The organism is Bifidobacterium sp. 2450, assembly GCF_041900695.1.
GTDB lineage: Bacteria > Actinomycetota > Actinomycetes > Actinomycetales > Bifidobacteriaceae > Bifidobacterium > Bifidobacterium longum.
Genome location: NZ_JBHEEA010000010.1, coordinates 1 through 96497, shown reverse-complemented (window position 1 = coordinate 96497; position 96497 = coordinate 1). Strand labels below are relative to the sequence as shown.

The window sequence follows — 96497 nt, the reverse complement described above, 5'->3', positions numbered from 1 at the left end:
GGTAGTGCCCGAACTCTTGCGCACTTTGGTCTTCGCCCGTCCCTGTGGCGGTGATCAGTTCGCTGCTGGTACGGTCTCACCGAGCCTTGACATGTCGAGGTAGCGGCGCGTCGACCACTCGTCGGATGTCACGTAGCGGACCCTCGCGCAGACGAGCATCAACGCGCTGCGTCCGTCGGGGAACGAGCCGACCACGCGGGTCCTGCGCCTGATCTCGCGGTTGAGCCGTTCGATCATGTTGTTGGTGCGGATCCGACGCCTATGCTCGCGCGGGTAGTCGTCGAGCAGGTAGGTCGTGGTCTCGCCGATGCCCTCGCGCAGGCATTTGGCGGCCTCCTTGAGTTTCCTGGATTCCATGTCCCGGGCGACGGATTCGGCCTTCTCCAACGCCTTGTCGCGTGATTCCATGGAGAACACGGCCTTCAGTGCGTCGGCCGCCCAGTCGCGGTTCCCGGGGTTGACCCTGGCGAGTATGTTGCGCTCGAAATGCACCATGCACCGCTGGTAGCGGGCATCGGGCAGCAGCTCGCCCGCGGCGGCGACCAGCCCCGCGCACCGATCTCCCGTCACCAGTCTCACGCCCTTGAGGCCTCGTGCGAGCATGCCTTTGATGAATTCGCGCCAGCTTTCCGCGTCCTCCTTCATGCCCTCGGCCACCGAAAGCACCTCGCGCCGCCCGTCCATGCCGACGCCGATGGCCACCAGGATGCTCACGTTCTCCACGGACCCGCCCCAGCACCTTTTGTGCCACACGCCGTCCATGAACAGGTACGGGTAATCCTGTTCGAGGGGCCTGCCCCGCCATGCGTCGATATCCGCATAGACGCGCTTGAGCTTGTCGCTCAGGGTCTGCGAGGGCATGCGGTCGCCCCACAGGAGCCGGCTGACATCATCGACCTGGCGGGTGGAGACGCCGGCCAGGTACATGTCGATCAAGGCCTCCTCGACGCTCTCCTCACGCCGACGGTATCGTTCGATCACGGCCGACTCGAACACCGCGCCCTTGAGTTTCGGCACTTTCAGGCTCATTTTGCCGGCCTTGACGGTCAGGTCGCGCTCGTAGTGGCCGGCCCGGTACGCCTTGCGGTCCCCGCTGCGCTCGTAGCGCGCGGCGCCGGTGATCTCGTCGGCCTCGGCGTCGAGCATCGCGTTCAGGGTCTCCTCGACGCTTTTGCGGACCATCCGGTCCAGGGTGGTTTCCAACATGGCCTGGTCGACCTGTAGAATCTGCTGTGACATGGCTTCGTGCCCTCGTTTCCAATCGCGGTTTTCTAATGTCTGGCGACTGAAAATCGTACACAGGACACGGGCCATGCCCCTATCTCAAGCCCAAACCAAAGTGCGCAAAATCTCAGGCGTTATCGCATAACCTCCAAGAATAAATCAGTTCCCAACTGATTTTTGACGATAAATAATTGACCTTGCTATACCATAAAAAAGCGCTGTTACTCATGCCTCATAGCATGAGTAACAGCGCTTGGTAACGATGTAGCCTATTTTTTTCGGCTCTGTTGTGTGGACATTCACCGTATACGAGTCCATTTCTGCAATAGGTGAATACATCTTTTCAATCACCGGGGAGTGTCTCGCTAAGTCGCCTGAGGATGCAGCATATTGTCAACTGCCTGATATCCAAATACCGCAACAATTGCGCAAACGACGACTAAAACACCAATAAGAATGGCTTGTGTCTTCACTGGCAATTTCTTCCACATTTTTTTCATTGTAAATCCTTCTTCTCTTCGGGGGAATATGACATTAACCGTCCTCTCCCCCCGGACTATTTTCAAGACCAAACGGCATAATATGGGGCCTATGAGCGAACATGTGGAGCATGGGTTTGGGCCGGTGTGGGATGGTGAGTCCCGGGTTTTGATTTTGGGATCGATGCCGAGTCCGAAATCCCGAGCGTCGGCGTTTTACTATATGCATCCGCAGAACCGGTTTTGGCCGGTGATGCAGGCGCTGTTTGTCAACTCCGCTGATCCTACTGACGCTGTCGGCGATTTACCTGAGCCCCGTCGTGCGTTTGCTCTGCGCCACCACATTGCGTTATGGGATGTCATTGCTTCTTGCGATATCACCGGAGCTAGCGATGCCAGCATCCGCAATGCCGAGCCCAACGACTTGGCACCAATCTTGCGCGGCGCTCCAATCGCCCACATCTTCACAACCGGCGCGAAATCAGCGCAACTTTACCGCAAACTTATCGAGCCGCGCCTGACCGAAGCCTGTATCGCCATCGGCATGACCCAACTGCCCTCCACCAGCCCGGCCAACGCCTCAATGCGTTTGCCGGACCTTATCACCGCCTATCGCGAAGCTTTTCAAAAGGCAAACGTACTAGAGAATGCGTATTGGAAAAACTAGAAGCATGGCGAAACCATCAATCTCGGACGGCAAACCCAGCATCACGAATCCTACCTTGCATCTCATTGGCAATAGCAATACAGCGCGCCCGCGAAATACCAGCCTTCACACCGACACTAGCCAAATCCGCAACAGTGATGTTCTTCCCCTTACCATTAACCGAAGTGGTGTGCTCGCCGTTGGTCCCGGGATTTTCTGTCAAATCATATCCAGGCGACAATCTCCACGCTTGGCGAGAACGATCATATAGACAAGAGAAATTCTTCGCATGATCATCGCGCTCCCCTCTCCCGCGCAGCAATGACATCATCGATAGTTGCATAGTACGGATGTGAAAACAGTGTCTCAAAATCCTGCTCGCAGCTCAGCGCAAACGCGATATTGATGAGCGCCGTCAATGAGATTTCGTGCTGCTGCTCGAACCGCCTGATTGAGCCAAGACTCACGCCGGATTTTCTAGCCAGAGCCGTTTGCGACAACTTATGCTCTTTGCGCCTGGCAACCATGCGTTCGGCAATCGCAGCCGAAACATCCCCAGGCATAGGCTCATCCAACAAAGAAAACATACTAATATATTAGCAATTTCGGTCCAAAAAGACAATAATTACTCACATATTAGTAGTTGCAATGTGCCGGCGGCGTACAGCCGAGGCGAGCATCCGCGAGAGCGGCAGCAGGTAGAGGAAGGTCGCGGCGGCCAAGCTGAACGTGGGCGCGTTGATGGTGGCGAGCGGCACTGCACCGGCGATCGACCAAGGAATCAGCGGAGCGATCACCACGGCACTGTCTTCCAAATCGATAGCTTGTGCGGAGCGTTCGGATTCGTCGTCGCCGTACAGCCCACCCCACAACTGGTGAGTGAGCATGATGGTGAGGGTTTGGTTGCAGGCGAGCGCCGCCGCGCAAGTCGCGGTAATCATGGTGGCACCACATGCGCCGAGGCGATGGCCGAGCATCTCGATGACCTGCTGCAACCGAGCAAGCATCCGCGTCTCGGCAAAAATGCCGGCGTAAGCGGAAGAGATGCAGACAATGGCCATCACAGTGAGCATGGAGAGGATACCACCGCCGTCCAGCAGTGCGGCCACCTGCGGATTTTGCGCATGGTAACCGAAAACAAGCAGCCGCAACAGTTCCGCCCATTCCATGTGCTGCACGCCCACGCATATCGCGACCGAGGCGGCAATGCTGGCGAGCATAAGCAGCCGAACGTCCACACGCAGCAACGCCAACACGATGACCAGTAATGCTGGAACTAGGGTAAGCCAATGCAAATCGAAGGCCGATGAGAACAATCCGCCGACATCGGTTATGCTGCTTGCGTTGGTTGAAACAGACGCTCTAGCCGAGCCAGCCACTCCGCCACCGCAGCCGCAACGTATACCACACAACTCAGCACAAACGGCACCGCACCAGTGCGCAGCATGCGGGCAATAGTATTGAACAGGTTCGTATGCGTAAGCTGTTTGATCAGCAAGGCGCTGGTGGAAACCGGCGAACAACGATCGCTCACATAGACGCCCGCAAGAATCGCGCCACCGAGCATCACCGGGTTCGCCCGCATCGACAATCCCAGCGACATGCAGATGGTGCCCATAGTCGCCGCACTGGCGAACGACGACCCGACCAGCACCGACATCGCCGAGCACAGTAGAAACGACAGCGGAATCACCGCGGCGGCGTGAATTACCGCGGTCGAATGGGCCACGATGAAGGCGATGGTCCCGCTAGCCCTCCACAGCGAGGTCAGTACGCCGATGAGCACGAAGGTCACCACCACGGTCCCCGCGGACCGTACGCTGCCGGCCGCACGGCTCGCCATCGCGCGCAGCGAGCACCGGCGAACCAGCCCATACCCCATGAACAGCAGCACACCAACGAACAGCGCGGGAATAATCGACCAGCCGAGGGCGACGCTGGCAAACAGCACCGCACAGAACAGCAACATCGCGCCCGCTTCCAGCATGCGACCCTCTCCTCTTCCGGCTACGACCTCATCTCAGATTTCATCCCATGACCCGCGGTTGCAAACATCAACGCTATTCGCACGAGCCATGACTCAAGATAATCCCAGATCCTACGACGAACGTATGGTACTGGTTATTGCGCAATCATTATGGCTGGATTTAGTCACCACCGGAACCGCGAACAGCCAGACTAATATTGCCAACGATTCCGCCATTCCCAACACGATTCCAGATGAACGCGCCATTGCTTCAGGCGATCTATCTTCGTCGGCGCACTGCCCGTTTTTGCTGGGCAATCCGCAGGACATCGATGGCCGCATCGGCGAGATTCTGTTCCGTCACGCCGGATTCGAGCCGAAAGTCGCCGCCCGTTCGGACAACATATTGACGCTGCTGGAACTATGCCATTACGGCATGGGCGCATGCCTGTGCCCGGAGCGATTCCTGCCCGCATTGCTCGGCGCCGAATGGTTGCGCACCTTGCGTGTGCTGGATTGCGGGCCGGAGACCGAATACGCCATCCGATTCGGCGTTTCGGCCACACCATACCGCTGGAGCGTCATTGACGATTTCATTCGTTGCGCCCGCGAAGTCACCACCGGCGTGTCGCAATAGCCGCCAACTTGCGTTCAAGTGGGATTGAACTGTTTTAATCGAATTGTTAGTGTTCACGTCCGGCCATGAAGAGACGGCGGTGACGATTGATTATCAAGGAGTACACATGAAGTATCGCAGCGTCGGCAAGTCGGGACTGAAGATCAGTGAAGTCGCGCTGGGCAGCTGGGTCACGGATCTCAAGGACACGGCGGCTGAGGATGTGGCCAAGGAGACCGTGAAGCTTGCCTTCGACAACGGCGTCAACTTCTTCGACTGCGCAGACGCCTATTCGGGCGGCGCGGCCGAGCGCTTCCTTGGCGAGGTGCTCAAGCAGTATCCGCGCAAGGAGCTGGTCATCTCCAGCAAGGTCTACTTCCCCACCGGCGAAGGCGTGAACGATCGTGGCCTGTCCCGCAAGCACATTTTCGAAAGCATCGACCAGACGCTGAAGAATATGCAGACTGATTATCTGGACATGTACTTCTGCCACCGATTCGACGAGACCACCGATCTGACCGAGACGCTGCGCGCCATGAGCGATTTGGTTGCCCAGGGCAAGGTGCTGTATTACGGCGTTTCCGAAGAGTGGGGTTCGGCCCGTCTCGAAGAGGCCCAGCGCATTATCGACCGCTACAACCTGTACCCGATCACCGTGGTTCAGCCGCAGTACAACCTGCAGGATCGCTATATCGGGCATGAGATCATGGGCACCTGCCGCAAGCTCGGCATCGGCATCACCACGTTCTCCCCACTCGCGCAGGGTCTGCTGACCGGCAAGTATCGCAAGGGCCAGCCGTTGCCGGCCGGTTCGCGCGCCACGTGGCAGTCCGACCACCAGATCAACGACCTGTTGACCGACGAGGACCTCGACAAGGTGGAGCAGCTGCGCAAGGTGGCCGACGAGCTCGGCACGAATCTGCCGGTGCTTTCGATGGCTTGGATTCTGCAGCACCCGGAGATCAGCTGTGTGATCGCCGGCGCTTCCAAGCCCAGCCAGCTGGAGAACAACATGAAGGCCGCCGGCTTCAAGATTCCAGCCGATGCGATGGCCGAGATCGACAAGATCACTGGCTTCCACCGCTTTGAGCGTCACGTGGGCTGACGAATCTGAGACTTCCTCCAACGGGAGCGATTGTTAAACGCCGAAATCGGTATCGCCTTGGGCCTCGGCCTGGGCGATGGCGGTTTCGGCGTTTTTTGCTGTTTGCTCAATGACCTGGTTGTATCCGGTCAAGGCCGCGAACGGCATGAACTGCGCGGCCCGCTGGTGGCGGGACATGTGCGGATGCTTGCACGACTGATGGTGTGGCAGGTTGATGATGTCGTCGTATGCACGGGTCTCTTGCAGGGTCACGCGCGATGGCCTCCGATCTGACGGTTGCGGTCCTGACCGGTGGCGCCGTCTTCCATATCCATGGCTTTGATGACGGCGTTGCGGCCGAATTTACGTTTCACATCCAGCAGCGCACGCTGGATATCATGCTCTCCATCTTTTTCGCTGGCGGAATCGGATCCATACGATTGGGCCTCGTCATCACCGAACAAGTCGAGCTGTTCATAGCGTTTGCCGGTGGCCAGCTCTTCCGGAGTGGCCACATCATCGGCGATGACGGTCAACCGCCTCACAAGCAAGCGTGAATCCACAATGCGCCCGTACAACATCGTCATGGCCTCACGAATACGTGCCGACGACGAGGTGAAATCACCCAAACCAATCGATCCGACCGCGCTCTTGGGCACCTTGCGCCCAAATCGGTCGATGACCACCGGCCCTTGATAGCTTTTCGCTGCCCGCTCAGCGGCACGTTTCATCGCATAATCAGCGCACGAATCAAGCTTTGACGAATCAAGACTGCCGATGTCATAGCCGACGGCGAGCGTCAGTCGGTTCGTCAGCACGCTTTTATCGACCAGATCGAGGGCCAGCGCATCGGCCATCTCCTTGGTGATCAGCCGGGCCGTGGCATAGTCGGCGGGGCCGGTGAGCACCTGCCCACTGCTGATGCTGTGCGCACCTGGCTCATAGGATCGGATATCCGCGATTTCGCACGGCTCCCAGCCCCACGCATGGTCGATGAGCAGTTCGGCATTGACACCGAACATGCGATACAGCAGGTCTTCGTTGTAGTAATCCGAAGCACGACCCACCGAGCATCGGGCGATATCGCCCATGGTCATCAGTCCGGCATGCTCGAGCTTCTTGGCATAGCCGCGCCCAACCCGCCAAAAATCGGTGAGCGGACGATGATCCCAAAGCAGCCGACGATATGACATTTCATTCAGTTCGGCCACGCGCACGCCGTCCTTGTCGGCGGGCATGTGCTTGGCGACGATATCCATGGCGACTTTGGCCAGATACATGTTGGAGCCGATGCCGGCAGTGGCGGTGATGCCGGTTTTGGTGAGGATTTCGCGCACGATGGTTCGCGCCATCGCATGCGGCCCCATACCCAGCGAGCGCAGATATGGCGTGGCGTCGATGAACACCTCGTCAATCGAGTAGACATGGATGTGCTCGGGTGCGGCGTATTTGAGGTAGATGCCATATATTTGCCCGCTGATTTCCAGATAGTGCGCCATGCGCGGCTTGGCGATGACCATCGAGACCTTGAGTCTCGGCGAGCGTTCCAGGTCGCGCGCATCACAGGACTCCCCGATTAATCGGCCGCCGGGAGCATGGACCGCGCGCTCGATGTTGACTCCATTCAGGCGCTGTTTTACCTCAAACAGCCGCGCACGACCGGGAATGCCATAGTTCTTCAGCGAGGGTGAGACCGCCAAACATATTGTCTTATCGGTGCGGGTTTCATCGGCCACCACCAGATGCGTAGTCAACGGGTCGAGCCCACGAGCCGCGCACTCCACCGAGGCATAGAAGGACTTGAGATCAATGGCAATATAGGTATGCTCACGTTGCGTCGATACCGTTCCGCCGCCCATCGCCATCACCTCCTTACCACCGCTGGCCCGACCATCATATCAACATAGTCGAACATTTGTTCGATATGACATGCCTGTTCGGAGCTGCCGAAGTCGACGCACGCAACGCGCCCAAGCACGCTCTTCACCCACGCCACACGCGCAACGGCAGAGCAGCGGCATGCATGCGTACCATGGGGAATATGCTGCATACCAATATGCGTTATTTGACTAAGGAACGCGCATATGCGGCCATCCACCATGACGGTCCGCGTGCTCTACTCAGCTTCGACGCCATGGAACATGCCAGCAGCTCCGATATGGAAGACTGTTCCGATTCGCATATGCCCGCAAGCATCCGATTCGTCCTCTCCGAAATACTGCTTCGCAGCTAAACGGATAGACCGAAGCAATCCCTGTCCCGATAAGATGGTGTTGTGGACTTCCTCCTCACACGGAAGTCCACAACACCATCTTTCTTAATTGTCTGTTCCTCCCTCAGCGGGAAGACTCCACCACCACCCCACAACACACGATGTAGCCGCCGATTGGTAGGGTTGACAGATAGTTAATCCCCTGTTTGAAAAAGGAGCTTTGGCTTGTCGGCTGAACTCGAAGACATTCATGAGGAATGTGGCATCTTCGGCGTATGGGGCCACCCCGACGCCTCACGACTCACCTATTTTGGCTTACACGCACTGCAACATCGTGGCCAAGAAGGTGCCGGCATCGTCTCCAACGATAACGGCCATCTGACCGGCCATCGCGGACTCGGCCTGCTCACCCAGGTGTTCGGCGATGAGCGCGAAATCGAACGACTGAAGGGCAATTGCGCCATCGGCCACGTACGCTACGCCACAGCCGGATCCGGCACCACGGATAATATCCAGCCGTTCATCTTCCGCTTCCATGACGGTGACGTGGCCCTGTGCCACAACGGCAATCTGACCAACTGCCCGTCACTTCGCCGCAAGCTTGAAGACGAAGGCGCCATCTTCCATTCGAACTCCGACACCGAAGTGCTGATGCACTTGATTCGCCGTTCGATGCAGCGCACCTTTATGGACAAGCTCAAGGAAGCGCTCAACACAGTGCATGGCGGTTTCGCCTACCTGCTGATGACCGAAGACGCCATGATCGGCGCACTCGACCCGAACGGCTTCCGCCCGCTCTCCCTCGGCAAGATGAAGAACGGCGCCTACGTGCTCGCCTCCGAAACCTGTGCACTGGATGTCGTCGGCGCCGAGCTGGTGCGCAACATTCGCCCGGGCGAAATCGTGGTGGTCAACGATCATGGCTACAAGATCGTGCAGTACACCAACAACACGCAGCTGGCCATCTGCTCGATGGAATACATCTACTTCGCACGCCCGGATTCCGATATCTATGGCGTCAACGTGCACTCCGCCCGCAAGCGCATGGGCGCACGTCTCGCCGCCGAATCCCCGGTGGAGGCCGATATGGTTATCGGCGTGCCGAACTCCTCATTGTCCGCCGCATCCGGCTATGCGGAAGCAGCAGGCCTGCCCAACGAAATGGGTCTAATCAAAAACCAGTATGTGGCCCGCACCTTCATTCAGCCCACGCAGGAACTGCGCGAGCAGGGTGTGCGTATGAAGCTCTCTGCTGTGCGCAGCGTGGTTAAAGGCAAGCGCGTTATCGTTATCGATGATTCCATCGTGCGCGGCACTACGTCCAAGCGCATCGTGCAGCTGCTCAAGGAAGCCGGCGCCGCTGAAGTGCATATGCGCATCAGCTCCCCGCCGCTGAAGTACCCCTGCTTCTATGGCATCGATATCTCCACCACCAAGGAACTCATCGCAGCCAAGATGAGCGTGGAGGAAATCCGCGAATACATCGGCGCGGATTCCTTGGCCCACCTTTCGCTCGACGGTCTGGTCGAATCCATCGGACTGAACGCCGACGCCCCATACGGTGGCCTGTGCGTCGCCTACTTCAACGGCGACTACCCCACCGCCCTTGACGACTACGAGGCCGACTTCCTGAAGTCCCTCACGCCCGAGGACCGTGTGCGTCTGCCTGAATTCGCGCTGTACAAGAGCAAGTACATCGGCAACGAGTACAACACCGTGCAGCCGGACGTGCAGTAGGTTCGGCCGGTCCTTCGACTACACCTCAGTCATTGGTCTTTACGACTACCCCTCAGTCAGCTTCGCTGACAGCTCCCCTGACAAGGGGAGCTTAGTACAAACGAAAATCCGCTTTTTGCAGGTGGCTCCCCGGCAAGGGAGCTTGAAAACAGAACAGAAAGGCCAACCAAATGCCACAAGCATATGAGAACGCCGGCGTAAGCGTCGAAGCCGGGTACGAAGTCGTCAAGCGTATCAAGTCGCACGTGGCCCGCACGAACCGCCCCGGCATGGTCGGCGGCATCGGCGGCTTCGGCGGCCTGTTCGATCTGGCCTCCCTGGGCTACAAGGAGCCGGTCCTCATCTCCGGCACCGACGGCGTGGGCACTAAGCTCATGGTCGCCAAGCTGGCCAACAAGCACGACACCATCGGCATCGACTGCGTGGCCATGTGCGTCAACGACATCGCCGCCCAAGGTGCCGAGCCGCTGTTCTTCCTTGACTACATCGCCTGCGGCAAGAACGACCCGGCCCTGCTTGAGCAGGTCGTGGCCGGTGTGGCCGACGGCTGCGTGCAGGCCGGTTCCGCACTGGTCGGCGGTGAGACCGCTGAAATGCCGGGCATGTACGACGAGGACGAGTACGATCTGGCCGGTTTCTCGGTCGGCGTTGCCGAAAAGTCCGCCATTGTGGACGGTTCCACCATCACTGAGGGCGACGTGCTTATCGGTCTGCCTTCCACCGGCGTGCACTCCAACGGCTTCTCCCTGGTGCGCAAGGCCCTGTTCGAGCAGGCTGGCTACACCGTTGACACCAAGCTCGACGAGCTGGGCGGCGAAAAGCTCGGCGACGTGCTGCTCACCCCCACCAAGATCTACGTCAAGGCCCTCTCCCCGCTGTTCAAGGCTGGCGTGGTCAAAGGCGTGGCCCACATCACCGGCGGCGGCTTCATCGAGAACATCCCGCGCATGATCCCGGACGGCCTGGCCGCCGAGATCGAGCTCGGCACCTGGCCTGTGCTCCCGATCTTCGACGTGCTGGAGAAGGCCGGCAATATCGACCACAAGGAGATGTACAACATCTTCAACATGGGCATCGGCATGGTGCTGGCCGTCGACCCCGCCCGCAAGGACGAGGCGCTGAAGCTGCTCGCCGACAACAACGAGCCCGCCTACGTGCTCGGCCAGATCGCCGCCGACACCACCGGCACGCAAATCGTACTGAAGTAGCTCCAGATACCGGCTCCCCTCAAAGAGGGGAGCCAAAGACTTTAGGAAGGAAAAACATGGGTCAGAAAGTATTGGTCATCGGCTCCGGTGCTCGTGAGCACACCATTGCGTACACGCTACTCAAGTCGCCGAGCGTTGACGAAGTCACCGTGGCGCCCGGCAACCCGGGCATGCTCAAGGATGGCATCCGCACCACGCAGCTGAGCCAGTCGAATCATGCCGCGCTCATCGACTTCGTGAAGAACAACGGCTACGACTGGGTGTTCGTAGGCCCGGAAGTCCCGCTCATCGAAGGCATCGTGGATGATTTCGCCGCCGCCGGCATCAAGGCGTTCGGCCCGTCCAAGGCCGCAGCCCAGATTGAAGGTTCCAAGGACTTCGCCAAGCAGCTCATGGACCGCCACAACATCCCGACCGCCCAATACAAGACGTTCAGCGATCTGGCGCTCGCACAGGAATACGTGCATGAACACGGCGCTCCAATCGTCATCAAGGCTGATGGTCTGGCCGCCGGCAAGGGCGTGACCGTGGCGATGGACGAGCACACCGCTCAGCGTGCACTTGAGGACATCTTCATCGACCATCGCTTCGGTTCTGCCGGCACCAAGGTCGTTATCGAGGACTTCCTGGATGGACAGGAATTCTCCCTGATGAGCTTCGTCAACGGCACTGATTTCTGGCCGATGCCGATTTCTCAGGATCACAAGCGCGCCCACGATGGCGACGAGGGCCCGAACACCGGCGGCATGGGTGCCTACAGCCCGGTGCCGCAGATTCCGCAGTCCGTGATTGACGAGGCCATCGAGAAAATCGTGCGCCCCACCGTCGAAGGTATGGCCGAGGAAGGTACACCGTTCACCGGCATCCTGTACGCCGGCCTGATCGCCACCGCCGACGGCCCGAAGGTCATCGAATTCAACGCTCGTTTCGGCGACCCGGAAACCGAAGTCGTGCTTCCGAAGCTCACTTCCGACCTCGGTGCCGGCATCTCCGCCATTCTCGACGGCGAGACCCCCGAATTCACCTGGGATGAGTCCAACGCCACCCTCGGCGTGGTCATCGCCTCCAACGGCTACCCGGAGAACGTCATCAAGGGTGCCCGTGTGCCCGAGATCGAGGTCGACGAGGATTCGCACGTCTACTACGCCGGCATCACCTCCAACGACAAGGGTGGTCTGATTGCCAACTCCGGCCGCGTCCTGCTCGTCGAAACCTCCGCTCCGGACATCAAGTCCGCCCAGGACAAGATCTACGCAATCATCGACAAGCTCGAGCTGCGCGGACTGTTCTACCGCCACGACATCGGCTTCAAAGCCCTGAACGCGTAATGATGGAGCGTTAGCTGCGTTACGGAAGACTCGACGTACCTTCGTATGCCTTCGTCTTCCGCGCCTTGCTACCGCGCGCATCATCCCACGTTCAGCAAGCTGAAGTGGCAGAAGCGGCGCATCTGCCGCATATTTTTGTCCCGGTAGACATGTCAATCGGTTGACGTGTCTACCGGGACAGCGAACGTCACTACGACAACGCCATCACCCAATATCAGCGAGCGATATCACGCTAGCTGAATTTGGCGATGATGTTGAACAGTTTGGCCTTGGCTTCATTGAAGGGCGGGTACACGAGGCGCAGAGTGTCGGGGAATTGCGGCTTGGTAACCACGGCTTTGACGTGGCTGAAGGTGAGGAAACCTGCTTTGCCGTGGTAGGCACCGATGCCGGACGCGCCCACGCCACCGAACGGCAGTCGGCTGGACAGCAGGTGACCCAACGGCAGCGAATATCCCAAGGCTCCGGAGCTGGTCTGACGTTCGAAAGTCAGCCGAACCTCGTGATCGCGCGAGAACACATATGCAGCCAACGGCCGGGACCGCTTGTTGATGAATCGGATTGCGGACTCGGCATCCTCGACCACCAGAATCGGCAAAATCGGGCCGAAAATTTCCTCCCCCATCACCGGCGCATCTGGCGACGTACCGTACAGTACGGTGGGCGCGATATATCGGGCGGCGCGATCGACCTTGCCGCCACAAACGATTCGCCCAGCCGAATCGAATACGCCGGGCACCTTGTGAATCTCGCTCGGCTCAACGGCGGCCATAACCGCCACTCCGCCATCAACGGCTGCCGCATTCGGACCGGTAGCAGATTTCGCCGCATTGTTCGTACCGCCAACACCACCGCCGGCCGTCTCCCCCGCACCTGCACGTCCGGCGGACACGGCATTGAAGCGCCGCCCAACCATATCCATGGCCGCGCCTACCGCCGATGCCACCTGCACCAGCGGCGAGCTCGGCTCCTCAGGCGGCACGGTGCCGACCGGCAATAGCTTGCACAGTCGTTCAAAATGACGATCGTTGATAATACGACCAAAATCAGGCGAGGCCTTCGGATCTTCACCATAGAATTCGGTGATGGCTACGGCGATGCGCTCGGCCAGCGCTTCGGCCACGTCCGGCGTGGCGAGCACATAGTCGGGTGCCACGCAGGTCTGGCCGGCGTTGGTGAACTTGCCCCATGCGATACGTCGTGCGGCCACATTGATATCCGCCGTACGGTCCACGAAGCACGATGATTTGCCGCCAAGTTCCAACGTAACCGGCGTTAGGTGCTCGGCCGCCGCCCGCATGACGATTTTGCCGACGTGGCCGCCGCCGGTGTAGAAGATATGGTTGAACGGGCATTTCAGCAGTTCGCCGGTTTCCTTGGGCCCGCCTTCGACCACGCGCACGGCCGCGGGGTCAAGATATTGCGGCACGAGTTCGGCGATAAGACGCGAGGTATTCGGCGAAAGTTCAGAGGGTTTCAGACAGATGGCATTGCCAGCGGCGAGCGCGTCGGCCATTGGCTCCAGAGCCAACAGCACCGGGTAGTTCCATGGCGAGATGATGAGTACCACGCCTTTGGGTTCAGCGATCGTCCAGCTGGCGGCGGGTTGCAGCATCCAATGCATCGCCTTGGGATGGCGCGCGGCCCACAGTCCGAGCCGGTTGCGGACGAACTTCGCCTCGCCGGCCACCAGATTCAGCTCCATCAGTATGGTTTCCGCCGCGGGTTTGCCCAAATCGGCCATGGCCGCAGCCACGAAAGCATCACGATTGTCCGTTACCAGACGGCATAGCGCATCCAATTGCGCCCGTCGCCAAGCCAATGGCCGCGTACACCCGGATTCGTAAGCGTGACGCAACTGAGCGAAATCCGTATTGACCATGGCACATCCTTCCCGCAGGATGCCCGGGTCGGTTTTCCGGGCATCGACTGTACCTATCGTACCGTCATGACGATGGCATGAGGGCGTTTGTGCTGCAGACAATACCCGACGTTTCGGTTGATACTCGCCAAATAGCTTGGGCTTGGCCGAAGTAGGTAGTGCAGGTGTTGTCGGCGAGTGCATCGACGGTGATGGGATTGGCGCTGGACACGCCGAGCAGTTCGGCATTGGCAGGCAGGTCGTGTTGTGCGGCCACAGAGTCCACTTGTACCTCCACACCCACAGCTTCGACAGAAGGTTCGACGGCGATATGCCCGCCTGCATCAACCACAATGCGGCGGTCATCGGTGACATGCGCGATGCCGTTCGCATCGGTCAGCGCGATGGATTCGAACCACAGCTCGGTGCTGTCCCAGCGCGCATCGTCTTGCGGATACGGATTGGGCACGCGCTCGAATCGTGTGGTGACGATGTTTCCGGCCCGGCGGAGGTCAGCGTGTCCCGCCCGAGTTCGCAGTCGGCGGCATCGTAGGCCACAGCGGTCAGCTCCCCCGGTTCGAACGGCACGTGGAACTCGGCCATGCATCGGCGCACGGGCGCGGTGCCAACGACTTCCCTGTTCAGCGTCAACTGCACGGTTTTGCCGCCCGAAAACACCTGCACGATGGCGTCGCGGCCCTCATAGCCCTCCCATGACCAACTGGCCACGCCGTCATGACCACGTTCGATAAATCGCGATGCACGACCCGTGTGGGTCGCGCCGTCGCCGTACAGCAATTGCATGGGCCTGACGGTGATGGCCGGGCGACGACGCGCGCCGGTGACAATCTGCCGGTAGAGCATCTGCCCGGTCAGTTCTCCAGTGATGTCAATCAGTCCGGAACCGCCCAGCAGTCCCGGATACCGGCGATATGGCCCGGTCCGGTGGCCGCGAATCGCCATGCGATTGCCGTATTCGCGCATCCATCCGTATGGTTCGGGATTCGAGTAGACCCAGGCGCTTACGGACGCTTCGCCGATGTAGTCCCACCCGGTCCACACGAAGTCGCCGATCAGGTACGGCAGGTGCCGGATGTCCGGCCAGGTGTCGGCGATTTCCTGCGGATAGGTTTCGCTGGCGCAGAACACGCGCTCGGGGTGGCGGCGGTGGAACCATTCGGGCCCTTGGCGGCAGTAGTTCAGCCCGGCCACGTCGACCTCGTCGAACACCGCGTTGGTCTGTCGGTCTATGATGCCGGTGACGAGCGCGGCGGGCATGAGTCGGTCGATGGCCGTGAGCATGGCGGGACCGGAAGCGTGTTCGAGCGTGGTGTTGAGGCCGGGCTCGCCCTCGACCTTGGCGTCGTGTTCGTCCACGCCGGCCTGCGTTTTCGCTGCGATGGACAGGGAGATCGGGTTCACGCAATCGATGACCGGCCGCTCGGCATCAAGCGAGCGGATGATGCCGACCATGGAGCGGGCGGCTTCGGCGGCGCGCGGCGACTTGGTGTCGGCGATTTCGTTGCCGATCGAATACAGAATTACGCTGGGATGATTGCGATCTTTGCGCACCATCGAAGCCAAGTCGTCGGCGTAATGGTCACGGAAAGACGCCGCATAATCGTAGCTGGTTTTATGTATCCACCACATGTCGAATGCCTCGTCCATAACCAGCAGACCAAGCTCATCGCAGGCATCGAGAAAGGCCTTGGACAGCGGATTATGGGCAGAGCGAACGGCGTTGAAACCTTGCTCTTTCATGATGCGCGCGCGGCGATATTCGGCTTGCGGCAAGGTCGCCGCACCGAGAATGCCGTTGTCGTGGTGCACGCAGCCGCCGTTGAGCAGGATGCACTTGCCGTTGATTCGCAAGCCTTGGCGTGCATCGAAGGTCAGCGCGCGGATACCAAAACGCTCGGCATGGGTGTCGAGCAAGGTGCCGTTTGCGTCGTGCAATTCGGTGCGTGCGGTGTAGCGTGTAGGCGAATCTGGGGACCAGAGTTGGGCGTTGGCGATGGTGCCGGTGTGGTCAGCTCGATAGTCATTCGATATTCGTAGGTGCCGCCCGGATAGTAGCCGGTGTTGTAGCCGTTGGCGGTGTGCGGGTCGCGCGATTCGTGGATCATCGCATCGTGCGGGAGTGTGACTGGCTGCCACGCTGCCCCATTGGATTGGTCCTTGATTGAGCGGAATTGCCAGCCATGACTCACAGCGATGCGCTTCATGGCTTTATTGTAGGGCGGGAGTGATTGGTTTGCGTTCGGGGATATCTGCCCTCAGTCTCACTTCGTTCGACAGCTCCCTCGTCAGAGGGAGCTCACAACGTTTTACGGCAACGGTACTGCAATTTTAGACGGGCTTTGCCCGCGCTTTGCTGGCTCGCCTGTCGGTTCGCACGTTGCCTACAGACCGAAAATCCTCCGGATTTTCCGTCGCGGCACAGCCGCTCCCCTCACCTACGGATAGCCCACTGGGCTATCCGCTTTACGGTTCGGCCGGACTGTCTGCTTTACGGCAACGTCATGAAATCAGTGTCTTTGAGGTAGTTTTTGCCGGCGGTGATGTCGTATTGGATGAGCCTGTAGTCGGCAAGCAACTGCTTGGTTTCCTTGTCGAAGTCATCGGTGGACATCGGGTTGCCGTTCTGATCAAGGTAGATGTTCTGGCCTTCGGGGATACGATCCCAGCCTTGGATCTTGTTGACCACAGGCGGTTCCATAGCGGCAATCTTGGAATGCATCTCGGTTAGGAACGCCAGATACGGGCTGACCTTGGCGTTCATATGATCGGCGGCCTGCGCCACGAAGAAGTTCGGCGAGGAGTAGGCTGCATCGCTTGCCTTATTGCCTTGGGAACCAGAGGCCTTGTTCGACCAGATGAAGTAATCGGTCAGGTGCAGGGCCAAGGAGTTATTGTCACCCTCACTGGCGGACGAGTAGATGCCCGGCAAGTGGTCGCCATAGAATACCACGGTGACGGGCTTATCCAGCGCATCCAGTTCATTCAGGAACTCCTGAGTGGCCTGATCGGTAATCTCCACACCCTTTTGATAGGTCTCAATCGACTGCTGCTCATCATTACCCAGTGGCGTACCCGTGGTGGATTCGGCGGTGTAGTCGTTATTCTCATACCACTCGTGGTAGGGCATGTGATTCTGCATGGTAATGATCTGGATGAATTTGTTCGTCTTACCGGACTTGATGCCTTCCAGCGCAGAATCATAGGAAGACTTATCAGAGACGTACGGCGACTCGTCGATCTTGTCCTGATACTTGATCACGTCCGGACCGGTCAACGTGTAGAAGTGCGAGAAGCCGAACTTCTTGTAGTTCGTGGCACGCGAGTACATGCTGGATTCGTACGGGTGGTAGCCGAGCGAGTTGGCGGACGCGCCCCACATCTGGTTGATGGTGGGGGTCCAATGCTGGCTCGGGACCAGCTGCTGGTACGGGCTGGACAGGGAGGAATCGAAATTGGCCATGCTCAGGCCAGAAAGTCCCATATATTCGAGATTGGCCGTACCTCCGCCGTAGCCGGAGGAGAGCATCAGACCGGAGGTGGTGCCCGCCTTGATCTTGCGGATGTTGGGCATCGAATCCTTATTGGTCTTCAGTCCCGGCACGCGGCTCGGGTCAGAGAAGGATTCGGACAACACGTACACCACTGTCGAATCAGTGAGGTTGTTGGTGCGGGAGGTGTTGATTGTCTCCGCTTCCTTCTGATAGCGAGCGGCGACCTTCTTCATGGTCTCCTCGGAGTAGTTGCTCGGCTTGTCCATAATCTTCGGGTTGAGCTGGCGGGTGAAGGCCACGAGCGGACCATTGCGCTGCGCGTCATACACGGAATCCCACATGGATGGCGTGTCTCCCAAGGTGCGGGAGAACTTGTTGGCCGGCGAATCGGTGGTGCTCACATGAATGCAGTACAACGCGAACACCAGAATCGGCAGCAGCAGCAAAATCAGACGGGAGGTGAGGTTCAGGCTCAGGTTATCCGTACGAATCATGCGACCTTTGCGCCCATCGAAATGACGCAGCACCAGAATCAGCGCGAGCAGTACGGCGAACGCGCCGAGTGCCACGAGGATGGTCACATGCGCACCGGCCGGAATGAAGGTGAGCATGTTGCCGGTGTTCGAGCCAAGGAAGCCTAGATCGGCGGGCAGAATGGCCTCGTAACGGATCTCGACCTTGAAATGTTCGATGGCGGCCACGATGATTCCGACCGCAAGAATCACGATGCTTGCCGTCCAGAACCGGTTGAACAGCATCAGCAACATGAGGTATAGCAACGCGACAAGTATCACGTTGAGCATGAATACGAAATTGCCGTCGGCCCACATCTTGCTCACGAAGCCGAATCCGACGGTCGGACTGGACAGCTGCACACGGGTAGAGCTGGACGAAACGCCCACTTCGAGCGCCGTCACGACAATGATGTCGAAGATAACGAAGAGCACGCCGTACACCCAGCCGGGGAAGGGCTTGTGGGGGTGCTGGGGCGTGACTTCATTGGCTTCGGCCTTTTTGGCCCAAAGCTTGAAATGGGGTTTCACTGTGGTGGTACTACTAATGTTCTCGCTCATTCGCCTGTTTCCGTATGTGACTTTTCAAGGGCATATTGTTGCCGCTGAACCTTGGAAAATCCATAGTTCCATTATTTTTCTTACCGTTTCCTAACTATTCACCCTAACGCAAAGGGTGCCTCGGGACATCCCCGAAGCACCCTGATATATAAGGAGCCTTCCCTGATAGCGAGGCGTTCTGTTCTCCCCTAAGCAACGCCTCGCTATCTGACTTGATTATCCCCTTATTGCTGTTGCGGATTGCCGGCTACTGCCGCATTACTTCACGGCGGCGGCGAACTGGTCGACCAGCGCGCTCATCCAGTCGAGCAGGTTGGTGTACTGCTTCGGCATCTGCTCGGTGAGCTCCACGATCGGCACGTTGGCGTCCTTGGCGGCACCGGTGATCTGGTCGGTGGTGGAGTTTGCTTCCTGGCTGTTGAAGACGAGCATCTTGATGGGGCCGGCCTTCAGGGTGTCCTGGAAGTCCTTGATGTCGGCCGGGGTCGGCTCGCTCTCGTTGGCGGAGGCCTGGGCGTAGCCCTTCGGGGTAGCGTCGGTCATCTTGAGGTCGTCGGCCAAGTACCAGGCCACGGATTCGGTGGCGGCGTACGGCAGGTTCTCGGTCTTGGCGGAAGTCTCCTTGATCTTGGACTCAAGCTGGTCTTCCTTGGCGTGCCATTCTTTGTTGAGCTTGGCGTAGTCGTCCTTGTGGCTCGGGTCGGCCTTCTGGTAGGCGGCGGTGATGGCGTCGGCAGTGTTGGAACGCACCTTGGCGAAGAACCAGACGTGCGGGTTGTCGCCTTCCTTGATGCCGGCGGTTTCGGCGGCGGTGACCAGCGTGGCCTTGGTCGACTGGGCGGCCTTGGTGGCCCACGGGTCGTAATCGGCGCCGTTGACCACGGCCACCTTGGCAGTGCCGAACTTGGCGACATCCTGGCTGGTGGGCTCGTAATCGTGCGCCTCAACGTTGGTCTTGGTCATGATGTTGGTGACTTCGACGTTGCTGCCGCCGAGGTCTTCGGCCACGGAACCCCACTGGTTGATGGAGGCGACGACCTCGATCTTGCCGGAAGACGCGGCGCTGCTGGAATCGGACTTGCCGCCGGCGGCGTTGCTGGAACCGCAGGCGGCCATCGAGAACAGGGTCGCCGCGGCGGCCGCGATAGCGAGCGCGCGCTTGGCGTTGGACATGATGGACATGATGGACATGATTGGATTTTCCTCTCTAATTCAGCTGTTTGGTCGGGCGATGCTGCTGTCGCTGCATCATTGCCCGGCCACCGATACGACAGAATAACATGTATTGAGAATTATTATCATTTGTATTTACGTCGGCGTGTTGCTCGCACATGCTCGCGCCGCCGACGGAAATCCCGAGCCCCCGAAGACAGCAACGCGGAGTCCCGCCGTTTTCGGCAGACGAAACGACAGAAATCCCACGTCCGAACGATACCCACGCGGAGGTTCCGCCGTTTAAGGCCTCAGAAACGACAGAAATCCCGCGCCACCTTCGTTCGGACGCGGGATTTCTGCCGTTTGCTGCACCTGCCGCCGCCATCGCCGGCGCCATGGCGCACGTCACAGCGGCATCGCGGCACCGACCGACGCCTGCACCAGGTCGGCGAGCCCCACGGTGTGGGCATCCTCACATATCAGCGCATCGCGCGAGGCGATCGCCCGGATGATATCGCGGCAGGCACACTCCCCATCCGTATCCAGATGACGGGCCAGACATCCGGCGCCGATGACCGGCAGTTCGAGCACGCACGAGGCCTCACGGATCAGGCGGGAGACCACCGCGCCAGTCGAACGCTCGTCATAGACGCCGTCCTCCTCGCCCATGCCGTACAGGCACAGGCGGTCGTCGTCGAAGAACCGCTCCTCGAATTCGTCAAGGCCTACAGCATTGGCCACCGCACCCACGAACATCGACTCACTCCACTCGTTGAGACGGAAGGAATCGGCCAGGTACCGCGCAACCGGCGTGGCCTCAAGGCCCACAGGCAGCGAGACCAGAAACGCGCCGTCATGCCCTTGCAGCGATCCGAGCGTCCGTTCAAGGTCATGTTTGACCGTGCAGCTCATGCAGCACTCCTCGAGTCCGAACGAATCGGACTCGCCGAACACCACCCCGCTCGCCTGGGGCTTCGCAACGTTGCGCACGATATCGAGACCGGATTCCACGGCGTCGTTCGGGCGCACGTCATAGGCGACCGAGCATACGGACGGGAAGGAATCGACCAACGAGAACGCCACGGAGCCCAGGCTCAGGCGGTCGACGCCGGTGAGCAGCACCACGGGCGTGCGCCCCTCCGCGTTTCCCTGTGATTGCAATGCCGGATGGATCATGACAGCCTTTCTAATTTGATAATGGTTATCATTATGCTATAGTCGCAGGCATGTCCAAAACATGTCAAATTCTGGGAACACGCGCCGGGGTCGGCAACCGCGTCTCCCACTCACACAGGAAAACACGCCGAACCTTCGCCCCGAACCTGCAGTCCAAGCAGTACTGGGTGCCGTCCTTGCAACGGCACGTCACGCTTACCGTGAGCGCCAAGGGCATCAAGACCATCGACCGCATCGGCATCGAAGCGGCGATCGCCCGCATCCGCCGCAATCAGGGCACCAACTGAACCGGCCGCGGCATCACCCCAACGCTCGGGCAGTCAGTAGGCCCGCCACTGTGCCGGCGCGTAACCGCAGCAACAAACCGCGCTAACGAGCTGCATCACCCACATGGCACCGCGACGTACACGGCATACGCGACATGACAGCGTGACACCCACACATAGAAAGCACCACTCATGGCAAGCAACTCCTCCGCAATCCGCCCGGTCATCACCCTGAAGTCCACGGTCGGCACCGGATTCACCTACACCACCACCAAGAACCGTCGTAATACGCCGGACCGTCTTGAGCTCACCAAGTTCGACCCGGTGGTCCGCAAGCGGGTGCCGTTCCGAGAGACCCGCTAATCCATCTGTTCGTTCATTAGGCATCGGCCGTGAGATGAGGAAGAGGCTTAAGCACCAGCCGGAATCGTTTCCTTGTTGGTATTCCGGCGGTTTCCCCTATCACCATTTCATGAACTCATCTCCCGAGCCCTGCGGCATGCGCCCAATGAACGAATGCACTCGTCCCAGCTCCGGCCGATGCCACCACAACGCCCACCGGAGCCTTATCAAGGAGCTAGACATGGCCAAAACCAGTAAAATCAACCGACAATTGCAACGCGAACGCATGGTTGCCAAGTACGTCGAGCGCCGCGCCGAATACAAGCGCGACAGCGTCAACCCGCATCTGACCGCCGAAGAGCGCGCCGAGGCGATGCGCAAGTTGCAGGCTCTCCCCCGCGACGCCAGCCCCACCCGTCTGCGCAACCGCGATTCCATCGACGGCCGTCCGCGCGCCTACAACCGCAAGTTCGGCCTGTCACGCATCAACCTGCGTGAGAAGGCACACAAGGGCGAACTGCCCGGCGTAGTGAAGTCCAGCTGGTGATCGGGCCGGCACAACCGGCCGTCAAGCCGTCTCAGGCCATCTAATTCACCGGATTACGCCCGCGCATCCAACGCCATTCTCATCCATATCACCGCACAACATCACACAACCAAAGGTCCATAACCATGCAAGAGGGCATCCACCCCGAATACAGTCCTGTGGTCTTCTATGACCGCTCCGCCGACAAATACTTCCTCACCAAGTCCACGCTGGCGGCCAAGGCCGCAAGCCTGCCGACCATCGACTGGGAGGACGGCAACACCTACCCGCTCGTCAATGTGGAGGTGTCCAGCTACAGCCACCCGTTCTACACCGGCAAAAACGTGGTGATCGACGCCGCCGGTCAGGTGCAGAAGTTCAACGCCCGCTACGGCGAGAAATAGTTCACACATATTCCCGTCCACAAGAAGAAAGGAACGGACATGAAGGTCAAGGCATCGGTCCGCTCATTGGCCCGCAAGGACGGCTCCTATGTCGTCCGCCGGCGCGGTCACCTGTACGTAATCAACAAGAAGAATCCCCACTGGAAGGCGAGGCAAGGCTGATGGCACTGCCCAAGTACAAGACGTCCCGGGCAAACACGCGTTCGCGCCGCTCCAACTGGAAGGCCAAGGTGCCTCAGCTGGCCACGGTCCGAACGCCCGAAGGCGGAGTGGTTCAGGTTCCGCAGAATCTGGCCGCAGCCGTACGAAAGGGGCATATGAAGCCATAACCAACATCATGGATTCCACAATCCATCAAGTCTCGTAACAACATGGCAGTGACGGCTTCGTTTTCCTCGGAAAACACGGCGCGCGTTCTTTCCTATTCCTCTCGCGCACCGCCATTCCCACGAAAAACGAGCCGCCGTTGTCATGCCTGACCACATGCGGGCGCGGCGTTTGCCTGCCAGCGCAATTGCAACCGTCGTCCGCACAACATCGAATACATTAATAATCATCATTCTTTTCGAGAGAAGAATACTCGGTAGAAAGTCAGAGTATGACTGATCAGCACACCAGCCGGCCCTCCGCCAGCAACCCTAAGCATCCGACCGACAGCGCATCCGGTACCAACACATCCGCCGGTTCCGCCAAACCCAGCACCACCAAACGCAACACCGTCGTCGGCGTTATCGTCGCGTTCATTGTCGGTGCCGTGTTGGGCGGCCTGATTCTTGGCGCATTCACTTTTCTGAGGCCAAGCGGCTCGGATTCGGCCGCTTCCGCCGGCAGCAACTCCGCCAACCCGGCCGCAGACAAGACCAGCGATTCCTGCGATGCCACGTTCACCGTGGTCGCCTCGGTCAACCAGTGGGGCTCGCTCGCCCAACAACTTGGCGGCTCGTGCGCCAAGGTGACTTCGCTCATCAACTCGATCTCCGTCGACCCGCACGATTATGAGGCCACCGCATCCGATCTGGCCAAGCTCGCCAAGGCAGACATCGTGGTGCTCAACGGCGCCGGCTACGACGGTTGGGCGGAAAAGGCGCAGCTTGACGAGAAACGCCAGACCATCGTGAACGTGGGCGACCTCATGGGCATCACCGCCACCGACGAGCACGAGCATTCCCACGACCACGCCGAGGGCGAGGAAGGCCACCATCACCACCATGGCGCTACGAACCCGCACCTGTGGTTCAGTCCGGAAGCCGTGCTGAAGGCCGCCGAAGCCATCAACGCCGCCTACGCGGACAAGGCCGGGGCCGGTTCCGCCACCGCCGCCACCGCGCAACGTCACTTCAACGAGTGGAATGGCGAGTACGCCGACTTCGTGACCCTGGTGAACAAGGCGCGCTCCGCCAACGTGCAGCGCCGCTATGTGGCCACCGAGTCGATCATCAGCTACCTCTTGGAATACATCGGTGCGGTCGACATGACCCCGGCAACCTACACGAACGCGATGAACAGCGGCGCCGAACCGTCCGCCGCCGACCTCAAGAACGCGGTGAACATCGTGTCCGGCAACGATGTGGACCTGCTTATCGTCAATCCGCAGGAGATGGACGGCTTTGCCAAGAAGCTCGACGAGGCCGCGCAATCCAGCCACAAGACGGTCATCTCCGTGACCGAACAGCTACCGGAGAAGCAGAAGACGCTGCTCGGCTGGCTCACGCTGATCGCCAACCAGGCGCTGGCCACCGACACCACCAACGGCTACTTCCTGACCCAGGACGTCAAGGACCGCAACCTGTCCGACTATGAGGGCGAATGGCAGTCCGTCTACCCGCTGCTCCAGGACGGCACGCTCGACAAGGTGATGCAGGCCAAAGCCAAGAAGGGCGACATGACCGCCGCCGAATACACCAAGTACTACGAGGTCGGCTACAAGACCGACGTGGAGAAGATCGCCATCAAGGGCGACCAAATGAGCTTCACCCGGGGCGGCAAGACGGCCACCGCGACCTATGGGTACAGCGGCTACAAGATCCTCGACTATGCCAAGGGCAACCGTGGCGTGCGATTCCTGTTCACCGCCACCGGCGATGTGCCCGAGGGCGCGCCGAAGATCGTGCAGTTCTCCGATCACAGCATCGCACCGGCCAAGGCCGCACACTTCCATATCTTCATGGGCGATGATTCCCAGGAAGAGACCCTCAAGGAAATGGACAACTGGCCTACGTATTACCCGGCGTCCATGAACAAGGAGGAAGTGGCCACCGAAATGCTGGCCCACTGATTCGCCATCGGCCCAGGCAACCATGTGCAAAGTTCCCCGCATATCGATGTGTACCATCGGCATGCGGGGAACTCGCATATTATCTCGACCACTATCATGCGTACGGTGCTAATATGACGGCGATATGGCAGGTGATATTCGTATGAAAGAACCTCGCACGCAGCGCACGGAACAGGTGAACACCGCGCAACAGGACCATTCGGCGAACTATCTGTTTCTGATTATCGGCACGCCGCTGGTGGCGTTCCTGATTGCGGCTTCCGCGATGCTCGAGTCGCGTGGGTTTCCGGTTCCGCTGGTGCGTATCGGCACCGGTGCCGCGGGGCTTATCCTGCAGGCGATTCCGTTCATGCTGCTAGGCGCTATGATGTCGGCCGCGGTCAGCACGTTCGTCAGCGCCAATTTTCTGGCCCGCCACATACCGAAATCGTTGGCCGGCGGACTGGCCGCGGCATTGGTGACCGGCCTGTGCCTACCGGTGTGCGATTGCATGGTGGTGCCCACGTTCGCGAATCTGATGCGCAAACGCCTGCCGCTGCCGTGTGCGGTGACGTTTCTGTGCGCAGTGCCGGTGATGAATCCAATGGCGATATGGTCCACATGGTTCGCATTCACCGACAAACCATGGATGGTGGCGGCCCGCGTGGGGTTGGGCATGGTAGTGGCGATAGTCGCGGGGGTGTCGTTCGCGGTGTGGCCGCTCCGCTCCCCTGCGGTGCGTGAGAGGCCGCTGACGATTGGGCGGTCGTTGGTTTGCGAGGATTGTGCAGGGGCGACGGGTGATTCGCCTGAGAGCCACCCCCGGTCGGCTTTGCCGACAGCCCCCGCCGGCGGGGGCACGGGGCGCGGATTGGAGCGGTTCACGCATTTCATTCGGCATACGCATGACGATTTTATGCGGATGATGCCGATTCTGCTGTTCGGCACGATCGTCGCCTCCATCATGCGCACCGCATTGCCGTCGTTGACCAACGGTTCAAGCACGCTCGATGACGCTGGTGTCATCGTACTGATTCTGGCGGCGATGGGACTGGCGTTCCTGTGTTCGCTGTGCTCTACTTCCGATGCGGTGATCGCCGCCAGCATGATTGGCGTGCTGCCGGTCTCCGCCATGCTTGCCTTCCTGGTCTTCGGTCCGATGCTCGACCTCAAGAACACGCTGATGCTGGCCACGGAATGCCGGCCACGGTTCATCATTCGGTTCATCGCGACCGTGGCGGCGACCTGCTTCCTCGCCGCGCTTGCCGCCCATCTGGTGATGGGAGCGTAGCCATGAAGCGCAAGGTCACACTCCCCGACCGCGTGGAGGCGCTGTGTTTCGCGGTGCTGGGCGCGGCCATCGCCTATGCGGTGGTGGGCGGATCATACACCACGCTGATCACGCCGCGTTCGCTGCCGTATCTCATCATCGGTGCGGTACTGCTGTTCGTGCTGGCGACCGCAGCATGGCTCGGACTGTTCCACGCCACGGAGCGTTCGGTTTTGCGGTTCCTGATCGCCTTGATTATTCCGGCGCTGCTGATCACCGTGCCGTTCCAGCCCAGCAGCGGCAGCGGCGGCTTCGACGAGTACGCCGGCGGCCGCGCTATCGTCATTCCCCGCAGCTCGCACAAGCCTGATGGCGTCTCGCAGCTGCACGGACTCGACACGGCGAACAAGACCCTGACCATCAGCGACGACGAATTCGGCTCATGGTTCGAGCATATCGACCATAATCCGCAGCGTTACGTCGGTTACCATGTGCAGGTCACCGGGTTTGTGAGCAAGTCGCGTACGTTCGGCGCGGACGAGTTCGAGCTGTCCCGCCAGTTCATGTCCTGCTGCATTCTCGACATGACCCCATTCGGGTTCATAGCCAGCTCCGGCAAGGCCGGCACCCTGCACAATCACGACTGGGTCACCGTCGACGCCGTCATCAAGCAGGGCGCCTACGGCTCCGCCGGTCACGAGCGCCAAGGCCTGATACTGCAGGTCCGGTCGGCCAGCAAAGCCGCAGCCGCCCCGACCGGCTACTTCTACTGGCAGTAAAGGACGCGTCTCCCGAAATGGAAAGCACTGCGTTGCGCCATGACTCGTCCCATATCGGCAGAAATCCCGCGTTATAACGAAAGGTACGCGGGGGCTCTGCCTTTATAAGGCTCAAAACTGGCAGAAATCCCGCGCAGGCCTCGTTGAAACGCGGGATTTCTGCCAGTTGATTCAAATTATGTGACAACATGCTGGGCACCTGATTTGCTTTAATATCGATAATGAATATCATTTGTTAGCGAAAAGGGGCAGAACGTCATGAGCATCGAGCAAACCGCGACCACTCGGCGCGTGACGCGACCCCGACTCCTCATCACCCAGGTCCTGGCGGAACTATCCCGATTCGCCACGGCCCAGGAAATCACCGACATCCTGCGCGAGCGCGGCACGCGCATCGGCACAGCCACCGCCTACCGCAATCTGCAGATGATGGCCTCCCAAGGCGAGCTCGACGTAATCCACGTCAACGGCGAGGCCCTCTACCGCGAGTGCTCGGACCAGCATCACCACCATCACATCGTATGCCGCGAATGCGGGCGGACCATCGAAATCGAGATTCCCGGACTTGAGCAGTGGATCGACAAAGCCGCCAAGCAGTTGAAGTACCGGAACGTCGCCCACGAACTGGAGATTTTCGGCCTGTGCCCCAAGTGTGCGGCGAAGCATGCCACCGAACCGCCTCTCAACGTCGGCGCTCACCAAAGGATGAACCACTGACGACGCCAGACGATACTGGCCGTCGGCGTTCGAACAAATAATGGCGCAGTCCCGACGCTACTGGCCTCCAGCATCGGTGCCCTTCCAATCCTTGGCGCAATAGCGACGATATAAGCTCCACTCGCATCGTTAGATTGCCAACGCTTGGCGTAGCACCGATGCCAGACACGCTCATCGTCGTCGTTCCACCAATATTTGGATTGGTACCGCCACCACCTATACCAGGCGTCGACACTCGGCCAACAATCGGCCCGTTACCGACACAAAACTGCATGAGGTCTCATTGCTCTTAATAGCAGCAATGGGCCTGATAATCACTTTCACTAACTTTCGCCGCTGCCGTCTGCGCTCTATAGTCGCAGACGAACAGACGCTGAAAGGAACAACAATGACTATCAAGACCATCGATGAGCATGCTTACGAGATCGTTACCGAAGAGGGCACCTTCGCCGCCTGCAAGGACACGCTGGCTAAGTTCGACGTCACCAGGCACGAGCACGGCGTGGCCGCCTGTGGCTGCTGCGGCTGCTGCTTCACCGGCAACTGCTGCGACGACACCGACTGCGAGCACAACCACACCGAAGAGTGCGAGGGCAAGGCTTGCCTGCACGCTTGCCACGAGAACCGCGAAGGCCACGAGTGCGCCTTCTGCCACCTCGCCTTCGACACCAACGAGAAGTGCCACGATGAGATCCTGGCCGACCTCAAGGAACTCAAGGCCGAGCTGGCTGCCTGAGTTTTAGGTTTCCGATTTCTCCTGCGGATTGACTCCTCTCAGGGAGGGGAGCCAAATTCCGGCACGAACCACTGCGCTTACCGTATGATGTCTACGGGCGCGGTGGTTTTGTTTTTCTCGATGATGGCGCAGATTTGCTCGGGCGTCTCCTTGCAGCCGCGCCGGATCCATAGCCAGATAATCGATGAGACGGCGGAGACCAGAATTTCCAGCGCATAGTCGCGCGGAATGCCGCTGTAGCTCAGCTCGGCACCCACACGGGCCGCCTGCTCAAGCAGCATCTGCTTCAACACATCCTTGACCCGGTCATACATCTGCATATCGTTGCCCGAACGGGACAGTGCGTCGAAGAACGCATACTCACGCTTGACATAGCGCAACGCCTCGGCAATCGACTCGGATTCAAAGCAGTCCTCCACGCTCACCGGACCGCGGCCCTCATCGTCCGGCCCGGTGATGAGAATCTGCGTCAGATCGGCGATGGTGTCGTCGATGAGCCGCTGCCGCAGGTCGAATTTATCCAGATAATGCAGGTAAAAAGTACCTCGATTGATGCCCGCAAGCCGTACGATGGCACTTATCGACATGCCATCAAACCCCTTGGTCTGCATCAGTTCGGTGAAAGCGGCTCTGATTTTTGTCTCAGTAGCAGTATTACGCTTACCGTTCTCAGACACAGTCCTACTCCTTGGTCATTTCTTCACGTACTGACTACCAATAGTATCAACATGTTGTTCATTTAATACCAAAATAAACACTTCCCAAAAAACTGTTCAAAATGAACAATTTCGCGATCTATGGTGATTGACCGCCCTTTCTTTCTCTCCATACAATCTTAAATCAGTTAAATCAACATGTTGTCTATTCAACGTGAAGGGAGTCACTAACCATGGCCTACATCGAAATGGTCCACAGCTTCAAGCGCTACCACATGGGAAGCACCACCATCGCGGTCAATAACGACGTCAACTTCAGCATCGAGCAGGGCGAGCTGGCCATCATCCTCGGCGCATCCGGCACCGGCAAATCCACGGTGCTCAACATCCTGGGCGGCATGGACACCAATTCTGAAGGCCAGGTAATCATCAATGGCAAGGACATCTCCAACTACACCGCCCACCAGCTCACCGACTACCGCCGCACCGACATCAGCTTCGTGTTCCAGTTCCACAATCCGGTGGCCAACCTCACGGCCAAGGAGAACGTGGAGCTCGCCTCCGAAATCGTGAAAGACGCGCAGGACCCGCCCCAAGCGCTCATCGACGTGGGGCTTCAGGACCGTATCAACAACTTCCCCGCGCAGCTTTCGGGCGGCGAACAGCAACGCGTGGCCATCGCCCGCGCGGTGGCCAAGAACCCGAAGATTCTGCTGTGCGACGAGCCGACCGGCGCTCTGGACTACAACACCGGCAAGCAGGTGCTGCAGATTCTGCAGGATCAGAGCCGTAAGAAGGGTGCGAACGTGGTCATTGTAACGCACAATTCCGCCATCGCGCCGATTGCCGACCGCGTGATCCACATGCATGACGCGCGCGTCAAATCGATCGAAGTGAACGAGCATCCGATGGATATCAAGGATCTGGAGTGGTAAGCAGTATGACCGATCTCAACGATTTCACCGAAACGACCAACCTTACGCCCGCGGCCGACTCCGCAGCCGACTCCGCAGCCGATTCCGCCGCAAATTCAGCAAACGACTCCTATACCGCGCCCGGCAGAACGCCCCACGCGCACAAGGCCAAGCGCAACCGCCGACGCAACGGGTCATTCCATAAGCGCATGCTATGGAAAGACATCCGCGTCACCATGTCCAAATCCAAGGGTCGATTCGCCTCCATCGTGAGCCTGATGACGCTTGGCCCCTTTGCGCTCGTAGGCCTGTTCGTCACCGGCCCGGACATGCAAATAACCGGCACCGACTTCTTTAATCAGAACAATCTCGCTGACGTAACCGTCATCAGCGATTATGGCCTGACCAAAGCTGGCGAAAACATTATTCGCAGCGCGCCCGGCGTCAAAGATGCGGAGTTCGGCTATTTCAAAGACGTGACCATCAAGAACAGCAATCACAGCCTGCGCGTGTTCTCCAAACCGGACTCGGTCTCCACCTTTGCCGTGTCTGAAGGTCGTCTGCCCAAGGCCGCAAACGAAATCGCCTTGATTCGGCGGAGCAAGACAAATACGCCATCGACAGCACCATCAAGGTCACCGAGCAGCCGGATATTGCCGGCGATACCGTATTGAAGCGCACCCAGTTCACCGTGGTGGGCTTTGTGGATTCCAGCGAAGCGATTTCCAACCTCAATATGGGCCAGTCGACCGCAGGCAGCGGCGAACTCAATGGGTACGCCGTAGTCTTCCCCGCCACCTTTGATTCGGGAGTCGCCATGATCGGCCGTGTGACCTTCAAGGACACGCAGGGCCTTGAGTATTGGAGCACCACATATCGCGACCGCGTTTCCGAGCACAAGGCCACGCTGACCAAGCGACTGGCGGACCCCAACCCAAAGCCCGCGAAGACTCGATTCGCGAAGAACGCCGCCGGCAAATCGACAAGGCCCAGGCCCAAGTCGATGACGCCAAGCAGCAGCTGACAGACACCCAGCAATAGTTGAACGACGCGAAAAACCAAATCGAAAACGGCAAGGACCAACTGGCCAGCGGCAGCGAACAAGCTGTGAATCAGGCGTCATCCACACTGGCAGAGTTATCTGGCGCCACCGCGCAAATCGCCTCTGCGGATTCCCAACTCACCAGTGCGCAAAAGCAACTCGCCGCCGGAGCCCAGCAATTGACACAAGGCCAAGGCCAGCTGACCGAGTCCTGGCAACAGTTGAGCTCCGCCAAAACGCAACTGGATCAGGCCCGTACACAGCTGGACACGACCAAGCAAGTGTTCGATAAAACCGGTCAGCTCTTGCAGCAGTGGCAGAACACCGGACTGACCGGCAACCTCTATGACAGCGTCAAGGCACAATATGATCGTGCGCTAAGCTCCTATAACGATGCCGTAACGGAATACAAAGGCAAGCTGAACGAGTACAACAACGCCTTGCAGCAGTGGAATGACAGTGCCGCGCAACTCAGTCAAGGTTCGCAAGAGTATCAGCAAAACGCCGCCGCCATCTCGCAGGCCGCCAATCTGCTGGCTTCCAAGCAGACCGAATTAGGGCAGGCCGTTTCCATGGCCTCTGGCAGCGTATCCGATGGAACCAGCGAACTCATCGAGGGCCAGCGCAGCATCGACAAGGCCAAAGACGAATACAACGCCAAGCTTCAGGAATTCAACGATGCCAGGCCCGTCGCCGAAAAGAAGATCAAAGCCGCCGAGCACGACATCGAACTGGCGCGCGAAAAGGTAGACACGCTCGAAGTGCCGGCCTACTCAATCGATGGGCGGCGCGAATGCCTGACTTCCGAGGGCTACCGCGTGTATGAAATCATCGCGAACATCGTCAAGAAACTGGCGATGATCTTTCCCGTGTTCCTCTACTTTGTGACCGCGCTGGTGATGCTGACCACCATGGGCCGCATGGTGGATGAGGAGCGCACCAATTCCGGCATCTTGAAGGCGCTCGGCTACAGCGACCGAGACATCATGAAGAAGTTCCTGTTCTACGGATTCACCGCCTCCACCATCGGCACCATCATCCGCGTGGCGGCCGGGCATACGATGCTGCCGATTATCGTGAACCATGCGTATAGTAACGGCTTCACCATGGCCGCGCATCGCGCTGGCGTTCCACCCTGCCATCACCCTGGTAGCGTTCCTGCTGGCCTGGGCGAGCGCCGTGATACCGGCTTGGGTGGCGGCCAAACGCGAGCTGCGCGACAAGCCGGCTTCCCTACTGCTGCCGAAGCCGCCCGCCAAAGGCTCGAAGATCTTCCTGGAGCGCATCACCCCGTTGTGGAACCGGATGAGTTTCACGTAAAAGGTCACGGCGCGCAACCTGTTCCGATACAAGGCGCGCATGTTCATGACGATTTTCGGCGTGGCAGGCGCGGTGTCGCTGCTCACGGCCGGGCTCGGCGTGCAGGCCTCCACCGGGCAGATCAACGACCGCCAGTTCGAGGACCCGATCCATTACGGCATGATCGTGGCTGAGAAATCGGACAACAACGACGAGCAGCGCGCCGAAGTGGCCAAGGCGATGAAGGGCGGGGCCGTCTCCGAGTCCGCGCCGATCTACTACGAGGAGATGTCGAAAGTGGCCGGCAAGGAGAACGACAAACAGTCGATTACCCTGATCGCCACTGATGACGCCTACAATTTCGGCGACTACATCACCCTGCGTTCGCGCACCGGGCACAAGCCGCAGGTGCTCACCGACCGTGGTGCGATCATCTCCGAACGTATGGCGGAAATGATGGACGCCAAGGTAGGCGACACGATTACCGTCACCGATTCGAGCGGCACCGAGCGCAAGGTGCGCGTGGACGGCATCACCGAAATGTTATATCGGGCATTTCATGTTCATGCCTTCGGGTGGCTATAAGCACGTGTTCGGCGAGCAGTACCAGTCGAACGCCTATATGGTGCGGCTCAAGAACCATAAGACCCCCAATGTGGAGTCGCGTAGCGCCAAGCTCATGAAGTTGGACGGCGTGAAGGGCATTGTGCAGAACACGACCTCGAAGAAACAGGTGGCCACAATCGTCGACTCGCTGGATCAAATCATGGAAGTGCTGATTCTCGTGGCCGGGCTGCTGGCCGTGGTGATTCTTTACAATCTGACGAATCTCAACGTCTCCGAACGTATCCGCGAACTGTCGACCATCAAGGTGCTCGGCTTCCACTCGAACGAGACGACGATGTATATCTATCGCGAAACGATTCTGCTTTCCGCACTCGGCATCCTGTGCGGCTACGGCTTCGGTACCGGCCTGCACCGGTACATCATCACCGAAGTGCCGCCGGACGAGGTGATGTTCGACCCGTCGCTCGGCTGGCTGGTATTCGTGGCACCAATCGTGGTGGTCGGCGCGGTGCTCGGCGGCCTCGGCGTGCTGGTCTACCGGCGGTTGAAGACGGTCGACATGCTCGGCGCCCTGAAGTCGGTGGAATAGCAGCGGAATAACAAATGGGATCGGCTTCGAAGCCGATCCCATTTGTTATTCGCTCACTGCTTTCTGAGCCTTCTGCGCTTTCTGCTCCTTTTGGCAATCAGGGCATAGTCCGAAGACCTCCAGGGTGTGGGATTCGACGGTGAAGCCGTGGCCGTCGGTCATTTTGCGCAGCCAAGCCTCGCCGGGCGGATCGATTTCCACGGTTTTGCCGCACTGCTTGCACACCAAGTGGTGGTGATGTCCGTCGTCGCCGCATAGGCGGAACAGCTGCTGGCCGTCCAGGCGGATCGTGTCGGCGGCACCGGCATCGGCCAAGGCGTTGAGCTGGCGGTATACGGTGGCCAAGCCGATTTTCGAGCCTTCGTCCTCCAGCCTGCGGTGCAGGTCCTGAGCGGAGATGAACTCCTCGCAGTCGACCAAGGCGGCGCGAATCGCGTCCTTCTGCTTGGTCTGGCGTTCGATATGTTCAACCATCGGTAAGCTCACGCCTTCTTTTTCAGGTCGTCCCAGCAGCCGGTGGCCTCAAGGTCAGCAACCATGGCAGCAGGGTTGTCGGTGAGCACGGTGATGTGGCCCATCTTGCGGTCGTGGCGCACTTCGGCCTTGCCGTAGTCGTGCACATTCCACTCCGGGTGGGTGGCGATCAGCGCGCGCGTCGGTTCCGCATGCTGGCCGAGTACGTTGACCATCACGGCCGGCGAGAGCAGCTTGGGCTTGGGCAGGGGCCAGCCGGCGATGCCGCGGATGTGGGCGCCGAACTGGTCCATCGAGCAGGCCTCGATGGTGTAGTGGCCGGAGTTGTGCGGGCGCGGGGCGAGCTCGTTGACGATGACCTGATCGTCCTTGGTGATGAACAGTTCGATGGCCAGCGTGCCAGCCAGTTCGAAGCCCTTGGCCAGGCGAATCGCCAGTTCATGCGCTTCGCGGGCCACATGTTCGGACACCTCGGCGGGGGCGATGGTCATGTGCAGGATGTTGTTGCGGTGCTCGTTACGCACAATCGGGAAAGTGACGAAGTCCTTGCCGTTGCCGGAGACCAGGATCGAAGCCTCGAATGCGAAGTCGACGAAGCCTTCCAGGATGCTCGGCGGGAAGCCACCACCACGGTCGGAGCGGGAGCGGATCTTCTCCAAGTCGGCGTCGGAACGCAACACGAGCTGACCGTGGCCGTCGTAGCCGCCGGACACGGTCTTCAGCACGGCCGGATAATGAATCTCGTCGAGGGCGGCGTCAAGCTCATCGAAGTTGTTGACGGCGCGCCACGGTGCGGTGGCGGTGCCGTGGTCGTTGATGAACTGCTTCTCGTGCACACGGTGCTGGGTCACGCGCAGTAAGTCGGTGCCCTGCGGGGTGGCGGTGATGCCGCGCACCTCGTCGATGGCATCGGCGTCCACGTTCTCGAACTCGTAGGTGAGCGCGTCGGACTGCACGGCCAGATCATGGATGGCGGTTTTGTCATCGTATTCGGCGGTGATCTGGAAGTCGGCCACCTGACCGGTCGGGCAGTTCGGCGTTGGGTCAAGCACGCCGACGCGGAAGCCCATGTAGCGGGCGGACAGAGCCATCATGCGGCCGAGCTGGCCGCCGCCGATGATGCCGATGGTCGAGCCCGGCATCAGCATGGAGACGCGGCCGCCCGTTTCTTCAGACAAGCTGGGCATTGGATTCGGCCACCTTTTCCTTCAGTTCGTTACGGTAATCCTCAAGCTTGTCGGCCAGTTCCGGCTCGAAGGCGGAGAGCATCTGCACGGCGAGCAGGCCGGCGTTGGTGGCACCGGAGTTGCCGACGGCGGTGGTGGCCACCGGGATGCCGCCGGGCATCTGCACGATGGACAGCAGCGAATCCCAGCCGGACAGGGCGTGGGAGCGCACGGGCACGCCGATTACGGGCAGTGTGGTCTGCGCGGCGATCATGCCCGGCAGGTGGGCGGCACCGCCGGCACCGGCGATAATGACCTTCAGACCATTGGCGCGGGCGTTGTGCGCGAACTCGGCCATGAGCTCGGGCGTGCGGTGCGCGGAGATGACCTGCTTGTGGTAGGCGACGCCGAACTGGTCGAGGATGTCGCAGGCGCGCTTCATGGTCTCCCAGTCGCTGGAGGATCCCATGACCACTGCGACTTCGGGCTTGGATTCATTTGCCATTATCATTTACTCCCTAGTTATTGAGAATAAGGCCCACTGTACTCCTGATAGCGAAGTTAAGCCACGCAGCGAATCGTTCTCAATACATAATTCTGTGAGGCTTACAGCTCAATAACGATCTTGCCGAACATGTCGCCGGCGATCATTCTGGCGAACGCCTCGGAGGCGCAGTCCAATCCGTCGACCACGGAATCGATCACCGGATGCAGGTCGGCGTGCTCCACGAAGCGCAGCAGCCGGGCGAAATCCTCGCGCGAACCCATCGTGCATCCCTGCACGCGGATGTCCTGGAAGAACAACCGGGTCAGTTCGGCACCGGGCTGGTCGCCGGTGGTGGCGCCGCAGATGGCGATAGTGCCGCCGGGCCGCACCGACCGCACCGAATGACCCCATGTGGCCGCCCCCACGGACTCGATCACCGCATCGACCTTGCGCGGCAGCCGCGCACCGGTCTCCAGCGCGGCGTTCGCGCCAAGTTTCAGCGCCTTGGAGCGCTTGTCCGCGTCGCGCGAGGTGACGAACACCTCCAGACCGGCGGCATGGGCGAGCTGGATGGCCGCAGTGGACACGCCGCCGCCCGCGCCCTGAATGAGCACGGAGTCACCCGGCTTGATGCCGGCGGCCTCGAACAACAGCGAGTAGGCGGTCAGCCAGCTGGTGCCGAGTGCGGCCGCCTCAGCCGTGGTGAGGTTTGCGGGCTTGACGAACACGTTGGCGGACGGCACGGCAGTCTTCTCGGCCATCGTGCCGGGGTATTTCTCGGAGAGGATCGTGCGGCGCTCGCCCGGGGCCACGCCCGCGCCATCGGTGCCGACGAACGTGTACAGCACCACTTCGCTGCCGGCCTTGAGCCCATGCTTGCCGGGAATGTCCTCGTCCAGAATGCCCACGGCATCGGTGCCCAGGATCATCGGCGTCTGCTCGGCGGCGAGACCCACACCCTGTAGCGACCAGACGTCGTGATGGTTTACGGTCACCGCGCGCACCGAAACGGTCGACCAGAACGGGCGGGCCTGGGGTTCGGGCTGCTCGCCCACCGCCAACGCGGCAAGCGGATCGGCATGGTTGACGGTGGATGCGTATACGGCCTTCATTGCGCGCTCCTTGGTATCAAAAGGAATTACCGCATTCATTGTCCCACATCGCGCAGCGAACGAATCACCCATTTACGGAGATGTTGGGGGCATTGCTTCGTCATGTGGACCTCGGACAATGCCGGGCGTTAGCATTCAACTTCGGGAAAGACTAGCGAAGGGAGATTCGAGGGTATGCGCAACGCGTCAGGAAACGGATTTGATTCAAGCGATTCCTTCGCCGTCTCCGGCGCTGCCGAGGGGATCGCGCGCCTTCACGACATACCCCCGAGCATTACCCCTTCCCATGGCGACGACTCCCATCTGTTGAGCCGCATTGCCAGCCCGGCCGATGTCAAGGCCCTTGCTCCCAACGAGCTCGCCGAACTCTGCCGTGAGATTCGTGCCACGCTGCTGGCATATGGCCACCAACACGGCGGTCATATCGGCTCCAATCTGGGCATGGTGGAGGCCACGGTGGCCCTGCACCGCGTATTCGATTCGCCTCGTGACCGCATCGTGTTCGATGTATCCCACCAAAGCTACGTGCATAAGATGCTCACGGGCCGCGCCGCCGCCTATCTGGACCCGGACCGTTTCAGCGAGGTGACCGGCTTCACCAATCCGGACGAAAGCAAACACGACCAGTTCGTGCTCGGTCACACCGGTACCTCGATTTCATTGGCTTGCGGTTTGGCGAAAACCCGCGATATGGAAGGCCCGAACAGCGGCATCGGCAATGTGATCGCCGTGATCGGGGACGGTTCGCTCAGTTCGGGCGTGGCGTTTGAAGGGCTGAACAACGCGGCTGAGCAGGGCGGCAATCTCATCATTGTGTTCAACGACAATGAGATGTCGATTGCCGGCGATTTCGGTGGCATGTACGGTCCGCTCGCCCGCCTGCGCGCGTCCGGCGGCACCGCCCAGCCGAATCTGTTCAACGCGTTTGGCTTGGATTATCGGTATGTGGAGGCCGGCAACGATGTTTCCGCGCTGGTCGCAGCTTTCGAGGAAGTGCGCGATATCGATCATCCGGTGGTGGTCCATATTCATACGCTGAAGGGCGCGGGATATGACGGTGAGGAGACTCACGCAGATCGGCAAACCGCCTCGGCCTCACCGGTTTCGCTCGACTCCCCCACCGGCGTGCATCCCACCGATAACGTGAACCACAGCGAGCCGTGGCATTCGGATCACTGCAACCTGTCCGATCATGAACCGCATGAGGGCCAGTGCGAGGCCTCGCATTGGCAGAATCCGGATGCCGCAATCGGCAAGCCGGACGATCCGCGCAAGCATTACGGCAAAATGGCGATGGCCGCGCTCGAACCGCGTTTCGCCGCCGAGCCGGGACTCGTGGTCATCTCCCCCGCCACGCCGGGCTCGAACGGCATCACCCATGAGTTCCGAGAGCGCGCGGGCGCACATTATGTAGACACGGGCATCACCGAATCGCATGCCGTGGCGTACGCTGCCGGCATCGCACGGGCGGGTGGCACGCCGGTGGTGGCCACCACGGCGTCCTTCTTCCAGCGCGCGTACGACCAGTTCTTCCAGGAGATGAGCCTGAACCGTTCGCGAGTCACGGTACTTGATTTTCTGGGCGGCCTGTCCGGTTCGGACAATACGCATTCCGGCGCGTATGACGTGACGATGTTCTCCAATATTCCAGGGGCTACGATGCTGGTGCCGACTTCGGCTCGCGACTATCTAGCTGATTTGGCATGGGCTACCGCGCCGGCCGGTTCGGCGGACGCCCCTGCTGGTCCGGTGGTGATTCGAGTGCCGGGCGAGGCGATTCTGACGGCGGAACGGGATGCGACACTGCTGCCGGTGACGGGTGGGCAGATCGCTGACCGCCCCCAGTCAACTTCGCTGCCAGTCTCCGTCAGCTCCGCCAGCGGGGGCATATCTGCCGCAACAGTCCGCGGGACCGTTAGCGTAACGGCTCAGCATGCCGGTGTGCGTCACATGCTGGATTGGCGGGTCAATCAGACGGGCTCGCAAGTCGCGATTACCGGACTGGGCAATGCGTATCCGTTGGCGGAGCAGACGGCCGCCGCATTGTCTGCCGATTATGGCATCACGGCAACGGTTATCGACCCGCGCCAGTGCACGTCGCTGGATTCAGACGTACTGGAGTCGTTGCGTGATGGCCACCAGCAGGTCATCACCCTTGAAGACGGGCAGCTTGAAGGCGGCTGGGGCGAGAAAGTGACCGCATACTATGCGAATCATCATGTCTCGGACGGCAGCCGTAATCCTCGTGTGCTGAACTTCGGCGCAGCCAAGGAATTTACCGACCGCGTGCCGCTGGGCGAACTGAACGAACGTTATGGACTAACGGTGGAGCAGGTGACAGAGGCGATCACTCGTTGTTTTTGATGGCGTCTAGGGCCGGGATTCTAACGGCTTTATTGGCCGGGCCGAAGCCGAACAGCAAGCCGATCAGCGTGGAAAACAGTACGGCGAACAGGAACAGCCACCACGGAATCACCGAATAACGGGTCACATTCTCGCCACCAACTATCGCCTGCCAGAGTATGGTCCAGATAGAGGTTCCGCCACCGGTACCGTCGCCGGAGCCCCCGCCTGCACCGCTGACCATACCGCCAGGCATGCCGCCGCTCATGCCGCCCGCATACAACGCGCCGGCAACGTTGATGCCCAGCGATATCAGTCCGCTCAGCACGCAGCCGATCAATCCGCCGAAGAATCCGATCGCGCCGGCCTCCGCAAGAAACATGACGCGAATGTCACGAACGTAGCAGCCAAGCGCCTTCATAATGCCGATCTCGCGCGTGCGCTCGGTTACGGACATAACCATTGTGTTGGCGATGCCGATGGCCGCAACCAACAGCGAAACCGCACCGATACCGCCCAGAATCAGCTGAATCGCGCGCGACTGTTCTTCCAACGACTTACGCATGTCTTCATAGGAGGAGGTCTCGTAGCCCAACGCTTTGATCTGTGATTCGACTTCGGGCACGGACTTGAGGTCGGCGGCCTTGACCAGCACCTGATCATAGGCGGTGGCTTTTTTGGCGGCGGCTGGATCGACTTTGGCGGCCAGTTCCTTCAACGCCTGCAAATCCATGACCAGACCGTCGGAGGTGGCATAGCCTTTGTTGTAGTCGCCCGCCACAATGCCGGAAGCCCGCACATCGAGGGTGACGTTTTCCGACTGATCCGCGGCGCTGCCGCCCGCGCCGCCTGTGTCGCCACCGCCGCCGTACATGTTCATGGTGTACTGGTCGCCCTGATAATTGGTGCCGGTGGTCAGACTGATTTGCGTGGCGAGCGGGTCGAAGAACGGATCCTCGTCCTGGTCTTCCTCGCACTGGCCGGTGGTCTGGTTAAACGTGCATGAGGAATACTGACCGCCGCGTGTGCTGGTGCGTTGTTCGCCGTTCTTCAAGGTGTCCATGAAACCATAGGCGAACCATTCGCCGGCAAGCACCTGATCCTTTTTGACCGGCTTCTCGCCACCGACGAGCTTGTAGCCCATCTGGTCGAACTGGGTCATGTCGATGCCCATGATCTGCACGTAATCGTAGAGGTAACGGCCGCCCGCGCCGGCTCTGGCCGCCACGTTATAAGGGAAGTTCATCATCGGCGTCACGCCGGATACGCCGCTCATCGCGCGGAAGGATTCCACGGCCTTGTCGTCGAGCTTGGTATCGCCCATCTCGGACGAACCGCCACCGCCCATCGGACCGACATGACCGTTGGTGTACACGGTAACGATGGACAGATCTCCCATCGATTTGAGCATCTTCTCGTTCTGCTCGTTAATGCCTTGGCCCAAAGAGACCATGAGCACAATCGAGCAGCAGCCGACGATAACGCCCAGCACGGTCAGAATCGTACGGGATTTACGCCGCCATAGGTTTTGTCTGCAAAGCCGCAGTATGTCGCCGAATCGCATGGTCGGGCCTTTCAGGCCTTGTGGGACGGGCCGGCCGGTGAGGCTGGTGAGGCCGGTGAGGCTGGTGCAATAGGAGCGGTGTCTGCCGCAGCACCATCCGTCACGCCGGTATCGGTCTTATCATCCTTGCCTTCGGACCAATCATCCCAGTCCTCATCAATATCGCTCTTCTTGGCCTTCTGCTTGCGCCGGCGACGCACCAGCAGCACAATCACCACGATAATGACCACGGCGATCACGACGATGACCACATACACCAGCACCGGCAATCCCTGATTGGCGCTCTGGTCCATGTTCGGATCGGCCATGCCGGAATCATCCATCGGCTGCATATCGGTTACGGGTATGGTGAGCGGGAATTCCTTGGTTTTGGTCTGCCCGTCGGAATCCTCGTACGTGACTTTGAGCGTGGTCTTCAGCTCGCCTGACGCGTGCGGCGTAAAGGCATAACCAATCGTGCCGGTGGCGCCGGAAGCCACATTGCCCATGTACTGGGTTTTCATCGTGGCATCGAAACCTTCGCCCTCCATCGTGGCCTCGACGTTGGCGATATCGCCCTTGCCCTTGTTCACATATTCCATCGTGACCGTGTTTTCCTGACCGGCGATCACCTGGTCGGACACTACGGGATCACTGATTTCGAACCGGTCAGGCTGACTGACTGGCACGGAAATCTTGACATCGGACTGGCTTGAGGAGCGGGCGCTGGCGTCCACATACTCGTATCGGAAGTTCACGGTCACGGGCTGGGCACCGCTTTTCGCGGAGGCGAGCGCCTGCATCGGCACGCTTTGCGTCATGGCGTAACCGCCCCACAGCGCGTCGACGTAGAACGTGTTCGTGCCTCCCGCGATAGCGAAGCTCTCGCCGCCGTCCACGGTGATGACCATATTTGTCACCGCCACCTGACCCATGTTCTGGAAGGTGAAGTCGAGGTTGAAATCGGCGCCGGCGGCCACGGAATCGCCGCCATAGGTGAAGTTGGTGACGATGATGTTCGGCACCGGGCCGGCGATTGGCGCGGAATCGCCGTCGCTTCCCTGAGACGTACTGTTCGTGCCGCTTGTGCCGTCTGTGCCGTCGACCGCGTACGCCTGGTGCGGAAGGGAGATGACGGCAAGTGCCAGTGACAGCGTGGAGAGCAACGCGACGATGATGGCGATGGTGCGGTGGGAGAGGTGCTTCATCGGTCAACTCCTTGGGTTCTTTGGGCGGACGGCGTGGACGGTGTAGTTGGTGTGGTTGGGGCGGACGGCGTGGACGGAACAGTTGGGCGGGAAAGGTCGGTGTTGAGCCGATCGCTGGTGATGCGGCCATCGAGCAAGGTGACGATGCGGTCGGCGTATGAGGCCATCTGCGGATCGTGTGTGACCAGCACGATGGTCTGGTTGAAGTCATGGGCGAATGCGCAGATCATCGTCATGACCTCGGTTTTGGTTTTGGAGTCAAGGTTGCCGGTCGGCTCATCGGCGAACACCACCTCGGGCTTGGTCACAAACGCCCGGGCGATGCCGACGCGCTGCTGTTGGCCGCCCGACATCTGGCGCGGGTAATGGCTGAGACGATGGCCGAGCCCGACTCGTTTGAGTACGCCACGCGCCGCACGTTCGCGCTGTTCCTTGGGCACGCCGCGGAACATCAGCGGCATTGCCACGTTTTCGAGCGCGGTCAGATTGGGTAGCAGGTTGTACGACTGGAATACGAAGCCGAGATGCTTCTGGCGGAAGGCCGCCAGCTCACGCTCGTCGAGTTTGCTGACGGGTACGCCGCCGATTCTCACGCCGCCGCGCGTCGGTTTTTCCATGCCGGCCAACTGGTTGAGCAGCGTGGATTTGCCGGAGCCGGATTCGCCGAAAATGCAGCAGATCTGGCCTTGCGGGATACTGAGATTGACACGGTCAAGCGCCACCACCGTCTCATCCTCGACGGGGTATTCCTTGCGTAGGTTTCTTACCTCGATGATTGCTCGCGGCACGGGCCCTTCTTCCCCTCGTTCGTCGCCATTGGCGGACGCGCGATAGCTGGTTATTATTCAGCACATCTCAAGTCAGTGTATAGCCGTTATGCAGGAGCCGCACCCCTTAAGGGTGTTCCCGGATGGCAGTGATAAGCATATAACCGCTAATCTCAAGGTCGGCGGTTCAAGCCCCAGACGGATCCAGACCGGCATAATACTCAAAAGCCCCTGACCCTCACAAACGATGAGGGACCAAGGGCTTATTACATCGTGACCCCGGACGGGCTCGAACCGTCGACCTTGAGATTAGAAGTCACATGCTCTATCCAGCTGAGCTACGGGGCCAGACTCGTGTAAGTCTAGCCGTAGGGGTGTAAAACACCTCGGCGTAACGTCGGCTTGCACCGGTACCATCGGCGATATGGGGACAACGGAGAGCAACGTAGATCACGCCGCATCGGGCCAGACCGTCGCAGGCGATAGTGGTGAGCTCACTTTCACATACGCACAGGGTCGTTTTGCCAGTGAAGGCAGGGATTGGGAAAGCCCGGTTGTGACCAACATGGCTGCATCCGTCTCTGCCGATGCCGGTAATGCCCCCGCCGGCAGCATCACCAACACCGGCACCGACAACACCTTCACCGGCACCACCGAATCGTCGCTTGCCACCCTGCTGTCCAACCAATGCCCGTTCGTTATCAAGGCCACCATTTTCGAGGGCAATGGCAAAAGCGCCATTCGCGAACGTCACACATTCACCGGCTCGGTGCTGCGCCAGCTCGACCAAGCCAGCGCCCTGCTGAACGGCATCAACGAATCCGGCCAATACCCGGCCATAGCCCTGCGCGAAGCATTGGTCAACGCACTGGAACATCGCGATTACACGTACTCCGGCCCCACACTGATCAATATCTTCGATTCCCGCTTGGAAATCGTGTCGCTCGGCGGCCTGACCGATGGTTTGGAAATCAACGATCTACTCAACGGCGTATGCCAGCCACGCACCCCGCGTTTGGCTGAATTGTTCGCCGATTTGGGCTTCTGCGAGAACTGCGGTACCGGCATTCAACGCATTATGGACGCCTACGCACAGAGCGCGGTCAGTCCGCAACTGCGCGTGGGCCCCACTTCGGTGGCAATGGTACTGCCCATCCCGGTATCGGCCGAGGCCGCGTCCTCGCATCGGACCGATACCGATGCTTCCGCCGCGCCCAGCACTACTGACGAAGCGCAGCATGCCAAGATGTACTCATTCCCCACGATTCAGCGCATGACGGATAACGCTGCAGATGCTTTGGCCGGCGCACGCATCATCGGCTGCGCGCCATTGCAGACGCTGATTCTCGGCAGTGGATTCGGCGAGCGCCCGGACGGTGACGATCAGGCCAGTATCCGCCCGCTTGATACGGCAACGCTGGAACCGTCGCCTCAAACGTTGGAACAGTTCACGCTCAATTTCCTCGCGTTCCGCGGTGTGAAGCTCAGCCGTAAAACCATGCAGAAAGCGCTCGGCCTGAACAAGGATCAGATGACGCAGCTCTTGGACCAGCTGGAGTTGAGCGGCAAGATCGAACGTCATACGCACGCCAAGTCCACTACGTATTCGCTGGCACATGCCTCAGGACGGTAGCGACCAGGGCGACAACGACCAAATCGTCAACAACCCAAGCAGCAACGACCAGAGCAATACAGCCCAAGGCGCGATAAAGCAGCAGCTCAGTTCTCGAATACGCGATCGCGAATCATGCGACCGGATTCGTCGAGCGCGGTGGAGAACCGGCCATAGTCGGACAGAATCACGCTCATGTACAGCATGTCCACGAGCGCGGTATCAGCCACGCGCGAGAAAATCGCATTGCCATAGATCGTGTGCGAGTCACGACCCGTCAGCAACGTCACGTCGGCCCAGCTGGCCAGCGGCGCGCCGATGGCATTGGTTATGGCGATGGTTTTCGCGCCATGCGACTTCGCCAATCGCAACGCTTTGACCGTATCCGCCGAACTGCCCGAATGGGAGAAGGCGACGGCCACAGCGCCGTGGGGCAGGTGCCCGGCACCGATCTGCTGCAGGTAAGCGTCGGTATTGAGACGGCATGTCAGTTCCAGGTAGCCGAGCTTGGTGAACAGATCCATCGCCGGTGTCAACGAATTCTCCACGCCGAAAATGTCAATGAACTCCGATTCGGCGAGTAGGGCGACCGCCTTGCGATAGGCCTTGGGGTCCAACGCATTGTGCAGCTCGTCGATCAGCGCCTTCGCGCCATCGGCCGCTTTACCGGGAATCTCATCTTCGCCATCCCACGGATTCAGACCGAATCCGGCCAGCGGATTGAAGGTCACTTTGTGTTCGGCGGCCGGGTTGCGCAACACGTACCGCAGTTCACGGTAACCGCCGAAGCCGAGCTTGCGGGCGAACCGAATCACCGTCGGCTGGCTGACGTGGGCGATGTCGGCCATCTGGCCGACGGTCAGGTCGGCCGCCTCCTCGATATGATCCCGAATATACTGGGCCACGGCGCGCTCCGCCGGACGCAGCGACGGATACACGTGGTCGATGCGCTCACGTATTCCCACCGAGGATTGCACAGCCGCGCTCCTAGTCGTCCGTATTTTCCATTCCTGTTTCGAGGTTACCGGCTGTATACCGGCGAACAGTCGACTTGGATTGACCGCAACATGAACGGTGAGCGAACTCTTCCGTTTACCTTTCCGCTCCATTCCCTTTACAATCGAAACCATGGTGCGGATTAGCGTGGGAAGCCCCACCCATCACACAAGCGGGCGACTGTACGGCGTGTTCTTCGAGGACATCAACCATGGTGCGGATGGCGGGCTGAACGCCAACATGGTGAACAACTACAGTTTTGACGGCGTCTATCTCGACCATCACACGTGGCGTATGGCCGGTGCCGAACGGTGGCGTACGCAGGCTGATTCCCTGCGTTTCTGGGATTTCATCAACTGTTCCGCCGCCAGCCTCGGCAGTGAGATACGCGGGATTCACGGCCAGCGGGTGACCACCGACTGCCCCGCCCCGCCAATTCACGCACATAGCCGATACGCTCGCATCACGTCCGATGTTCCTTCCGAAACCGGCCCTGCATATCTGGAAAACCTCGGCTATAACGGAAGCGGCGACAACGGGGGCGGGCCCGCGTTCTCCATCGTCGCCGACCACACCTATTCCGCCAGTCTCGCGGTACGTCCGGTTCATGGGCGGGCCGAGCTGTCCGTCGGCGTGGTCGATAGGTACGGTCTGCCGCTCACCAGCACCACTCGATTGTCGTATATCGTGGACGCAGATCCGCTTGACGATACGGAAGAGACCGGTCTGAGGCAGGACGATGGGGCCGATGCGCAGGATTCCGGCGTTTCGATCAGTCCGGATCCGTCGGATGGTGCCATCGCCATCGGTCGTGACGGCTGGTACCGGTTCAACGCCGACGTAACCGGCCTGAACACCGATTACGGCAAGCTGCCGTATCACCATTGACGCCGGCGAACGCACCACGTTCGATCTTGATCTGGTGCAGTTCATGGATGCGGACTATTGGGGCGCGGGCGACCCGAAATGGCGTTACGGCAAGCTGCGCCGCGATTTGGTGGAGACCATTCAGGCGTTGCATCCAGCGTTTCTGCGATTCCCCGGCGGCTGCATCGTCGAAGGTGTGACGCCCGGCAATGAGTATCGTTGGAAGGATACCGTCGGCTCTCTGGCCGCGCGACGCCAACAGTATTCGATGTGGTCGTTCAAGATGCCGGGTGGTTCCAGCTATTCGCAGAGCTATCAGATCGGTTTCTACGAGTATTTCTGCCTGTGCGAGGATCTCAAGGCCAAGCCGCTGCCCACTCTGTTCGCCGGCATCGCATGCCAGTCGCCCGGCCGCGATCCGCGCCACATGGATATCAATTCGGCAACCTTCCGCAACAATGTGATTCAGGATTACCTGGACCTCATCGAATTCGCGAATGGCGATCCGGAGTCCAGCTCGTGGGCCGCGGTCCGGCGTGATATGGGCCATCCTGAGCCGTTCGGCCTGGACATGATCGGCGTGGGCAACGAAAACTTCGGGGCCGACTACGTGGCCAAGTTTGACATGATCAGCGAGGCCATTCACGAACGATACCCGGATATGCTGTGTGTGATGAGCGCCGGACTGTTCCCCTTCCAGCCGGCGATGAAGCGCAGCTGGGACCATGCGCGAGCGTTGGCCGCAACCGATTTCGGGACACATGATTCCGCCACCGGTGACGCGATTATCGTCGACGAGCATTCCTACCACTCCCCCGAATGGTTTGTATCCCAGGCGTCACGATTCGACGCTTACCCGCGTTGCGGCGCCGGCGTCTATTTCGGCGAATATTCAGCCAACGGCTATTTTGCCGGCCAACCACAGACCGAACAAGGCGCGAACACGTGGAAGTCGGCACTCGGCGAGGCCGCGTTCCTGACCGGTTGCGAGCGCAATTCCGACGTGGTGCGCATGACCTCCTATGCGCCGCTGCTCGCGCATATCCTGGCTAAGGGGTGGGCGCAGAATCTTATCGAATTCAATCCGGCGCATGTGAACCCCACGGTGAATTATGAGGTGGAGCGGCTGTTTTCCACGCATCTGGGCGACACGACGTATGCCGTATCCATCGAGCAGACCGCGTCACGCCCCGCCAAACATCTGTATGTCAGTGCCACCGGGCATGACGGGGATGACGTCTGCCGTTACATCAAAATCGTCAATACCTCCGATTCTCCGGTGGATGTGACGTTGGAAATCGCGCGCGGACTGGCCGGGCTGGGCGCCTCGCCATCGCGACCGGTGCGTTTGGAGGTGACGATGTTAAGCGCCAGTCCGACGGCGAAAACCACTATCGGATACCGCGGCGAGGCTTCGGGGGCGATTGTGCCGGAACGTCGGGCTTACACATTGCCGTCGCCGTCTTCATTGCTGGCGATGCAGATCAAGCCGTACAGCGTCACGCTGGTGGTTTCGCGCTGATTGGCATCGGCCATTAGGCCGATTCCTTTGCCGTTAGAATCACCCTCAAGGATGAGGGGGAATCGTGCAGATTCAGGGAACAATAGGGGCTATCCTCCATAGCGAATACAAGCGCGGGAGGGCAGGATGGAAACCACGGCGGTCAGAAGACCGCCGGCCAACGATGAAGGAGTGTGCGGTATGTTTATCAATCTGTTCCGCAGGCAGCACCCTGCGCTCGCCCGGCTGGCCCGCAACTCCAACGCCTATCGTCAGCCGATGGTTGCGGCCGTATCATCGTCCGCAGTCGGCGTATCCAGCATCACCTCTGCATCCACCACAGCCAACACAGCCACCGCAGCCGGCGTATCCACGCTGGATGCCACCATCGGCCGCATCCACGACATCCCGCAGTCGGCCATGAGCCGACTGACCGGCTCCCCCACCGTATACGCGCGGTAGACCACCCCCAGTCGGCTTCGCCAACAGCCCCCGTCAGCGGGGTGGAGATGGCTGGGCTCAGAAACTCGGCTCGATGATCCAGCTCAAGGTCAGCAATACGGCCAAAAACAGAACGTTGCCGGCGGAGTAGACGGCCAGATACCGGCCTTTCTTGTGCGGGTACTGGCGCACGACGTTCTTGTAAGAAATAAGCGAGGCCATCGAGGCGATGAGCGTACCCATGCCGCCCAAATTGGTGCCAATGATCAGATCGCGCCATTGGTCGCAGAAGCCGGAAAGCAGAATCGTGGTGGGCACATTGCTGATGACCTGGCTGGACGCCACCGCCACTTCCAGCGGATGGCCGCCGACCAGCGAGCGCGCCAGCTGGTAGAACTCGGGCACGCGTTTCATGTTGCCGATGAAGATGAAGAACATGCAGAAGGTGAGCGGCAGTCCCCAATCCACGTATTTGAATACGCGCCGATCGGTGAACAGGAACACGACGACCACGATCACGCACATCACCCACAGGGGAATCACGTCGGAGACGGCCAGTAGGCAGACGATGAACAGCAGCGAGTAGACGATGGTGCGCCAGCCGCCATAACCGGCGCCGTAGCCGGTGATACGAATCTCGTCGGGCTGGTGTTTGTTGCGCTCGGGAGCCAGCACGCCGGTTTCGAGGTCGCCCAGGTCGCCGACCGGTTTGCTGCCAAACACCACGGAAATCACGATGACCAGCAGCACGGCCGCCGTGCCGGAATACGGAGCCATGATGCCGAGGAATTCCATGGTCGGCATGCCGGTCAGGGCTTTGAGATACAGGTTGTGCGCGTTGCCGATCGGGGTGAGCATACTGCCCACGTTCGCGCCAATGGTCATCAGCGTGACCACGAGGATGGTCTTATCCTCTTGCCCAGCCATGATGAGCACGGCCACCGCGAACGGCACAAACGTGACCAGCGCAACGTCATTGGTGATGAACATCGCGGAAAAGAACGTCAAAGCGACAAGCGTAATAACCAGTCCGCGCATGGTGTTGACCTTCTCCAGCAATCGCGAACCGATGATGCGGAACACGCCGATACGCTGGAATCCGCACACCACAATCATCAGGCAGATGAGCTGGCTGATGGTGCTGGCGTGAATGTAGCTTTTGCAATCGGCGTCCGGCGGCACAATGAAACACGAAATCAGGGCGAGTATTGCGGCGACGATGAGAATCGTCTCATTTTTGGCTACATTGATCAGCCAGCGTCGCATCCATTCCTCCGTGAATAACCCAATATCGCAGCCGTTCCATTCTACGCGCAGACCGGCATAAGGTACGTAGTCGCGTTGCGCTGGCGGACATGAGTTTTTGGACCGGTGCCGCACATCAGCCGCGCTCGTTTTTTCTTTATTTGGACAAGGAAACATTGAGTTTGCATGTCTCCCTTATAATGAACTGCCGCGCAATGCCGTGCCCGTATATACGACTGCATCATTGTGTGACAGGCCAGACACGAATACCGTACGTGGCTGGTTCATACCAATGGAACATAGTTTCATTCGAGGAAGAGGAGCGATGAAGTTGCGTGTTACCCCATTATTCCCGGTCAAACGTTTCGCCGCCATGGCAGCAGCATGTGTGATGCTGGTTTCCGTGGCCGCCTGCGGTAGTAAGTCCGATTCCGGCGCGACCGCAAACCCGGGAGAAGCCATCATTTCCGTCAACAACACCGAGCCGCAGAGCCCGCTGGTTCCCGCCGACACCAACGAAATGGGTGGCGGCAAGGTCATCCGTTACCTGTTCGAGGGTCTGGTCAGCTATGACGTGAACGGCAAGCAGCATCTCGAAGTCGCCAAGTCGATCACGCCGAACGATGACGCTTCGCAGTTCACCATCGTGATCAACGACGGCTGGAAATTCACCAACGGCGAGGCCGTTACCGCCAGTTCCTTCGCCGATGCCTGGAGCTATGCGGCGAACGTCAAGCACGCCATGAAGCAGGCGAGCCGCATGTCCATCATCAAGGGCTACGACGAACTGCAGGACCCGAATGTCAGCGATGACGCGAAGCTGTCCGGCCTGGAGGTCAAGGACGATCACACACTGGTCGTCACGCTCAACCACTCGGATTCGGTGTTCCCGGTGCAGCTGGCGCATCAATCCTTCTTCCCGCTGCCGTCAGTGGCATACAAGGACATCAAGGCGTTCGGCAAGAACCCCATCGGCAATGGCCCGTACAAACTCAAGTCCTGGGATGTCAGCAAGAGCATCACGGTGGTGAAGAACCCTGATTACAAAGGCAGCCGCACGGTGAAGAACGGCGGCATCGAATTCCGCGTGTACACCGACGAGGATTCCGCCTACGCGGATGTGCTGGCCGGCAACCTGGACGTGCTGGACGCCGTGCCGTCGTCCGCCGTCAAGACGTTCCGCACCGCCAAGAACGTCACCGCTTACAGCCAGGCCGGTTCTACGTATCAGGGCTTCGTCATCCCCGAACGACTCGATCATTTCGGTTTTGACGAGGAGGGTCAGCTGCGCCGTCAGGCCATCTCCATGGCCATCAACCGCAAGCAGATCGTCGACAAGGTGTTCTCGGACACCAAGACCGTGGCCACCGATTTCACTTCACCGCTGGTTCCTGAATATTCCAAGGACCTGAAGGGTGCCGCCAATCTGGAATACAACCCCGAGGAAGCCAAGGAGCTCTGGGCTCAGGCCAATAAGATCTCCCCGTGGAGCGGTGATTTCAAGATCGCCTACAACGCCGATGGCAGCCACAAGGCTTGGGTGGACGCCGTGGCGAACCAGATCAAGAACACGCTCGGCATCAACGCCGAGGGCGATTCGTACCCGACGTTCAGCGATATTCGCGACCGCGTCACCGATCGCACCATCGCCACCGCATTCCGTTCCGGCTGGATGCTGGATTATCCTTCCGCAGAGGATTACCTGACGCCGCTGTACTCCTCCGCTTCCGCGGACGGCCACGGCTCCAACGACGGCGATTACAAGAGCCCGAAGTTCGATCAGGAACTTGCGGATGCCCTCTCCCAGACCGACGAGAGCAAACGTACCGTCGCCCTGCAGGAAGCTCAGGAGACCCTGCTCCAGGATCTGCCATCGATTCCGCTGTGGTGCGATAACGTCGCCGCCGTGTCTGCACAGAACGTAAAGAACGTGCAGTTCGATTACACGAACATGCCCACGTATAACACGATCACCAAGTAGCGCACACTGCCGCACCGATCGGCGGCACTCGCCGCATACATGAATGGCCGGTGTGCTGCGGATTCCTTACCAAGAATCCGCAGCACACCGGCCATTCATGTTATATGCCGCAATACAGGGGGCAATCAGCCCTGCACCTTACCGCCTTGCGCGCTACGGTATCCGAAGCTCATCATCTCGCTGTTGTAGGCGACCACGCCACGGCCGACCGCCGGCAGAACGATCATGCCACCATCGCCATGATGCGCGGCGACTTCGTCCAAAGTGGCCGTCGCGGCATCCTCGACGTTCTCGCCGGCGAAACGCACACGATCCGACACCTGATGGGCGGCGACCACCTTGATGAAGGCCTCGCCGATGCCGGTGCAGGACACCGCCACCGTGGACTGGTTGGCGAACGTACCGCAACCGGGCAGCGGCGAATCGCCTACACGACCGTGCATCTGGTTGGTGATGCCGCCAGTGGACGTGCCGGCGGCGATATTGCCTTCGGCATCGCGCGCCACGGCGCCGATGGTGCCATGCTTCTCCCACTCATCGCCACCGGACTGAGCCTCGGCCAAGGACTGACGACGCTGTTCGGTGATGAAGTACTCGTTGCTTTCGGTCGCGACGCCCCAATCGGCGATTTCTGCATCGGTCGGGTCCGCGAACAGCACATGCTTGGTCTGCTCTTTGACGGCACGCGCCGCATCGATCGGGTTCTTCACGGTGCTTACGCCGGTGACCGCACCGACCTCGCCATCGCCGGTCATCAGGCAGGCGTCCATCTGGGCGATGCCATCGCTGGTCAGGGCGGCACCACGGCCGGCGTTGAATTCGGGGGCGTCTTCCATGACGTGGATGGCGGCGACCACAGCCTCATACGCCGGTGCTCCGGATTCCAACAACTGGTATCCGGCATCGAGGGCGCGCTGCAGATCAAGTTCGACTTGGGCGATGCGTTCAGGCGTGCTGTGCTTGCCACGACTGCCCGCTCCGGCGTGAATGACAAGCGTGATGCCGGTTTCACTGCCCGCCAGTTCAGTGGTCACCGGCGAAACGGAGGATGTGGTCATATCGTGTCCCTTTCTGGAGTCAGATGGATGTGCTGACGCCAACGTATCGTTGCTTCCACATGTATGATATCCGTTGATGGCCGCGACCGGTTCCGCATTTCGCATCATCGGCTCGCGATGACGTGACTCGTTACTGCGCCACCTCGCCACTACGCCAGGGGCAATGCGATGCCGGCTCGATCGACCAGATCACGCAACGACCACGTGGTCTGCCCCGTTCGTCCGACAACGCTATGCGCATGCCACAGCGAACTGATGATGGCTCCCTCGCTTATTTATTCGTCGAATGCACTCATCGATGTGGGCATGTAGCCATCAAAAAACTCGACAACCGCAATGAGCCAGTCACTTGACTACATCTGTGCTATCGTCTCGCCAATGATTCGGATGCCGGCATCAATGTCAGCAGTATCCGGGCGCACAAAGTTGAGACGGATGTGGGAATCATCCATTTCGTCAACGTCGAACACGCTGCCCGGCATGAACGTAACGCCTTGGGAACGGCAGGATTCCAATACATCCAGAGAGCGCACGCCGTCCGGCAAAGAAACCCAAATATAGTAGCCGCCTGCAGGCACGGTCCAATACACTTCATTCGGCGCATACTGCTCCAATGCTGCGATTGCTGTATCTCGTCGAATGCGGTAAGCCTTGATCAAACCACGCAAATGTTCGGCGATGCGGCCTTCTTTAAGCAGTTCCAGGCAGATGCGCTGCGATGACGTGCTCGTATGCTGGTCGACCATGCGCCGCAGAGCCGCCAGCCGGTTGATCACATGCGGGTCGGCCACAACCCATCCCGTGCGCAGGCCCGAAGTGACGGTTTTCGAGAACGTCGACAAATACATCACGTATCCCGCATTCTCCATGCCTTTGAGCGGTATGGGGCGATGCGCGTCGGACGATTCCCCGCCGTACCACAGGTCGCCGTAAGCATCGTCTTCCACGATCAGACACTGATAGCGCCGCGCCACGTCGATGAGTTCGCTGCGTCGTTCGGGCGGCAGCGTGGTACCGGTGGGGTTTTGGAACGTCGGGACGGTGTAGATGAGCTTGGGCCGGAATCGCGCGCAATAGCCGTCCAACAGGTCTGTGCGCATACCGTGCTCGTCCACTGGAACGCCGATGATGCGCGCATCCGCCGAACGGAAGGTCTGCAATGCCGGGAAGAACGTGGATTGTTCGACCAGCACGCAGTCGCCGGGGTTGATGAACGCACGCACGATGAGGTCAATGCCCTGCTCGGAGCCGGAGAGCACCATCACGTTGCGGACGCCGCACTGTACGCCTCGTGCGCGCATATGTTCGGCAAGCAGCGCACGCAACTCTTCGAATCCCTCGATAGGTGATTCCGGTTGGCCGTCGAATTCCCGCGATTCGAAAGCCTCGATGCTCACCTTGCGCAGCAGATCGTCCGGGATATCCGCCGGGTTCGGCGAACCGGTGGCGAAGTCAATAATGGTGTCGCCGCGCTGCGCCCGCTCGGCCGAGGCGATGTCATGGTAGGTAAACCGGTTGGAATAATCAGAGAACAACACCGACCATGGCGGACGCACGACGGTTGGCTCCGGGCCCTGAACCGAGCGGCTTTCACGAATCGTATGGACCACCGCAGAGCTGCCGCCCTGGTCCGTCGTCAAGAAATCAGTGGAGGTATCACGTTCTACGTCGCCGGAAGAGAAGGCTTGCGATGTTCCCATTTCTGCCGACGATCGTGTTGTTCGCGTTATTGCATTCCCGAAGTCACTGTTTGACGTGTGCGATGTTCGGCTTGCGGAGGCAGGCGGCAGCACGAACGTGCCTTTGCCGACTTTGGAGGCGATAAGACCTTCGTCCTTGAGCTGCTGATACGCCTGCAACACCGTGGTGCGATTGACTTCGAGACGCGAGGACAGCTCGCGTTCGGGAGGCAGGCGGTAGCCCTCGGCCATCGCGCCGGAGACGATCTGTTCACGCAGCTCGGCAGCCAGCTGCCGGTACATCGGCACCTTGCTGCGTCGATTCAGCTCAAGCTGCATGGCAGATCGTCTCCTTGATTCGTCAGTCGGATACCAGTCTAACGGCAGACGAATCGACTACAGCGACAGGAAGAGCTCGTGGATGCGGGTATCGTCCGTGAGTTCCGGGTGGAAGGCGGTGGCCAGGATGTTGCCTTGACGCAAGCCCACCACGTGGCCATCGACTTCGGTTTCGACCGTGGCCTCGGGGCCGACCGACACCACGTACGGTCCGCGGATGAATACCAGTGGGAAGTCCGTGATGCGCTGCGGGTCGTCGGGTTGGCCGAAATCGGCGGTGGCCTGGAAACTACCGAGCTGACGACCATAGGCGTTGCGGCGTACGACGGCGTCGAGCGCGCCAAAGTAGACGTTGTCGTCATTGTCGAGCTTTTTAGCCAGCAGAATCATGCCGGCGCAAGTGCCGAATACCGGTTTGCCTGCCTTGATGTGGGCGGCGATCAGCTCGAACAGTCCGGTCGAATGCAGGAGCTTGCCCTGTGTAGTGGATTCGCCGCCGGGCAGAATCACGCGGTCGATGGATTCATCGAAATCCTCGGCTGCGCGCAGCAGTTTCCACGGCGCACCGAGCTTGTCCAGCACCGCCGCATGTTCGGCGAACGCGCCCTGCACGGCCAGGATACCGGTCACGCCGTGCTTGGCGTTTTCGGCGTCCGCGGATTCTTCTTTGGAAATATATTCAACAGCTACAACCATGTCGTCTCCTTGGGCCTTGACTCCCGCTGGCGGGAGCGTCACCCTTTCTTGGCTCCCCTCAAAGAGGGAAGCCAAGGTAATGCGCTCACTCGCCGCGAGCGGCCATGATGGTCTGAATCTCGTCCTCGTTGATGCCGACCATGGCTTCGCCGAGGTTTTCGGACAGCTTGGCGAGCAGATCGGCGTCCTGCCAGTTGGCAGTGGCCTTGACGATAGCGGCGGCGCGCTTGGCCGGGTCGCCGGACTTGAAGATGCCGGAGCCCACGAATACGCCTTCAGCACCGAGCTCCATCATCAGGGCGGCGTCGGCCGGGGTGGCCACGCCACCGGCGGCGAAGTTCACGACGGGCAGACGGCCGTTGTCGTGCACGTACTTGGCCAGATCGTAGGGCACGGCCAGCTGCTTGGCGGCCTCGTAGACCTCGTCGTCGCGCAGGCCGACGAGTTCGCGGATCTGCTTGTTCATGGTGCGCATGTGACGCACGGCCTGAATCACGTCGCCGGTGCCGGGCTCGCCCTTGGTGCGAATCATGGCAGCACCCTCGGCGATGCGGCGCAGCGCCTCGCCCAGGTTCTTCGCGCCGCACACAAACGGCACATCGAACTGGTTCTTGTCGATGTGGTACACGTCGTCGGCCGGGGAAAGCACTTCGGATTCGTCGATGTAGTCGATTTCGATGGCCTGCAGAATGCGGGCTTCGGCGATGTGGCCGATACGCACCTTGGCCATGACCGGAATCGAGACAGCTTCCTGAATGCCCTTGATCATGGCCGGGTCGCTCATACGGGAGACGCCACCGGCGGCGCGAATGTCAGCGGGGATGCGCTCCAGCGCCATCACCGCGCAGGCGCCGGCGTCCTGCGCGATCTTCGCCTGTTCGGGCGTGGTGACGTCCATGATCACGCCACCCTTGAGCATCTGGGCCAGATTACGGTTGAGTTCCGCACGATTCTGCGTCATGAGTTTCCCTTCGTTTCGACGCTGCTTGGTATCGCGCTTCATTATTGAACGGATTGGATTGGCCCACCCAAACCAGTCCAATTTGGATGGGGCCAATCCGCAACTTCTTCACCCATCCAATCCGGCAACCGGTTGTATGGCCTTATGCATCCGGCACGTATTCGAAGATGCGCGCAATCAGTGGGAGGTATTAGCCGATGGTGTTGCCGTAGATTTGGGCTTGGAGGTCTTTACGGGCGGTTTCCATGCGGGCGATTTGGCCGAGGAGGGTTATTTTTTCTTCACCGTCGGGCAGTTGGGCCATGCGGCGTTTGGCCAAGCCGATCTGACGCATGAAGCCCATGTCCAGTAGTCGGGTGAGCAGTTCGGTGGCATAGCGCTGCTCTTCCGGCGTGGCAGGGCGTAGCTGCACGGCGGCCGCACCACCTCCGACTCCCCCAGGCACGTTCGACTGCGGAGGTTGTGCGCCATTACCACTGTCGTCGCCAGGCAGTGGCAACGGCATGACGGCCAGCTCGTTGATCACCTGATTGAGCATCGGCCCGCCTGCTTTGGTGAGGTTGTGCATCCACAGCCCCTGCGGGGTGTCATCGGATGGCAGTCCGCCGGCGGCCGCAATCGCTTGGAACAAAGTGCGGAACACCGAAGTCATGAAATGCTCGATGGTCAGCTGTCCGAACATGGTGCGGTCGATGGCGCGCGGCACCTGAATCAGCACGGCCATGAACTGCTGTTCGGCGATGAATACGGCGTCGTCGATCTTGAAATACGCCTGTTCGGCGGCGTCACGGCGCTCCAACGCCTTGCGCGTGGCCGGATTGGCGTACGGGTTGGCGCCGGGCTCCACACGCGGCTCGTCACGCTCGAATCGGCGCTTGGGCGCATAGGCGTCCTCATCGCGCACGTGCATCTGCCGGCGCGCGTTCATCACCTCGCGGCGCATCACCTCAAGGTCCACGCCGATACGGCCCGCGGACTTGCGCGCGTAAGCGTCCCACAGGGAGCGGTCGCGAATCTGCGCCACCAGCGGGGCCACGGCTTTCATCGCACCCACCTGGCCGGGCGTATAGGTCAGGTCAAACCGGCTGATGGCGGCGTCGATTACGAAGTCATACAACGGTTTGGCGCGGGCGATCAGCGAGCGCACCGCCTCGTTGCCTCGCTCGATGCGCAGATCGCACGGGTCGAGATTGTCGTCGGCCACGGCCACGAAGGTCTGGGAAAGGAACGCCGAATCAAGGCCGAAGGCATGCAGCGCGGCCTTCTGACCGGCAGCGTCACCATCGAACGTGAACACAATGCGTGAGCTCAACGGCTGGTCCTTGACCTTCAGCGGCCCGACCAATTGCACCGCGCCCAGCGAATCATCAGCAATAAGTCGGCGCACAATCTTGGCGTGCTCGGCGCCGAACGCCGTACCGCACGTGGCGATGGCGGTGTCAATGCCGGTCAAGTGCATGGCCATCACGTCCGTATAGCCTTCAACAATCACGACCTGTCGCTTCTTGACGATGGCGGATTTGGCCAAATCGATGCCGTAGAGCACCTGGGTCTTGCGGTAGAGCTGCGTGTCCGGCGTGTTGATGTATTTGGCGGCGATCTGGTCGTCCTCATACAGCTTGCGCGCGCCGAAGCCGAGCGTGCGGCCGGTCGAATCGCGGATGGGCCACGTCACGCGGCCGCGGAAATAGTCATAGATGCCGCGCTGGCCTTGACGGGCCAAGCCCGCGTCGAGGATTTCCTTCTGCGTAAACCCTTTGGAGGACAAGTGGCGCACAAGATTATCCCAACCTTGGGGCGCGTAGCCGCAACCGAAACGTTCGCAATCAGCTTGGGAGAAGTTGCGGCCGCCAAGCAGCTTGCGGGCGGGCAGTGCTTCCTTGGTCAGGATCTGGGAGACGAAGAAGCGCTGGGCTTCCTCGCAGGCTTCCAGCAGTCGCGTGCGTTTGGAGCCGGTGTTCTCGCGGCTCGGGCCGTTGCCGCTGTTCTCGTAGTGCAGCTCGATATGGTACTTGTCGGCGAGCAGTTCCACGGCTTCGCGGAAGTCGATGTTTTCGGATTGCTCGACGTATTTGAATACGTCGCCACCCAAGCCGCAGCCGAAGCAGTGCCACACGCCGAGTGAGGGGCGCACGTTGAAGCTGCCGGTTTTCTCGTCGTGGAACGGGCACAGGCCCACGAAGGTGCCAGTACCGGAGGGCTTAAGCGTTACGGTCGCAGATACAATGTCATACAGGTCCGCGGCGGCGCGCACCTTCTCGACATCTTCTTTCTTAATCATTCCGACCATAAGTCTCTAGAGTACCGCCTCACCTGAGACACGGTAAATTTTTACCGTCGGTTATCATTCCTTCCGCGAAACTCCCTTCAGTCGCCTACAGCGACAGCTCCCCTCACCCGAAGGGAGCTGGCTCGCGCAGCGAGACTGAGGGAAGCACCCGCCCAACACGCCCTCAGCACAAGATGGAGTGCAGGGCCAGGGCGGAGTTGTCGGTCAGGCTTGCGACCTGATCGATGGCGACGCGCAGACGTTCGTCGTCGTTGGTGGATTCGTTCCAATCGGCCAGGAACTGGCTTTCCAAAGCGTCGGATGGGAGCGGCGAATCGGCCATAAGCACATCGACCAAATCCGATACGATCTTGAGCTCCTCCTGATGGAATGGCTCGCGCTCGCGAGGCGCCATGACGAAGTACACGGCGATGCCCTTCAGTGCCACGATCTCGTAATTCGTGTTCTCGGGAATCACGATGTTCGAGGAATACCGGGTCAACGGCCCGGGCCCGTACGTGTCGCGCGTGGCGGTTTCCACCGACCAGCAGAAGCGACCGATCAAATCGGACGTAATGTTCTTAAGCTGCGCCAACGATTCGCGCGAACCATTGAAATGTGCAGGGAACAAATGCTCTCGGCGCAATCGCATGAACGCGGCCAGCAGCTTGTCGGCATCCCACTTCGCCCCATACCATGCGCGCGCCTGCTCGATGATGTGGTCCAGCATCTTCGGATCGGCGAGCACAATCGGATCGAACGCGCCGGTGGCGATGGAATCCTCGACGTCATGCACGGAGTAGGCGATATCATCCGAAAGGTCCATGATCTGGCATTCCATGGGTTTGGTGGCCTGGGGCGCGCCGATTTTGAGCCAGCGGAACACCGGTTCGTCATCCGGGTAGACGCAGAATTTCTTCGACCGCTCCCCCTTTGGGTGTTGGTCGGCTTCGGCCAAGGTCCACGGGTATTTGACGGCCGCATCCAAGGCCGCACGGGTCAGGTTCACGCCGGCCGAACGCCCGTCCGGGTGAAAGATCTTGGGTTCGAGCCGGGTCAGGATACGCATGGTCTGTGCGTTGCCCTCGAAGCCGCCGATATTGCCGGCGATGTCGGCGAGCGCACGCTCCCCGTTGTGCCCGAACGGCGGGTGACCAAGGTCGTGGGCCAGACAGGCGCAGTCGACCACGTCCGGATCACAGCCGAGCAATGCGCCGATTTGGCGACCGATCTGGGCGACTTCCAGCGTATGCGTCAGTCGAGTGCGGGCGAAATCGTCGGTACCGGCAATCAGAATCTGGCTTTTCGCGCCCAAACGCCGCAAAGCGGACGAATGAATCAGTCGCGCGCGATCGCGCTCGAACGCGGTGCGCGACTTGGATTTGGGCGGCTCGGGTACCCATCGCTCCTCGTCGAAGGCGCTGTAGCCCTCATCGCTCAGCACCTGTTCCCCATCCAACGTTGTTTCCATATGCCAAGCATAGGCACACATATCGGCCGCAGTAATCCCGACTTCCCGAATATGTGCCACTGACGTCAACTCAACGGCACATATTCGGGAGATTGGGGCCGATTCCCCGAATATGTGACGCTCAGCACATGTCAGTGGTACATACTCGGGAAGAAGGGATTACGGGGTGCCACCGTATGGCGGTAATGCACCTTATAGCAGCGTGGCGGGGTCGAGCTTGGCGAGGTCGGCGGCGGGCAGTACTTCGGCGGCATGCTCGTAAAGGCGCGGGATGCGGTTGCGCAGGCAGGTGAAGATCTCGTAGCTGATGGTGTCGGCGGCGCGGGCCCAATCGTCGGCGGTAGGCTCAACGCAATCCTCGCCGCGGCCCGGGCCGAACAGTTCGACCGTGTCGCCCTCGTGAACGCCGAGTTCGGCGGCGGATCCGTGCAGATCCACGATGAACTGGTCCATGCACACGCGGCCGCACACGCGGTAGAGCTTCGGACCTTCGGTGGTCATGATGCGCACCGGGCCGCCCGGCTTCTCCACGTGCTTGGCGCCTTCCATATCGAAACCGGAAGCGGAGCGGTGGATGCCATCGGCGTAGCCCAGCGGCACAATAGCGGTCGAGGTGTTGTCCGAGGTCAGGTAGGTGCGGCCATAAGAGATGCCATGGCCGGCCTCCACATCCTTGATCGTGCCGAGCTGCGCCTGCAGGCGCATGGCCGGGGTCAGATGCCAGTCGCGCGGGGTGCCCATCGCGGGATCGGGCTCGTAGCCGTACAGGCCGATGCCGGGGCGGGTGAGTTCGAAGTGAATCTCCGGGCGGTCCAAAGTGGCCGCTGTGTTGGCCAGGTGACGGATCTCCGGCGGAATGCCGGCCTGTTCCATGCGGCGCGTGAAGTCCTTGAATGTTTCGATCTGGCGGTCGGTGGAGGACACGAATTCAGGCACATCGGGCGAATCGGCCACGGCGAGATGGCTCCACTGACCCACAATATGCAACACGCCCTCTTTGGCGAGCGGCACGAGTTTGGCGAGCGCGGCGTCGAATCCGGCCGGTGTGAAACCGTTGCGACCGAAGCCGGAATCGACCTTGACGTGTACGCGGGCGGGCTTGCCGAGCTTGCGTGCGGCGGCGGCCACGGCATCGATGCCGGGCAGGGAGCCGACCGATACGTCGATGTCGGCGGCGATCAGCTCGTCGAATGGCACTTCGGTGCCGTTGTATACCCAAGTCAGAATGCGGCAACGGTCGGGGCCGATGCCGAGTTTGCGCAGCAGCAGTGCTTCATGCGATTGCGCGGTGCCGAGCCATGTCGCGCCGCCGGCGAGCGCGGCCAGTGCGGCGGGCAGCAGTCCGTGGCCGTATGCGTCGGCCTTAACCACGCCCATCACCGCCGTGCCGGAGTTCGGGCCGCCGACCACGGAGACCAGGTGGGCCATGTTGTCGCGCATGGTTTTGAGGTTCACGATGCCCTGTGCGGGGTATTGGCGGCGGGCGGCCGCATAGTTGGCCTTGCCCTGCTCGGACGAGAATGCGATTTCGGGTGCTGCGTTCATGCTCATAGGCACCTATTGTTGCGCAGGAATATGACGTGTGGTCGCAATCGTCTGTTTTCGCCCGGCAGTCGTACACTAATGACCGATATGCGGTTTCTCGGAAGCCGCCTTTGATTCCCGGCGTTGAGGCGTGCCGGGATCCCGGAAATCCGTCCGGTCTAGCCCCATATCTTAAGTTTCATGAGAGAAGAACATGGATCTGTTTCGTAAGAAAAGCGTGGATCAGCTTGTCGCCGAATCCACTCCCCTGAAGCGCACGATGCGCACCTTCGATCTGACGATGCTCGGCATCGGCGCGATCATCGGCACCGGCATCTTCGTGCTCACCGGCAAGGGCGCGCTGACCGCCGGCCCGGCCCTGTCCGTATCGTTCCTGCTGGCCGCCGTCTGCTGCGGTTTCGCCGGCCTGTGCTACGCCGAGTTCGCCGCCATGGCACCGGTGTCCGGCTCGGCCTACTCCTATGCCTATCTGGCATTCGGCGAGCTCATCGCCTTCGTGATCGGCTGGGATCTGATTCTGGAGTATGCTCTGCAGGCGGCCACCGTGTCCGCCGGCTGGTCGGGATACTTCAACAAGTTGTTGGAAGGCTTCGGACTGCATCTGCCGGTCGAGCTGACCGCCGCCTACGGCACCAATCCGGACGTCACCACCTACTTCAACCTGCCCGGCTTCGTCATCGTGCTCATCATCACGTGGGTGCTGTCCATCGGCATCAACCAGACCAAGCGCACCAATGACGTGATGGTGCTCATCAAGCTCGCCATCATCGTGCTGTTCATCGTGTGCGCCGTGTGGTACGTCAAGCCGTCCAACTGGCAGCCGTTCTCCCCGTACGGCATCTACACTTTCCAGCCCGGCTCCACCCAGCCGTACGGCATCGTGCCGGCCGCTTCCATCGTGTTCTTCAGCTTCATCGGCTTCGATGCCGTGTCCTCTTCCGCCGAGGAGACCATCAACCCGAACAAGACACTGCCGCGCGGCATCCTGCTGTCCCTGGCCGTTTCCACCGTGCTCTACATCGTCATGACCATGATCATGACCGGCGTGGTGCCCTACAAGGAGTTCGCCAAGTACATCGACGCCCCAGTGGCCGGCGTGATTCTGGAGACCGGCATGAACTGGCTCGCGGTGATCGTGAACCTGGGCGCCCTCATCGGCATGACCACGGTGATGCTCGTACAGCTGTACGGCCAGTCCCGTATCTGCTACGCCATGAGCCGTGACGGCCTGTTCCCGAAGTTCTTCGGCCACGTGCACGAGAAGTACCGCACCCCGTTCAAAGGCACCTGGTTCTTCGGTCTGCTGACCGCGTTCGCCGGCGGCTTCATCAACATCAACGTGCTGTTCGAGCTGGTGAACATCGGTACGCTGTCCGCGTTCATCATCGTGTCGGCCGGTATTCTATGGATGCGCAAGACCCAGCCGAATGCGCCCCGCGGCTTCCGCGCGCCGGGCGTGCCGGTCACCCCGATTCTGGCCATCGTATTCTGCTTCGTGCTCATCGCCGGTCTCAACTGGGAGACTTGGGTGCGTTTCGCCATCTGGTTCGGTCTGGGCCTGATCGTGTACTTCGGCTACAGCCGCAAGCGCTCCAAGCTCGGCCTTGAGCAGAGGGCCGGGGCTGACACCAAGGTCGCTGCGACTGAGGACTGAGGTCTATCGGCTGACCGATAGCCGATGGCTGCTTTCGTGAAAACCGTACGCTGAGTTACTTTCAGCGTACGGTTTTTGCGATATGAGGCCATGTTTCGTGAAGAACGTACGCTGAGTGCCGCTGTTTCGTTTTTCTATACACCCAACTGAAGAATCCGCCCGGTTCTTTAATTTCCGCTCGAGCTATCCGCATCCGCCACGATCGCCATATTTGCCATCATCGCAAGAACCCTCATGGCCCTCCCGCCCCGGTTTCTGATTGAAAAACGGCAATGCACGCGCTAGATTCGTTCGGCATGAAGTAAGTGCGAATTCATTGTCAGAGGTCCGCATACAAAACTGACATAACCATATTACCGGGCAATAACAATCCTCGGTGGTTTCCGGGATTCTGCTTCATGCCATTGCACATTCCACAACTCAATTTGCCGAGAGCACGAAGCGTCGAATCGAACGACCGGACAGCCGGGCCAAGCTGTCCGTCGGATATCCGCATATGGGCGTGTCGCGCGGTTGACAAAACCGCAGGTGCACGCAATAATCTAATCTAACGAAACGTTTCGACAGTGATGTTGGACGGTTCGCTAACGGCGAAAACCAACAGACATAACCCATGCGCACTCGTGCGGACATGGCATGATGCCGGGCATACGCCGGCCGCTGAAGGCCGACCGAAAGCACAGGAAAGGAGGCGATGATGGCTGGAATCAAGGACGTGGCACACGCGGCCGGGGTGTCGGTCAGCACGGTCTCCTATGTGCTGTCCGGCAAGCGCGCGATCTCGGAGAAGACCGCCGCCAAGGTGCGCGACGCCATCCGCGAGCTGCAGTACATGCCGGACGCCTCCGCCCAGAAGATGCGGGGTATCCGCAACCGGATCCTGGCTGTCAGCGAGCCGATTCGCGGCGACATCAACGAGGCGAAGTACAACGCGTACTTCCTGCACACGGCACGGCAGGCGAGGAACGCAGGCTACGACGTGCTGCTGCTCAGCGGCGAGGATGCGGTGGACGACATCCGCCGTGTGACCCGCAGCAACATGGTCGACGGCGTGCTGCTGCTCGACATCGTAGAGGACGACGAGCGCGTGGCCGAGGCCGGCTCGTACGGCAAGCCCTGCGTGGCCATCGGCTATCCGAGCCGCAAGGGAGACTGCGCGTGCGTGGACATCGACTTCCCCGCCGCCGCCGACCTCGCGGTGCGCTACCTGCATGGCAAAGGGCACCGCGACGTCATCCTGTTGCGCGACAACGAGCGCGACTACGAACGCCAGTCCGGCTATGTGCTGACGCTGCGCCGCCTGATGCTGGAGCGGGCCGGGGAGATGGGCATGCGCGTCACGGAGTCGGCCAAGAACGAGTTCGGCCGGTTCGACGCGCGTGCCTTCGTGGACGGCCTCCTGAAGTCGCTTCCCCGCCCCACCGCGATCATCAGCCAGGCCGATGCCGATACGCTCAACATGGTGACCCGCGAACTTGAGAACCGCGGAATCGACATCCCCGGCGACATCTCTATACTCTCCTGCGGCACGTTCCTTAAGAACGAGCTAGTGGCCCACCCGGTCACCGAGATACCGCTGATGCCGAGGCTGCTCTGCTCCAAGGCCGTGGGCCTGCTGCTCTCCGCAGTCGAGGACGGCCGCACGATCGGAGCGGAAAGTGAGTTCGTGCCGCCCAGAATCGAGGACCGCGGCTCGGTGTGCTCCCTGAACGAGGGGGATGAGTCATGAGACCGGTGGTCGCGTATCCCCCTGCAATGCTTTATATCCATAGTAGAAACGTTTCGATTCCGATCACGTCGCCTACGACGGCGCGATCGGCTACAATCCGGCCGTAACCCACACCTGCCGGCCCACCCCGGACCGGCCCGCCAAGGGTCGACGCAGACGCCTGTCCCGTTAATCGAAACGTTTCGATTATCTTCACCACAACTGTTGCCGATGGCAATAACCAATAGGAAAAGGAGAATTCCATGAACATCAAACGAGGAATCGCAGCTCTGGCCGTGCTGGCGATGTCGGTGACCACGCTCGCGGCGTGCGGCAGCGACACCGCACAGGACGAAGGCGCCCCGGCCAGCCTGTCCTTCTGGTACTACGAGGAAGAGGACGCCGGACAGACCCAGGCCTGGAAGAAGGCCGCCGAGATGTTCAAGAAGGAGACCGGCGTCACCATCAACTTCGAACGCAAGTCCTTCACCCAAATCGCGCAGAACGGCAGTCAGTTCCTCAACTCCGACGAGGCCCCGGACCTCATGGAATCCAACCGCGGCAACGGCTCAGCGGGTGTGCTGTCCACCATGGGCCTGCTCACCGACCTCGGCGACTACGTCGACCAGTACGGCTGGGACGAGAAGGTCACCGGCTCGAACGCCGAAACCGCCAAGTACGACGAGAACGGCATCATGGGCGGCGACACCTGGTACGGCATGAGCAGCTACGCCGAATTCCAGCGTGTCTACTACAACAAGAACCTCTTCGACAAGTACGGCATCGAGATTCCGACCACCTACGACGAGTTCATGGACGCCTGCCAGAAGTTCGTGGATGCCGGCGTGACCCCAATCGCCGCCGACGCCCAGGAATACGGCGTGATGTGGCTGTGGTGGCAGCTGGTCTCCAAGAACGCCGACTCCACATTCATGGACAACTGGCACCTGTACAAAGGCAAGGTCGACTGGAACTCCAAGACACTCACCAACGCCACGGACACCATCAGCGAATGGCTCGACAAGGGCTTCATCTCCAAGAACGCTACCGGCATGAAGGCCGAGGACACCACCCAAGCGTTCATCAAGGGCGAATACCCAATCTACCAGACCGGCACCTGGAACCAAGGCCGCTTCGCCAAGCAGATCACCGGCTTCGAATGGACGGCCGCCGTCATGCCCGAATCCAAGTTCGCGGTCGGCTGCGCCGGCAACCTGCTCGTCATCCCCGAACGCTCCAAGCACCACGACCTGTCCGCCAAGTTCATCGATTACGTGCTCTCCGACGAGGTCCAGAACTACCTCGGCAACGTCGGCGGCATCCCGGTCGCCGCCGACCTGGACAAGATCACCGACGAGAAGAGCAAGGACATGATCGAGGAGTACGACTCCTACGCCAGCAAGAGCAAGCTCAGCTACTACCCCGACTACGCCGCCTCAAGTCTGACCGACGCCATCCCCGCCTCCTTCCAGGAACTGGTGAACGGAACCAAGGACACCTCCGCCGTGCTCAAGGACATCCACTCGAAGTACGACTCCGGCGTCGAGGAGATGGGCTTCTCGAACTGATTGCCGCCCGGCGGCCATGAATCGTATGGCGGGGCGTGGTTTGTCCCTTTTCCACGCCCCGTCATCACTCCCCTGACCAATCCCAATCCCGCACGCATAGCAATCCACCCGTCATATACACACACCAAGGAGAGAGCAATGGCAGGCAACACCAAGCACGCCCATAACGTGGCGCTTTCACGGCTTCCCGGTAACAGGTCTTCGCGCTTCGTTCCCTATCTGATCCCGGGCATCCTCGGCCTGGCCATCATCGTCATCATCCCGTTCGTTTGGAACATCTACCTGAGCCTCACCCGCTGGCGCGGCGTAGGCCCGGTGCGCTTCATCGGACTGCAGAACTGGCAACGACTGTTCAAGGACTCCACGTTCTGGATCTCGTTCCTCAACTCGTTCTGGATCATCGTCGCCATCGTCGTGATCCCCACGATCCTGGGCCTGTTCATCTCGTCGCTACTTACCGACGTCATCCAGAAGAAGTTCGGCGGCAAGACCGCGTCCTTCCTGCGCGCCCTGTTCTACCTGCCCCAGCTGCTGCCCGTCGCCGTGGCCGCGATCATCATGGGCTGGATCTTCCGCCCCGAAGACGGCGCCGTGAACGCGCTCCTGGAACAGATCGGCCTCGGATCGCTGACCCACAACTGGCTCGGCAGCCCGGACAGCGCGCTGCCGGTCCTCATGTTCATCCTCGTGTGGATCCAGCTCGGCTACCCCATCGTCATCTTCATGTCCGGCCTGCAACGCGTCGACCCCGAGCTCTATGAGGCCGCCAGCCTCGACGGCGCCAACTGGTGGCAGAAGTTCCGCGTGGTCACCCTGCCGTCCATCATCCCCGAACTGCTCGTCGTGATCCTGACCGCCACCATCGGCGCGTTGAAGACCTTCGCCCCTGTCTACCTACTGACCAAGGGTGGGCCGGGCACCGCGACCACAGTGCCGTCTTACTACTCGTACAACCAGTTCTTCCAGGTGCAGCAGGTCGGCTACGGCGCCGCCATCTCCACCGCCCTGACCGTGGTCATCATCGTCTTCTCCGTGGTGTTCACCATCATCCAGAAGCGCGTCGAAAAGAACATGGTCTGATTCCAAGGACACGACGCCGCTCCACACCCCCCAAAAACACCGAATCGCATTTTTCCGAAATCGAGGATCGAACCATGACACAGACAATGACCGCCGCAACGGCGAAGAGGGCATCGCACAAGACGCAGCACGTCCGCTCGGCAGGCGACTGGGTGACGCTGGTCCTGCTGGTCGTCGCCGCACTGATCGTCCTGTTCCCGCTGCTCGTGCTGACCGTCAACGCCTTCAAGACGCAAGTCGACTATAACGCAGCCGGCCCACTGAGTCTGCCGAAGACCTTCACCATGGAAGGCATCGTCTCCTTCTGGACCACCACGAAGTTCTCGATGAAGTTCCTCAACAGCCTCATCATCTCCCTGACCGTCGCCGTGGCCGCCGTGGTGCTGTCCGTGCTCAACTCCTTCGCGCTAGGCATCGGCCGCGTCAAAGGCAACACATGGATCGTGCTGGCCATCATGCTGGCGAACATGATGCCGCAGGAGGCACTGCTCTACCCGCTGTACACCATGTTCAAGGCCGCCGGGCTGTACAACACGAAGCTCGCGATCATCATCATCTTCACCATCATCCAAAGCGCGTACGGCACCTACCTGCTCTCCTCCGTGTACGGCACGTTCCCGCAGGCCATCCTCGAGGCCGCATCCATCGACGGCGCCTCCCGCTGGCAGGTGCTGCTCAAGGTGGTGCTGCCGATCTCCTGGCCCACCATCAGCGTGCTGTTCGTGTTCTTCTTCGTCTGGACGTGGAACGAATACATGATCCCGATGGCGTTCCTGATGGGCGACGACGTGCAGACCATCCCGCTGGCCCTGGCCACGCTCCAGGGACAGCACACGATGGAAGCCACCACCCTGGCATCCGCATCGCTGCTGAGCATCATCCCGACCATCATCTTCTTCGTCATCTTCCAGCGCAAGCTCTCCCAGGGCATCACCGCCGGTGCCGTGAAATAACACCCCCAGCATCCCCGGCCCGCCCCAGACAAAACGCCGTGGCGGGCCGGGCCTGCGACAGGAAAGGAAGTGAGCATCATGCTCGACGCATTCACCACAGCGAACCCCGCGCCGGGGCTCGGACAAGGCGCCTTGGATGCCGTGGCCATGAGGGCCCCCGGCCGCACCCGCTGCATCAACGCCGAAAACCCGGACGGCGGCAAGGGCCGCGCGGCCATGGCGGCCAGCGCGTTGGGCCCCTCCCGCAAGGGAAGCCCCTGCATCCGCACGGTGAGGTCCGGGGAATCGGTGACTTTGATGGACGTCGAGGGCCCCGGCGTGATCCGTCACATCTGGATGACGGTAACCGACCGCACCTCCCCCACCGGCCCCGACGTGCTACGCAACCTGATCCTGGAATTCTACTGGGACGGCGAGGACTCCCCCTCGGTGCAATGCCCGATCGGCGACTTCTTCTGCTGCGGACACGCCCAGTCCTGCACCATCAACTCAATTCCCGTCATGGTCAACCCGAACCGGGGCTTCAACTGCTACTTCGCCATGCCGTTCGAACACGCGCGCATCGTGCTGCGCAACGACCACAACGAGGACGTGCCCGCGTTCTTCTACCAAATCGACTACACCGAATACGACCGGCTGCCGGCCGACACGATGCGCTTCCACGCGCAGTGGCGCCGCCAACGCGTCACCGAACTCGCCCACGACTACGTGGTGCTCGATGGCGTCGAAGGACACGGCACCTACGTCGGCACCTACCTGGCGCTCACCGCGCTCGAAAGCCGCTGGTGGGGCGAAGGCGAATTCAAGTTCTATATCGACGGCGACGGCAAATACCCCACCTGGTGCAGCACCGGCGCCGAGGACTACTTCGGCGGCGCCTGGAGCTTCGCCGAATTCGACGAACACGGCCGCATGCACGAGCGCACCTTCACCGGCCCATACCTCGGCTTCCCGTTCTACTCGCAGAACCTCGCCGGACGCGAAAGCGCCTACTGGGACACTGCCACCCCCGTGACCCGCGGCCTATACCGTTGGCACATCCCCGACCCGATCTACTTCGAGCGAGACCTGCGCGTCGAATGGCAGCAGATCGGCACCGAGGAAGCCGGCAACTTCGAACGACAGGACGACGTGGCCACGGTCGCCTACTGGTACCAAAGCGAACCACACAAGCCATTCGCCCCAATCGGCGACCGCGCGTTCCGCCGGCCACGGTGACTTCCTCGATGCCTGTCGGCCGATGGAGCCACATCGGTCGACAGGCATCGCCATGTCTTCCACATGGCAGGCATACGCCACCGAAATCGTCTGAATGGCTCGATTCCATTAACTCGTGGATTCTCCGACCATCCGTCAAGCAAGTCACGGTCGTCTACGAACGCATCTATTCGAATTGGTATCCGGAATAGACTTTGCCGTCATCCGGCCCGACCAGCACGGGTGCCGAACGCCAGTCGCCGGGAATCTGTTCATCCCAATACGAGGCTTTCGTATCTGGCACCGGAGCCGACGAGCCGGTCGGATAATAGGTCCACGTATCCGTGCCGATGACGCAGAATCCAGCGTGTCGCTGGCCATGTCGATGGACTTGGACAGCGTGTCCCTGACCGTGGGATCGTCCACCTTGCCCTCCGAGGAGCCGAGCGTGGATTGGCAACGGTGTGTTGGACGGACGGCCATTGTCCGACCCGGGATTCGACTGGACGCCGCCGCACGACGACAGCATGACAGCCGCAAGCATCGTCACGACGCCCCCGACCCAACGTGTTCTTCTCATACACTGGTTCTACCGTCAGAAACCAATGACGGTGCAGAAACGAGCACATCAGCCGGCAGCCACACTCACCACTCGTGGCGCTGATAGGCGATTCTGGTGGTGTCGACCGGCCGGTCGAGCAGCTGGATCAGGCCGCAACGGGCGAAGCCGGAGCTTTCGAGCACGTGCTGCATGGCCTTGTTATTGGGGTGGGTGTCGGTGCGCACGTTGCCGTAGTGCTTCAGGGCCCACCTGATGCAGTCGCGGGCCGCGTGGCGCACCAGACCGGATGCGGCGATGCGGTGGATGGTCACATAGGTATCGTTGTCCAGCCAGGCGCCGTCGATTTTGGCGTAGGTCGGATCCTTGCCCGGGCACAGGGCGAACTGGGCCAGAATGCGTTCGTGGCCATTGCAGGTGTCGACCAGCAGCATCGTACGCTGGTTGGCGATGTCGTCCTCAATCACCGATTCACGCGGAAATTCGTTGCCCCACTGGGTGGGGTTGCCGTTGGCGGCCATCAACGCGCGTGCGCGTGCATAGATTTTCTGCATCTGCGGCAGATCGCGCATGGTGGCGTGGCGGAAACGGCGGCCTGTCGCCTTGTTTGCAGCGTTCGACTGAGTCACTTCTCACCTCTCCGACATGCCGGGTTGCCGGCACGGTGACCGGCGACTAACTGACGGCCAACCTACCATGCCGTAGGCACAAGAAATCCCGTCCGCGTTGCATGACGGACACTAATAAACAATGGCTCCCGTCCGCAGGAGCCGGACAGTCCAGCCGAGTTGAGGACAGACACCCTCAGTCGGCTTCGCCCCCAGCTCCCGCCAGCGGGAGCCGAATCAGAATTGAATCGAATCAGACGAATCAGACGACCTTGCGCTCGAACGGGTCGGAGCTGATGCCTTCCTCAAGGATCTGCTTGGCCCATTCCTTGGCGGTGAACAGGCTGTGGTCGCGATAGTTGCCGCAGCTCTTCTCGGTGGTGGCGGGCACGTCATCCCATGTGGCCTTGTACGCGATGAACTCCAGCGATTCCTTCAACGCCTTGGCCACATCCTCGGTGGAGTGGGTGCCCCAGGTCAGCAGGTGGAAGCCGGTGCGGCAGCCGAACGGCGAGCAATCGATGTAGCCGGGAATGCGTTCACGCAGCAGCACGGCGATGGTGTGTTCGATGGTGTGCAGGCCGCCGGTGGGGATGGCCTGCTCGTTCGGCTGGGTCAGGCGCAGATCGTAATTGGAGATCACGTCGCCGTGAGGGCCCGTTTCGGTGTCGATGTAACGCACGTACGGCGCCTTGACCTTGGTGTGATCAAGTTGGAATGATTCGACGACGGGCTTTTCGGCCTTGTCTTCTGCCATGCTGTTGCCTTTCTACTTGCTGAGTGTTCGGTCATGAAGTATCGAACAGTCATCGTAGTCGCGCCAGCCCAAGAACGCCCGCAAATACTCCGCAGTTCGCTATAGGAGATTGTTATGACGCACTCCCGGCATTGAACGAGGCGATGGTTTGTATGAAGCGCTGGCCGTAGAGGTCGAGCTTGTGTTGACCGACGCCGTTGACCGCCAGAAATTGCGCGTCGGTAACCGGCTTGATGCGGGCCATGTCGCGCAAGGTCTTGTCGGAGAACACGATGTACGGCGGCTTGCCGATTTCCTGGGCGATGGTGCGTCGCAGTTCGCGTAGCTTCTGGAACAGCGATTCCTCGTCATCGTTCGGGATATACGAGCCCAGCGCATCGCCGGGAACATTGGCGGAATCGGCAGTATCAGCCACTCCCCCGCTCCGACCGGAACCGGCCGCCGCCGACTTGCGTTCCACCCGTTTGATCTCATAGTGGAAGTCGGGAGCGGCGGTTTCGGCCGCCCGCGCACCGAACATGACGATTGGCATACGCCCTTCGGCGATTGACAGGTACCCGTCCGTGGCCATCTGGCTCAACACGTCGCGCACGCGAGCCTCGTTCACGTCCTTGAGCATGCCGAAGGTGGGCATCCGCTCCGGATTCAGCCATGCCAGATCCTGTGCCCGCGAACCGCGCAGGATCTTGACTATCTTGCCGGAACCGACGCGCTGCCCCACGTCATGCACGCAACGGCTGATCGCCTGCGCCACGCGGGTCACGTCGATGGTCTCGAACGTGCTTTCGCAGTTCGAGCAGGCACCGCATTTGCCGGACTGCGAAGAGTCCGCCGCAATGTCTTCACCCGCCGCGGAACCAGCATTCGACGACAATTCCTGACCAAAATACCGGGTCATATACCGGTGCAGGCAGTCGGTGGTGCGGCAGTAGCCGACCATACCGTCCAGCAGCCGGCGCTTGGACTGGCGCACGATCTCCTGCTCTTCGGGAGTCAATCGCTCGTTCTCATAATCGTTATCCAGCAACCGACGCCGGGTGACGATGTCTGACTCATTCCACAGCAGCGTGCATCGGCTGGGCTCGCCGTCACGGCCCGCGCGGCCGGCCTCCTGATAGTAGGCTTCAATGGATTCGGGCAGATTGTGGTGGATGACGTAACGCACGTTGGACTTATCGATGCCCATGCCGAAGGCGTTGGTGGCCACGACCACCGGCACCTTGTCGGTGATGAAGTCGCGCTGGGCCGTCTCACGCGCGTCCGGCGACATGCCGCCATGGTAGGCGACGGCCGGACGCCCCATCTGGTTCAGCGTGTCGGCGAGCGCTTCGGTGGTCTTGCGGGTGGCGCAGTAGACGATGCCGGATTCGTCCGGATGGTCGGCCACATACCGTGCCACCCATGCGGCCTTGTATTTGGTCTCCAGTTTGACCACATCAAAATACAGGTTCGGCCGGTCGAATCCGGCAACGGTGACGGCCGGATTCCGCAATCCCAGCAGTCCCACGATGTCCTGACGCACCCGTTCGGTGGCGGTGGCGGTGAACGCACCCACCGGTGGACGCTGCGGCAGCCCGGCGATGAAATCGCCGATACCTAAGTACGACGAGCGGAAGTCCTGGCCCCACTGGGAGACGCAGTGGGCTTCGTCCACAGCGATCAGCGAGATCGGCGTACGGGCGGCAAAGTCGCGGAATCGCCCGGTTTCCAAGCGTTCCGGGGCCACGTACAGCAGTTTGATCTGCCCGGCGGCGGCTTGGGCGAACACCATCGCCTGCTCGTCGGGAGTTTGAGTGGTGTTGATGAACGCGGCCGGCAGACCGAGGTCGTTCAGCGCATCGACCTGGTCGCGCATCAGGGAAATCAAGGGAGATACGACCAGAGTCACACCCGGGCTGAGCGCGGCGGGAATCTGGTAGCACACGGACTTGCCTGCGCCGGTGGGCATCACGCCCAAGACATCGCGTCCGGCAAGCAAAACCTCGACAATTCCTTGCTGCCCGGGCCTAAACGAGTCATAGCCGAAGTATCGTGTGAGCGCCTCCAGCGCCGCCTGATGTGCTGTCATAAACGACCAGTGTAGGCCGACCGCGGATGGATTTCATCGTATAACGGAATACCTCGTAACGATGTACGTAGCCCTTCCGTATTATTATGCGTCAAGAAACGTTATTCCCGGCATATCGTGCGATATGCCGCTTTGAGAGAACTAAGACGGGGCATCTTATGGCCAACGATACATTTTCCTTCTCCTCTCCTGACGATCAGGAGACGGCGGTGCTGCAGCCTGTGGCCGCCGATGGGCTGCTCGCAGCCGCGGCTTCAGGTACCGCCACACCACAGCAAAGTGACAATGGCACCAATAACCATGCCGACAATACAGCCTATGTGGGTGAACATGTCATGGCATCTACCACCGCTAAATCACATGGCAAGGCCGCACGGATCGCCATCATAACCATATTTGCAGTGTTGCTTGCCGCATTAATAGCCTATTTCTTCGTCGGACGTTGGTACTTCCAAGACAAGGCTGCGCCCGGTGTTCATTTGGGCAATGTCTCTGTCATGGGCCAGACCCGCGAAGAACTTGCGAATACTGTGAAGCAGCAGCTGAATAACACCACGGTGACGTTCACCGCCGAAGGCAACAGCGTCAAAGCCTCGCTGAAGGACCTTGGCGTCACCGTCGACACGGATAAAACCGTAGATGCGCTGTTGAACGCGAAGACCGGCGACGTGGCCAAGCTCAATATTTTCGATCAGCCGCATATCGTTCTGACCGCCACCAGGGACAAAGAGACTGCCGAACAATTCGTCACCGCCGGCCTGGTCGATGAGGCCGACCGAGCGCAGATTGCCACCGTTGTCTACAATAAGAGCACCAAGCAGTTCGATTACACCGCGGGTCAGGATGGCAAGGGCCCGGATATCAATGTTGTCAATGCTGCAGTCAAGGAGGCCGTCGCGACCCCGGGCGAAAATGCGACGGTGCCGGTCAAGCTACAGACTGCAAAGAATCCGATTGATGACGCGAGCGCACAGCAAACACAGCTTGACGCCAATGCCAGGCTTGGCCTCAAACTGACCGTGGACAACGGCGTGAACAAGAGCGTCACCATCCCGGCCGATACCATTGCCTCATTCCTCAAGCCCACGGTGAATAAGGCGGGTGGCACCATGAGTCTGGTAGCCGACCGCGATGCCATCACCAAGTACGTCACCAGTGAAAGCGTAACCGAAGAACTGACTGTTCCCAAGGTGACACGCGAGGTCTACATCACGCCGAAAGACGAAGGCGGCGTGGAAATTGGTGCCGATAAGACACTCGGTGTGGATGGTATTGAAGTGACTGGTGCCGGGGACGCCCCCGAACGTCTGGCTACCGCCATCGAGCAGAACCAGTCCACTGATTCCACTGTGGCTGTGAAAGACAGCCCATATGATGTCAAGCAGGTCGAGGTGCCTCATAACTTCGATACGGCAAATGGCGATAAGTGGGTTCATGTTGATCTGACGAACCAGACTGCCACTGCATATCAGGGCACCACGGTGGTCAAGAAGTTCAACATCGCTTCTGGCAAGCCCACCGCCGATGGTTCCATGATGTCCGATACCGGCACGTTCTACGTGTATCTCAAGTACGAATCGCAGACCATGGTTGGCGAAGGCTACAACCAGCCAGGCACGCCGTGGGTTTCCTACTATAACGGCGGCGAGGCTCTGCACGGTGTTCCTGCATATATGTGGGGCGAGCACCCCATCTATGTGCAGCAGGGTATCCCAGGCTCGCACGGCTGCATCAACATGCAGGTGGCCGACGCCAAGTGGATGTACGACTTTGCCACCATCGGCACTCGTGTGGTCGTTGATGGCACCACACCGACTTCCGGTCAGGCGTTGCGTCCGGCTGGTGCGGATGCCACCGGATGGCAGGGCGGCAACGCCAGCTGATTCGATCCATGTTTAATCGATAACGGAAAATCCCCGACCCTTGTGGGCCGGGGATTTTTTGTAGATACCAATCGATAGCGAGTCCGCCGATAAGCGTGGTGGCACCGTCAATACGGTGCCACCAGTACCGTCAGTACGGTCAGATACGATCCAACGCCTGCTTGAGATCGGCGATAAGGTCGTCGGCGTTCTCGATACCGACCGAAATACGCACCAAGTTGGCGGGCACCTGCAGGGTGGTGCCGGCCACGGAGGCGTGGGTCATGGCGGCGGGCACCTCGATGAGGCTTTCCACACCGCCGAGCGATTCGGCCAGTGTGAAGATCTGCGTGTGGTCCACGAAGCGCTTGGCCGCCTCGGCGCCGGCCGCGAGCTGCACGGAGACGATGCCGCCGAAGCCGCCGTGCATCTGGCGGGCGGCGATTTCATGACCCGGGTGGGACTCGAGGCCCGGGTACCAGACGCGCTCAATCACATCAGAGGGCTGGGATTCGAGCCATTCGGCCACCTTCAGGGCGTTGGCACTGTGGCGCTTGACGCGCAGATCCAGGGTCTTCAGGCCGCGGATGTCCAGCCAGGAGTCGAACGGGGAGGGCACTGCGCCGGCGGCGTTCTGCAGGAAGGCGACCTTCTCGCGGGTCTCCTCGTCGTTGACCACCACGGCACCGCCGACCACGTCGGAGTGGCCGCCGATGTACTTGGTGGTGGAGTAGACCACCACATCGGCGCCATCGGCCAGCGGGTGCTGAAGGGCGGGCGAGGCGAAGGTGTTGTCGACCGCGACCTTGGTGCCGTACTTGTGGGCAACTTCGGCGGTGGCCGCGATGTCGGTGATATTGAGCAGCGGGTTGGACGGGGTCTCGACCCACACATACTGGTAGTGCTTGGAGGCCAATGCGGTTTCCACGGCTTTCAGATCGGTGATGTCCATCACGTCGAGGCCCACACCCCACGGCACGAACACCTTGGAGAGCAGGCGGTAGGTGCCGCCGTACACATCGTTGCCGAGCAGGATGTTGTCGCCGGGCTTGATGGTGGAGCGCAGCAGCACGTCGATGGCGGCCAAGCCCGAGGAGAAGCTCAGCGCGTACTTGCCGCCTTCCACGGCGGCGAGCTGCTCGTCGAAGCTGGTGCGAGTGGGGTTGATGGAGCGGGAGTAGTCGTGGCCTCCCCTGAGGCCCAACACGCCATCCTGCTTGAAAGTGGAGGTGGCGAAGATCGGCGTGACGACCGCACCGGTGGTCGGGTCGGGCTCCTGGCCGGCGTGGATGGCGCGAGTGGCGATGTCGGTGTTGGCGAACTTGGCGTTGTATTCAGCGGACATGATATTGGGTTCCTTTCGGGATTGTTCCGTATTCGAAGGTAAAACAGGTGCGGTTGGTTAGTGCGGATGTTGGTATTGATTCTTTTGATAGCTAGTTATGGAGTCCGTCCCCAACGCCCTCATCAGAGGGAGCTCCATAAAGGTACTGCTCGGCGAGGGAGGGCTTGCTGGTGCGCTCCACGATGTCGCCGTAGCCGTTGGCGCGCATCCAGTCGTCGTTGAAGATCTTCTCCAAGTAGCTGCGGCCGGAATCAGGGGCGAGCACCACCACAATCTGGTTCTCGTCCAAATCATTGGCAAGCGCGTACTTGATGGCGCTGGCCACGGCCATGCCGGACGAGCCGCCGGCCAGCAGCGCCTCCTCGCCGGCCAGACGGCGGGTCATTTCAAAGGCTTCGGCGTCGGACACGCGCACGATGTCGTCGGTGATGTTCCGGTCGAAGGCCTTGGGATAGAAGTCCTCCCCTACGCCCTCGATGTCGTACTGGTGGACTTCGTCGCGTGAGGAAGCGGAGTAGATGGAGCCTTCCGGATCGGAGCCGATGACCTTGACCGCGCCGTTGGAGGCTTCCTTGAGGTACTTGCCGGTGCCGGAGATGGTGCCGCCGGTGCCGATGCCGGCTACGAAGTGCGTGACCTTGTGGTCCGTGGCCTCCCAGATCTCGGGGCCGGTGGTGTAGTAGTGGCTCAGCGGGCCGTTCGGATTGTCGTACTGGTTCGGGCGGAAGCCGCCGGGAATCGTATTGGCCAGTCGTTCGGCGACCTGGTAGTAGGAGCGCGGGTCGTCCGGGCCGGCGTCGGTTGGCGTGACGATGACTTCGGCACCGTAGGCGCGCAGCACCGCGCGCTTGGATTCGGAGACCTTGTCCGGCAGGGTGAAAATCGTGCGGTAGCCGCGCTGCTGGGCAACCAGGGCCAGGCCGACGCCGGTGTTGCCGGAGGTGGGTTCGACGATCACGCCGCCGGGCTTCAGTTGGCCGGACTTTTCGGCGGCGTCGATGATGCGTTCGGCAATGCGGTCCTTGGAAGATCCGCCGGGGTTGAAGTATTCGACTTTGACGGCGATGGTGGCTTTGACGCCGGCCGCCTGCGGGATGTGGTTGAGCTTGACGAGCGGGGTGTTGCCGATGAGTTCTGCGAGGCTGTTGTGGATGGTCATGTGAAGTCCTTCGTTGCTGGGGTTGTGGGGTTTTGCTGCGTTGCGTTCGTGAACCGACGTTCCCAGACGAATGGACTGTGGCTTTAGTTTGAAATCGAGTATTCCCGATCACTGTACGGTGAAGCCGGAAAGTGAATCAGTTTTTTCATGTTAACCACGGCTCGCGCGTTACACGGTTACGCTCATGCCATCGATTTCATGAAAATTCCTGCGACAGATTTGCCGCGATTCGAATGCTCTATCTCGAGTTATGCGTCACTGACCGCTCGCCCAGGGGCGTCGGTTAGCGACAACAACACGAGATAATCTGCATGTCTCACACCATAGCACAACCCGCGACAAGCACGTGTCGCCGGCGACCTCGGCTACCCTCCCTGAGGGGAGCTGGCCGCGAAGCGGACTGAGGGGGAATACGACGGCACCCGCAACACCCCTCAGCCTCACTGCGTTCGACAGCTCCCCTCAGAGAGGGAGCCAAAAAGGTCTATAACGAGGCTGCCTCGATGAGCTGACGGGTGTAATCGGATTGGGGGTTGCCGAGCACTTCAGCGGTGGGACCCGTCTCTTCGAGACGCCCGTCATGGAGCACGAGGATGCGGTCGGCGATGTGCTGCACCACGCCAAGATCGTGGGAGACCATGATGATGGCGGTGCTCGGCCGGGCCGCGCGGATGGCGGCGAAGGTGTCGAGGATCTGAATGCGCGCGGCCACGTCGATGGCGCTCATCGGCTCATCGGCGAGGATCACTTTGGGCTCATTGATGATAGCGCGGGCGATGACCACGCGCTGCGCCTGGCCGCCGGACAGGTCGATTGGGTACCGGTTCAGGAAGTCTGCCGGTTCAAGGCCCGCCATGGTCAGAGCCGCGGCCACTCGCTCGTCGATATCGGTGTTGTTCAGGTCGCGCCGTTGCAGACTCAGCGGTTCAGCCACCGATTTGGCGACTTGCCAACGTGGGTCGAGCGAGGAGAACGGGTCCTGGAACACCAGTCCCGATTCGCGGCGCAGGGCCGCGAATCCCGGCGATTTTCGGCCACCGACAATGGATTGGCCCTCATATTCCACGCTGCCGGAGTCCGCGGATTCCAAGCCCAGCATAATGCGGGTCAGCGTGGATTTGCCGGATCCGGAGCCGCCGATCACGGCCAGACATTCGCCGGCGTGGACGTCGGCGGAGACGTCGAAGAGGACTTGGTGGCGTGCGGTGCGCGGGCCGAAGGATTTGGTGATGGAGCGGGCGGAGAGGAGTGGCACACTGCTGTTACTCATGCGAATCCTCCTTGGGGTGTGGAGGGTGAGGGTTTGGGCGGCGGCGACCAGGCGCTGGGCTTGTGGTGTGGTCGGCGCGGCGAGCAGGTCGGCGGTGGGTCCGGATTCGACGATGCGGCCGGCGTCCAGCACGTAGCAGCGGGTGGTGGCACGCGCGAGTACGGAGAAATCGTGGGTGATGAACAGCATGGAGGCACCGGCGTCGTCCACCAGCGAGGTCAGCAGGTCCACGATCTGACGTTGCGTGATGGAGTCAAGCGCGGTGGTGGGTTCGTCCGCGATGATGAGTCGCGGTGAGGTGATCAGCGCCGTGGCGATGCCCACGCGCTGCTGTTGGCCGCCGGACAGTTCGTGCGGGTATTTGCCGGCCATATCGAGATCCAGCCCGACCTTGCTCAACAAGGCATTCACTCGGTCGGCTCGTTCGGCCTTGGTCAGATCATAGTGCAACCGCAATGGCAAGGCGATCTGCTGCGCCACGGTCATCACCGGGTTCAGCGAGGCAGCCGGATTCTGGAACACCGCACCCACATACCGGCCGCGCAGGTCGGCAAGCGCACGTTCGGAAGCTCCGATAATTTCCGTGCCGCCCATATCAATCGACCCATTAGCCACAGCGGTCAGGGGCAGCAACCCCAGCATCGCCTTGGCAATCATAGATTTTCCGGAGCCTGAAGAACCGATCAAGCCGACTCGTTCACCGTCGGCAATGGTCATATCCGCATCAGAGACGATTGGTTTGCCGCCAATCGTGATTTTCAACCCGCGAACATCGACGCTCATCGTTCGCCTCCTATTTCACGTAATGCGGGGTTGGTGACCGGATCGATGGCATCGCGCAGCACATCACCAAAAATATTCAGCGCCACAACCACAACCGTGACGATCAGGCCGGGCCACACCACGGTTAATGGGAACACGTTGATGAGTTTGACCGAAGTGGCCAGAGAATGTCCCCAGCTCGGCACACCGGACGGCACACCGATACCGAGATAAGTAAGCCCCGACTCAGCCAACACCGCCGTGCCCGCCGACAATGACAGTTGCACAGCCAATACCGGCAGAATATTCGGCATAATATGGCTTATGAGCACACGCCACCCGCTGGCACCATTGGCCAAGGCCGATTCCACATACGACGAGCGGGCCGCCAGCAACGCTGCGGGGCGAGCCACACGAGCCAGATTCAACCCATATCCGAAGCCGCAGGCGATCACAATCACCGCGATTGACGCTCCCAACGGCACAGCCAGAATCAACGCAATCAACACGGTGGGAACGGAAATTAACGCATCAACTACCACTACCGAAGAACTGGCGAGCGCCGCATTGCGCGCCACCATGGCCGCGATGAGCAGCAGCCCCCAAGCCACAGATGCCACTACGGTCAGCAGCACGATCACAAGATTGGTATGTGAGCCGGCCAGCAGCCAGCTGAACACGTCCGCGCCGGTGCCGTCAGTGCCGAGCCAGTGCGCGGCGGACGGCTTGGCCCATACATGGTAGCCATCAGTGGCCCACAGCGATTGCGGGGTCCAGAACAGGGAAACGATGGCAATGAGCAACCACAGAGCGAGCACAATAAGTGCGAATTTGCCCTCGGCACGACGCCACATGGAGTGCAGGACGATGACGAAGGCAGCCCGTCGGCCACCAGTCGTCGCACGACGAACATTGCTCATGCGGTCACCTCCGTAATGGCGGTAGCGGTTTTCAGACGCGGGTCGAGCACGCGGTGGAGCAAATCGACCACGAGGCCGACAGTCAAAAAGAACGCGGCCAGCAGGAACAGCTCGCTTTGCACGGCAATCAGGTCGCGGTTGCCCACGTCGGTCACAAGACCGTTGCCGATGCCTGGTAACGCAAACAGGTTTTCGATGACCATCACGCCAGTGACCATCGAAGCGAAGGTCAGCCCGATAACAGACACCAGCTGCGGGGTTGCCAACCGCAATCCCACACGCAACACCGCCTGAGTGCGCGTCATGCCACACGAGCGCGCCATATCGATGTAGCCGGAACTGGCCAAATCCCCTAAGGCCGCGCGCGTGTATCGCATAAGCGATGCTCCCACGATGATGCCGACCGACACAGCCGGCAATACCAACGCTGATATCGCCGAACCGGGTGCGCCCCAACCATCCAGCGGGAACCCTTGCGAGGGAAACACGTCAAGCAATCCTACGTCGCGCCCGAACAACAGAATCAGCAGCAGACCGCCCCACAACGCAGGTACGGCACCGCCGACAATAGCCAGTACATGAAACACCGCACGCACCGTTGCGCTGCGGGCCAGTACCGCCGCACAGCCCAGCGGCAAGCCGATGACCAAGGCGATGAGCAGGCCAAGAATAATCAGGGGAAAGGTGATGGACGCACGTGCGCCTACCAAGGAGGTTACGGAGCGACCAGTCAGGATTGAAGTGCCGAAGTCACCACGGGCCAGCGCACTCATCCAATCGAAGTATTGTGCAATCAATGGCCGATTCAGACCGAGTTGTTCGCGTAACTGGGTCACACGCTCAGGCGGCGAGTTGACACCGGCCATCACGGAGGCCACATCGCCAGGCAGAATGCGCAATGCTGCGAAAACCACCACGGACAGGCCGAACAACGCCACCATGAATAACGCCAGCCGTTTCAACACGAATCGCATAATGCCTACTTTACTTGGATTAACAATGAGCCCCCTCACTGAGGGAGCTCATTCCTGTAACGAACTACTTCGTGTAGGTCACGTTGTAGAGGGGCAGAACGGTCTGGTTGAGGTCGAAGGGGAATCCTTCAACGCCCTTGGCCGTGGCGGTGGTGATGCGGTAGTTGAACAGCCAGTCGGCCGGCGCATCCTCGGAGACAAGCTTGGCGGCCGCGGCGAACTTGGCATCGCGCTCCTTGTCGGAGGTGGCGGCAACACCCTCGTTGTACAGCTTGGTCACATTCTTGTTGTCGTAGCCGAAATAGTATGTCGGATCGGTCCACGATGCGAAGTCGTGGCTTTCGTTGTGGTCCACCAGCGAAATATCGAAGGTGTGGTTGGTGTACACATCCTGCAACCACGTGGAGAACTCCACCACATTCACCTTCAGGTCGATGCCGATGGGCTTGAGCTGGGAGCGCAGCTGGTCTCCGAGCTCGGTGCCGTAGATGTTGGCGTAGGTCAGCGTAAGTTGAAGCGGCTTGTCGGTGGAATAGCCGGCTGCAGCCATGAGCGACTTGGCCTTGTTCTGATCATACGGGTACAGATTCGTCAGATCCTCGTAGCCGGGGTCGAGAGACGGGATCGGGCCGCCGAGCGCCTTATCCGCACCGCCGCGAGAGGCGATGAGCTCCTTGTGGTTGATGGCGTAACGGATGGCCTGGCGAATGCGCTTGTCAGCCAGTTTGGAACCGGAAACGTTGTTGAAGCCGAGCACGAACTTGTCGGTGCCGTTGCCGGCTTTGACCGTGTACTTGGCGGAATCGGACTTGAACGGTTCGGCGAGGTTCTCGGTAATCGGGGCGAGCACCTGCACGTCACCGGACTTCAGCGCATTGACCGCGGCGTTGTCGTCGGCCAGATACTTGACGACCACGGTGGGCGTCTTGGCCTTGTTCTTGCCCCAGTACTTCTCATTGGCCTTCAGCGTGATCGAGCTGTTTTCCACGAACTTGGCAACGGTGTAGGGGCCGGAGCCGACGGCCTGCGTCTTCAGGTCATACTTGGCGTCCTTGTCGAACACGAGCCCTGCGCGACCGGTCAGGGTCCACAACAGATTGGAGTTCGACGTCTTGAGCGTGATCACCGCGGTGTCGGCGTCCTTGGCCTCCACCTTGCTGACGGCGGCGAGCGCGTCGGCGTCGTGGTAGCCCTTAGCGATCAGCTCGTTGATGGACCAGGCCACGTCCTCGGCGTCAAGTTTGTCGCCATTGGAGAAGGTCATGTTCTTATTGAGGTGGAAGGTGTAGGTCAGGCCGTCCTTGGACGTCTCCCAGCTGGAGGCGATGGCGGGAGCGACCTGGTTCTTGGAGTCACGTGCCACGATGCCTTCGTATACGTTGCCGATCAGGATCTGGTCAAGCGCGGAGCCGGCGGTGTTGCGGATGTCCAGATTGGTGGGGGCCAGTTTGAGGCCGATGGTCACGGTGTCGGCATATTGGTTGCTGGACGAGGCCGACTTGTCATCTTTCTTACCGCCGAAAGCGAGCGTGACGCCGATGACGACCGCCACTGCCACGATGACGGCAATCAGTGAGATCAGCCACCACCTCGGGCCGCTTTTTTTCGGATTCTTTGCGCGCGAGGCAAGGCTCGCATCTGTGGTTGCGCCGTCTTCGACGTGCGCACCATTGTTTTGAGACATGGTTCTCCCTCTATATATGTTGTGTTCTACGGTTGGCCGCCACGCTGGGTCGACCACCGCAGGCCATCATAGCCATGGGACTGTAGAATTGCGCATGAAATCCATCTTGAATCTGGAGGGTTATCATGCTGGTCGCCGTTGATATCGGCAATACGAACATCGTGCTGGGCTTTTTGGATGGCGATGCCATCGCCGGCACCTACCGCATCACCACCAAAGCCAACCATACGTCTGATGAGTATGGGCTGTTTCTGACTGAATTCCTGAGAATGAGCGGTTTTCAGCCATCCGATGTGGACGATGTGATTATCTGTTCGGTGGTGCCGAAAGTGATGCACTCTTTCCGTTCGTCCATCGTCAAATTCCTCGACATTGATCCGATGGTGGTGGGACCGGGCATCAAGACCGGTATGAACGTGCGCGTTGACGATCCGAAATCGCTGGGTGCGGATATTCTGGCCGACTGCGCCGGTGCCTATTACGAGTATGGCGGCCCAGTTCTGGTGGCTGATTTCGGCACCGCCACCACGTTCACGCACGTGAGCGACAAGGGCGTGGTCGATTCCGGCATCATCACCACCGGCATCCGTGCCGGTGCGGCCGCTCTGTGGGGAGATACGGCCCAGCTGCCGGAAGTGGAAATTACGCGACCGGATACGATTCTGGGCACCAACACCAAGATCTGCATGCAGGCCGGTTTGTATTACACGTTCTTGGGCGGTGTGGAGCGCACGATTCGTCAGTTCCGCAAAGAGCTCGGAGGTGAGGATTTCAAGGTGATCACCACCGGTGGCCTCGGTCGAGTGTTTGAGAATGACACCGAGCTGATTGACGTGTATGACCCGGATTTGATTTTCAAGGGCATGGCGCACATCTACTCGCGCAATGTGAAGTGACGTAGTATGCAGGAATCGGCCGCGTATAGCGCGGTCGATTCCGATCCAACCCCGAATCCCTACTTAATCGTAAAGCCCTGATTGAGGCCGTATTCTCGGAGGTCTTTCTGCCATTGGGCCAGGCCGTCGGAGAGACTGACTTTCTTGCCGGGCTTCTCTAATGGTTCGAGCGGGTTGCCTTCCTCGTCCTTCATGCCCATCTCAATGGCTTCCTGTCGCTGCTGATAGACGTGGAAACTGCTGGACCATTCGTATGACTGGCCCACCGTCGATTTGAAGTCACTGCGCGCATACACCTCGAACGGCAGATACTGGTATCCGACCGACACATCCTCGGCGGCCTCCGACAGTACACGGTTGAACTTCTGCCCGCCGAAATACGGGATTTCAATGCCACGGTCATTGGTAATCGTGGTTTTATCCAAAAAATCAGCGGAATTCAGGGTGGCGTAATCGGCCGGGAAAGCACCGCCATCCACACGCGCGCTAATGCCTTGGGCGTCATGCGCCACAAAGTCCACGAAACGATAAGCCGCATCCGGCTTACGGGTCAATTGCAGTACGGTCAGTGCCGACCCGCCGCTTTCGGCGTTGGTGGGCTGGCCATCATAGGTGGGCATGGGAGCCACGCGCCACAGACCGGCCGCGCCCGGCACATTGGACAGCAGCAGCGACGACATCCAGGCTCCGGAGAATACGGAGGCGATGGTACCGGTGCCCACACGGCGCTTCCATCGGTCGGACCATGTGGCGGAGGTGGTGTCCACGAGACCTTCATCGATCATTTTCTGCCAGAATTCGGTGAACCGTTGGGTGCCGGCGTCCTCATCCAAATCGATGGTCACGGTTTTGCCGTCGGCCGACGTGTGGAACGGCTGGCCGCCGGCGAGCCAGACCATGGCATCGTAAAAGCTGCCATCGCCCGAGTCGGCGGCGATGTACACGCCGATCTCCTTGAGCTTTTTGGCGGCTTCGTAGTAGTCATTCCAGGTCTTGATCTTGGTGGCGTCCACGCCGGCTTGGCGGAATACGTCTTCGTTATAGAAGAAGCCCATCGGGCCCGAATCCATGGGCAGCCCGTAGGTACGGCCGGCGAGCTGCACGGACGACCATGTGCCGAGGGTAAAGAAGCTGGAATAATCCGAGCCGATTTTGTCGGTCAGATCAAGCAATTGGCCGGAGACCGCGTACTGCAGCAGTGCGTAGTATTCGATTTGAGCCACGTCCGGCGTGCCGTAACCGTCCTGAATGGCGGTGTTGAGATTGCCATAGCCGGAGATGTTGGTCCATTTCACGCGGATGTCCGGATTGGCTTTTTCGAAACGGCGGATGACCTCCCCCATGCTCGGTTCCCAGCTCCATACGCTGATTTCCGTGCGGTTGTCGGTGGTGGACTGCCCGCACGAGGCCAAGGATACGGAAAGGATGGCAGTCACTGCTATGGTTGCCATTCTTTTGATTCGCTGTCCGATCACTCGCATGGTGACGAGTGTACTAGGCGGGGCTTAAAACGGTAAAAGCCCCGTGACGGGATTCGTCACGGGGCTTTGTGTATCGAACGAGGTCGCGGCGGCGGCCCCTTCGCGATTGCGAATCACCACGTGCGGCGCGTTGACGCCGAACAAACGTTCACCCAACAGCACGAGCGGGTAATCGCCATCCAAAGCCGCGATATTGTCAACCGTCATCATCAGAGGGCTTAAGATGAGCCCGTCCGCGCTGTGCGCGGCCATCGCCTCGCTCATATATGGCTGTTTGTTCAGAAAATTAGACACCGAGGCTACCGAAACACCGGCCTCATGGGCCACGTCCGCCATCGTCACTCTGTTTTTGCCTCGCACGGTGACCACCCTACCCGACTTTGCTGGAGATACGAAAACGACTCCCCTGCTCCGATGAGCAGCAAGGGAGCCGTTGAGTAATTAGGCGCTATGCGCGGTTTTACAGCTTGACGACGAGTACGCCGTTGGGCTGGATGGCGGCCGTATGCTCGGACTCGTTGACCTGGGCCAGCGAGGCGACCAGCGGTTCGCCTTCCACGTCCACGACAGCAACATCGTGGGTGCGGTTGAACAGGAACACGAAGTGGTTCTCGCCAGTTTCGTCCGCACGCTCGACGCGCAGCACTTCACCGCGATCGTCCTCAGCCGAAGTCTCGATGCCGAGTTCCTCCAGCAGCGCGGGCAGGCTCTTGGCCAAGCCCTCACGGCCGAGACGGGCACCGACGTATGCGGCCTTGCCGTCGCCGAAGTCGTTGACGGTGATGGCGGGAGCGCCGTCGAAACCGGTCCACTTATCTGCCTTGAAGGAGGCGACCACGTGAGCGGTATCAGCCACGGAGGTGATCACGTCGGCGAAATCGTGCGCCACGGTTCCGTTGTCCAAGTCAAGGTGGTCCATGGCACCGGGGAAGTCGTTTCCCATCGGGGCGAATTCCTCAACGCGCACGCCCACCACGTCACGGATGGAACCGGGGTAGCCACCCAGCCAGACGTGATCCTTGTCGTCCACCAGACCGGTGTAGTAGGTCACGAACAGCTTGCCGCCGTTCGCCACATACTCGCGCACGCGGCGCGTGGTCTCTTCAGACAGGATGGTCAGGCTCGGCAGCACGACGGCTTCGTACTCGTCCCAAGGGCCGCGAACCGGCACCACGTCGGCGGTGAGACCGTTGTCCGCAAGCGCGCGGAACCACGCGAGCGGCTCGGTCCAATGGCGCACCTCCTGAGTAGGCGTGGCGGTGTGTTCCGTAGCCCACTGGGACTCGTAATCGAAGACGACGGCGACCTTGGACTTGACCAGCTTGGTGCTCAGCAGCCCCTCGTCAGCAAGCTTGTTGAGGTCGGCACCCAGCTCGCACACATCGCGGAAGATCTGGGAGTCGGGGCCCGCGTGAGGAACCATCGAAGAGTGCCACTTCTCGGCACCGGCCTTGGACTGGCGCCACTGGAAGTAGCAGATGGCGTCGGAGCCCATGGCCAAGTGGGCCAGGGAGTCGCGCACCAATTCGCCGGGTTCGACGCGATAGTTGATCGGGCGCCAATTGACGGCGGAGCTGGAGTGCTCCATGAGGAACCACGGATTCTTGCGGGCGATGCCGTCGCACAGGGAGGCCGAGTAAGCCAGCTCGTCGAAGTGGGCTTCGCCAGGCGTGAAGTAGTGATCGTTGGACACGAAGTCCACGTCGTAACCCCACTTGTCGTAATCGATGCCGGTACCGCCGGCGGAGACCATGAAGTTGGTGGTCTGCGGCTTGGGGGCGATTTCGAGCAGGGCGTCGCGCTCGGCCTTGTAAAAGTCGAGCAGGGCGTCGGAGCTGAAGCGCTTCCAGTCAAGCAGTTTGCCCGGGTTCATGAAGTTGCCATCGCCGATGAAGCGCGGCGGGATGATCTCGGAGAAATTGTTCATGCGCTGCGCCCAGAAGGCGGTGCCCCAGGCGTCGTTGACGGCGTCGATGGTGCCGTACTTCTTCTCGCACCACTTCTGGAAGGCGCGCTCGGCGTCTTCGGAATAGTCGAAGCGGTTGTGGCAGCCGTACTCGTTGCTCACATGCCAAGAGACCACATAGGGGTTGTCCTTGTAGTGCTCGGCCATCTTGCGGCACAGGTTGAGCGCGTAGTCAAGGAAGACCGGGCTGGTGGCGCGCCAGTGCTGGCGGGCACCGGGCTGGCAGACGTCGCCGCGGTAGTCGACCCAGAGGATCTCCGGGTGGGCCTGGGTCATCCACATCGGCGGGGATGCGGTGCCGGAGGCGAGATCGACGGCGATGCCGGCCTTGCCGAGCTTGTCGATGACGCGGTCGAGCCAATCGAAGTCGTACACGCCTTCTTCGGGCTCAAGCTTGGCCCAAGAGAAGATGGCTACGGAGACGAGGTTGACGCCGGCCTGCTGCATGAGGGCTACATCTTCGTCCCACACTTCCTCAGGCCATTGGTCGGGGTTGTAATCGCCGCCGTACCAGATGCGGGGCTTGTTGCCCGCAAGTGGCTGCGGCCACTTGAACTCTTTACGTTCCATGATGATTCAGTTCCTTTATTGAATTTTATCGATAATCTGCGTCTACGGGAATAAATTTCTCACGTTGTACAGACGCACAAGGAGGCACCTGCACAATTCTCAACAATGCGAATATCTGCATAGGTGCCTCCTTCGTTGTTAGTAGTGATTGAGGACTGGATGTGGTGCTTTGGGTTCTGAGCCTTTGTTGGGATCCTTGATTCTATTGTGGCCAACGCGGCCGATGACGATTATTCAGTCACCATCCAGACCATGCGCCACGGTGCGGAACGCACGCTTTCCGCCGCCATCGATCGCATGCAGCGTCAGCCGGTGGATGGTGTCATCGTAGTGCTGGAGGAACGCATCTCCGATTTCGTCGGATACAAGCCTCCGCGAGAACTTCCAGTCGTGCTCATCTGCGAATCCGCCGCCGACCACTGCCCCACCGTTGACGCCGACCAGTATGGCTGCTCGACCGCTATCGTCGATTACCTGATGAGCAAGGGGCACAAGACCGTCTACCACATTGCCGGACCGTCCACCTCGCGCGCCGCCGAAAGCCGCGCCCGCGGTTGGCGAGAAGCGTTGGAACAAATGGGAGCACGCGTACTTTGAACACGCCCGAGTCCCCAATCCCGGATTCTCCACCATTCTCAGCGCCCTGACTGAGCTTGGCTTGTCGCTGGATGTCCGCAAAACCCCGCAGCCCACCGAACTCTATGAATGGTGACACCATGAGCGAAAACACTCTCAATGCATAAGAAATCAGATCTTAAGCGGCACACGGGAAACGAATTCGCGCTTCTCGCCTGTTATTGGGTCGGCGAATCGCAGCATGCGTGCTACCAACTGCAATGGTTGGCTGAAATCGTCGTAGGGGCGCGTCTGGATGCACGGGTAGAAGTCGTCGCCCACGATGGGCAGGCCGAGCGAATTCATGTGGACGCGCAATTGGTGGGTTTTGCCGGTGCGCGGGTGGAGTGTGTAGCGGCAGATGGGGTGATTTCCCGGATGGGGACCACCCTCCGGCGCTTCGCGCCACCTCCCGCCAGCGGGAGGGAAACAGAGGTCGCCGCGCTCGATGAGGGTTTCGGCGTTGGCCAAACCCGGTTCCTCGAATGCGGCCATCGTGCCGTGTTCCTTGGTGATGTGCGATCGGCGCAGCAATGGGAACGGGCGTGGCGGCTCGACCTGTATGATCGTGCCGAATCGCGGGCGGCTGATTGGCCGGCAGGGTGCCAGGCATTCATAGACCTTGACGGCCTGCCGGTTCTGGAACAGCATCTGATACGCGCCGCGGCAGGCCGGATCCCGCACGAACACCAATACGCCGGCGGTCATGCGGTCCAATCGGTGCGCTGGCGTGATGTCCGGCTCCCCCAGCCGCTCACGCAATCGGATCAGCGCGGTCTGCCGATACCACATGCCGCGCGGCATGGTGGCCAGAAAATGCGGCTTGTCCACCACGATGATTCGCTCGTCCTCATACAGCACGTCCATCTCAAACGGAATATGAGGCTCGTCAATCACATACCGATGTGGCTTACTCAACGGTCACGGACTTGGCGAGGTTGCGGGGCTTGTCCACGTCGTAGCCCTTGAGCTTTGCCATGTCCATGGCAAACAGCTGCAGCGGCACCACGTCAACCAGCGGGCTCATCAGCGTTGGGCAGGCGGGGCGCCAGAACACCACGTCAGCGTACCGTTCCACATCCGGGTCGCCCTGCTCGGCCACGGCGATGATGTACGCGCCACGAGCCTTGACCTCCTCGATACCGGAGATCACCTTGGCGTGCAACACATTGCGGCCGCGCTGTGGCGGCACGATGAACACCACGGGCTCACCCTCGTCCACCAGCGCGATCGGTCCATGCTTGAGCTCGCCGGCCGCGAAGCCCTCGGTGAGCGTGTAGGCGATCTCCTTGAGCTTCAACGCGCCCTCAAGCGCCACCGGGTAGCCCACGTGGCGGCCGAGGAACAAGAAGGAGTTGGCGTTCACCATGCGCTCGGCGGCCGCCTGGATGGTCTTGGGCTGGGTGTCGAGCACCCACTGAATCTTGCGCGGCATGTCTTTCAGGGAGTCGAGCACCTGATGAATCTCATCGCGGAACATCGCGCCCTTGACCTGCGCCAGATACAGGCCCAGCAGGTAGGCGGCTGTGATCTGCGCCACGAACGCCTTGGTGGATGCCACGGCAACTTCCGGGCCGGCGTGTGTGTAGAGCACGGCGTCGGATTCGCGCGGAATGGAGGCACCCTGCGTGTTGCAGATGGCCAGCACCTTGGACCCCTGTTCGCGCGCGTGGCGCAGGGCCATCAGCGTATCCATGGTTTCGCCGGACTGAGAAATGGCCACCACGAGCGTACGCGGGGTCAGAATCGGGTCACGGTAACGGAATTCGTGCGCGAGTTCGATTTCCACAGGGATACGCACCCAGTGTTCGATGGCGTATTTGGCTACCTGGCCGGCGTAGCTGGCGGTGCCGCAGGCCACGACGATGATTTTGTCGATGGCCTTGAAGTCGTGTTCGTCGATACGCACTTCATCAAGGGTGATGCCGCCATTCGTATCGAAGCGGCCAAGCAGGGTGCGCTGCACTGCGGCAGGGTCTTCGTGGATCTCCTTGTCCATAAAGGAATCCCAGCCGCCCTTTTCGGCGGCCGAAGCATCCCAATCCACGGTGTAGGTCTTCGGGTTTTCGACCACGTTGCCGTTGAAATCCGTGACGATGACCTTGTCGGCGGACACGCATACGGCCTGATCCTGGCCGACTTCCATGGCGCGCTTGGTGTAGGCCACGAATGCGGCGACGTCGGAACCGAGGAAGTTCTCCCCCTCGCCAAGGCCCACGACCAGCGGCGAATCATGGCGGGCTCCGGCCACGATGTCCGGCTGGCGGCAGTCGGTGGCCAGAATGGTGAACGCGCCTTCAAGCATGCGGGCCATGCGGCACACAGCCTTGAACAGGTCTGGCTTGCCTTCGTCCGCGATAATCTTGTCCACGATTTTGCCGAGCAGCTTAGCGGCCACCTCAGTGTCGGTGGCAGAGGCGAATCGGTAGCCTTCGGCTTGCAGGTCGAGACGCAGCTGAGAGGCGTTTTCGATGATGCCGTTATGGATGATGGCCACCTTGCCGTCCATGCTGGTGTGCGGGTGGGCGTTCACGTCGCTCGGCTCGCCGTTGGTGGCCCAGCGCGTGTGGCCGATGCCCACCGTGGCAAGCGGCATCGGCTTACGCTCGATGTCTCCGACCAGGTTCTTCAAACGGCCGGCCTTCTTGCGCACGACCACCTTATCCATGCCGGGCGCGGTCAGCGCCACACCGGCCGAGTCATAGCCTCGGTATTCCAGACGTTCCAGGCCTTGCAGACAGACCTCCAAAGGCTTGCCGCATGCCGTTTCAATATTTCCCGCGTATCCAACGATTCCACACATGGCTCACCAGCCTAGCGGACGATTATTGCGCAAAGCGAATCCAACCCGCCGCCTTTGCAGGATTGGAACATGTCCCTTCGTGAAAACCGTACACTGACTACCACTCAGCGTACGTTCTTCACGAGATGGGGGTGCGATTAGGCGTCGCAAAAAACGTACGCTGAGTTCATCAGCGCACGCTTTTGGAGCTGCAACAACGAGTATTCCTACAGCACGTGCTGTAGACGGAGCCGTAAAGCGGAGAGCCCAGTGGGCTCCCCGTAGGCGACGCCGACGCACGACAGTGCTGAGGTAATATAACAGCCTTCCTACAGCACATGCTGTAGGAAGTCCTTAAACCTAGGCTCGGTGGGGTGGTCGATGATGTCGGGGCCGCCCTTTTCTACGACTACGCCACCGTCCATGAACACGATCTGGTCGGCGACTTCGCGAGCGAAGCCGATTTCGTGGGTCACGCACACCATGGTCATGCCTTCCTTGGCCAAGGAACGCATGACGTTGAGCACCTCGCCCACCAGTTCGGGGTCAAGGGCGGAGGTCGGCTCATCGAAGAGCATGATCTCCGGCTTCATGGCCAGAGCACGGGCAATGGCCACGCGCTGCTGCTGACCGCCCGACAGCTGGGAGGGATAATAGTCCACGCGATCGCCCAGACCGACGCGCTGAAGCTCGGCCACGGCCAGGTCACGGGCGGCTTTCTTGGACTGGTGCTGCACATGAATCGGGGCTTCCATCACGTTTTCCAGCGCGGTCATGTGCGGGAACAGGTTGAAGCGCTGGAACACCATGCCGAGGCGAGAGCGCTGTGCGGCGATCTCCTTATCGTCCAGGGTCTGCAGCATGTCCTGGCCGTTTTTGGTCACGTGCTTGTAGCCGATGAGTTCGCCGTCCACCTCGATGGAACCGCCGGTCAGGGTTTCCAGCTGGTTGATCAGACGCAGGAACGTGGACTTGCCGGAACCGGAGGGCCCCAGAATCACGGTCACAGTACCGGGCATAACGGTTAGATCGATGCCCTTGAGCACATGCAGCGGCCCAAACGCCTTGTGCACCTGCACGGCCTTGACAGCAGGAATCACGGAACCGTCAGCCGCCTTGCGCACGACCGGAGCGGAGTTGGTGATGTCGTTCGTAGTCATAATTCTCGCTCCCGCCTTACGCATTCAGCCCAGCGAAGGTGGTCTGATTGATTTTGTTCACATCGTCCTTCGGCTCACCGTCAGACTTGCCAGGGTACGGCGGATCGTATGGCGGCTGCTTGCCCTTGGTGCCCACCGGGCGGGCGTTGAAGCCCTTGCCGAAGTGCGCCTCAAGGCGGGACTGCACAACCATCAGAATGGAGGTGATCAGCAGGTACCAGAAGCAGGCCACGAGAAGCAGCGGAATCGGCTTGTAGATACGGTTGGCGATGGCGTTGGTGGCGAACTGCAGTTCGAGGGTGAACGGCACGGCGGTGACCAGCGAGGTGGTCTTCAGCATGCCGATGGTCTCGTTGCCGGTGGGCGGGATGATGATGCGCATAGCCTGCGGCAGCACGATGCGGCGCATGATGAGCGTGCGGTTCATGCCCAATGCCTTGGCCGCCTCGGTCTGGCCGGGGTCCACGGCTTCAAGGCCGGCACGCACGATTTCGGACAGGTAGGCGGCCTCGTTCAGAGCCAAACCAATCCATGCGGCGTTGAATGCGGTGACCACCACGTTGGAGTCGATGCTCCAGAACTCCACCGAGGTGAACGGAATGCCGAGGCTAATCTTGGGAATCAGCACGGCGAACAGACCCCAGAAAATGAGCTGCGTGTACACAGGCGTGCCGCGGAAGAACCAGATGAAGAACCAGCTGACGCCGCGCAGCACCGGATTGATGGATTTGCGCATGATGGCGAGAATCACCGACAGGATGATCGCCACGACCATGGAGATCACGGTGAGCTCCAAGGTATAGCGAATGCCTTCAAGCACGTTCTCGTTGAACAGGTACTTCCAGACGGTGGGCCAATCCAGTCGCGGATTGGTAATCAAGCCTTGAATGAGCATCGCGGCGAGCAGCACCACAATCACTGCGGCCACAATCGGGCCGGGGCGCTTGACCGGCAGCGCCTTGATGCGGTTGGGGATGTTCAGTCCCTCACCGTCGACTTCTTTCTTCGCCATAATTTGGTTCCTTGGATGTGTTGGGCAGCCTGAACTGCAAGTTGCAACTAGCGTTGAACCTTAGTGCACGAATGGGGCGACTGTGTTACAAACAGTGCGCCCCATTCGAATTTTCGCGACAGATTGTCGACTATTCGACGGCCGGGTTGATTTCGGCCTTGTCCAGTGCGCCGGATTCGACGCCCCAGTGCTGGAGAATCTTGGTGTAGGTGCCGTCGTCCATGAGCTTTCGCATGGCCTTCTGCACGGCTTCGGCGGTCTGGGAATCGCCCTTCTTGATGGCGATGGCGTTCGGCACTTCATCGAAGTCCTCGCCGAGCTGTTCCAGCTGACCATCGGTCTGGGCGATGGCGTAGCCGACAACCGGGGAATCGGCGAAGAAGACGTCGGCCTTGCCGGTCACCACAGCGGTGGTGGCGTCGGTCTGCTGCTTGGAGGACTGGATGGTGATGTCTTTCTTGCCGTCCGCCTTGCACTGCTTGGCGGTCTTGTTGATGGCCTCTTCCTCGACGGTGCCGGTCTCGACGGCAACGTTCAGACCGCACAGGTCGTTCTCGTCGACGTTCTTGGGGTTGCCTGCGGCCACTGCATAGCCCATGCCTGCGGTGAAGTAGGAGACGAAGTCAACGGATTCCATGCGCTCCTTGGTGATGGTGAAGGCGGCGATGCCCAGATCGTACTTGGAGCCGATGGCCGGAATGATCGTATCGAAGTTGGAGGAGACGATTTCGGTCTCGAGACCGAAGAGGTTGCCCATGGCGCGGGCGAGATCCATGTCGTAGCCGATCTGGGTCTTGCCGTCGGCGTCGAGGAATTCGGCCGGGGCGTAGGAGGGGTTGGTGCCGATGGTGAGCTTGCCGTCCTTGGTCACGGATTCAGGCAGCAGTGCGGCGATTGCATCGTCCTTCTTCACGGAGCTCACGTCGTAGCTGGTGATGGTGACCGACTTGGAGGAACCGCCCTTATCGGAACCGGAGTCGCTCGCCTTGTCGGAGGTGCCGCAAGCCGCGGCGGAGAACAGCATGGCCACGCTCAAGGCGGCGGCCGCAATGGTCTTCAGCTTGTTGAACTGCATGATCTCTCTCTTCTTCTCTGTGGAGCCGCCCTATAGCGGCTATCAATAATGATAACGCCCGAGATTTTGCGCACTTTGGTTTGGGCTTGAGATAGGGGCATGGCCCGTGTCCTGTGTACGATTTTCAGTCGCCAGACATTAGAAAACCGCGATTGGAAACGAGGGCACGAAGCCATGTCACAGCAGATTCTACAGGTCGACCAGGCCATGTTGGAAACCACCCTGGACCGGATGGTCCGCAAAAGCGTCGAGGAGACCCTGAACGCGATGCTCGACGCCGAGGCCGACGAGATCACCGGCGCCGCGCGCTACGAGCGCAGCGGGGACCGCAAGGCGTACCGGGCCGGCCACTACGAGCGCGACCTGACCGTCAAGGCCGGCAAAATGAGCCTGAAAGTGCCGAAACTCAAGGGCGCGGTGTTCGAGTCGGCCGTGATCGAACGATACCGTCGGCGTGAGGAGAGCGTCGAGGAGGCCTTGATCGACATGTACCTGGCCGGCGTCTCCACCCGCCAGGTCGATGATGTCAGCCGGCTCCTGTGGGGCGACCGCATGCCCTCGCAGACCCTGAGCGACAAGCTCAAGCGCGTCTATGCGGATATCGACGCATGGCGGGGCAGGCCCCTCGAACAGGATTACCCGTACCTGTTCATGGACGGCGTGTGGCACAAAAGGTGCTGGGGCGGGTCCGTGGAGAACGTGAGCATCCTGGTGGCCATCGGCGTCGGCATGGACGGGCGGCGCGAGGTGCTTTCGGTGGCCGAGGGCATGAAGGAGGACGCGGAAAGCTGGCGCGAATTCATCAAAGGCATGCTCGCACGAGGCCTCAAGGGCGTGAGACTGGTGACGGGAGATCGGTGCGCGGGGCTGGTCGCCGCCGCGGGCGAGCTGCTGCCCGATGCCCGCTACCAGCGGTGCATGGTGCATTTCGAGCGCAACATACTCGCCAGGGTCAACCCCGGGAACCGCGACTGGGCGGCCGACGCACTGAAGGCCGTGTTCTCCATGGAATCACGCGACAAGGCGTTGGAGAAGGCCGAATCCGTCGCCCGGGACATGGAATCCAGGAAACTCAAGGAGGCCGCCAAATGCCTGCGCGAGGGCATCGGCGAGACCACGACCTACCTGCTCGACGACTACCCGCGCGAGCATAGGCGTCGGATCCGCACCAACAACATGATCGAACGGCTCAACCGCGAGATCAGGCGCAGGACCCGCGTGGTCGGCTCGTTCCCCGACGGACGCAGCGCGTTGATGCTCGTCTGCGCGAGGGTCCGCTACGTGACATCCGACGAGTGGTCGACGCGCCGCTACCTCGACATGTCAAGGCTCGGTGAGACCGTACCAGCAGCGAACTGATCACCGCCACAGGGACGGGCGAAGACCAAAGTGCGCAAGAGTTCGGGCACTACC

General features: G+C 60.4%; 82 protein-coding genes, 1 tRNA gene and 5 pseudogenes. 39 read left to right on the top strand and 49 right to left on the bottom strand.

Annotation, left to right across the window (positions count from 1 at the left end):
• Positions 1–54: 54 nt before the first annotated feature.
• Both ACEUKI_RS07330 and ACEUKI_RS07325 read right to left on the bottom strand, forming a co-directional pair.
• Complete coding sequence (locus tag ACEUKI_RS07330) at positions 55–1239, bottom strand: IS256 family transposase (protein WP_131218582.1); 1185 nt, start codon at positions 1237–1239, stop codon at positions 55–57.
• Between the two features lie 350 nt (positions 1240–1589).
• Entirely contained in the window at positions 1590–1715 is a 126-nt protein-coding gene (locus tag ACEUKI_RS07325; RefSeq protein ID WP_286012096.1) for a hypothetical protein, read from the bottom strand.
• A gap of 91 nt (positions 1716–1806) precedes the next feature.
• Here ACEUKI_RS07325 and ACEUKI_RS07320 point away from each other — a divergent pair, with 91 nt between their 5' ends.
• The gene (locus tag ACEUKI_RS07320) at positions 1807–2370 is read left to right on the top strand and encodes a DNA-deoxyinosine glycosylase (RefSeq protein ID WP_251847666.1); all 564 of its coding nucleotides are present in this window, start codon (positions 1807–1809) and stop codon (positions 2368–2370) included.
• A 16-nt stretch (positions 2371–2386) separates the two neighbouring features.
• On the opposite strand, the gene ACEUKI_RS07315 is transcribed toward ACEUKI_RS07320, so the two are convergent.
• The 3 genes and pseudogenes from ACEUKI_RS07315 to ACEUKI_RS07305 form a co-directional block, all read right to left on the bottom strand.
• Positions 2387–2677 carry a HipA domain-containing protein gene (locus ACEUKI_RS07315; RefSeq protein WP_251847667.1) on the bottom strand — a complete coding sequence of 97 codons (291 nt, stop codon included), beginning with the start codon at positions 2675–2677 and terminating at the stop codon, positions 2387–2389.
• Positions 2643–2936 (bottom strand): helix-turn-helix domain-containing protein, encoded by a 294-nt coding sequence (locus ACEUKI_RS07310; protein WP_251847641.1) that lies wholly within the window; start codon positions 2934–2936, stop codon positions 2643–2645. The genes ACEUKI_RS07315 and ACEUKI_RS07310 overlap by 35 nt, the downstream gene beginning before the upstream one ends.
• 42 nt (positions 2937–2978) lie before the next feature.
• Positions 2979–4336 (bottom strand): annotated as a pseudogene (locus tag ACEUKI_RS07305) (Na+/H+ antiporter NhaC family protein).
• 124 nt (positions 4337–4460) lie between these two features.
• Between ACEUKI_RS07305 and ACEUKI_RS07300 the strand changes: the two are divergent.
• Together ACEUKI_RS07300 and ACEUKI_RS07295 are read left to right on the top strand one after the other, a co-directional pair.
• Positions 4461–4952, top strand: a complete 492-nt coding sequence (locus ACEUKI_RS07300; RefSeq protein WP_318156488.1) for a LysR family transcriptional regulator substrate-binding protein — start codon at positions 4461–4463, stop codon at positions 4950–4952.
• Between the two features lie 106 nt (positions 4953–5058).
• Positions 5059–6036 carry an aldo/keto reductase family protein gene (locus ACEUKI_RS07295; RefSeq protein WP_144169155.1) on the top strand — a complete coding sequence of 326 codons (978 nt, stop codon included), beginning with the start codon at positions 5059–5061 and terminating at the stop codon, positions 6034–6036.
• Positions 6037–6069: 33 nt separating this feature from the next.
• On the opposite strand, the gene ACEUKI_RS07290 is transcribed toward ACEUKI_RS07295, so the two are convergent.
• Together ACEUKI_RS07290 and ACEUKI_RS07285 are read right to left on the bottom strand one after the other, a co-directional pair.
• On the bottom strand, positions 6070–6288 hold the full coding sequence (locus ACEUKI_RS07290) for a hypothetical protein (RefSeq protein ID WP_144169152.1): 219 nt from the start codon (positions 6286–6288) through the stop codon (positions 6070–6072).
• Positions 6285–7874 carry a type VI secretion protein ImpB gene (locus ACEUKI_RS07285; protein WP_251847668.1) on the bottom strand — a complete coding sequence of 530 codons (1590 nt, stop codon included), beginning with the start codon at positions 7872–7874 and terminating at the stop codon, positions 6285–6287. Before ACEUKI_RS07285 ends, ACEUKI_RS07290 begins: the two co-directional genes overlap by 4 nt.
• Positions 7875–8056: 182 nt before the next feature.
• On the opposite strand from ACEUKI_RS07285, the gene ACEUKI_RS07280 reads away from it, so the two are divergent.
• The 4 genes from ACEUKI_RS07280 to purD all read left to right on the top strand — a co-directional run bounded on the left by ACEUKI_RS07280 (position 8057) and on the right by purD (position 12500).
• Positions 8057–8248: a hypothetical protein gene (locus ACEUKI_RS07280; RefSeq protein WP_080785191.1), complete on the top strand. Its 192-nt coding sequence runs from the start codon at positions 8057–8059 to the stop codon at positions 8246–8248.
• A 204-nt stretch (positions 8249–8452) separates the two neighbouring features.
• Positions 8453–9964 carry an amidophosphoribosyltransferase gene (purF, locus tag ACEUKI_RS07275; protein WP_080785192.1) on the top strand — a complete coding sequence of 504 codons (1512 nt, stop codon included), beginning with the start codon at positions 8453–8455 and terminating at the stop codon, positions 9962–9964.
• 170 nt (positions 9965–10134) lie between these two features.
• Positions 10135–11172 carry a phosphoribosylformylglycinamidine cyclo-ligase gene (purM, locus tag ACEUKI_RS07270; protein ID WP_080785193.1) on the top strand — a complete coding sequence of 346 codons (1038 nt, stop codon included), beginning with the start codon at positions 10135–10137 and terminating at the stop codon, positions 11170–11172.
• Between the two features lie 56 nt (positions 11173–11228).
• A complete protein-coding gene (gene purD, locus ACEUKI_RS07265) occupies positions 11229–12500 on the top strand; it encodes a phosphoribosylamine--glycine ligase (RefSeq protein ID WP_080785194.1) in 1272 nt (423 codons plus the stop codon).
• 232 nt (positions 12501–12732) lie between these two features.
• Here the strand turns inward: purD and ACEUKI_RS07260 are convergent, their stop codons facing one another.
• The 7 genes and pseudogenes from ACEUKI_RS07260 to ACEUKI_RS07230 form a co-directional block, all read right to left on the bottom strand.
• On the bottom strand, positions 12733–14382 hold the full coding sequence (locus ACEUKI_RS07260) for an aldehyde dehydrogenase family protein (protein WP_080785195.1): 1650 nt from the start codon (positions 14380–14382) through the stop codon (positions 12733–12735).
• 64 nt (positions 14383–14446) lie between these two features.
• Positions 14447–14830, bottom strand: coding sequence for a hypothetical protein (locus ACEUKI_RS07255; protein ID WP_251847645.1), 384 nt, complete (start codon positions 14828–14830; stop codon positions 14447–14449).
• Positions 14758–16317, bottom strand: a complete 1560-nt coding sequence (locus tag ACEUKI_RS07250) for a glycoside hydrolase family 2 TIM barrel-domain containing protein (RefSeq protein ID WP_251847646.1) — start codon at positions 16315–16317, stop codon at positions 14758–14760. Before ACEUKI_RS07250 ends, ACEUKI_RS07255 begins: the two co-directional genes overlap by 73 nt.
• Positions 16318–16518, bottom strand: a pseudogene (locus tag ACEUKI_RS07245) (hypothetical protein); the annotation flags it as partial.
• A 352-nt stretch (positions 16519–16870) separates the two neighbouring features.
• Positions 16871–18946: an LTA synthase family protein gene (locus tag ACEUKI_RS07240; protein WP_251847647.1), complete on the bottom strand. Its 2076-nt coding sequence runs from the start codon at positions 18944–18946 to the stop codon at positions 16871–16873.
• Positions 18947–19204: 258 nt separating this feature from the next.
• On the bottom strand, positions 19205–20128 hold the full coding sequence (locus ACEUKI_RS07235) for a metal ABC transporter solute-binding protein (protein ID WP_080785199.1): 924 nt from the start codon (positions 20126–20128) through the stop codon (positions 19205–19207).
• Positions 20129–20506: 378 nt separating this feature from the next.
• Complete coding sequence (locus ACEUKI_RS07230) at positions 20507–21277, bottom strand: hypothetical protein (protein ID WP_080785200.1); 771 nt, start codon at positions 21275–21277, stop codon at positions 20507–20509.
• Between the two features lie 50 nt (positions 21278–21327).
• Between ACEUKI_RS07230 and rpmB the strand changes: the two genes are divergently transcribed.
• The 11 genes from rpmB to ACEUKI_RS07175 all read left to right on the top strand — a co-directional run bounded on the left by rpmB (position 21328) and on the right by ACEUKI_RS07175 (position 28571).
• The gene (gene rpmB, locus ACEUKI_RS07225) at positions 21328–21564 is read left to right on the top strand and encodes a 50S ribosomal protein L28 (protein ID WP_251847648.1); all 237 of its coding nucleotides are present in this window, start codon (positions 21328–21330) and stop codon (positions 21562–21564) included.
• A 171-nt stretch (positions 21565–21735) separates the two neighbouring features.
• Positions 21736–21906 carry a 50S ribosomal protein L33 gene (rpmG, locus tag ACEUKI_RS07220; RefSeq protein ID WP_080785202.1) on the top strand — a complete coding sequence of 57 codons (171 nt, stop codon included), beginning with the start codon at positions 21736–21738 and terminating at the stop codon, positions 21904–21906.
• A 220-nt stretch (positions 21907–22126) separates the two neighbouring features.
• Positions 22127–22432 carry a 30S ribosomal protein S14 gene (gene rpsN, locus ACEUKI_RS07215; RefSeq protein ID WP_080785203.1) on the top strand — a complete coding sequence of 102 codons (306 nt, stop codon included), beginning with the start codon at positions 22127–22129 and terminating at the stop codon, positions 22430–22432.
• A 125-nt stretch (positions 22433–22557) separates the two neighbouring features.
• Entirely contained in the window at positions 22558–22815 is a 258-nt protein-coding gene (locus tag ACEUKI_RS07210) for a type B 50S ribosomal protein L31 (RefSeq protein ID WP_251847649.1), read from the top strand.
• 39 nt (positions 22816–22854) lie between these two features.
• A complete protein-coding gene (rpmJ, locus tag ACEUKI_RS07205; RefSeq protein ID WP_012578244.1) occupies positions 22855–22977 on the top strand; it encodes a 50S ribosomal protein L36 in 123 nt (40 codons plus the stop codon).
• Complete coding sequence (rpmF, locus tag ACEUKI_RS07200; RefSeq protein ID WP_080785205.1) at positions 22977–23144, top strand: 50S ribosomal protein L32; 168 nt, start codon at positions 22977–22979, stop codon at positions 23142–23144. The genes rpmJ and rpmF overlap by 1 nt, the downstream gene beginning before the upstream one ends.
• A gap of 269 nt (positions 23145–23413) precedes the next feature.
• Positions 23414–25090, top strand: a complete 1677-nt coding sequence (locus tag ACEUKI_RS07195) for a metal ABC transporter solute-binding protein, Zn/Mn family (RefSeq protein WP_251847650.1) — start codon at positions 23414–23416, stop codon at positions 25088–25090.
• Positions 25091–25214: 124 nt separating this feature from the next.
• The gene (locus tag ACEUKI_RS07190) at positions 25215–26360 is read left to right on the top strand and encodes a permease (RefSeq protein ID WP_251847651.1); all 1146 of its coding nucleotides are present in this window, start codon (positions 25215–25217) and stop codon (positions 26358–26360) included.
• 2 nt (positions 26361–26362) lie between these two features.
• Positions 26363–27118 carry a TIGR03943 family protein gene (locus ACEUKI_RS07185; RefSeq protein WP_374156650.1) on the top strand — a complete coding sequence of 252 codons (756 nt, stop codon included), beginning with the start codon at positions 26363–26365 and terminating at the stop codon, positions 27116–27118.
• Positions 27119–27376: 258 nt separating this feature from the next.
• On the top strand, positions 27377–27835 hold the full coding sequence (locus ACEUKI_RS07180) for a Fur family transcriptional regulator (protein WP_236838335.1): 459 nt from the start codon (positions 27377–27379) through the stop codon (positions 27833–27835).
• Between the two features lie 388 nt (positions 27836–28223).
• Entirely contained in the window at positions 28224–28571 is a 348-nt protein-coding gene (locus ACEUKI_RS07175; protein ID WP_251847653.1) for a lectin-C, read from the top strand.
• A gap of 77 nt (positions 28572–28648) precedes the next feature.
• On the opposite strand, the gene ACEUKI_RS07170 is transcribed toward ACEUKI_RS07175, so the two are convergent.
• The gene (locus ACEUKI_RS07170) at positions 28649–29248 is read right to left on the bottom strand and encodes a TetR/AcrR family transcriptional regulator (RefSeq protein ID WP_236838336.1); all 600 of its coding nucleotides are present in this window, start codon (positions 29246–29248) and stop codon (positions 28649–28651) included.
• A gap of 212 nt (positions 29249–29460) precedes the next feature.
• On the opposite strand from ACEUKI_RS07170, the gene ACEUKI_RS07165 reads away from it, so the two are divergent.
• Genes ACEUKI_RS07165 through ACEUKI_RS07140 form a run of 6 tightly spaced genes read left to right on the top strand, consistent with a single transcriptional unit; the run spans position 29461 to position 33638 of the window.
• Positions 29461–30162, top strand: coding sequence for an ABC transporter ATP-binding protein (locus tag ACEUKI_RS07165; RefSeq protein ID WP_251847654.1), 702 nt, complete (start codon positions 29461–29463; stop codon positions 30160–30162).
• Positions 30156–30815 carry a hypothetical protein gene (locus ACEUKI_RS07160; RefSeq protein ID WP_251847655.1) on the top strand — a complete coding sequence of 220 codons (660 nt, stop codon included), beginning with the start codon at positions 30156–30158 and terminating at the stop codon, positions 30813–30815. Before ACEUKI_RS07165 ends, ACEUKI_RS07160 begins: the two co-directional genes overlap by 7 nt.
• The gene (locus ACEUKI_RS07155; protein ID WP_251847656.1) at positions 30812–31165 is read left to right on the top strand and encodes a hypothetical protein; all 354 of its coding nucleotides are present in this window, start codon (positions 30812–30814) and stop codon (positions 31163–31165) included. Before ACEUKI_RS07160 ends, ACEUKI_RS07155 begins: the two co-directional genes overlap by 4 nt.
• A gap of 17 nt (positions 31166–31182) precedes the next feature.
• Positions 31183–32676: an FtsX-like permease family protein gene (locus tag ACEUKI_RS07150; RefSeq protein WP_251847657.1), complete on the top strand. Its 1494-nt coding sequence runs from the start codon at positions 31183–31185 to the stop codon at positions 32674–32676.
• Positions 32564–33067 carry a hypothetical protein gene (locus tag ACEUKI_RS07145; RefSeq protein WP_374156651.1) on the top strand — a complete coding sequence of 168 codons (504 nt, stop codon included), beginning with the start codon at positions 32564–32566 and terminating at the stop codon, positions 33065–33067. Before ACEUKI_RS07150 ends, ACEUKI_RS07145 begins: the two co-directional genes overlap by 113 nt.
• Positions 33042–33638, top strand: coding sequence for an ABC transporter permease (locus tag ACEUKI_RS07140; RefSeq protein ID WP_251847658.1), 597 nt, complete (start codon positions 33042–33044; stop codon positions 33636–33638). The genes ACEUKI_RS07145 and ACEUKI_RS07140 overlap by 26 nt, the downstream gene beginning before the upstream one ends.
• 45 nt (positions 33639–33683) lie before the next feature.
• Here ACEUKI_RS07140 and ACEUKI_RS07135 read toward each other — a convergent pair whose 3' ends face one another.
• The 4 genes from ACEUKI_RS07135 to ACEUKI_RS07120 all read right to left on the bottom strand — a co-directional run bounded on the left by ACEUKI_RS07135 (position 33684) and on the right by ACEUKI_RS07120 (position 36877).
• Positions 33684–34112: a Fur family transcriptional regulator gene (locus ACEUKI_RS07135; protein ID WP_179133459.1), complete on the bottom strand. Its 429-nt coding sequence runs from the start codon at positions 34110–34112 to the stop codon at positions 33684–33686.
• Positions 34113–34120: 8 nt separating this feature from the next.
• Positions 34121–35299: a 5-(carboxyamino)imidazole ribonucleotide synthase gene (gene purK / locus ACEUKI_RS07130; RefSeq protein WP_115770147.1), complete on the bottom strand. Its 1179-nt coding sequence runs from the start codon at positions 35297–35299 to the stop codon at positions 34121–34123.
• Complete coding sequence (gene purE, locus ACEUKI_RS07125) at positions 35283–35783, bottom strand: 5-(carboxyamino)imidazole ribonucleotide mutase (protein WP_007056361.1); 501 nt, start codon at positions 35781–35783, stop codon at positions 35283–35285. The genes purK and purE overlap by 17 nt, the downstream gene beginning before the upstream one ends.
• A 101-nt stretch (positions 35784–35884) precedes the next feature.
• A complete protein-coding gene (locus tag ACEUKI_RS07120) occupies positions 35885–36877 on the bottom strand; it encodes a zinc-binding dehydrogenase (RefSeq protein ID WP_080785214.1) in 993 nt (330 codons plus the stop codon).
• A gap of 174 nt (positions 36878–37051) precedes the next feature.
• Here ACEUKI_RS07120 and ACEUKI_RS07115 point away from each other — a divergent pair, with 174 nt between their 5' ends.
• Positions 37052–39241, top strand: a complete 2190-nt coding sequence (locus tag ACEUKI_RS07115) for a 1-deoxy-D-xylulose-5-phosphate synthase (protein ID WP_374156649.1) — start codon at positions 37052–37054, stop codon at positions 39239–39241.
• Here the strand turns inward: ACEUKI_RS07115 and ACEUKI_RS07110 are convergent.
• The 4 genes from ACEUKI_RS07110 to ACEUKI_RS07095 all read right to left on the bottom strand — a co-directional run bounded on the left by ACEUKI_RS07110 (position 39225) and on the right by ACEUKI_RS07095 (position 43086).
• The gene (locus ACEUKI_RS07110; RefSeq protein WP_080785216.1) at positions 39225–40784 is read right to left on the bottom strand and encodes an ABC transporter permease; all 1560 of its coding nucleotides are present in this window, start codon (positions 40782–40784) and stop codon (positions 39225–39227) included. The two genes, ACEUKI_RS07115 and ACEUKI_RS07110, sit on opposite strands and share 17 nt — an antisense overlap.
• An 11-nt stretch (positions 40785–40795) precedes the next feature.
• On the bottom strand, positions 40796–41971 hold the full coding sequence (locus ACEUKI_RS07105) for a COG1361 S-layer family protein (RefSeq protein ID WP_251847661.1): 1176 nt from the start codon (positions 41969–41971) through the stop codon (positions 40796–40798).
• Positions 41968–42759: an ABC transporter ATP-binding protein gene (locus tag ACEUKI_RS07100; RefSeq protein ID WP_080785218.1), complete on the bottom strand. Its 792-nt coding sequence runs from the start codon at positions 42757–42759 to the stop codon at positions 41968–41970. The genes ACEUKI_RS07105 and ACEUKI_RS07100 overlap by 4 nt, the downstream gene beginning before the upstream one ends.
• Before the next feature lie 253 nt (positions 42760–43012).
• A tRNA-Arg gene (locus ACEUKI_RS07095) sits at positions 43013–43086 on the bottom strand.
• A 76-nt stretch (positions 43087–43162) separates the two neighbouring features.
• On the opposite strand from ACEUKI_RS07095, the gene ACEUKI_RS07090 reads away from it, so the two are divergent.
• The gene (locus ACEUKI_RS07090; protein ID WP_179133460.1) at positions 43163–44371 is read left to right on the top strand and encodes an ATP-binding protein; all 1209 of its coding nucleotides are present in this window, start codon (positions 43163–43165) and stop codon (positions 44369–44371) included.
• Positions 44372–44457: 86 nt separating this feature from the next.
• Here the strand turns inward: ACEUKI_RS07090 and ACEUKI_RS07085 are convergent, their stop codons facing one another.
• Positions 44458–45327, bottom strand: a complete 870-nt coding sequence (locus ACEUKI_RS07085; protein ID WP_179133461.1) for a MurR/RpiR family transcriptional regulator — start codon at positions 45325–45327, stop codon at positions 44458–44460.
• A 208-nt stretch (positions 45328–45535) separates the two neighbouring features.
• Here ACEUKI_RS07085 and ACEUKI_RS07080 point away from each other — a divergent pair.
• Together ACEUKI_RS07080 and ACEUKI_RS07075 are read left to right on the top strand one after the other, a co-directional pair.
• A pseudogene (locus ACEUKI_RS07080) lies at positions 45536–47735 on the top strand (alpha-L-arabinofuranosidase C-terminal domain-containing protein).
• Between the two features lie 180 nt (positions 47736–47915).
• Positions 47916–48176: a hypothetical protein gene (locus tag ACEUKI_RS07075; RefSeq protein ID WP_115770153.1), complete on the top strand. Its 261-nt coding sequence runs from the start codon at positions 47916–47918 to the stop codon at positions 48174–48176.
• A 57-nt stretch (positions 48177–48233) separates the two neighbouring features.
• Here ACEUKI_RS07075 and ACEUKI_RS07070 read toward each other — a convergent pair whose 3' ends face one another.
• Positions 48234–49421 (bottom strand): anion transporter, encoded by a 1188-nt coding sequence (locus ACEUKI_RS07070; RefSeq protein WP_374156648.1) that lies wholly within the window; start codon positions 49419–49421, stop codon positions 48234–48236.
• A gap of 304 nt (positions 49422–49725) precedes the next feature.
• Between ACEUKI_RS07070 and ACEUKI_RS07065 the strand changes: the two genes are divergently transcribed.
• Positions 49726–51381, top strand: coding sequence for an ABC transporter substrate-binding protein (locus ACEUKI_RS07065; protein ID WP_080785223.1), 1656 nt, complete (start codon positions 49726–49728; stop codon positions 51379–51381).
• A 125-nt stretch (positions 51382–51506) separates the two neighbouring features.
• On the opposite strand, the gene ACEUKI_RS07060 is transcribed toward ACEUKI_RS07065, so the two are convergent.
• From ACEUKI_RS07060 to alr, 7 genes are all read right to left on the bottom strand, one after another.
• Positions 51507–52439: an isoaspartyl peptidase/L-asparaginase family protein gene (locus tag ACEUKI_RS07060; RefSeq protein WP_080785224.1), complete on the bottom strand. Its 933-nt coding sequence runs from the start codon at positions 52437–52439 to the stop codon at positions 51507–51509.
• 353 nt (positions 52440–52792) lie between these two features.
• Entirely contained in the window at positions 52793–54457 is a 1665-nt protein-coding gene (locus ACEUKI_RS07055; RefSeq protein ID WP_080785225.1) for a PLP-dependent aminotransferase family protein, read from the bottom strand.
• Between the two features lie 57 nt (positions 54458–54514).
• Positions 54515–55153: a pyridoxal 5'-phosphate synthase glutaminase subunit PdxT gene (gene pdxT / locus ACEUKI_RS07050; RefSeq protein ID WP_115770757.1), complete on the bottom strand. Its 639-nt coding sequence runs from the start codon at positions 55151–55153 to the stop codon at positions 54515–54517.
• 85 nt (positions 55154–55238) lie between these two features.
• The gene (gene pdxS / locus ACEUKI_RS07045; RefSeq protein ID WP_007053677.1) at positions 55239–56114 is read right to left on the bottom strand and encodes a pyridoxal 5'-phosphate synthase lyase subunit PdxS; all 876 of its coding nucleotides are present in this window, start codon (positions 56112–56114) and stop codon (positions 55239–55241) included.
• Between the two features lie 190 nt (positions 56115–56304).
• Positions 56305–58404 carry a DNA primase gene (gene dnaG / locus ACEUKI_RS07040; RefSeq protein ID WP_374156647.1) on the bottom strand — a complete coding sequence of 700 codons (2100 nt, stop codon included), beginning with the start codon at positions 58402–58404 and terminating at the stop codon, positions 56305–56307.
• A gap of 163 nt (positions 58405–58567) precedes the next feature.
• Positions 58568–59854 (bottom strand): deoxyguanosinetriphosphate triphosphohydrolase, encoded by a 1287-nt coding sequence (locus tag ACEUKI_RS07035; RefSeq protein WP_131222364.1) that lies wholly within the window; start codon positions 59852–59854, stop codon positions 58568–58570.
• A gap of 192 nt (positions 59855–60046) precedes the next feature.
• Entirely contained in the window at positions 60047–61405 is a 1359-nt protein-coding gene (gene alr, locus ACEUKI_RS07030) for an alanine racemase (protein WP_374156646.1), read from the bottom strand.
• Positions 61406–61592: 187 nt separating this feature from the next.
• Here alr and ACEUKI_RS07025 point away from each other — a divergent pair, with 187 nt between their 5' ends.
• The 6 genes from ACEUKI_RS07025 to ACEUKI_RS07000 all read left to right on the top strand — a co-directional run bounded on the left by ACEUKI_RS07025 (position 61593) and on the right by ACEUKI_RS07000 (position 69580).
• The gene (locus ACEUKI_RS07025; protein WP_080785230.1) at positions 61593–63053 is read left to right on the top strand and encodes an APC family permease; all 1461 of its coding nucleotides are present in this window, start codon (positions 61593–61595) and stop codon (positions 63051–63053) included.
• A 694-nt stretch (positions 63054–63747) separates the two neighbouring features.
• Entirely contained in the window at positions 63748–64782 is a 1035-nt protein-coding gene (locus ACEUKI_RS07020; protein WP_238609824.1) for a LacI family DNA-binding transcriptional regulator, read from the top strand.
• A gap of 242 nt (positions 64783–65024) precedes the next feature.
• A complete protein-coding gene (locus ACEUKI_RS07015) occupies positions 65025–66329 on the top strand; it encodes an ABC transporter substrate-binding protein (RefSeq protein WP_080785231.1) in 1305 nt (434 codons plus the stop codon).
• A gap of 138 nt (positions 66330–66467) precedes the next feature.
• Entirely contained in the window at positions 66468–67409 is a 942-nt protein-coding gene (locus ACEUKI_RS07010; RefSeq protein WP_065443825.1) for a carbohydrate ABC transporter permease, read from the top strand.
• A gap of 74 nt (positions 67410–67483) precedes the next feature.
• Positions 67484–68362, top strand: a complete 879-nt coding sequence (locus tag ACEUKI_RS07005) for a carbohydrate ABC transporter permease (RefSeq protein ID WP_065443827.1) — start codon at positions 67484–67486, stop codon at positions 68360–68362.
• A gap of 78 nt (positions 68363–68440) precedes the next feature.
• Entirely contained in the window at positions 68441–69580 is a 1140-nt protein-coding gene (locus tag ACEUKI_RS07000; protein ID WP_080785232.1) for a glycoside hydrolase family 172 protein, read from the top strand.
• A gap of 624 nt (positions 69581–70204) precedes the next feature.
• Here ACEUKI_RS07000 and ACEUKI_RS06995 read toward each other — a convergent pair.
• From ACEUKI_RS06995 to recQ, 3 genes are all read right to left on the bottom strand, one after another.
• Positions 70205–70747 (bottom strand): N-acetyltransferase, encoded by a 543-nt coding sequence (locus ACEUKI_RS06995; RefSeq protein ID WP_080785233.1) that lies wholly within the window; start codon positions 70745–70747, stop codon positions 70205–70207.
• A gap of 241 nt (positions 70748–70988) precedes the next feature.
• On the bottom strand, positions 70989–71483 hold the full coding sequence (locus ACEUKI_RS06990) for an S-ribosylhomocysteine lyase (RefSeq protein WP_071477942.1): 495 nt from the start codon (positions 71481–71483) through the stop codon (positions 70989–70991).
• A 112-nt stretch (positions 71484–71595) separates the two neighbouring features.
• The gene (gene recQ, locus ACEUKI_RS06985) at positions 71596–73551 is read right to left on the bottom strand and encodes a DNA helicase RecQ (RefSeq protein WP_080785234.1); all 1956 of its coding nucleotides are present in this window, start codon (positions 73549–73551) and stop codon (positions 71596–71598) included.
• A 158-nt stretch (positions 73552–73709) separates the two neighbouring features.
• Between recQ and ACEUKI_RS06980 the strand changes: the two genes are divergently transcribed.
• Positions 73710–75434 carry a L,D-transpeptidase gene (locus ACEUKI_RS06980; RefSeq protein ID WP_179133464.1) on the top strand — a complete coding sequence of 575 codons (1725 nt, stop codon included), beginning with the start codon at positions 73710–73712 and terminating at the stop codon, positions 75432–75434.
• A gap of 139 nt (positions 75435–75573) precedes the next feature.
• Here the strand turns inward: ACEUKI_RS06980 and ACEUKI_RS06975 are convergent, their stop codons facing one another.
• The 6 genes from ACEUKI_RS06975 to ACEUKI_RS06950 form a co-directional block, all read right to left on the bottom strand.
• Positions 75574–76758: a cystathionine gamma-synthase gene (locus ACEUKI_RS06975; protein WP_080785235.1), complete on the bottom strand. Its 1185-nt coding sequence runs from the start codon at positions 76756–76758 to the stop codon at positions 75574–75576.
• A 91-nt stretch (positions 76759–76849) separates the two neighbouring features.
• Positions 76850–77917: a pyridoxal-phosphate dependent enzyme gene (locus ACEUKI_RS06970; RefSeq protein WP_374156645.1), complete on the bottom strand. Its 1068-nt coding sequence runs from the start codon at positions 77915–77917 to the stop codon at positions 76850–76852.
• A 484-nt stretch (positions 77918–78401) separates the two neighbouring features.
• Positions 78402–79970 carry an ABC transporter ATP-binding protein gene (locus tag ACEUKI_RS06965; RefSeq protein ID WP_144169135.1) on the bottom strand — a complete coding sequence of 523 codons (1569 nt, stop codon included), beginning with the start codon at positions 79968–79970 and terminating at the stop codon, positions 78402–78404.
• Positions 79967–80869: an ABC transporter permease gene (locus ACEUKI_RS06960; RefSeq protein ID WP_144169133.1), complete on the bottom strand. Its 903-nt coding sequence runs from the start codon at positions 80867–80869 to the stop codon at positions 79967–79969. The genes ACEUKI_RS06965 and ACEUKI_RS06960 overlap by 4 nt, the downstream gene beginning before the upstream one ends.
• Positions 80866–81843: an ABC transporter permease gene (locus ACEUKI_RS06955; protein WP_080785240.1), complete on the bottom strand. Its 978-nt coding sequence runs from the start codon at positions 81841–81843 to the stop codon at positions 80866–80868. The genes ACEUKI_RS06960 and ACEUKI_RS06955 overlap by 4 nt, the downstream gene beginning before the upstream one ends.
• 64 nt (positions 81844–81907) lie before the next feature.
• Complete coding sequence (locus ACEUKI_RS06950; RefSeq protein ID WP_374156644.1) at positions 81908–83527, bottom strand: ABC transporter substrate-binding protein; 1620 nt, start codon at positions 83525–83527, stop codon at positions 81908–81910.
• A 125-nt stretch (positions 83528–83652) separates the two neighbouring features.
• On the opposite strand from ACEUKI_RS06950, the gene ACEUKI_RS06945 reads away from it, so the two are divergent.
• Complete coding sequence (locus ACEUKI_RS06945) at positions 83653–84423, top strand: type III pantothenate kinase (protein ID WP_374156643.1); 771 nt, start codon at positions 83653–83655, stop codon at positions 84421–84423.
• A gap of 59 nt (positions 84424–84482) precedes the next feature.
• On the opposite strand, the gene ACEUKI_RS06940 is transcribed toward ACEUKI_RS06945, so the two are convergent.
• The 3 genes and pseudogenes from ACEUKI_RS06940 to ACEUKI_RS06930 all read right to left on the bottom strand — a co-directional run bounded on the left by ACEUKI_RS06940 (position 84483) and on the right by ACEUKI_RS06930 (position 88440).
• Positions 84483–85874 (bottom strand): ABC transporter substrate-binding protein, encoded by a 1392-nt coding sequence (locus ACEUKI_RS06940; RefSeq protein ID WP_374156642.1) that lies wholly within the window; start codon positions 85872–85874, stop codon positions 84483–84485.
• 111 nt (positions 85875–85985) lie between these two features.
• Positions 85986–86240 (bottom strand): annotated as a pseudogene (locus ACEUKI_RS06935) (LacI family DNA-binding transcriptional regulator); the annotation flags it as partial.
• 124 nt (positions 86241–86364) lie between these two features.
• Positions 86365–88440 carry a beta-galactosidase gene (locus ACEUKI_RS06930; RefSeq protein ID WP_115770427.1) on the bottom strand — a complete coding sequence of 692 codons (2076 nt, stop codon included), beginning with the start codon at positions 88438–88440 and terminating at the stop codon, positions 86365–86367.
• Positions 88441–88632: 192 nt separating this feature from the next.
• Here ACEUKI_RS06930 and ACEUKI_RS06925 point away from each other — a divergent pair.
• Positions 88633–89031, top strand: a pseudogene (locus ACEUKI_RS06925) (LacI family transcriptional regulator); the annotation flags it as partial.
• Between the two features lie 156 nt (positions 89032–89187).
• Here the strand turns inward: ACEUKI_RS06925 and ACEUKI_RS06920 are convergent.
• The 5 genes from ACEUKI_RS06920 to ACEUKI_RS06900 form a co-directional block, all read right to left on the bottom strand.
• A complete protein-coding gene (locus ACEUKI_RS06920; RefSeq protein ID WP_251847958.1) occupies positions 89188–89952 on the bottom strand; it encodes a pseudouridine synthase in 765 nt (254 codons plus the stop codon).
• Between the two features lie 13 nt (positions 89953–89965).
• On the bottom strand, positions 89966–91858 hold the full coding sequence (gene glmS / locus ACEUKI_RS06915) for a glutamine--fructose-6-phosphate transaminase (isomerizing) (RefSeq protein ID WP_115770425.1): 1893 nt from the start codon (positions 91856–91858) through the stop codon (positions 89966–89968).
• 308 nt (positions 91859–92166) lie between these two features.
• Positions 92167–92997 (bottom strand): amino acid ABC transporter ATP-binding protein, encoded by an 831-nt coding sequence (locus ACEUKI_RS06910; RefSeq protein ID WP_115770424.1) that lies wholly within the window; start codon positions 92995–92997, stop codon positions 92167–92169.
• 16 nt (positions 92998–93013) lie between these two features.
• The gene (locus tag ACEUKI_RS06905) at positions 93014–94009 is read right to left on the bottom strand and encodes an amino acid ABC transporter permease (RefSeq protein ID WP_007056432.1); all 996 of its coding nucleotides are present in this window, start codon (positions 94007–94009) and stop codon (positions 93014–93016) included.
• Positions 94010–94139: 130 nt separating this feature from the next.
• Positions 94140–95084, bottom strand: a complete 945-nt coding sequence (locus tag ACEUKI_RS06900; RefSeq protein WP_115770423.1) for an ABC transporter substrate-binding protein — start codon at positions 95082–95084, stop codon at positions 94140–94142.
• 174 nt (positions 95085–95258) lie between these two features.
• Here ACEUKI_RS06900 and ACEUKI_RS06895 point away from each other — a divergent pair, with 174 nt between their 5' ends.
• Positions 95259–96443, top strand: coding sequence for an IS256 family transposase (locus tag ACEUKI_RS06895; protein WP_131218582.1), 1185 nt, complete (start codon positions 95259–95261; stop codon positions 96441–96443).
• The last annotated feature ends 54 nt before the right edge of the window (positions 96444–96497 follow it).

Coding starts and splice junctions, on each gene's coding strand:
- ACEUKI_RS07330 (WP_131218582.1), bottom strand. CDS start 1,239: ATGTCACAGCAGATTCTACAGGTCGACCAGGCCATGTTGGAAACCACC.
- ACEUKI_RS07325 (WP_286012096.1), bottom strand. CDS start 1,715: ATGTGGAAGAAATTGCCAGTGAAGACACAAGCCATTCTTATTGGTGTT.
- ACEUKI_RS07320 (WP_251847666.1), top strand. CDS start 1,807: ATGGGGCCTATGAGCGAACATGTGGAGCATGGGTTTGGGCCGGTGTGG.
- ACEUKI_RS07315 (WP_251847667.1), bottom strand. CDS start 2,677: ATGTCATTGCTGCGCGGGAGAGGGGAGCGCGATGATCATGCGAAGAAT.
- ACEUKI_RS07310 (WP_251847641.1), bottom strand. CDS start 2,936: ATGTTTTCTTTGTTGGATGAGCCTATGCCTGGGGATGTTTCGGCTGCG.
- ACEUKI_RS07300 (WP_318156488.1), top strand. CDS start 4,461: ATGGTACTGGTTATTGCGCAATCATTATGGCTGGATTTAGTCACCACC.
- ACEUKI_RS07295 (WP_144169155.1), top strand. CDS start 5,059: ATGAAGTATCGCAGCGTCGGCAAGTCGGGACTGAAGATCAGTGAAGTC.
- ACEUKI_RS07285 (WP_251847668.1), bottom strand. CDS start 7,874: ATGGGCGGCGGAACGGTATCGACGCAACGTGAGCATACCTATATTGCC.
- ACEUKI_RS07280 (WP_080785191.1), top strand. CDS start 8,057: ATGCTGCATACCAATATGCGTTATTTGACTAAGGAACGCGCATATGCG.
- purM (WP_080785193.1), top strand. CDS start 10,135: ATGCCACAAGCATATGAGAACGCCGGCGTAAGCGTCGAAGCCGGGTAC.
- purD (WP_080785194.1), top strand. CDS start 11,229: ATGGGTCAGAAAGTATTGGTCATCGGCTCCGGTGCTCGTGAGCACACC.
- ACEUKI_RS07260 (WP_080785195.1), bottom strand. CDS start 14,382: ATGGTCAATACGGATTTCGCTCAGTTGCGTCACGCTTACGAATCCGGG.
- ACEUKI_RS07240 (WP_251847647.1), bottom strand. CDS start 18,946: ATGAGCGAGAACATTAGTAGTACCACCACAGTGAAACCCCATTTCAAG.
- ACEUKI_RS07235 (WP_080785199.1), bottom strand. CDS start 20,128: ATGTCCATCATGTCCAACGCCAAGCGCGCGCTCGCTATCGCGGCCGCC.
- ACEUKI_RS07230 (WP_080785200.1), bottom strand. CDS start 21,277: ATGATCCATCCGGCATTGCAATCACAGGGAAACGCGGAGGGGCGCACG.
- rpmB (WP_251847648.1), top strand. CDS start 21,328: ATGTCCAAAACATGTCAAATTCTGGGAACACGCGCCGGGGTCGGCAAC.
- rpmG (WP_080785202.1), top strand. CDS start 21,736: ATGGCAAGCAACTCCTCCGCAATCCGCCCGGTCATCACCCTGAAGTCC.
- rpsN (WP_080785203.1), top strand. CDS start 22,127: ATGGCCAAAACCAGTAAAATCAACCGACAATTGCAACGCGAACGCATG.
- ACEUKI_RS07210 (WP_251847649.1), top strand. CDS start 22,558: ATGCAAGAGGGCATCCACCCCGAATACAGTCCTGTGGTCTTCTATGAC.
- rpmJ (WP_012578244.1), top strand. CDS start 22,855: ATGAAGGTCAAGGCATCGGTCCGCTCATTGGCCCGCAAGGACGGCTCC.
- rpmF (WP_080785205.1), top strand. CDS start 22,977: ATGGCACTGCCCAAGTACAAGACGTCCCGGGCAAACACGCGTTCGCGC.
- ACEUKI_RS07195 (WP_251847650.1), top strand. CDS start 23,414: ATGACTGATCAGCACACCAGCCGGCCCTCCGCCAGCAACCCTAAGCAT.
- ACEUKI_RS07190 (WP_251847651.1), top strand. CDS start 25,215: ATGGCAGGTGATATTCGTATGAAAGAACCTCGCACGCAGCGCACGGAA.
- ACEUKI_RS07185 (WP_374156650.1), top strand. CDS start 26,363: ATGAAGCGCAAGGTCACACTCCCCGACCGCGTGGAGGCGCTGTGTTTC.
- ACEUKI_RS07180 (WP_236838335.1), top strand. CDS start 27,377: ATGAGCATCGAGCAAACCGCGACCACTCGGCGCGTGACGCGACCCCGA.
- ACEUKI_RS07175 (WP_251847653.1), top strand. CDS start 28,224: ATGACTATCAAGACCATCGATGAGCATGCTTACGAGATCGTTACCGAA.
- ACEUKI_RS07165 (WP_251847654.1), top strand. CDS start 29,461: ATGGCCTACATCGAAATGGTCCACAGCTTCAAGCGCTACCACATGGGA.
- ACEUKI_RS07140 (WP_251847658.1), top strand. CDS start 33,042: ATGTTCATGCCTTCGGGTGGCTATAAGCACGTGTTCGGCGAGCAGTAC.
- ACEUKI_RS07135 (WP_179133459.1), bottom strand. CDS start 34,112: ATGGTTGAACATATCGAACGCCAGACCAAGCAGAAGGACGCGATTCGC.
- purK (WP_115770147.1), bottom strand. CDS start 35,299: ATGCCCAGCTTGTCTGAAGAAACGGGCGGCCGCGTCTCCATGCTGATG.
- purE (WP_007056361.1), bottom strand. CDS start 35,783: ATGGCAAATGAATCCAAGCCCGAAGTCGCAGTGGTCATGGGATCCTCC.
- ACEUKI_RS07120 (WP_080785214.1), bottom strand. CDS start 36,877: ATGAAGGCCGTATACGCATCCACCGTCAACCATGCCGATCCGCTTGCC.
- ACEUKI_RS07115 (WP_374156649.1), top strand. CDS start 37,052: ATGCGCAACGCGTCAGGAAACGGATTTGATTCAAGCGATTCCTTCGCC.
- ACEUKI_RS07110 (WP_080785216.1), bottom strand. CDS start 40,784: ATGCGATTCGGCGACATACTGCGGCTTTGCAGACAAAACCTATGGCGG.
- ACEUKI_RS07105 (WP_251847661.1), bottom strand. CDS start 41,971: ATGAAGCACCTCTCCCACCGCACCATCGCCATCATCGTCGCGTTGCTC.
- ACEUKI_RS07090 (WP_179133460.1), top strand. CDS start 43,163: ATGGGGACAACGGAGAGCAACGTAGATCACGCCGCATCGGGCCAGACC.
- ACEUKI_RS07075 (WP_115770153.1), top strand. CDS start 47,916: ATGTTTATCAATCTGTTCCGCAGGCAGCACCCTGCGCTCGCCCGGCTG.
- ACEUKI_RS07070 (WP_374156648.1), bottom strand. CDS start 49,421: ATGCGACGCTGGCTGATCAATGTAGCCAAAAATGAGACGATTCTCATC.
- ACEUKI_RS07065 (WP_080785223.1), top strand. CDS start 49,726: ATGAAGTTGCGTGTTACCCCATTATTCCCGGTCAAACGTTTCGCCGCC.
- ACEUKI_RS07060 (WP_080785224.1), bottom strand. CDS start 52,439: ATGACCACATCCTCCGTTTCGCCGGTGACCACTGAACTGGCGGGCAGT.
- ACEUKI_RS07055 (WP_080785225.1), bottom strand. CDS start 54,457: ATGCAGCTTGAGCTGAATCGACGCAGCAAGGTGCCGATGTACCGGCAG.
- pdxT (WP_115770757.1), bottom strand. CDS start 55,153: ATGGTTGTAGCTGTTGAATATATTTCCAAAGAAGAATCCGCGGACGCC.
- pdxS (WP_007053677.1), bottom strand. CDS start 56,114: ATGACGCAGAATCGTGCGGAACTCAACCGTAATCTGGCCCAGATGCTC.
- dnaG (WP_374156647.1), bottom strand. CDS start 58,404: ATGGTCGGAATGATTAAGAAAGAAGATGTCGAGAAGGTGCGCGCCGCC.
- ACEUKI_RS07035 (WP_131222364.1), bottom strand. CDS start 59,854: ATGGAAACAACGTTGGATGGGGAACAGGTGCTGAGCGATGAGGGCTAC.
- alr (WP_374156646.1), bottom strand. CDS start 61,405: ATGAGCATGAACGCAGCACCCGAAATCGCATTCTCGTCCGAGCAGGGC.
- ACEUKI_RS07025 (WP_080785230.1), top strand. CDS start 61,593: ATGGATCTGTTTCGTAAGAAAAGCGTGGATCAGCTTGTCGCCGAATCC.
- ACEUKI_RS07020 (WP_238609824.1), top strand. CDS start 63,748: ATGATGGCTGGAATCAAGGACGTGGCACACGCGGCCGGGGTGTCGGTC.
- ACEUKI_RS07015 (WP_080785231.1), top strand. CDS start 65,025: ATGAACATCAAACGAGGAATCGCAGCTCTGGCCGTGCTGGCGATGTCG.
- ACEUKI_RS07010 (WP_065443825.1), top strand. CDS start 66,468: ATGGCAGGCAACACCAAGCACGCCCATAACGTGGCGCTTTCACGGCTT.
- ACEUKI_RS07005 (WP_065443827.1), top strand. CDS start 67,484: ATGACACAGACAATGACCGCCGCAACGGCGAAGAGGGCATCGCACAAG.
- ACEUKI_RS07000 (WP_080785232.1), top strand. CDS start 68,441: ATGCTCGACGCATTCACCACAGCGAACCCCGCGCCGGGGCTCGGACAA.
- ACEUKI_RS06990 (WP_071477942.1), bottom strand. CDS start 71,483: ATGGCAGAAGACAAGGCCGAAAAGCCCGTCGTCGAATCATTCCAACTT.
- recQ (WP_080785234.1), bottom strand. CDS start 73,551: ATGACAGCACATCAGGCGGCGCTGGAGGCGCTCACACGATACTTCGGC.
- ACEUKI_RS06980 (WP_179133464.1), top strand. CDS start 73,710: ATGGCCAACGATACATTTTCCTTCTCCTCTCCTGACGATCAGGAGACG.
- ACEUKI_RS06975 (WP_080785235.1), bottom strand. CDS start 76,758: ATGTCCGCTGAATACAACGCCAAGTTCGCCAACACCGACATCGCCACT.
- ACEUKI_RS06970 (WP_374156645.1), bottom strand. CDS start 77,917: ATGACCATCCACAACAGCCTCGCAGAACTCATCGGCAACACCCCGCTC.
- ACEUKI_RS06965 (WP_144169135.1), bottom strand. CDS start 79,970: ATGAGCGTCGATGTTCGCGGGTTGAAAATCACGATTGGCGGCAAACCA.
- ACEUKI_RS06960 (WP_144169133.1), bottom strand. CDS start 80,869: ATGAGCAATGTTCGTCGTGCGACGACTGGTGGCCGACGGGCTGCCTTC.
- ACEUKI_RS06955 (WP_080785240.1), bottom strand. CDS start 81,843: ATGCGATTCGTGTTGAAACGGCTGGCGTTATTCATGGTGGCGTTGTTC.
- ACEUKI_RS06950 (WP_374156644.1), bottom strand. CDS start 83,527: ATGTCTCAAAACAATGGTGCGCACGTCGAAGACGGCGCAACCACAGAT.
- ACEUKI_RS06945 (WP_374156643.1), top strand. CDS start 83,653: ATGCTGGTCGCCGTTGATATCGGCAATACGAACATCGTGCTGGGCTTT.
- ACEUKI_RS06940 (WP_374156642.1), bottom strand. CDS start 85,874: ATGGCAACCATAGCAGTGACTGCCATCCTTTCCGTATCCTTGGCCTCG.
- ACEUKI_RS06930 (WP_115770427.1), bottom strand. CDS start 88,440: ATGGAACGTAAAGAGTTCAAGTGGCCGCAGCCACTTGCGGGCAACAAG.
- glmS (WP_115770425.1), bottom strand. CDS start 91,858: ATGTGTGGAATCGTTGGATACGCGGGAAATATTGAAACGGCATGCGGC.
- ACEUKI_RS06910 (WP_115770424.1), bottom strand. CDS start 92,997: ATGACTACGAACGACATCACCAACTCCGCTCCGGTCGTGCGCAAGGCG.
- ACEUKI_RS06905 (WP_007056432.1), bottom strand. CDS start 94,009: ATGGCGAAGAAAGAAGTCGACGGTGAGGGACTGAACATCCCCAACCGC.
- ACEUKI_RS06900 (WP_115770423.1), bottom strand. CDS start 95,084: ATGCAGTTCAACAAGCTGAAGACCATTGCGGCCGCCGCCTTGAGCGTG.
- ACEUKI_RS06895 (WP_131218582.1), top strand. CDS start 95,259: ATGTCACAGCAGATTCTACAGGTCGACCAGGCCATGTTGGAAACCACC.